Here is a 111,911-nt window from a genome sequence, read left to right on the forward strand (position 1 = left end):
ACCACGTACCGAGAGTGACCACGATGACGCTTCAAGAGTATTTCGCACCGCAGCCGACACCCGCATCGGACCTTCCGGACCCCATGCCGCTGCTGCGAAGTCTCACTCAGGGGGTGCTCGAGGTCTTCGCCGGCGTGCGGGAGATCGATCAGCTCGCTCGCTGGTTCAGCGAAGAGGCGTTCCGCAGACTCGGTGCAAGAGCCAATCTGTCGGCACGCGCCCGCAGCGCGCGCGGGACGGCGCCGGCGAGACCTGTGTTCGAGGTCCTGTCGATCCATGAGGCGACGCCCGCCGACGGCATCGTCGAGGCGGTCGTCGTCGTGGCGGGCCCCGGCCGCACCAGGGCCGTGGCGATCCGGTTGGAAGGGCTGGATCACCGCTGGCGGGCCACATCGTTCGCCGTGCTCTGATCGCCGTGCCCGCTGACTAGTCTTGAAGTGTGTCAACCCTCAGTGATCTCGTCCATGCCCAGGGCTGCCTGAACGACGAAGACGTCGAATGGCTCCACCGTCTCGCGGGGGACGGACAGCTGCTCGCGGATCTCGCCTCCGCCGATATCGTCATCTGGGTCGCGACCGACGATGGCTCCTTCATCGCCGTCGCGCACACGCGCCCGAGCGGCGCCGCGACGCTGTTCTATCGCGACATTGTGGGGGAGCGGGTGCGACCGCAGTGGCGCACGCAGGTGCAGGGCGCCTTCGAATCCGGCGAGATCGTCGACTCGTCGTCGCCGGACTGGTTCGAGGAGACGCCCACCCGTGTGCGCGCGGTGCCGATCGTGCGTGCGCGGAGAAACGACGGTCAGAAGCCGCCGGTGATCGGCGTCGTCACCCGGCACACGAATCTCGGCGAGGTACGTACGCCCTCGCGCCAGCAGATCACGTTCGACGAGTGCGCGAACGACCTGTTCCGTATGATCTCCTCAGGCGAGTTCCCCGACCTCGCCGCACCGACGTCTCCGCGCCGCGGTGCGCCCCGTGCCTCCGACGGGCTCATCCGGATCGACGTCGACGGGATCAGCACATTCGCCAGCCCCAACGCGCTCTCGGCGTTCAACCGGATGGGCTTCGATGACGAGCTGGAGGGGGAGTCGCTCGCCGAGGTGACCACGCGCATCCTGCCCACCACTCGCCAGGTCGACGAGTCGCTGCCGGTCGTGGTCACGGGGCGCGCGCCGTGGCGCACCGACATCGAGGCGCGCGGTGTCACCGTGTCGCTGCGCGCGATTCCGCTCAAGGATCACGGCACGCGCATCGGCGCGATCATCCTGTGTCGCGACGTCAGTGAGCTGCGCCACCAGGAGCAGGAGCTCATCACCAAGGACGCGACGATCCGTGAGATCCACCACCGGGTGAAGAACAATCTGCAGACCGTCGCTTCTCTGCTGCGCATTCAGGCTCGGCGCACGCACTCCGATGAAGCGCGGGATGCCCTGACCCAGGCCATGCGCCGGGTCGACGCCATCGCCGTGGTGCACGACACGCTCGCACAGGGGCTCACGCAGAAGGTCGACTTCGACGAGGTCTTCCACCGGGTGCTCAAGCTCGTCGCCGAGGTCGCTGCCGCCCCCAACACCAGGGCGCGCACGCAGTCGACCGGGCATTTCGGCGTGCTGCCCAGCGAGTACGCGACGCCGCTCGCGCTGGCACTCACCGAGGTCGTCACCAACGCCGTCGAGCACGGCCTCGCCGGCAAGGAGGGCACGGTGACGATCGATGCCGCGCGCACGGACGACAAGCTGCACGTGTCGGTGCGCGACACCGGGCACGGTCTGCCGGAGGGGCGCGTGGGTCAGGGGCTCGGCACGCAGATCATTCGCACGCTGATCCAGGGCGAGCTGGGTGGCAGCATCGAGTGGCGCGGAGGTGAGGGCGAGGGCACCGAAGTGTCCATCGACATCCCGCTCCGATGGCTCAACCGGTGATGATGAGTCGGGTCGGGCCTCGTCTGCGAAGCGGACCTGACGCGATTCGACTCATGGTTGAGCGAGACCCGCGTAGCGGGCCGGGCCGAAACCGACCGAGCCGGGAAACCGAGATCAGGAGGCGCGGCGGGCGCGCGCGGCGCGGCGCTTGAGAGCGCGGCGCTCGTCTTCGGAGAGACCGCCCCAGACGCCGGAGTCCTGGCTGGTCTCCAGGGCGTACTGCAGGCAGATCTCGGTCACCGTGCAGGTGGCGCAGACAGACTTCGCCTTCTCGATCTGGTCGACGGCGGGTCCGGTGTTCCCGACGGGGAAGAACAGCTCGGGGTCGACAGTCAGGCAGGCAGCTTTGTCGCGCCAATCCATGGGGGCTCCTCGGTGTGGATGATCGGTGAGCGTTCGCGATGCGAAGGCTCCATTTCGAGCGGCGATAACGGGTACGACGCTCATCAGTAGTGCGAGCGGATGCTCGCCCCACGCCGCTGTGGGAGCACATGACTGTTAACATTGTGTTACAGCTCGGGCGCGAAATCAAGGATTTTGTGCCTACAGATCTGATTCCTCAGGAGGCAGCGTGTCGGATAGCAGTGTGCGTTCACCGGTTCTCGCCACAGCGGCGGCCGTAGTGCTCGCGATCGAGGGCGCAGCGCTGACGATCTTCGCCGTCATCGAGCTGTTCGGGCTGGGAGCGGGGGAGGCGGTCGTGCTGCCGACGGCCGTCGCGCTGATCGTCCTGACCCTCATCGGAGCCGTCGCGCTGTTCGCCTTCGCCTTCGGAACACGCCGAGGACGCACCTGGGCGCGCTCGGGGGCCGTCGTTCTGCAGGTGCTCGCGATCGCGCTCGCGCTGGCATCCTTCAGCGTCCAGCCGGTGCCGTGGATCTTCATCCTCGGGGTCGGGCTGCCCGGCCTCGTCGGGTTCGTGCTGCTGATCGCGGCTTCGCGTCGCGAAGGCAGGGCCGAGACTGCGCCCGAGGTCGAAGCCGAGAGCTGATCAGGCGTCGATGCCGAGCGTCTTGCGCAGCCGTGCGACGTGCCCGGTGGCCTTCACGTTGTACTGCGCCAGCGTGATCACTCCCTGCTCGTCGAGGACGAATGTGGAGCGGATCACACCCTCGACCACCTTGCCGTAGTTCATCTTCTCGCCCCACACGCCGTAGGCGCTGTGCACGGCGTGATCGGGATCGCTGAGCAGGGTGAAGGTGAGGCCGTCGCGGTCGCGGAACTCCGCGAGCTTCGCCGGTTCATCTCGCGAGACGCCGACGACGCGGTAGCCCGCGCCCTGAAGCGACGCGATGCTGTCGCGGAAGTCGCATGCCTGGGTGGTGCATCCCGGCGTCATCGCCGCGGGGTAGAAGTACAGAATCGTCTTCTGTCCACGCAGCTCGGCCAGCGCGACCTGCGTGCCGTCCTGGTCGAGCAGCGAGAAATCGGGGGCAGGGGTACCGGGTTCCAGTCGCAGGTTCGTCACCCCACCAGCCTACTTGTCGCTACCTGTCGGCGGAGCTCTGCTTGTCGGCGAAGGTCTGCAGCAGACGCTGCAGCGAATCCAGACGCGCGAGTTCAGCGGCATTGAGGTCACCGGCCTGCGCGGCCTCGATCAGCGCGCAGTCCGGCGCGTCCGCCAGATGCGTGCAGCCGCGGGGACAGGTCTCTGCGATCTCGGCGAGCTCGGTGAAGGCGGCGAGGATGTTCGCGGGGTCGACGTGGCCGAGACCGAACGATCGCACCCCTGGGGTGTCGATGACCCAGCCGGTGCCGTCCGCGTTCTCGTAGCGGAGCGAGACGGTCGAGGAGGAGGTGTGGCGACCGCGCCCCGTCACCTGGTTCACATGCCCGGTCGCTCGTTCTGCCGAGGGGACCAGCGCGTTCACCAGGGTCGATTTGCCGACGCCGGAGTGCCCCACGAACACGGTCGAGTGCCCGACGAGCGCCTCGCCGATGTCGTCGGTGGGCATCTCCCCTTGCGCGCTCGTGAACACCCGCAGGTCGAGCCCTTCGAAGTGCGCCAGAAACGACGCAGGGTCGGCGAGGTCGGTCTTGGTCACGACGAGAAGGGGGCGGATGCCGGCATCCAGAGCCGCCACGAGGTAGCGGTCGACGAGCCGAGGACGCGGCTCCGGATCGGCGGCCGCGACGACGACGAGCATCTGATCCGCATTCGCGACGATCACGCGCTCGACCTGGTCGGTGTCATCGGCGCTGCGACGCAGCAACGAGGTGCGCGGGGCGGTGCCGACGATCCTGGCGAGGGTGCCCTCAGCGCCCGAGGTGTCGCCGACCACCCTGGCCTGGTCGCCGGTGACGATTGGCGTGCGGCGCAGCTCGCGCGCACGCGTGGTGGTGATGATCCGCTCGTCGTCCGCATCCTCGTCCAGCATGACGCTGTAGCGGCCGCGGTCGACCCCGAGCACCCTGCCGACCTCGGCGTCCTCGTGCGCAGGGCGCCGCTTGGTGCGCGGCCGGTTCGCCTTCGGGTTGGGTCGGGTCCGGATGCTGCTCTCGTCGAACTCCTCGAACTCGTCGTCGAGGTCATCATCCGGGTCGAGCCAGCTCACGCGCCGGTGCCTCCCACCGCTGCGCCGTCCACCATGCGCTCCCACAGCCGGGCGAACTCGGGGAGGGTCTTGGCGGTCGTGCCGATATCGTCGATCACGACGCCGGGCACCCGCAGCCCGATCAGCGCGCCGGTTGTCGCGATCCGGTGGTCGTGGTGCGCAGCCCAAGCCCCGCCGTGCAGCGGGCGGGGGATCACGCGCAGCCCGTCGGACAGTTCCTCGACCTCTCCGCCGAGTGCGGTGAGGTTGCCGATCAGCGCGGCGATACGGTCGGTCTCGTGCATGCGGATGTGCCCGATGCCGCGGATCGTCGTCGGGGCGTCGGCAAAGGCCGCCAGCCCCACGATCGTCGGGGAGAGCTCGCTCGCGGCGGACAGATCCAGTTCGAGGCCGCGGATGCCGTCGCCGGCGCGCACGGTCATCGTGCCGCTGTGCCGTCCGACGTGCGCGCCCATCGCCTGGAGGATGTCGGGCAGCAGCGCACCCGGCTGCGTGGAGTGCAGCGGCCAGCCCGTGATCGAGACCTCGCCGCCGGTGATCATCGCCGCGGCCAGGAACGGCGCTGCGTTGGACAGATCGGGTTCGATGGCGATCTCCTTGGCGCGCGGGACGCCGCCTTCGACCAGCCACTCGCCGGTCGCCGGTCGCTCGATGCGGATGCCGCGACGGCTCAGCGACTCGATGGTCATGTCGATGTGCGGCAGGCTCGGCAGGTGATCGCCGGTGTGCACGAGGTGCAGGCCGACGTCGAAACGGGGAGCGGCGAGCAGGAGACCCGAGACGAACTGGCTGGACGCCGAGGCGTCGATCTCGATGCGTCCGCCGCGGATGCGCCCGTGGCCGCGGATCGTGAACGGCAGCGACCAGGTGCCCTCGTCGTCGATGTCGACGCCGAGATCGCGCAGCGCGGTGATCATGGCGCCCATCGGACGGTGCAGCGCACTTTCGTGAGCGGTCATGTGCACGTCGTGTGCCGCGAGCCCGGCCAGCGGTGCGATGAACCGCATCACGGTACCCGCCTGGCCGCAGTCGATCGTGGTGTCGCCGCGCAGCGGCGCGGGTGTCACGACGAGGTCGGGACCGAACTCGCCGTCGCCGTCGGACTCGTCGATCCCGATGCCGAGCGCGCGGAGGGCCTCGATCATGCGGCGGGAGTCATCCGAGTGCAGCGGAGCGATCAGGCGGCCAGGGCCGTCGGCGATCGCAGCGATCATCAGCTCGCGGTTGGTGAGTGACTTCGAGCCCGGAATGGTCAGCGTCGAGTGCACAGCGCCGGCGGCTGCGGGCGCTGTGTAGGCGCCCGTGGCAGGAGAAGGGGAATACGTCGTGTCGCTCATCGGTTCCAACCTTAGTGAATGGCCCCGAGAACGCTGAGGGAGGAGAGGCGATGATCGCGACGCTGGAACGTCGGCTGGAAGACGTCGTCGGCCTAGACTGGCCGATGATGGATGACACGACACCTGCAGACGCCACAGGCGCCGCTCAGCGCGAGTTCGAGGAACAGGCGATCCCCTTCATGGATCAGCTGTACGCCGCGGCGATGCGCATGACGCGCAATCCCGCCGACGCATCCGATCTCGTGCAGGAGACGTTCGTCAAGGCGTTCGCGTCCTGGTCGTCCTTCACGCAGGGCACGAACCTCAAGGCGTGGCTGTACCGCATCCTGACCAACACGTACATCAACATCTACCGCAAGAAGCAGCGAGAGCCCTTTCAGGGCACGATCGACGAGCTCGAGGACTGGCAGATGGGCGGTGCGGAGTCGACCACGGCCACGCACGGCCGCTCGGCCGAAGCCGAGGCGATCGACCGGATGCCGGCATCCGTCGTCAAGGACGCTCTGCAGCAGGTCCCGGAGGACTTCCGGCTCGCTGTCTACCTGGCGGACGTCGAGGGCTTCGCCTATCAGGAGATCGCCGACATCATGAAGACCCCCATCGGCACCGTGATGAGCCGTCTGCACCGTGGCAGACGGATGCTGCGGGAGCTGCTGGCAGATTATGCCGCGGAGCGGGGAATCACCGCGGCCACCACGAGGAGCACGAAATGACCGATTGCGGCTGCGACAAAGCCCGTCAGGATCTGGAGGAGTACCTCCGCAACGAGGTGTGCAAGACCGAGCACGCGCAGATCCGTGAGCACATCGAGAATTGCCCGTCCTGCCAGGGTGAGGCGCTCGTCGCCAGCACCCTGACCGAGGTCGTGGCGCGCGCGTGCAAGGAGACGGCTCCCGAGGAGCTGCGCGACCAGGTGCTCGCCAAGCTCCGGGCCGCCCAGGTCGCAGCGCACTGACCGGCGTCCGCGCACTCCCATAGGCTGGGAGGATGACCGACGCACGCCGGACCCCCGTCGACCCCGCATCCGCCCAGCGACTGGCAGGCCAGGAGCTGACCTACCGGCTCATCGACACCGGATCGGATGCCGACACCGAGGCGTTCCTCCGCGCCGACGCACGCGGCTTCCTCGGCGAGGAGCCGGCCGCCGACGTCATCGCGGCCGATCGCGCGGGCATCGTCGAGCGGCGCAACGTCGGGGTGTTCGAGACCGAGGCGCCCGTCGGCGCCTGGCCTGTAGCGACGGTGAACTCCTGGATCGCCCCGCTGACCGTGCCCGGCGGCGAGGTCGACATGTGGGCGATCAGCTCCGTGACCGTGTCCGGTACGCACCGCAGGCGCGGGATCGCGCGTGCCCTGCTCGAAGGCGAACTGCGGGCCGCGGCATCCGCCGGTGTTCCCGTCGCGGGGCTCACGGTGTCGGAGGCCACGATCTACGGGCGCTACGGCTTCGCCTCCGCCGTGCCCGTCGCGAAGATGACCGTCGACACCCGGCGCGCAGGGTGGGCGGCGCTCGCGCCCGCCGGCCGCGTCGAGTACATCGAGAAGGACGCGCTGAAGTCCACGCTCGCCGCAGTGCATGACGTCGAGCGCACGCAGCGCGCAGGACAGATCGCCGGGTGGGACCTGCGCTGGGGCCGCATGGCCGCCACAGCTCCCGGGAACACCTCCGCAGCGAAGGTGCGCGGCGTGCGCTATCTCGACGAGCACGGGAACGTGCGCGGCGTCATGGTGTACACGCTGACCGACATCCCCGGCGCGTTCCGATCGGAGATGGCGATCTCGCTGCTGTCGACGGTGACAGCCGATGCACTGACGGCCCTGTGGGGGTTCGCACTGCAGCACGATCTCGTCGACAGGGTGACCGCAGACCTGTGTCCCATCGACGACCCGCTGCCGTGGCTGGTCGCGGATCGCCGCGGGGTCGAGGTCATGGTGCACGACCACGGCTGGCTGCGCGTCCTCGACATCCAGGCCGCGCTGTCGGCGCGCACCTACCGCGCACCTCTGGACATCGTTCTGCGCGTGGACGACGCGCTGGGATTCACCGAAGGCTCTTGGCGCCTGACGATCGCGGACGGTTCGGCCTCGGTCACGCCGGCGGAATCGGGGGCGGCAGACGTCGTTCTCGACATCGGCGCGCTCTCCGCCATCTACGTCGGCGGCGTCAGTGCCGTCCAGCTGCGCGCCGCAGGGCGTCTGGATGCCACGGCAGAGATCGCGGCATCCATCGACGACGCGTTCCGGGCCGCGCAGGCGCCCGTCCTCGGCATCTGGTACTGAGCGCTACCAGACAGCGAAGGACGAGCGCCCGGGCGATCAGCCCAGAGTGAGTGCGCGCCGCAGCAGTTCGGCCTGCTCGACGGCGTGAACCTTTGACGAGCCGGTTGCCGGCGACGCGGACGCCGTACGTGCGACGACTCGGAAACCGCGGTCGCGGACCTTGGCGAACTCGAGGGCGAGGAACGGCCACGCGCCCTGATTCTCGGGCTCGTCCTGCACCCACACCAGTTCGGCGTTCGGGTACGCGTCCGTGATCTTCTTCAGCGCATCCATGGGCGTCGGGTAGAGCTGCTCGAGACGTACGAGGGCGATCTCCGGGTTCGGGTTCTTCTCGAGCTCGCTGCGCAGATCCCAGTGGACCTTGCCGGAGTGCACGAGGACGCGCTTGACGGCATCCCCGGTCAGCTCGCGGTCATCGTCCAGCACCGGCTCGAACCGGCCCTGGGTGAAGTCCTCGACCTTGCTGGTCGCACCGCGCAGACGCAGCATCGCCTTCGGGGTGAACACGATGAGCGGCTTGCGAGGACGCGCGTACGCCTGACGGCGCAGCAGGTGGAAGTGCGATGCCGGGGTCGAGGGTCGCGCGACGATCATGTTCTCCTGCGCGCACAGCTGCAGGAAGCGCTCGATGCGGGCGGACGAGTGGTCGGGTCCCTGGCCCTCGTAGCCGTGGGGGAGCAGCAGGGTGACGCCGGACTGCTGGCCCCACTTCTGCTCTGCGGAGGAGATGTACTCGTCGATCACGGCCTGGGCGGTGTTGGCGAAGTCGCCGAACTGCGCCTCCCACAGCACGAGGGCCTCGGGGGCCTCGACCGAATAGCCGTACTCGTAGCCCATCGCGGCATACTCGCTCAGCAGCGAGTCGTAGATGAAGAAGCGGCCCTGGTTGTCGGACAGGTTCGACAGCGGCAGCCATTCCTGGCCGTTGGCGCGGTCGTGCAGCACGGCGTGACGCTGCACGAACGTGCCTCGCCTGGAATCCTGACCGGCCAGACGCACGGACGTGCCCTCGACGAGCAGCGAACCGAAGGCGAGCAGCTCGCCGAAGCCCCAGTCGATGTTGCCCGAGCGGGTCATCTCGACGCGCTTGTCCAGCAGCTGCTGGATCTTCGGGTGCACGGAGAAGCCCTCCGGCTTGTTCGCGAACGCCTCGCCGATGAGCGTGACGACCTCGGACGAGACGCCTGTGACATCCGGTTCTCCCACAGTCTCGTCCACGGGAGGCAGCTCCGGCGCGATCGGCGTGGCGCCGGTCTCGGCCGCATGCGTCTCGGCGAAGGCGATCTCGAGACGGTTCTGGAAATCCTCCTTCGCCTGGTCGTATTCCTCTTCGGTGATGTCGCCGCGGCCGACGAGAGCCTCGGTGTAGAGCTTGCGGACCGAGCGCTTCGCCTGGATGAGGTCGGTCATCAGCGGCTGTGTCATCGACGGGTCGTCGCCCTCGTTGTGGCCGCGGCGCCGGTAGCAGACCAGGTCGATCACGACGTCGCGGTGGAAGCGCTCGCGGTACTCGAAGGCGAGCTGCGCGACGTGGATGACGGACTCGGGGTCGTCGCCGTTCACATGGAAGATCGGCGCCTGGATCGTTTTGGCGACGTCGGTCGCGTACACGGAGGTGCGGGCATCCGTCGGTGTGGTGGTGAAGCCGACCTGGTTGTTGACGACGACGTGGATGGTGCCGCCGGTGCGGTAGCCCCGCAGTTGGGACATCTGCATGGTCTCGACGACCACGCCCTGGCCGGCGAAGGCCGCGTCACCGTGCACGAGGACCGGCAGCCACGAGAACGTGCCGATGGGCATGCGGTCCTGCTTGGCGCGGACGATACCCTCCAGGACGCCGTCGACCGTCTCGAGGTGCGACGGGTTCGCGGCGAGGTACACGGGCAGCTCGGACTTGTCGTCAGCGACGAAGGTGCCTGCGGTGCCGAGGTGGTACTTCACATCCCCGGAGCCGCGCTGGTTGCCGGGCATCTGCGTACCCTCGAACTCGCGGAACACCTGTCCGTAGGTCTTGCCGGCGATGTTGGTGAGGACGTTGAGGCGGCCGCGGTGGGCCATGCCGATCGCGGCGCCGTCCAGGCCCGCGGTCGCGGCGCCCTGGAGGATCTCGTCGAGCAGCGGGATCAGCGACTCGCCGCCCTCGAGGGAGAAGCGCTTCTGGCCGACGAACTTCGTCTGCAGGAAGGTCTCGAACGCCTCGGCCTCGTTGAGCTTGCGGAGCACCCGGAGCTGCTCGTCGTGCCCAGGCTTCTGGTACTTGACCTCGACCTTCTCCTGGAACCACCGGCGCTGCTCCGGATCCTGGATGTGCATGTACTCGATGCCGAGGGTCCGGCAGTACGAGTCGCGCAGCACGCCGAGGATATCGCGCAGCTTCATGACGCGCTTGCCGCCGAAGCCGCCGGTGACGAACTCGCGGTCCAGATCCCAGAAGGTCAGGCCGTGGCTCTCGATCTCGAGGTCGGGGTGCGAGCGCTGCACGTACTCGAGCGGATCGATGTCGGCCATCAGGTGGCCTCGGACGCGGTAGGAGTTGATGAGCTCCTGCACGCGCGACTGCTTGTCCACGCGCTCGGCGAGGTCGACCGCGATGTCGGCGTTCCAGCGGATCGGCGCGTAGGGGATGCGCAGGGCTGCGAAGATCTCGTCGTAAAAGTCGCGCTGGCCGATCAGCAGTTCGTGGGCCTTCTTGAGGAACTCGCCCGAGCCGGCACCCTGGATGACACGGTGGTCGTAGGTGCTGGTGAGAGTGATGGTCTTGCCGATGCCGAGCTCGGCGAGCGTCTTGGGGCTCGCGCCCTGGAACTCGGCGGGGTACTCGAGGGCCCCGGCGCCGATGATGCAGCCCTGGCCCTTCATCAGGCGTGGCACCGAGTGCACGGTGCCGATGCCGCCGGGGTTCGTGAGCGACACGGTGGTGCCGGCGAAGTCGGCCGCAGTGAGCTTGTTCGCACGGGCGCGGCTGACGAGGTCCTCGTACGCGGCGAGGTACTCGGTGAACGTCAGCGTGTCGGCGTGCTTGATGCTCGGGACCATGAGGGCGCGGGTGCCGTCGGGCTTGGGCAGGTCGATCGCGATACCGAGGTTGACGTGGGCCGGAGCGACGACAGAGGGCTTGCCGTCGATCTCGGCGTAGAAGACGTTCTGGCTCGGGAACTCCTTGAGCGTCTGGATCAGCGCCCAGCCGATGAGGTGCGTGAAGCTGACCTTGCCGCCGCGCGAGCGAGCCATGTGGTTGTTGATGACGATGCGGTTGTCGATCAGCAGCTTCGCCGGGATGGTGCGGACGCTCGTCGCGGTCGGGACCGTGAGCGACTGGTCCATGTTCGCCGCGAGGGTCTTGGTCATGCCGCGCAGCGTCGTGACCTTGTCCTCGTCGGCCGCGGTCTCCTCGGCGGGCTTCGCCTTGGGTGCGGGCTTGGGCGCCTGGGCGGGTATCGGAGCCTGCTTGGCGGGCTTGGCCGTGGTCTTCGCCACCGGCTGAGAGCCGATCACCGGGATGGGCGCAGTGACAGGATGCTGGTCATTCACAGCGCTCGCCGCGGGGGAGGCGTTCGCTGTGGGTGCGGCATCCGGCGTGTAGTTCTCGAGGATCGGCCACCACTCCTTGTCGACGGAGTTGCGATCGGCCTTGAACTGTTCGTACAGTTCGTCTACGAGCCAGGAATTGGCTCCGAAATCCCCGTCGTCCGAACCCCCGACGCCGGCTACCTGGTTGGCCACGCGTTATCGCCCTCTTTCATCGCTGAAGATCGTTCGCGCGCGAGTTCGGGAGGCCCCCGGGTTCGCGCATCCTGCGTTCTAGCCTAACGTGTTCACGCATCGTGGAAGGTGACGTGACGCGCCCGAAGCGCAGTGCGAAAAGATACCGTGGAACCATGAAGTTCGTCAGCGAGCAGCCTGCCGTAGATCTCACGTACTCCGACGTGTTCCTGGTGCCCAGACGATCGGCCATCACGAGCCGCCTCGAGGTCGATCTCGCCCCGCAGGACGGGACGCCCGCGACGATCCCGCTGGTCGCCTCGAACATGAACTCGGTGACCGGCCCGCGGCTCGCAGCGGTTCTCGCGCGGCGCGGCGGTCTCGGCATCCTCCCGCAGGACATGCCGCTGCAGGACCTGGATGCCGCGATCCGCGATGTGAAGGCGCAGCCGGTGGCGTGGGACACGCCGCTCGTGCTCTCCCCGGCGGCGACGGTCGAGGACGCACTGCGGCTGCTGCCGCCGATGAACGGTCACGGCATCGTCGTGGCGGAGGCGTCCGGCGGGGTCGAGGCGTCCGCCGTGCACGGCGTGCTTCCTGCCACGCGACTCGCGACGGCGCTTCCCGACGCGCGACTGGGCGACCTCGTCCACGCCGGGAGCCCCGCGCTGGAGGCGGAGGACGCCGTCGACGCCCGTGCGGCCTTCGACGTGATCACCGAGACAGGAGCCGAGATCGTCACGGTCGTCGATCGCGGGCACCTGGTCGGGACGCTCAGTGCACGCAGCGCCCTGCGCTCCACCCTCTACGTGCCGGCCCTCGACCCGCACGGAAGGCTCGCCGTCGGCGCTGCCATCGGCATCAACGGCGACGTCGCCGCCAAGGCCAGGGCACTCGCAGGCGCAGGCGTCGACGTCCTCGTCATCGACACCGCGCACGGACACCAGGAGGGGATGCTGCGCGCCCTCGCCACGGTGTCGGCGCTGAACCTCGGCATCCCGCTCGTGGCGGGCAACATCGTCACCGCCGACGGCGTCGACGACCTGGTGGACGCCGGTGCGACGATCCTCAAGGTCGGCGTGGGCCCCGGTGCGATGTGCACCACGCGAATGATGACGGCTGTCGGGCGGCCGCAGTTCTCGGCCGTGCTGGAGACCGCGGAAGCCGCGCGCGCGGCAGGCGCCCATGTGTGGGCCGACGGCGGAGTGCGGTACCCGCGCGACGTCGCCCTCGCGCTCGCGGCGGGTGCGGCATCCGTCATGATCGGCTCCTGGTTCGCCGGCACGATCGAGGCGCCGGGGCAGCTGCAGAGGGATGCCGAAGGGCGCATCTTCAAGGAATCCTGGGGAATGGCTTCGACCAAGGCCGTGCAAGCCAGGTTCGGGCGTCTCGATGCATACGACCGGGCGCGCAAGGAGCTGTTCGCCGAGGGGATCTCCTCATCGAAGATCTATCTCGACCCGCTGCGGCCCGGTGTCGAGGATCTGCTCGACATGATCACCTCCGGCGTGCGCTCGTCGTTCACCTACGCCGGTGCGGCATCCGTGCCGGAGTTCCACGAGCGGGCCCTCGTCGGCCGGCAGTCCGCCGCCGGCTACGAAGAGGGCAAGGCCCTCCCCGTCAGCTGGTAGCCCAGAACTCACAGCGAAAACAGCAGAGTGCGGGCCGCGATTCTGTAGAATCGATCCACTATGGACGACCCTCCCAGTTGTAGTACCTCGCCCCACTGCCCGCGCTGCCACTCCGAGGAGGGGAGCGTCTGATGGACTACGTCATGTTGGGCGTGGGGCTCCTGCTCACGGTGGGAACGGGCCTGTTCGTCGCGAGCGAGTTCGCGCTCGTCAATCTTGACCGCGCTGAACTCGAAGCGCGACAGGCACGCGGCGAATCGCGGCTGTCGCTGACGATCAGTGCCCTGAAGCACACCTCCACCCATCTGTCGTCCGCGCAGCTCGGCATCACGCTGACCACGCTGCTGACCGGTTACACCATGGAGCCCGCCCTCTCGAACCTGCTGAGTCCTGTGCTCACCGGGTGGGGGATATCCGAGACCGCGGTCGGGCCGATCGCGACCGTCGTGGCGATGGTGGTCGCGACGGTGCTCTCCATGATCCTCGGCGAGCTCGTGCCGAAGAACTTCGCCCTGGCGCTCCCGCGCCATACTGCCAAGCTCGTCATCCCGTTCCAGATCGCGTTCACCACGGTGTTCAAGCCCGCGATCCTGCTCCTCAACGGCAGCGCGAACGGCATTCTCCGCTCCGTCGGGATCGAGCCCAAGGAGGAGCTCTCCGGGGCGCGCACGGCCGAGGAGCTCTCCTCCCTCGTCCGCCGGTCCGCGAGCGCCGGCGTGCTCGAGGCCGACACGGCGTCACTCCTCGATCGCACCCTGACCTTCGCCAGGCTCTCCGCAGACGACGTGATGACGCCGCGTCCGAGCATGCACGCGATCGCGGCGGGCGACTCCGCCGAGGACGTCATCCAGCTCGCCCGCCGCACCGGGCACAGCCGGTTCCCCGTCTACGACGACGACCTCGATGACATCACCGGCGTCGTCCATCTCAAGGCCGCCGTTTCCGTTCCCCGCGAGCGACGCGGCGAGGTGCCCGTCGGTGCGCTGTCGACCGAACCGCTGCGCGTTCCGGAGACCCTGCACCTCGATGTGCTGATCTCCGAGCTGCGCGCCAAGGGCTACCAGCTCGCGGTCGTCGTCGACGAATACGGCGGCACCGCCGGCATCGTCACTCTGGAAGATCTCGTGGAGGAGATCGTCGGCGAGGTGTCCGATGAGCACGACCGCAGCCGCGCGGGCGTCGTCCGAGGCCGCGACTCGATCACCTTCCCGGGCGAGCTGCGCCCTGACGAGCTGCGCAGCCGCACCGGGGTCCACGTGCCAGAAGGAGATGTGTACGACACCGTGGGCGGCTACATCATGAGCGTGCTCGAGCGCGTGCCAGCGACGGGCGACGAGGTCGCCCTCGACTCGGGCGTACTGCAGGTCGTCCGCATGGACGGCCGCCGCGTCGACCGCATCCGCTACACGCCGGAGCCGGTCGATGTCGCGAACGAGGAGGTGACCCGATGAGCGACTGGATGGGAATCGTCTGGCTCGTGATCCTGCTCGTCGCGAACGCCTTCTTCGTCGGTGCCGAGTTCGCCGTGATCTCGGCCCGCCGTTCACAGATCGAGCCGAGGGCGGAACAGGGCTCCCGGGCGGCGAAGACCGCCCTGTTCGCGATGGAGCACGCGACGCTCATGCTCGCGACCTCGCAGCTCGGCATCACGATCTGCTCGCTGCTGATCCTGAACGTGTCCGAGCCCGCGATCCACCACCTCCTCGGCATCCCGATGCACGCACTCGGGTGGGCCGAACCCGTCGTCGACGTCACCGGGTTCGTCATCGCGCTCGTCCTGGTCTCGTACCTGCACGTCGTTTTCGGCGAGATGGTGCCGAAGAACCTCGCGTTCTCGGTGCCGGACCGGGCGGTGCTGATCCTTGCGCCGCCACTGGTGTGGGTCTCGAAGGTGTTCCACCCGGTGATCTGGGTTCTCAACGCTGCGGCCAACGGCGTGCTGCGCCTGTTCCGCGTCGAGCCGAAGAACGAGGCGGCATCCACCTTCACGATCGACGAGGTGGCGACGATCGTCAACCAGTCTCGTCGCGAAGGCGTGCTGACGGACACGTCGGGCGCCGTCGCCAAGGCCGTCGAGTTCACCGACAAGAAGGCGCGGGACGTCGCCGTGTCACTGGGCGATCTCGTCACCCTGCCGCAGACGACCACTCCGGACGACATCGAACGTGCGGTGGCCCGCTACGGATTCTCCCGCTACGTGATCGTGGACGACGAGAGCACCCCGCTGGGCTACGTGCACCTGAAGGACATCCTCAGAGCGTCGGAAGGGGAGGACGCCGCCTCGAAGACGGTTGCGCCGATCCCGCCCAAGCGCATTCACCACATGGTGCCGGTGCAGGAGGACACCGACCTCGAGGACGCGCTCGCGCTCATGCGGCGCGCCGGTCGCCACCTGGCGAAGGTGCGCAACGCGCAGGGGGAGACCACCGCCGTGCTGTTCCTCGAGGACATCCTCGAAGAACTCGTCGGCGAGGTTCAGGATGCCACCAGAAGGGTGCACGGCCGGTAGACGGCGGCCGCCGCGGGATCAGCGCCAGCGTGCGCGCAGGTACTGCGGCGGCCAGTTCGTCTCTGCGCCGAGTTCGTGTGCGGCGCGCAGCCCGAAGTGCGGGTCGCGCAGCCACTCCCGTCCGGCGAAGATCGCGTCCGCCGCGCCTTCGGTGAGCACCTGCTCGGCCTGTTCGGCGGCGGTGATGAGTCCGACCGCGCTGACGGGCACCCGGCCGGTCTTCCGCACGGTCGCGGCCAGCGGCACCTGATAACCCGGGTGCACGTCGATCCGCTGGTGCGCCACCAGGCCGCCGCTGGAGACGTCGATCAGGTCGGCGCCGTGCGTGATGGCCCACTCCGAGACCTGCGCGGCTTCGGAAGCGGCGAATCCGCCGTCGGCGTGGTCGGTTGCGGAGATGCGGACGAACACGGGCACTCCGGCTCCTGCGACGGCGCGCACCTCGTCGATCACGCGCAGCAGCAGGCGGGCGCGGTTCGCAAGCGATCCGCCGTACTCGTCAGTCCGCTGATTCGACAGCGGCGAGAGGAACTGATGCAGCAGGTACCCGTGAGCGCCGTGCAGCTCGAGCACGTCGAACCCGGCATCCACCGCTCGCCGTGCCGCGGCGGCGAAGCCGTCCACGACGCGCTCGATGCCGGCGGCATCCACGGCTGCGGGCTCGGCGAAGCCCTCGAAGGCGATCGCCGAAGGCGCGACCGTCTGCCATCCGCCGTCCGCCTCGGGAACCGAGCCGCGCTCATCGGCCCACGGCCACCAGGTCGAGGCCTTGCGTCCGGCGTGGGCGAGCTGGATGCCGGCGAGCGCGCCGCGGTGGTGGATGGCCTGCACGATCGGCGCCCAGGCGTCGCGCTGCTCGTCGTTCCAGATGCCGGTGTCCCGTGGGGAGATGCGTCCCTCGGGCACGACGCTGGTCGCTTCGGCCACGATGAGGCCCGCCCCGCCCGATGCGAATTGGGTCAGATGCGCGTGGTGCCATTCCTGCACGAAGCCGTCCACGGCGCTGTACATGCACATCGGCGAGACCCACAGGCGGTTCGGGAAGGTGACGGAGCGGATGCTGAGCGGGGAGAAGAGAAGACTCACCCTTCGACCGTAGTGCCGCCGTCGGCCGGTCGGCGCGCTAGCGTTGACTCATGGTCGACGTCCGCGAATGGTCCCGTGCGGACACCGTGCCGCTGCTGCGCGTGCCGACGGCGTCCGACGACAAGTACTCGCGCGGCGTGGTCGCCATCCGCACCGGATCGGATGCGTATCCCGGAGCCGCCGTGCTCGGCGTCGAGGCGGCGTGGCGCACCGGCGCGGGATTCGTCCGGTACGTCGGCGGGGGCAGAGCAGCGGATGCCGTGATCGCCCGCCGCCCGGAGACGGTCGCCGCACCCGACATCGGGCGCACGCGTGTCGGGGCCTGGGTGATCGGATCCGGAACGGACTCCGCGCACCGCGCCTGGGACGAGGAGCGAGCGCTGCATGAGGTCCTTACCGGCGGCACACCCGTCGTCGTCGACGCCGGCGCGCTCGATCTGGCACCTCGCGCCGCCGCGCCGCTGGTGGTCACGCCCCATGCCGGCGAGTTCGCGCGGCTGCGCGAGAGGATGAGCCTGTCGCCCGAGGGCGGCGGAGACCGCGCCGCGGATGCCGCCGAAGTCGCCGCAGCGCTCGCCGCGGTCGTCCTCCTCAAGGGGGCGCCGACGATCATCGCCGCTCCCGACGGCTCTGTCCGGAGCGTCACAGGGGCGCCGTCGTGGCTGGCCACGGCGGGAACCGGCGACGTGCTCGCCGGGATGCTGGGCGCGCTGATCGCATCGAATCCGGAATCGTCCCTCGCGGATGTCGCCGCATCCGCCGCCTGGCTCCACGGCCATGCCGCCGCGATGGCCTCCGGCGTGCAAGATGGCGCTCCGGGGCATCCGATCGTCGCCCTCGATCTCGCTCGTGCGATCCCGGCCGCGATCGAGGACCTGCTGTCGTGAAGCTCCGCGTCGCCGGCCTGTGGGCCGCCTTCCTCGCCGCGCACGTGCTCGTCGCCTGGCTCGGCTGGGTGTACCCGACCCAGCCCATGGGCGACGTCGTACTGGTCTATCAGCCGTGGTCCGCCTCGGCGCTCAGCGGCGGAGCGATCGTCGGCATCACCGAGTCGTGGGTGTACCCGCAGCCCGCGCTGCTCCCCATGCTCCTCACGCAGCTGCTCGCCTGGCCCCTGAACGGCCTGGTCGGCACGACGGGCGCGTATCTGATCGGCTGGGCCGTGCTGGTCACGGCGCTGGATGCCGCAGGCCTCGGCGTGCTCGTCGGTCGCACCGGCACCGCCGCACGGCGTTCTGCCGGCTGGTTCTGGACCGCGGCGATGCTGCTGTTCGGACCGATCGCGATGTATCGCATCGACGCGGTGACCGTGCCGCTGGCCGTGATCGGCGGATGCTGGCTCGTCAGACGCCCCGCCGTCGCCGCAGCGGTGCTCACCTTCGCCGCGTGGGTGAAGATCTGGCCGGGCGCGCTCATCGTCGCGGCCGTGGCCGCTGCGCGCACGCGGATGCGGATTCTGCTCGCATTCCTCGCGACGAGCGCCCTGATCGTCGTCCTGCTGTTCCTGCTCGGCGCGGACCGCCACCTGTTCGGCTTCATCTTCGAGCAGACCGGGCGCGGGCTGCAGATCGAAGCGGTCGCCGCGACGCCGTTCATGTGGATGGCGGCGGCGGGCGCGGCATCCATCGACTACAGCTTCGAGATCCTCACCTTCCAGATCGGCGCCCCCGGAGTCGACGTGCTCTCGATGCTGCTGACCCCGCTCATGGCCGGCGCCGCGATCGGCGTGCTGATCCTCGGCGCGGTGAAAGCGTCGCGCGGCGCATCCTTCCCGCGGCTGTTCCCACCGCTCGCGCTGACGCTGGTCACCGTGCTCATCGTGACGAACAAGGTCGGCTCGCCGCAGTTCCAGACCTGGCTGATCGCGCCGGTGATCCTGTGGATCATCTTCGACCGCACCCGCGCCGGGATTCCCGCGGCCCTCGTGCTCGTGCTCGCCGGTCTCACCTGCCTCGTCTATCCGCTGACCTATGACGGGCTGCTGCGCGCTGAACCCGTGCCGATCCTGCTGCTGACCGCGCGCAACGCGCTCGTGATCGTACTGCTCGTCGTCGCCGTGCGCGCGCTCGTTCGCGTACCCATCAAGAGAAACTGAGGAACACCATGCTCATCGCCTTCTCCGTCGCACCGTCGGGTACCGGAAACACCGACGGCTCCGTGCACGACGCCGTCGCCGCCGCCGTCAAGGTGGTCCGTGAATGCGGGCTGCCGCACCGAACGACCAGCATGTTCACCGAGATCGAGGGCCCCGACTGGGACACCGTGATGGATGTGGTCAAGCGCGCCACCGAGGCCGTCATGCCGTTCGGCTCCCGGGTGTCGCTCGTGCTCAAGGCCGACATCCGCCCCGGCTACGCGGGTGAGCTCGACGCCAAGATCGACCGCCTCGAGGCGGCGATCGGGGATGCCGAAGCGCAGTAGCATGGTCGGGTGAACCACTCCTCGACCAGGTCGAGGGGTGCGGCGATGATGGCGCTCCTCTCTCTCGCCATCGGCTCCTTCGGCATCGGCATGACCGAGTTCGTCATCATGGGCCTCCTGCCCGACATCGCGCGCGACCTGCGTCCCGACCTCTGGGCCGCCTCGCCCGAGGATGCGATCGGCCAGACCGGCATCCTCGTCTCGCTATACGCGCTCGGCGTCGTGATCGGCGCTCCGACGATCGCGGGCCTGGTCGCACGATTCCCTCGGCACCGGGTCATGATTGCCCTGGCGATCGCGCTCACCGTCTTCAACGCGCTGACTGTGATCCTGCCGACCTTCGAGCTCGTCGGCGCGTCACGCCTGCTGGCGGGGCTGCCGCACGGAGCATACTTCGGCATCGGCGCGCTGGTCGCTGCCGACGTGCTCGGCCCCGGTAAGCGCGCCCAGGGCGTCGCGTTCATCCTCACCGGACTCACGATCGCCAACGTCGTCGGTGTACCGCTGGGCACTTTCCTCGGGCAGCAGTGGGGCTGGCGCACTGCCTTCCTGGTCGTCACGATCGTCTTCGCCGCCGCGACCGTGTGCATCGCCGCTTTCGTGCCGAAGCATCCCGGCGAACCGGGTCGCACGCTGCGGTCCGAACTCGGCGTGTTCCGAGTCGGACAGGTCTGGCTCACGCTCGGGGTCGGAGCGATCGGCTTCGGCGGGTTCTTCGCCGTCTACAGTTACGTCGCTCCTCTCGTCACCGATGTCGCCGGCTCGCCGGCGTGGGCGGTGCCGATCGTGCTGGTCATCGTCGGTCTCGGGATGACGGTCGGCAATCTGCTCGGCGGCTACATGGCCGATCGCGACCTGCGCCGGACGCTGCTGGTGGGCATGAGCGGGCTGGCCGTGGTTCTCGCGCTGCTGGCGCTGCTGTCGTCGCAGGTCATCCTCCTGGCCGTGCTCGCCTTCGGCGTCGGGCTGGTGTCGTCGGTGCTGAGCCCGGCGATCCAGACGCGGCTGATGGACGTTGCGGGCGACAACCAGTCCATCGCCGCCGCGATGAACCACTCGGCGCTGAACATCGGCAACAGCCTGGGCGCCTTCCTCGGCGGGGTGGTGATCTCGCTCGGCTGGGGCTTCACGGCGCCGGCGTGGGTGGGAGCGGCGCTCGCGCTGGTCGGACTCGGGATCACCGTGATCGCGTACCGCGCCGAGCCGGTGGCCGTCGCCGCCTGAACCATCCGTCCGGTCGACGGGCGAATAGGGTGAGGGCATGGATGCGACGATGCTCGTGGGCGGAACGGCCGTGCTGGTGCGCGAGGGCGACGACGGCCTGGAGACGCTGCTGATCCGCCGCCCCGACCGCGGGTCGTTCGCCAGTGCATGGGTGTTCCCCGGCGGTGTCGTCGAAGACGTGGATGTCGTTCCGGGCGAGAGCGAGGAGCACGTCGCCGCTCGTGCCGCCGCCCGCGAGTGCGCGGAGGAGGTGGGACTGCGACCGGAGGGCCTGCACGTGCTGTCGTGCTGGGTCCCGCCCGCAGAGGCGCCCAAGCGGGTGCGGACGTGGTTCTACCTGGCTGGTGCGCACAGAGACGTGCTGCGACTCGCGCCCGATGAGGTTCTCGATGCCCAGTGGCTCACGCCGGCCGAGGCGCTCCGCCGCCATGCCGCTGGCGAAGCGATCCTGTTCCCGCCGACCTGGGTCACGCTGGATTGGCTCGAAGGCAGGACGACGATCGACGAGGCGCTGGCTGCGGCATCCGTCCTCGAACTGTACGAGACGCATCTCATCGGCGGCGGCGTGTTCGTGTGGGGCGGCGATGCGGAGCATCCCAAGGGAGGCGGCGGTCGTCACCGCATCGACACCTCGGTGCTGCCCTGGCAGTACGCGCGCGACTGAGCCGCGTGGATCGGGTGATCAGGCGTCGAGCAGGCGGCGCAGGTGCGTGCCCACGGCATTCGTCTCGATGAGGAAGCCGTCGTGCCCGAAATCGCTGGTGAGCACGACCGCCTGATCACCGTCGATCGTGTTCGGGATGCTGCGCGCGATGCGATGCTGCCCATCGATCGGGAACAGCCGGTCGGTGTCGATGCCGAGCACGAGCGTCGTGGCCGTGACGGACTGCAGCGCCGTCTCGACGCCGCCGCGGTCGCGGCCCACATCGTGAGAGTTCATGGCCTCGACGAGCGTGAGATAGCTGTTCGCGTCGAAGCGGCGGGTGAACTTGTTGCCGTGGAAGTCGAGGTACGACTCGACCGCGAAGCGTCCGCCGCGGCCGAGAGGGGAGACCTCGGACTGCCAGGAGCGCTGGAAGCGCTGGTTCAGCTCGATCGGGCTGCGGTAGTTCAGCAGCGCCATGCGGCGGGCGAGGGCGAGGCCGCGGTGCGGGCCCTCGCCGACGCTCTGGTCGTAGTACTCGCCGCCTTGGAAGCGCGGGTCGATGCGGATCGCCTCCAACTGCACCGAGTTGAGCGCGATCTGGTCGGCGGTGTTCACCGGGGGAGAGGACAGCACGGCGAGGCGCTCGACGCGCTCGGGGTGGGTGACGGCCCACTCCAGTGCGTGCATCCCGCCCATCGATCCGCCGACGACGCCCGCCCAGCGCTCGATGCCGAGCGCGTCGGCAAGACGCACCTGCGAGGCCACCTGGTCGCGCACGGTCAGATACGGGAAGCGCGACGCCCACTCGTAGCCGTCCGGGGCGATGCTCGCGGGGCCGGTCGAGCCCTGGCATCCGCCGAGCATGTTCGGCGCGATGACGAACCAGCGGTCGGTGTCGAGCGGGGCGCCTGGTCCGACGATGTCCTCCCACCAGCCGGCCGTCGGGTGACCTGGGCCGGCGTCGCCGCGCAGGTGGCTGTCTCCGGTGAGCGCGTGCAGCACGAGGATCGCGTTGTCGCGGGCGGCGTTGAGCTCGCCCCACGACTCGTAGGCGATGCGGATGCTGGGCAGCTCCTGTCCGCTCTCGGTGCGGAAGGCGCCGAACGAGGCGAACTCCCGGGCGCCGGCGGGGTCGCCGTCACGCCACGCCCCGGTGACGGGAGGACGGGCGCGGAGCAGACGAGCATCGGCCTCGGTCACGCGCGCCGATGGCACGGTGTCCTCCGAGGTGCTCTGCCAGTCCATGCCTCCATTCTCGCCTGCCCGCAGCGCCGGGCGCCCAACGTTACGTGGCGGCTTGCTCACTGCTCCACAGGCTCGTCGTTCCGGTTCCTCCCGCTCCGCACACCGTTGAGAGGAGGAAATTGCCGGTTCCCAGTGCGCTTGGCCGACAACTTCCTCCTTTGATCGGCGCAGTAGGCGGCATCCGCGAGTCGTCGTCCACAGGTGCCGAGCCGCGCCCACTCTCCACGGATCGTGCGGTGGTGGGAATCGCGCCACGGGTGACCACGCGAACATGGGCGGATGAGACGTCGAGCACCCCTTGCTCGCCACCTGGGCGAGCGGTTCACCACTGCCGCGGCAGCAGCTGCGGGAGTAGGCCGTTCCCGGCGCGATGCACCCGATCTCGATCGTCCGTACTACGGTGTTCGGGCGAGGGAGGCACCGGTGGAGTTCCGTGACTTCGTCGACTGCTATCGAGCCCGTCTGAAGCCAGGCCAGCGATACGGCGGGCGCACCGCGATGCGGTTGTGGGGGTTGCCGCATCCGGAGAGATGGACGTCAACGGAACCGCTCGAGATCATGGTGCCGGCGGACGCGGCGCCGGTGCGCACCGCAGGGGTGAAGGCGCGACGACTCGCGGCTGAACGGGCGGAGACGCGGATCCTCACGGGTGTGCCTGTCGTCGACCCGGTCGCGGCTCTGTTCGGCTGTGCGACCGAACTGACCGTGGACCAGGCGGTGATCGTCATCGACGCGCTGATCAGCACGGCTTCCAACTACCCCGACCTCGGCCCCGGGCGGCCGATGAGCAACCTGCCGGAGGTGGAGGACAGGCTGCGTAGCTGGGGCAGGTTCCCCGGCTGCGCCACGATCCGCGCCGCCCTGCTACAGGCTCGAGAACGCGTGGAGTCGCCGAAGGAGACCGAGACCAGACTGCTGATCCTCGCATCGGGTTTGCCTGAGCCGGTGGTGCAGTTCGACGTTCGAGACGGTGGACGCTTCATCGCCCGAGTCGATCTGGCATATCCGCATCTGCGGATCGCGATCGAATACGAGGGCGACGGACACCGCGTCGACAAGGAGCAGTGGCGCACGGACATCCGGCGTCAGCGTGATCTCGAGGATCGGGGCTGGATCGTGATCCGACTGACCGAGGGGGACCTTGCCGACGGCGGCCTCGCGTTCCTGACCCGCGTCCGTCGGGTGATCGCGCTCCGCTCACAGTGACGAAAGGAGGAAGTTGCCGCCTCTCGAACGAGATGACCGGCAACTTCCTCCTCTGGTGAAGCTCGAGGCGAGCGCGTCAGGCGCGAGCGGCCTCCGACACGCGGCGTGCGGCGGCGAGTGCCTGCTCGAGGTCGGCCTTGAGGTCGTCGATGTTCTCCAGGCCCACCGACAGACGCACGAGTCCGGGCGTGACACCCGAGGTGAGCTGCTGCTCGGGCGTGAGCTGCGAGTGCGTCGTCGATGCCGGGTGGATGACCAGCGAGCGCACGTCGCCGATGTTGGCGAGGTGGCTGAACAGCGACAGGCTGTTGACGAACTCGCGGCCGGCCTCCACGCCGCCCTTCAGCTCGAATGACAGCACCGCGCCGACCCCCTTGGGAGCGTACTCGTTGGCCTTGGCGTACCACGGCGATGAGGGGAGCCCTGAGTAGTTCACGGAGGCGACGTCGGAGTGGTTCTCGAGCCACTCGGCGATCTCCTGCGCGTTCTGCACGTGGCGCTCGATGCGCAGCGAGAGCGTCTCGATGCCCTGGATCAGGTTCCATGCGCTCTGCGGGGCGATGGCCGAGCCGAGGTCGCGCAGCAGCTGCACGCGCGCCTTGATGATGTAGGCGAGCGCATCGCCGACCGCGGTGGTGTACACCGCACCGTGGTACGACGGGTCGGGCTCTGTGAGCTCGGGGAACTTGGCCGCGTGCTCCGACCACGCGAACGTGCCCCCGTCGACGATCGCGCCGCCGATGGTGGTGCCGTGGCCGCCGAGGAACTTCGTGACCGAGTGCACGACGATGTCGGCACCGTGCTCGAACGGGCGGATCAGGTACGGGGTCGCGATCGTGTTGTCGACGATCAGCGGGATGCCGCTGTCATGCGCGACGTCGGCGATGCCGCGGATGTCGAGCACGTTGATCTTCGGGTTGCCGATGGTCTCGGCGAAGAACAGCTTCGTGTTCGGGCGGATCGCGGCGCGCCACTCCTCGATGTCGTCCTGGTTCTCGACGAAGGTGACCTCGACGCCGAGCTTGGCGAGCGTGTACTTGAACAGGTTGTACGTGCCGCCGTAGATCGAGCTGGAGGAGACGAAGTGGTCGCCGGCCTGCGCGATGTTCAGCACGGCGAACGTCGACGCGGCCTGGCCGCTGGAGAGCACCAGGGCACCGGTGCCGCCTTCGAGTGCCGCGAGACGCTGCTCGAGCACGTCCTGGGTCGGGTTCTGGATGCGGGTGTAGATGTTGCCGAACTCAGCGAGGGCGAACAGGTTCGCGGCGTGATCCGCGTTGTCGAACACGTACGAGGTGGTCTGGTAGATCGGCGTGGCGCGGGCCTTGGTCACCGGGTCGGGAGCAGCACCGGAATGGATCTGCTTGGTCTCGAAACGCCAGGTCTCGGGTGCGGACATGTGTGCCTCCTCGGCTGGGTTGAGATGATCCGGCGGATGCCATTGCAGCGAGCGTACGGAATCCCGCGCGTGTCAACAAAGCGCGGGAAATGTTACGTAACAACGGCAAGTGCCGCGATCACGCGGAAAAGTCGTACGGTGGAGGCATGGTGACACGGCGTGCAGTGGTGACTGGGGCGAGTTCGGGTATCGGCGAGGCGACGGTGCGCGATCTGCGTGCTCGCGGATGGGACGTCGTCGGCATCGCCAGACGCGCAGACCGCCTCCAGGCGCTCGCCGATGAGACCGGAGCATCGGCGATCGCCTGCGATCTCACCGACCAGGATGCCGTCGCCGCGCTGCTCGCCGAGATCGACGCCGCCGGCCCCGTGCACGCGCTGGTGCAGGTCGCCGGAGGCGCCCGCGGCACCGACCGCGTCGAGGACGGCTCCACCTCGGACTGGCAGTGGATGTTCGATGTGAACGTGCTGGCGACGCAGCGACTCGTCGCCGGCGTCCTGCCGTTGCTGCGGCGTGCCGCGGCAGGAGGAGGCCACGGCGACCTCGTCTTCGTCACGTCGACGGCCGCGCAGACCGCGTATGCGGGCGGTGGCGGGTACAACGCCGCCAAGGCCGCCGAGTCGATGCTCGTGAAGGCCCTCCGCCAGGAGCTGAACGGCGAGCCGATCCGCGTCGTCGAGATCGCACCCGGACTGGTCCACACCGAGGAGTTCACCCTGAATCGGCTCGGCGGCGACCAGGTCGCGGCGGACGCCGTCTACGCGGGCGTCGAGGCGCCGCTGACCGCGCACGACGTCGCGGATGTCATCGGCTACGCGCTGGGTGCCCCTGGCCACGTGAACCTCGACCTCATCACGATGCGCCCCGTCGCGCAGTCCGCCCAGCACATGCTGGCGCGCGGCCCGCTGCGCGTCCGGCCGGAGCACGAGGACTGAGACGCGTGCCGGGTCGGTCACTGGCACAGCTGGCGGACGAGGGGCTGCTGGATCCCGGCTGGGCTGCGGCACTCGCGCCCGTGGCGGACGTCATCAGCGGCATCGGCGATCGGCTGCGCGGAGAGCAGGCGCACGGTGCCGGATACCTTCCGGACGGCGCGCATGTCCTGCGTGCCTTCCAGCGCCCGCTCGCCGATGTGCGGGTCCTGATCACCGGCCAGGACCCGTATCCGACGCCGGGGCACCCGATCGGCCTGTCGTTCGCCGTCGAGCGCCACGTGCGTCCACTGCCGCGGAGCCTCAACAACATCTATGCCGAGCTGCAGAGCGATCTCGGCATCCCGCCCGCCTCGCACGGCGACCTGACGGCGTGGAGCGATCAGGGCGTGCTGCTGCTGAACCGGGTGCTCACGGTCAGGCCGGGCGCCCCCGGATCGCACCGCGGCTGGGGCTGGGAGCAGGTCTCAGAACTCGCCATCCGCACGCTCGTCGCCCGCGACCAGCCGCTCGTCGCGATCCTGTGGGGGAGGGACGCCGCGAACCTCCAGCCGCTCCTCGGTGAAACCCCCGTGATCACTTCCGCCCACCCGTCACCGCTGTCGGCCAGGCGGGGGTTCTTCGGCTCCCGGCCGTTCTCCCGAGCCAACGCGCTGCTCGAGGAGCAGGGTGCGCCGCCGGTGGATTGGCGCGTGGGCGGCGAACTATAGGCTGAGCGCATGCAGTTCGAGCCCGGCGACCAGCGTCGACGGCTGCCGCGCCACCTGCGCGCCCCTGAGCCTGCCCCCGACGAGTTCTCATTCACGATCCGCCCTGCGCGCCCCGGCGATCTCCCCGATGTCCGGGGCATCTACAACCACTACGTGGAGAACTCCGTCGTCACCTTCGACGAGAAGCCGTCCACGCACCGCTACTGGCGCGAGAAGTTCGCGATGCTGGCGAAGCTGAAGCTGCCGTTCCTCGTCGCGGTGACTCCCACCGGCCAGGTGATCGGGTACGCCCTCGTGCAGCCGTGGGCGAGCAAGTCCGCGTACCGCTACACGGTCGAGAACTCGATCTATCTCGGCCCTGGCGCCGGTGGCAAGGGGCTGGGCACGGCACTCCTCGTGGCGCTGATCGAGACGTGCGAGCAGATCGGCCTGCGCGAGATCGTCGCCGTGATCAGCGACAGCGGCGCAGAAGCGTCGATCCGCCTGCACGAGCGGCACGGTTTCGTCGAGGTGGGGCGGATGGGCCGGGTCGGATTCAAGTTCGGCCGGTCGCTCGGCACGGTCTACCTGCAGCGTTCGCTCAAGCCGAAGCCGCGTCGCCGCCGGGGATGACGGGTATCGCGGCGAGCAGCCGCCTGGTGTAATCCTGCTGCGGGTGCAGCAGCACATCGGCGGTGGCGCCGCGCTCGACGATCGTGCCGTCCTTCATGACCGCGACCGTGTCGCACAGGTTCTGCACCACGCCGATGTCGTGCGAGACCAGGATCAGCGTGAGGTCCTCGGTCTCGAGCAGGCTCCGCAGGACATCGAGGATTTGCGCGCGCACGGTGACGTCGAGCGCCGAGAGAGGCTCGTCGCCGACGAGGATGCGCGGGCGGTGCACGATCGCCCGTGCGATCGCGACCCGCTGACGCTGTCCGCCCGAGAACTCGTGCGGGTACCGCTCGGCCATCGCCGGATCCAGCCCGACCTGAGTGAGCACCTCCCGTACGCGAGCCCGCCGGTCGCCCTCGATACCGAGGGCCCACAACGGCTCGGCGATGATCTGCCCGGCGCTCATCCGCGGATCCAGCGATGCGTACGGGTCCTGGAAGACGAGTCCGGTCGCACGGCGGAGCCAGTGCAGCGAGCGAGCGGATGCCGCGGCATCCACGCGCCTTCCGTCGATGTCGACGGTGCCGGCGGTCGGTCGATCCAAGCCCAGCAGGAGCCTGACGAGTGTGGACTTACCCGACCCGGACTCGCCGATGATGCCGATCGACTCGCCTGACTCGATGCGGAGATCGGTCGGATGCAGCGCGGTCTGCGTGCGGGCGCGGTCGAACATCGTGCGCCGTGGCACCGGGAACTCGCGGCTCAGTCCGCGGACCTCGATGAGGCTCATGCGCCGCCGCCCTCCGGTCGCCACAGGGTCGCGGTGGCATCGCGCAACAATCCCTGGGTGACGGGGGATTCCGGGGCGGACAGGAGCGTAGGCACCGGCGCGGCCTCCACGACCCTGCCGTTCTCGAGGACCACCCCGTGCGTGGCGACCTGCGAGAGCACGGCGAGGTCGTGCGTGATGAACATCAGCGACATACCGTTCTCGGAGACCAGGGACAGCAGCAGCCGGAGGATCTCGGCCTGGATGGTGACGTCGAGTGCCGTCGTCGGCTCGTCCGCGATCAGCAGCCGCGGGCGGCAGGCCAGCGCCATCGCGATCGCGACCCGCTGCCGCTGACCGCCCGAGAGCTGATGCGGGTACTTGTCGACGATCGTCTCGGGATCGGGCAGGTGCACGCGTGCGGCCTCCTCGATCGCGCGGGCCCGCGCTTCGCGCTTGCTCACCCCGGTGTGGATGCGCACGGACTCCGCGATCTGCCGTCCGACCGTGCGGATCGGGTTGAGCGCGGTGCGCGGCTCCTGGAACACGATGCCGATGTCGTCGCCGCGGAAGCGGGCGAGCTCCCTGTCCGGCATCCCGATCAGCTCGGTGCCGTCCCAGCGGATGCTGCCGCGCGCCTGCGCGCCGTCGGGGAGCAGGCCGAGCGCGGCGAGGGCCGTGATCGACTTACCGGACCCGGATTCGCCGATCAGACCGAGCCGTCCGCCGTCGGGAATCTCGAAGGAGATCCCGTCCACGACGCGGCGACCGTCGATCTCGACGACGAGGTCCTCGACGGAAAGACTCATGCGACCACCGCCGGCGTGTGGGTTTCGGCCGAACGGTGCTGCAGCGTCGGGTCGGTGGCCTCGCGCAGCGCGTCGCCGAGCAGATTGAGCGCGAGCACCGTGATCGTGATTGCAAGGCCCGGCCAGATGACCGACAGCGGGTGGATGCTGATGTACCGCTGCAGGTCGGACAGCAGGATGCCCCAGGACGGCTCCGTGACGGAGGCGCCGAAGCCCAGATACGACAGGCCCGCCTCGGCGAGAACCGCGACGGCCATCGACCAGGACAACTGAACGATGAACACCGGGGCGACGTTCGGCAGCAGATGGCGCAGCAGATTCTGCGATGCGGTGAGACCGGAAGCGCGCCCGGCGAGCACGAAATCGCTCTGCTGCACGCGGCGGAGCTCGGGGCGGGTGACGCGGGCGATGTTCACGCCGAAGCCGATGCCGACCGCCCAGATCACGACCCACAGCGACCCGCCCCACACCGAGGAGATCATCATCGCGATGATGAGCACGGGGAACGCGATCAGGATGTCGACGAGCACCGCGACCGTCTCGCGCATCCAGCGGAAGGTCAGCGCGCCGAGCGCGGCCAGCGCGATGCCCACGATCGTGGCCACGATGCCGGCGCCGATGCTCACGAAAGCAGTCGTGCGGGTGCCCGCCATGATGAGGCTGAGGATGTCGCGGCCGGTGCCGTCCGTGCCGAGCAGATGCGGCCACCCGGGCGGGGCCCAGCGACCTCGCACGTCGGCTTCGCGCGGATCGAACGGCGTCCAGAACTGGGCTACGACCGCGACGACGGCGATCACCGCGACTGCGATGAGACCGAAGCGTCCTGTCGCGCTGCTCCAGAGGCGACGCAGCCAGCGGGGCATCATGCCTCCCTCTGCCGTGGATCGACGAAGTGATGGATGAGGTCGACGATGAAGCCGATGACGAGCACGAGCCCGGTGAGGACGAGCAGCTCGCTCTGCACTTTCACGAGATCGCGGGTCCCGACGTCGGCCACCAGCATCCGTCCGATGCCGGGGAGGGTGAACAGCTGCTCGATGATCACAGCGCCCACCACGATGCCGGCGACCTGGAGGCCCAGCACGGTGACGATCGACAGGCCGACAGCGGGGATGCCGTGCTGGATGAGCGCGTGGTTGCGGGTGAGGCCTTTCGCGGCGGCGGTGCGGACGAAGTCCTGTCCTCGCGCCTGCAGCGTCGCGCTGCGGACGAAGCGCAGCAGCATGGCGCCCTCGACGATCCCGATCGTCAGCGCCGGCAGCAGCAGCGCGCGGAACGCCTGCCACGGCTGTTCCCAGCCGCCACGCGGGAAACCCTGGGCGGGCAGCCAGCCCAGCCACACGGCGAACACGACGATGAGCATCATTCCGGCCCAGATGACCGGCACTGCCGCGAGGGCCTGTGCCGCCACACTGAACGCCGTGCCCCCGGGGCGGCCCCGCAGGATGGCGGAGAGGATGCCGAAGGGCACCGCGATGAGCAGGGCTATGACGAGCGACATGATGCCGAGCGGCACCGTGACCTGCGCCTTCTCAGCGAGCTCGCTGCCGACCGATGCCCCGCTGAGCTGGGAGGTGCCGAGGTCGCCGGTGAGCACCCCGCCGATCCACTCGCCGTACTGCACAGGCAACGGACGGTTCAGACCGAGGGACTCGCGCAGCGCCTCGACGGTGGCGGGTGACGCCTGAGTACCGGCGATCAGCTGGGCGACGTCACCGGGGAAGACGCGGAGGGTGAGGAAGATGAGCACGCTCGACACGAGGAGCCCTGCGATCAGCAGGACCCCTCGTGTGAGCGTGTAGCGGACCACCCGGTGTCACTCAGCGGCGACCGTGACGCCCGCGAGGTTGATGCGCGAGTTGATCGAATCCTGCGGGAAGCCCGAGACGATCGGACGAACCGCCGTGATGGTCTCGCCGGTGTACAGCCAGTCCGCGGCATGGTCCTCGGAGACCAGGCGTGCGGCCTCCGCGAGGAGCTCGGCCGAGGCATCAGGGTCGATCTCGGCGAGCGCCTCGGTGTACAGGCTCTGCACCTCGGGGTTGTCGTAGCCGAAGTAATACTCGGGGTTGGCGAAGTTGCCGAAGTCGCGCGGTTCGACGTGAAGCACGTAGCTGAGCTCGTAGTCCTTGTTCGTGTACACGTCCTCGAGCCAGGTCGGGAACTCCACCGACTCGACCGCGAGGGTGACGCCGATGTTCGAGAAGTCGGACACCAGCACCTGGGGCACAGTGGTGCCGTAGAACGACGGGATGGTGAGGGTCAGCTCCAGGTCCTCCTGGCCGGCCTCGGCGAGCAGTTCCTTGGCGCGCTCCGGGTCGTACGGCGCGACATCGGCGAGGTCCTCATAGCCGGGGTCGAGCTCGGGGATCGGGCCGTACAGCGGCTCGCCCGCTCCGACGGCCTCGATGAGGGCCTCGTGGTCGATGCCGAGACGAAGGGCCTCGCGCACCCGCACGTCGTCCAGCGGAGCCTTGGCGTTGTTGAACGCGAGCGTGGCCTTGTCTGTGGTGCGTCCCTCGGTCAGGATGAACTCACCGGAATCCTCCAGCTGCGGGGTGAGGTTCGGATCGACGGCGGTGAGCACGTCCAGGCTCCCGTCGACGGCGGCGTTCACGCCGGCGGTGAAGTCGGGAATGTATTCGAAGACGACCTCGGCGACGCCGGCAGGCTCGCCCCAGTACTCGGCGTAGCGGTCGAAGCTGATCGTGCTGCCCTTGCTCCAGTTCTGCAGCGTGAACGGGCCGGTGCCGTTCTCGGCGCTCTGCAGATCGGTGTCGTCCTCACTCTTGAAGACGAGGCCGGCGGGCCCGGTGAGGGAGAACAGGAAGTTCTGGTTCGGCTCGGTGAGCGTGATGACGACCGTGCTGTCGTCCGGCGCCTTGACAGATGCGACGTCGGCGAACTCTGCGAAGCCCTGCAGAGTGTCGTCGGTGCGGACCGCTTCGTAGGAGGACACCACATCGGCGGATGTCAGGGCGGTGCCGTCGTGGAAGGTGACGCCCTCGTTGAGGGTGAACGTGTAGGTGAGGCCGTCCTCGGACACCTCGTAGTCGGAGGCGAGCCGCGGCTCGATCTCATTCTCCTGCGTTCGCGTCACGAGCCCCTCGTAGATGTTGTCGACGAGGATCTGCTCGAGCGCGGCCCCGCTCGTGTGCCGGATGTCGAGGTTGGTCGGCTCGAGGACGAGCCCGACGGTGAGTGTGGCGTCCGGGTCGGGTTCGCCGCCCGAGGACTGCACCGGCTCGGGGGACGAGCTCGTGCAGGCGCTCAGGACGACGGCGGTCGCAGCGAGCGCGGATATGACGGCGAGGCGTCTGGTTCGTCGGAACATGTGGTTGCTGGATCCTCTCGGGGCGGCGGATGCTGTGTGCCGGTCGGGTAGAGCCTGGAAGTGGGAGTGCGAAGAGAACTGAACGACGGAATGCGGCGTCACATTCCTCAGCCGACGGCGTCGGCAGCTGCGCGGATGAGTTCCGCGAGCTCGGCGGGAGCGGTCTCCTGGACATTGTGGGTGGCGTCGATCACGACGACGCGGGTCGCGGGCACGCGGCGCTTCAGCTCTTCGGCATCCGCTTCGCTGACGAAGCCGCGCGTTGCCCGCACCAGTGTGAGCGGAGCGGAGACACCGGTGAGATCCGCCCAGCCTGCTCCGGACTCCGGCGCGGGTGCCGCGAGCGCCTTGGCCGCGAGGTGGGCGAAGTGGTGCTTCCACTCCACTCGACCGTCCGGACGCACTCGCGTGTTGAGGAACACGCCGCGCTCGGTCTCGGGCCTCGTGCCGCCGAACCCCAGCGCCATCGCCCGCTCGACGAGCTCGTCCCTGGTCGCGAAGTCCGAGGGGCCCTCGTAGAACGCGCGCAGCGCCGAGGGGCCGCCGGTGGTGTCGATGCCCGGCGTGATGTCGACGACGATCAGCTCGCGGACGAGTTCCGGACGGGTGGATGCCACGGCCGCTGCCGTGAGCCCGCCGAGCGACTGGCCGACCAGGATCTGAGGCTGCGACGTCCAGGCGTCGAGCGCGAGGGCGACGTCCGGGGCGAGCGTGTGAGCCGAATAGTCGGCGTCGCCCCGCCAGCTGGAGTCGCCGTGACCGGCGAGGTCGATCACGAGGACCGGCTGCTGCAGCAGGATGACCGTGTTGTCCCAGGTGTGCGCATTGAGGCCTGCACCGTGCAGCAGCGTGATCGCGGGGTCACCCTCTCCGTAGCGGAGCGCACTCAACTCTCGTCCGTCGGGAAGAGTGAGGGAGAGACGCTCTGCGGAGGGGATCGGCAGGCTGAGCGTCTGCGCCTGGCTCGGGAGGTAGCTGAACTCGCTTGTCTCGGTCGTCACGCCCATATTCTGCTCCGAACGGCATCACCGCGCGAAACTCGAGAGCAATGTGACCAGCGATGTTACGTGACCGATTGGCATAACAGTCATTGAAGGCGAAAGCATCTGGGCATTCTGGTTTCGCTTCGCCCCGGGCATGCTCACAGCAGACGTTGTTACTGTCGTGCTCCATGCGGCAGTCGATTCTCTCCCCGCACTTCCGTCCGGGCAAGCAGCTCGCGTTGAGCTGGAGTATTCCCGACTCATTCGGCGGGATGACGGGCGCGCTCATGCATCGCTCGCGGGCCTTCGTCCGTCTGGCCCGTCGCCCCGTCGACGTGCTCACTCTCGACGATCGGCTGGATTATCCGGAGCTCGAGCGGCGCCTCCGCGCGAGCGGGGAGATCATCGACGGCATCCGGATCATCAACATCTGGGAGTGGCTGCGCGAGCATGATGTCGCGCCGGGCAGCGAAGCGCCCGCGCACGGTCACGCCCCGATCGTCCCTGCCGTGGACGTCCAGGATCACCAGCGCGATGCCGTCGTCCTCCGCAGGGAGCAGAGGGGTGATGGCGACGGCCGCGTTCTCGCCGTGGACCGGTTCCGTCCCGACGGCAGCCTGCTGGTGACCGATCGGCGCGACCCCGCGACGCGCGAGCGCAGCGTCGTTCTCTACGACAGGGCAGGGGCTCCGGTGCGCAGCTGGGGCAGCATCTGGGGTGTCTACCGGTACTGGCTCGATGAGGTGATCGGCGGGGAGGAGAGCTTCCTCATCGTCGACTCGAAGACCGCCGCGCGCTTCGCTCGCACCTACCGACGGCGCAACGTCGTGACGATGCATCTGCTGCACGGATCGCACCGCACCGCGGACGGAACCGCGCTCAGCTCATCGCGACGGAGCGTGCTCGAGAATCTGGGCGACTTCGACTCGGTGGTCGTGCTCACCGAGAGTCAGCGCGACGATCTCGAGCGGGATCTCGGGCCTCAGGCGCATCTCGCCGTCATCCCCAACGGCTTCAACAGGGTGATCGGCGAAGGCGGCCCGATCGGCGACCGCGTCCGCGGCAGCGGCCTCATGCTCGCGTCACTGATCGTGCGTAAGCGGGTTTCCCACGCCGTGAAGGCGGTGGCCAGGGCCTCCGCGTCCGTGGACGCGACGCTGGACGTCTTCGGAGAGGGGGAGCGTCGTCCGCTGCTGGAGAAGACGATCCGGTCTCTGGGCGCGGGGGAGCGCGTGCGGTTGCGCGGCCATGACCCCGCAGCGCGATCCGCGTTCGCGACGGCGGACTTCATGCTGCTCACATCGAAGGCCGAGGGTCTGCCACTCGCTCTCGTTGAGGCGATGGCCGCGGGCTGCATCCCCATCGCGTACGACATCCCCTACGGTCCGTCCGACGTGATCGTGGACGGCAGGAACGGTTTCCTCGTGACTGCCGGCGATGTGGATGCCCTGGCTGAGCGGATCATCGAGCTGCAGCGCATGTCGGATGCTGAGGTCGCCGCCATGCGGCGCCGTGCGCAGGCGACGGCATCCCGTTTCGGCGACGAGGTGGTGACCCGTGCCTGGGCGCGCGAGATGGAGAACGCCTTCGAGCGGAAGCACGCAGGCCCCACTGAGGGCTCCTTCGTCGGGCGGTCGCGCCGGGCCGCGGGCAGAGTGAAACGCCGCATCACGCGTCTGAGCGGCGGATACGACCGTTCGGGCGCGTGAGCGGCAGTCGCTCGGATGCCACGGTGCCGACGTACCGCGCCAGACGATGTGCGGGTGCCTCGAGGAATCGGTGGAACGCGGCGGCGAGGAGGAGGCTGGCGGGTATGCCGACCACTGCCACCATTGCCCATCGATCGCTGCCCCAGAGGTAGGCGAGGGTTCCCAGCAGGGGGACGTGCACCAGATAGAGGCTGTACGAGGTGCGCCCGAGCCACTGCGAGACGCGCCCTTCCAGCAGGTGGCGCAGTCGCGGCCAGCCCATGGCGGCGACGATGACGAGGACGGCGCCCACGCCGGCCAGTCCCCACATCGTGCGGCCGAGCACGGTTCCAGGGGCGGCGACGGGGCGTGCGAGCCAGCTGGCGATCAGCAAGGCGAGGGCCAGGGCCGTCAGGCACGGCCAGAACGCACGGCGCCGGGGGCGCTGCACCCAGGCGAGCAGGTCGTCGAGGCGGACCGCCATCAGAGTGCCGAGCATGAAGACGGGCAGATATACCAGCGCCTCAACATCGACGATGCGGCCGACGACGGTCAGCGCGCATGCCACGGCGGCGGCGATCATCGCATGGCGGCGCAGCAGCAGCGCCAGTCCCACGAACACCGGCAGCGCGAGCGAGAAGATGAGCTCCCACCGCAGCGACCAGAGCACATTGTTGATGTCGTAGCTCTTCGTGAGCAGCAGCGCCTCGTCGAAGAACGTGCCCCACGTCACTCTCGTCGCCTGGGTGTTCTGCATCCACGAGTCCTCGGGCATCGTCGCCGCGTCTCGGGGCAGGAGCGCGATCAGGGCCGTTGCGAGCACCACCGAACCCCACACGGGCAGGTAGAGCCGCAGCACGCGGGTGGGGTAGTAGCGAGTCCAGGAGAATCCGTCGCGGAGCACCGGCAGCGCGACGACGAATCCGGAGAGGACGAAGAAGACGAGTACCGCCTCGGTGCCGGCGAACGCGAGCTTGCTGGGACTCTGCGTGAGCCAGGCGGCGAGAGTGCCGTCCAGGTGCGGCATCGCGATGAGACTGCAGTGGTACGTCACGACGACGAGCGCCGCCCATCCGCGGATCCCGTCCAGACTCGATATGCGCTGAGAGCTCGCCATCGGCACCCACGCTAGCCGTAGGGTCTGAGCCTAAGCTGGGGACATGAGCGAGATGCGAGTGCACCTGTCGAAGACCGAGCCCGGCGCCTACAAGGCGCTGGACGAGTTCTCCCGCACGGTGGGCGAGATCTGCCGCGCGAACGGCATCGACGATCGGCTCAAGGAGATCGTGATGATCCACTGCTCGCAGCTGAACGGATGCGCCTACTGCACCCGCGTGCACCTCGACCGCGCGGTGAAGGCCGGGCTGGACGCAGACACGCTCACCCAGATACCCGTCTGGCGGGAGAGCGGGGTCTTCTCGGAGCGCGAGCGCGCAGCCCTCGAATTGGCAGAGGCCTTCACCTTCATCCACGACGGTGGCATCTCCGACGAGGTGTACAACCGCGTCGGCAGCGTGTTCACCGAGAAGGAGTACGCGGCGCTCAGCTGGGCATGCGTGTCGATCAACGCGTTCAACCGCGTAGTCGTCGCCGGCCGCTACCCCGTCCCTCTCCGCGGCGAGAAGGCGACGGCGTGACGGTTCTCGAGATCGACGGCGTCTTCAACGCGCGTGATGTGGGCGGGATACCCGCTGCGCGGGGACGCATCCGAGACGGGGTGCTGCTGCGCTCCGGGAGTCTCGTCGCGGCGACCGCCGCAGGGGTCGCGGAGATCGAGCGTCGCGTCGGGCACATCATCGACCTTCGCGACGGGCAGGAGATCGCCGAGGCTCCGTCCGCGGTGACGTCGGTGACGACGACGAGTCTTCCGCTCTTCCTCGGCTCGGTGGCGTCGTTCTTCGACGAGGACATGAGCCTTGAGGATATGTACCGTCACCTGCTCGACGAGAGCGGGCAGCGGCTCGCGGATGCCGTTCGCGTGATCGCTCGTGAGGACCGCACCCTCGTGCACTGCACGGTCGGCAAGGACCGCACCGGCGTCACAGTCGCCCTCGCCCTGTCCGCGGTCGAGGCGGACAGGGATGCCGTGGTGGCCGACTACGCTCTGACGGAGTCGCTGCTGCCGCAGGAGCGCAACCGCAGGATCATCGCGTTCCTGCGCGCGCAGCATCCGCACGCCGAGAACGCCGTCGCGCTCGCCACGCTCTCACCAACGAGGGTCATGCAGAGTCTGCTCGAAGAGGTCGACGGACGCTGGGGCTCTGCCGCCGACTACCTGGTTGCGCACGGATTGACCGACGATGACCTGCAGGCGCTCCGGTCGACGCTCATCGCACGCTGACACCCGAGTACCGAGCGAGCAAGGTAAGGCAACCCTTCATCGGTGCTACGATGGATGCATCATGACCATCTCCACCGACATCCGCAGCGGCAGGGCCCAGCGTCGGGCCGCGCGCCTGCGTTCGCATCACCTGGTGACGGCGGACGAGAACTCACTGCTGGAGCTCGAGACCTTCCTGGCCACGCTCCCGCTGTGCGCATCGGGCCGTGTCTTCATCGAGGTTCCCGATGCGAGCGACATCGGAATGATCGAGGCGCCCGCACGCATGACCGTGACGTGGCTCGCCCGCTCGGCGCGCTCCGGTGCACCGGGCAGCGGCCGGTCCTGCAAGCCAGGGACGGCGCTGGCCCGTGCGACGTGCGCCTGGGCCGATGAGATGCTCTGCGACAGCGAGCTGCCGACACACGTCACCCTGCTGGGCGGCTATCTCGGCACCGCCGACATCGTCGAGCACCTGACCGGCGCACTCGACGTGCCGGCATCCACGATCAGCGCGCCGGAGCGTTTCGGTCTGCTGCCGGCGCAGAGCTGACGCTCCGCCGCACGTAGTTCCCGTCCTCGAGCCCCGCTTCGATCTCGAACCTGTTCCGCAGCGGATCGCGACCCGCCCACAGGTACAGCACCGGCATCAGGAACCCATAGCGCAGCCACTGCGCCTTGTGAACTGACTCGTGCCGCAGCACCGCCTCACTCGGCGCAGCCTTGCCGGTCAGGTAGCATCCGCCGACGCAGACGCCGCCGCGGTTGAACGTCCACTTCGGCATGCCGCGGAAGATCCACAGGCCGTGCCGGCGCTCGACCGGGCCGGTGCTCCACAGCGAGCCCCAGACCCAGCCCACCGCCGTGCCCCATGCGTAGCCGACACGGCTGATCGGGGAGCGGAGCAGGAATGAGGGGATGCGCCGATCGAGACGGCGACCGCGCGCGAGGGCCGCCTCGGCCGCCTGTCGCCAGTCTGTTGCGGCGCGAGATCGCTTCGTCATGCGACTGCGCCCACGAGCCGGAGGATCGCCCCGAGATCCTCCACGGCGTCCAGCGGCGTGCGGGGAGCGAAACCGGAGATCGTCGCGCCGGCGAGGGGCACACGCGCGCGCAGTGCGCGGATCGCTGCGGCCAGCGCCGCAGCGGACGCCCCGAACGGTGCGGCCGTGGAGACGCCTGCTATCTCGGACGGATCGAGCACGTCGACGTCGATGTGCACCCACGCGCGAGCGGCCCCCGACGCGATCACGGCGTCGGCCAGAGCCTCGGCGTCGTCGAGGTCCGTCACGGAGAGCTGAGTGAGGCGACCCACCGGTTCCTGCTCGGCATCGTCGAGCACACGGGCGCCCACGACGATCACGCGCTCCGAGGGAAGTCCGGGGGAGAGCGCCAGTTGCGGCTCGCCCTCACCGAGGACGGCACGCAGCGCCATTCCGGAGAACGCGCCGGAGGGCGAGGTCTGGTCGGTGTGCAGATCGGCGTGCGCGTCGCACCAGACCACTGCGAGATCGTCGCGGTCGATGGTGTCGAGAGCGGCGACGGTCACGCTGCAGTCGCCCCCGATGATGACGGTGTCGGGCGTCATCGCCTCGGCGATCATCGCGCGGGAGCGCAGCAGCGAACTCAGTCGGTGCACGCCGGTGCCGAGGGACTCGCCGGCCTCCAGCGGGATGTCGAGCACCGTGGTGGCCTTGCGAGGGAGGTCGCCGGCGATCGCAGAGGCGCCGTCGACGAGGAGCATCGCGCGTGTGGAGGGTGAGCCCTGCCACTGGGGAACGACCAGGAATCGGGCCATCAGGGTTCACCCTCCATCAGCGCGGGAGTCTCAGGACTCGATCTGCGACTGCGACTGCGAAGAGCCGCCCGCTTTCAGCTCGGCGAGCCGGGCCTCGACCTCGGTCAGCTCGCCGAGGTCGTCGAGGCTCTCGAACTGGGCGTCCAGGCTGGAAGCCGCGAGCTCCACCTTGCCCTGAGCGAGTGCCTCCTGGCGGCGGACTTTGTCCTCGAAGCGGCCGAGCTCGCTGGTCGGATCGAGCACGTTGATCGACGAGACGGCATCCTGCACCTTGGTCTGGGCCTCGGCGACCTTGGCGCGGGCGAGCAGCTCGCTGCGCTTGGCCTTGAGTTCGCCGAGCTTCTCTTTCATGCCGTTCAAACCGCTCTTGAGCTTGTCCACGACCTCGGTCTGTGCGGCGATGGTCGGCTCAGCGGCCTTCGCCTCGCGCTCCTCGCTGATCTGACGCTGCAGGGCGATCTTGGCGAGGTTGTCGAACTTGTCCGCGTCCGCGGCGCTGCCGGCCGAGCGCAGTTCGTCGGCCTTGCGACTGGCGGCGAGAGCCTTGTTGCCCCAGTCCTTCGAGGCCTGGATGTCCTCTTCGTGGTCGCGCTCGAGCAGCCGCAGGTTGCCGATGGTCTCGGCGATGGCGGCTTCGGCGTCGGCGACGTTGTTGGTGTAGTCGCGGACGAGCTGGTCGATCATCTTCTGCGGGTCTTCGGCCTGGTCGATGAGGGAGTTGATGTTCGCCTTCACCAGCGTCGAGATGCGGCTGAAGATGGACTGCTTGGCCATGGTGTTTCCTTTCGATTGGAACGGAGTGTTTCGAGATCGTGAGAACGATGAGCGGACTAGAACCGGCCCCCTCTGGACCGGCCGCCTCCGCGTGAGCTGCTGCGGGAACCACCGCCGAAGCTCGAGGGTCTGCTGGTGCGGCTGCTCCCGCTCGAGCGCCAGCCGCCGCCGGAGCTCCAGCCGCCGCCGCCACCGCCGCCGCCCCCGCTGCTGAACAGTCCGCCCAGGATGCCACCGAGGATGGCTCCGCCCAGATCGCTGCCGCGGCCTCCGCCGCCGGACCAGCCACCGCCCGACCAGCCGCCGGCGTTGAACGTGTCGACCTCGCTGCGCGCGTATGAGAGCGCCTCGGAGGCGAGGGTGTAGGCACGAGTCGCCCGCTCGGTGGCGAGTACCGGATCCGATGCCTGCGCGGCGACGGCCTCGGAATAGGCGGAGTTCGCCTCTGCGAGCCGCGTGCGCGCGGTGGCGCCCACCGCTCCGCGGCGAGTTGTGATGAAATCACCGGCCGTGGTGATCTGCGCCTGCGCCTGGGTGAGCCGCTGCTCCAGCATCCGCCGCGCGCGCTGGTCCTGCTCTGATGCCTGTCGGACCCGGCCGAGCGCTGCGTCGATCTCTGCGTTGGCCGAAGTGAGGTCGTCGAGCACCTGCTGCGGGTTCCGCGCAGCGGACCGGAGTGCGGTCTGCGCGGCGTCGATCTTGGACCTGGTTCTCGCCACGATCGGGGCCAGTTGCCCCTGCGCGTCGGCGAGCGCCCCGGCGGCCGCGACATCGGCTTCCAGGTCGGTGATCATCGACTGCGCCTCGCCCTCGACGGCGACGAGGTTCGTGCCCAGGGTGGTGACGGCATCCACGAGGTTCTCGCTCTGCTCGACGGCCTCTTCCGCTGTGCGGATGGAGAACGCGGCCTCGCCGTTGCGGCCGGCCGCGATGGAGGCTGCGGCCTCGGCGATCTCCGTGTCGGCGAGAGAGAGGCGCTGCTGCGCCTGGGCGGGGTTGTCCGCGACCGGTGCGAGCGTCGCCTGGGCGTACGTCTGCTCCAGCGTCGCGAGAGCGGGGGCTGCGGTGGCGGCCGTCTGCTCGGCCGTCGCGCGCCGCGCCTTGATGCGCTCAAGAGCCTGCGGCGCCTCGGCTTCGAGCTTGCGCAGCTCTTCGAAGGCCTCGATGTTGTCGTTGAGCAGGTCGTCGGCCTCGTCGCACAACTGGATGATGCGGATATGCCACGCGCGTCGCTGCTGTGCGGAGTCGGGAATCTCGTCGTCGATCTGCTGCTTCACGGCGAACGCCTCGGCAACCTTCCCCTTCGCCGCCTCGACGACGTCCGCGAACGCCGCGGTCGAATCGTCGCCGTACTGCGCCACAGCGAAACCGAGTTCCTGCCGGCTGGACGTGATCGCGTCGTCCGCCTGCACGAGGGCGCTGCCGGCCTGCTTCTCCAGGTCTTCGTCGCTGATGGCGGCGAACGGATCCTCCGGGTCGGGGATCGCCGACGGCGATGACTGCTGCTTCTTCTTGCGGGAGCGCACGATCAGCACGATGACGAGGATCGCGGCAGCGACGATGACGAGGGCGAGGATCAGCCAGATGAAGCCGGCGCCATCGGAGGCGGACTGCCCGGGGAAGGCGCCGGCCGCGGCGAAGACCGCCCCGCTCCAGTCGCTCGCCCGCAGCTCGTCTTCCATCGCCTGCACGATGCGATCGATCTCGGCATCGTCAAGCGGTCCGTTCGCGTCTGCGGAGACCGCGTACTGACCGGCGTCCACAGCGACGGCGACGAGGTACTGGTCGGCGCCGAGTCCGTTCTCCACCGCGGTCCGGTCCGTCCACTCGACGCTGTCGGAAGGATCTGTGAACTCGTCGACGAACACGACGTAGAGGTCCCCGCCGTCCGCTTGCGCCAACTGGGAGAGTCTCGCATTCGCGGCCTCGATCTCGCCCGAAGACAGCACTCCCGCGTCGTCGGTGACGAATCCCGAATCGAGCGTCACCGGCGGTGTGGCGACGGCGCCGGAGACGGCCGCAGCCGACACGAACATCGCCGCGATCAACCCCAGCATGATCGTCAACCGAGTTCGCATTGCACTCCCTCCGCGGGATCGTTGGCCCTGGCGCTCCGAGTCTATTCACTGGCGGTGACAGACGATAGCGACTCTAGGGAAACAGTCTGTGTCGCCACCGAGAAGGGCAAGGCGACGCATACCCTTGGAGGCATGGACGACATGTACGGGTCCGACGTGCTCGCGAAGGGGTGGCGCGACCGCGGCGCCAAGAAGGTTCTCGACGTGCCCGCCGAGCGCGATCTCGTCGTCGAGGTCGCCGGAGACGGTTACTGCGGAGCGGTCACCCGGGTGTACGGCGGAAACGTTGAACTCGAGGACCGCGTCGGCCGCAGACGCGTCTTTCCGCTCGGCGGCGGATTCCTGATCGATGGCGAACCCGTGCGGCTGACCGCGCCGGCCCCGGCGAAGCAGGCCGTCCGCCGCACGGCATCCGGATCCTTCGCCGTCGCCGACCAGCGGGCGCGCATCGCGCTGCCCAGCCGCATCCTCGTCGAGGGCAAGCACGATGCAGAACTCGTGGAGAAGGTCTGGGGTGCCGACCTGCGGGTCGAAGGCGTCGTCGTCGAGTTCCTGCAGGGCGTCGATCTGCTCGAGGAGCTGCTCGCGGCGGAGCCGCCGAGCGCGAAGCGGCGCTACGGAGTGCTCGTCGACCACCTCGTACCCGGATCGAAGGAGACCCGCATCGCCGAGGCGATCATGCGAGGCCCGCACGGCCGGCATCTGAAGATCGTCGGCCACCCGTTCGTCGATGTGTGGCAGTGCGTCAAGCCGCAGACGCTCGGCATCCGGCAGTGGCCGGAGATCCCCCGCGGCACGGACTGGAAGACCGGCATCTGCAAGGCCTTCGGCTGGCCGTACGAGTCGCAGGGCGACACCGGGCGCGCGTGGCAGTTCATCCTCAGCAAGGTCACCACCTACCGCGACCTCGAGCCCGCGCTGCTCGGCCGGGTCGAGGAGCTCATCGACTTCGTGACCGACCCTTCGACAGGCTCAGGGGCCGGCCACTGATGGCCGCCGGATACTCTTGAGGTATGCCTGAACCGCACACCTTCCGCGATGAACCGGTCTCCTTCGTACGCCGGAGCGGACGGATGTCGGACGCTCAGGAGCGTGCTTTCGCCGATCTGGCTCCGCATTTCCTGCTCGACGTGCCGCGCGACGTCGCGTGGACGAGCGTGCACCCCGAGGCGCGCATGCATCCCGCCGCCGAGTACGGCCGTGAGGCGCCGCTGATCGTCGAGATCGGCTCCGGTCAGGGGCACGCCATCGTGTCGGCGGCATCCTCTCGCCCTGACGACGACTTCCTCGCCGTCGAGGTGTTCCGGGCTGGGCTCGCTCGCACCATGCTCGACGCAGACAAGGCCGGCGTCCGCAATCTGCGTCTGGTGGAGGCGAACGCACCGGAGGTCCTGTCGACGTACCTTCCCGAGGGGGCGGCGACCGAGGTCTGGATCTTCTTCTCCGACCCGTGGCACAAGAAGCGGCACACGAAACGGCGCCTCATCCGGCCGGGATTCGGAGCCGCGGCCGCGCGCGCCCTCGCCGACGGCGGGCTGCTGCGCCTGGCCACGGACTGGGAGGACTACGCGCTGCAGATGCGGGAGGTCCTCGACGCCGAGGACGAGTTCCAGCGCGCCTTCGAGGGGGAGTGGGCTGAGAGATTCGAAGGTCGCGTGATGACCGCGTTCGAGCGCAAGGGCATCGCCAAGGGCCGCGAGATCCGCGATCTGGTGTACCGGCGGAAGCCTCGGGCGTGACAGCCGGCGCAGTCCGCTGGGCGCCGGGTCTCGCGCCTGCGCTGCTGGTCTGCCTCGCCGCTCCCGCGTTCTTCGTCGCCGAGTGGACGTTGCTCGGCTGGGTGCTCCTCGCGGCCGGCGTCGCGGTCGCCTGGCTGATCGAGTCGCGGCAGCCGGCGAATCGGCTCGCGGTCCGCTCCGGCGCCCGCCTGGAGACAGCCCGGGACGTCACGGCATCCACTCCTTCGCTCACCCGCGATCTCTCGCTCATCGCGATCGGGATGCTGATCGTCAGCGTGATCCCGCTGGCCGCTGAGCTCGACAACCTGGCGATGCTGCGGTTCACGCTCGCGCTCGGCGGTGCCGTCGTCGTGCCGTACCTGATCTCGCGGTTCGTCTACCGCGACCGGGCGATCGGCTTCCCGTGGCGCACGCACAGGCGTTGGGGACGGTTGCAATGGACCTGGCTGATCGCCGTGCTGGTGCTCGGCTGGCTGATCCTGCCGTTCTACTTCATCACCAGCGGCGTCTACCAGAACTGGCCGGTCGTCGATTCTCCCGAGCTGATCGCGCGCCTGTTCGTCGGTGTCGGCGCCGTCGGCATCTGGGACGAGTTGTTCTTCATCTGCACGGTGTTCGCGCTGCTGCGGCGGCACTTCCCTGACGCGCTAGCGAACGTGCTGCAGGCGATCGTGTTCGTGTCGTTCCTGTGGGAGCTCGGGTACCGCGAGTGGGGGCCGGTGCTGACGATCCCGTTCGCGTTGCTGCAGGGGTACATCTTCCTGCGCACCCACTCGCTCGCCTACGTCGTGACCGTGCACCTGCTGTTCGACGCCGTCGTGTTCGCCGTGCTCGTGCACGCGCACAATCCGGGGCTGCTGCCGATCTTCCTCGTGTGACGCGCCGACTCTGGTGGAGAATCTAGGAATGCTGATCCTCGGTCTCGTCCTCGCCGCCGCCGCTGCGGCGTTCCACGTGTTCATCTTCGCGCTCGAGTCGCTGCGGTGGACCGAGCCCGAGACGCGGAGGATCTTCGGCGTCGCCAGCGAGGCGGATGCCGAGACGACGAAGCCGCTGGCGTTCAACCAGGGGTTCTACAACCTGTTCCTCGCGCTTGCGACACTGCTCGGCATCGTCCTGTGGATCTCGGGGCTGGCGACCGTCGGACTGACGCTCGTGTTCGCCGGCACGGGGATGATGCTCGCGGCCGCACTGGTGCTGCTGCTGTCGAACCCGAAGATGGCGAAGTCCGCGGCCATGCAGGGCGGATTGCCGCTCCTGGCGATCGCGATCACGGCCGTCGCCGTCGGGATCAGCTGATTGGTTCGACCGGCTGCCGCAGGAGCGTGCGGCGCTTGGCGGGGTCACCCGTGCGCGGATCGCTGAAGTAGATCTCGTGGTGCGTGCCCGACATGCGCATGCCGTGCTCCGGGATGAACTCGTCATGCATCCGTGCGAGCACCGGCGCCTCATCGTCGTACGTGCCGACGTGCAGCGTCTGCGCGCACAGACCCTCGTGAAGCGTCTCGAGGCGCACCTCATCCACCCGTGCTGACGGATTCTTCGCGGAGGTCTTGGCGACGGCATCCGCGAACATCGCCTCATCGATCCAGTCGGGCTGCATGATCATCAGCGTCCAGTGCCACCGCGACTTGTCGCGCGACGTGGTGAACGAGGCGTGGTCTTCGGCCCACCAGAGCCCTTCGAGGGGCATGACGACGTAGTCGCGCCCGAGGCCCTTGCTGGCGAACTTGAGCGTGTAGGCGAGCGGATAGAGCGCCTCGACGGCGGAGGCGAACTCGGGGGAGTCGTTCGGGTCGCCGTGGCCGTCGATCATGAGATAGCCGAGCGCGGGCACCTCGACGAGAGCGAACCGGCCCTTGCGAGCGCGGTACGCGTCGAGCGTCTTCTTGAAATCGACCTTCGTCATGCCAGCACCTCGCGGAACAGCGCCATCACCTGCGGCCCCATCTCCGCCTGGGTCATCACGAGGCGGAACGACCCGTCCGGGTCGACGGACACATCCGTGCCGAGGCCACCCGACCAGCCGTAGCGCCCGGTGTGCGGGCCGGATGTCTCGACCGCGACGCCGTAGCCCCAGCCCATGCCGTCCCAGAACCCGGGGAAGAAGCTGTCATCGGTCTTCGCCGATGCGGGCACCTGGTCACTGCGCAGCTGTTCGAGCAGGGCGCGATCGAGGATGACCCGGTCGTCGTGTCGTCCGTCCGCCCCCAGCATGCGCGCGAAAGTCGCGTAGTCCGACGCCGTCGAGACGAGCTCGGCATGACTGAGGTCGAACGGGGCGGGTGCGACGTAGAAGCCCGCAGCCGCCGGCTCGATCTGCACCAGCCCCCGCGTCTGGTGGTGCCGGTAGGCGGCGGGAAGGCGGTGCGCTTCGTCCTGCGGGACGGTGTAGCCGGTGTCGAGCATGCCGAGCGGTTCGAACAGATCGGCGCGCAGGTGGTCGCCCAGCGGCATCCCCACGATGCGGGAGAGCAGGATGCCGAGGATGCCGAACGAGTGGTGGTAGCGCCAGCCGGTGCCCGGCTGGAAGGCGAGGGGGAGGCGTGCGAGGGCGTCCAGCCACTCCTGCGCGCCCAGCTCCACCGGTTCCTGTCCGGCTTCGGTGCGATTCTCGATCATCGCCTGCTTCAGAGGGCTCTCGGATGTCATCATGCCGTAGCCCGACTGGTTGGTGAGGAGGTCGCGCACCGTGATCGCCCGGTGGGCGGGCTCGGTGTCCGTCAGCGGAGAGTCGGGAGTGCGCAGGACTTCGCGATCGGCCAGCTCGGGGAGCCAGCGATCCACCGGATCGTCCAGCGCGATGCGTCCGTCATGGACGAGACGCAGGGTGGCGACCGCGAGCACGGGCTTCGTCATCGACTGGATGCGGAAGATCGCGTCGTTGGATACGTCGCCTGCGCTGGTGTACGCGAGCGGCTCGCCGGGTCTGCCGCAGGCGACGAGGATGCCGGGCGCCGTGCCCTGTGCGACGTGGTGTTCCAGGATCTCCGGGAGGGCGCGGACCATGCCTCGAGTAAAGCGCCGATCCTCCGTGGAGTAAACCTCCGGTCCGTCAGGCGTGCTGTGCGCGCTCGGAGATGTACGAACGGAGCTGCTGCTCGTCGTCGGGCATGTCCGTCACGCGCTGAGGCGCCGCCAGCAGGGCGCGCGTGTCGTCGTCCGGCTGCACGGTCGCTCCGAGCGCCTCGGAGATCAGGTCGGCGAACTTCTGCGGCTTCGCGGTCTCGAGCACGAGCATCGGGATGCCGGTCTCGAGGTGGTCGCGCGCGACCTTGGCGCCGTCGGCGGTGTGCGGGTCGATCGTGACGCCGGTCCTGTTGCGGAAGTCGCGGATCGTGGCGAGCCGGTCGTCGTGCGTGCTGGTGCCGCTGACAAGTCCGAACTCGGGGAGGAACCGGTCGAGCTCGGCGGACAGGTCGATCTCGTCGCGCTCCTCGAGCTCGTGCCACGCAGCGGCGGTGCGCTCGGGGTCGCGGCCGAGCAGATCGAACACGAACCGCTCGAGGTTCGAGGCTCGCGAGACGTCCATCGACGGGCTCGAGGTGGCGAGGGTGTTCGCAGAGCTGCGCGGCCGGTAGTGGCCGGTGCGGAAGAACTCGTCGAGCACGTTGTTCTCGTTCGTGGCGAGGACGAGCTTGCGGATCGGGATGCCCATGCTGCGGGCGTAGTGCCCGGAGAGGATGTTGCCGAAATTGCCAGACGGCACGGCGAACGAGACCTCGGACGCTGCGCGCTCGGCTTCGGCGACGTCATCCGTCGTGCGCAGCCACGCCCACACGTAGTAGACGATCTGCGCCGAGATGCGACCGAAGTTGATGGAGTTCACGGCGCCCAGGCTGTGGGCACGCTTGAACTCCAGGTCGGTGTTCAGCCGCTTGACGAGGTTCTGGCAGTCGTCGAAGACGCCCTCGACGGCGATGTTGTGCACGTTCTCGTCCTGCAGCGAGTACATCTGCGCGCGCTGGAACGCGCTCATGCGCCCCTGAGGGGAGAGCATGAACACCGAAACGCGGTCGAGGCCGCGCAGCGCGTGCTCGGCGGCGGAGCCGGTGTCGCCCGAGGTCGCGCCGAGGACGTTGAGGACGCGGTCGCTCTTCTCCAGCACGTACTCCAGCGCCTCGCCGAGGAACTGCATCGCCATGTCCTTGAAGGCGAGCGTCGGTCCCTCCGACAGGCCCACGAGAGTCATGCCATCGCCGAGGTCGCTCAGCGGCACGACCTCCTCCGCCGCGAACTTGCCGTCTCCGTAGGCGCGAGCGGTCAGCTGGGCGAGGTCGCCGCGCGGGATGTCCGTGGCGAACAGGCCGATGACCTCGGTGGCGAGCTCGGGGTAGGTCAGCGGACGCAGGCGCTCGAGGTCTTCGGAGCTCAGGCGAGGAAGTGCCTCAGGAACGGCGAGGCCGCCATTGGGGGCGAGCCCTTCCAGGAGGACATCGCTGAACTGCCCGAGTGTGCCGCCGCGTGTGGAGATGTACTGCAAGTCTCGAACCTCGTTCGTGCTGGAGATGGATGCCGGGAACCTCCGTTCCATCGTAGGGCGTGGGGCGAACGTGGTTACGACGGCAGCGAAGCGGCCGTCACGGCGTGGGAGTCCCGCCGTTGGCGTTGAGCGTCTCGCCGTTCACGTAGCTCGACTCGCCGGAAGCGAGGAACACGAAGGCCGGCGCCATCTCCGTCGGCTGCCCGGCTCTGCCCAGCGGCGTGCTCTGCCCGAACTCCGGCAGCTTCTCCTTGGGCTGACCGTCCGACACCTGCAGCACAGTCCACACCGGACCGGGTGCCACTGCGTTGACGCGGATGCCGCGCTCAGCCACCTGCTGCGCGAGTCCCTTGGTGAAGTTGTTGATGGCGGCCTTCGTCGCGGCGTAGTCGAGCAGATTGGGCGAAGGCTCGTAGGCCTGGATGGACGTCGTGTTCACGATCGTCGAACCGGGGCCCATGTGCTTGAGGGCGGCCCGGGAGAGCGTGTACATGGACTTGATGTTGATCTGGAAGGTCTCGTCGACCTGCTCGTCGGTCAGCTCTTCGAGCGATTCGCTGACGACCTGCTTGCCGGCGTTGTTGACCAGTATGTCGAGTCCGCCGAGCTTCTCGGCGGCGGCATCCACGAGGCCGGCGCGGTATTCGCGATCCATCAGGTCTCCGGGCAGCGCCACCGCGGTGCGGCCCGCCTGCTCGATGGCGTCGACGACGCGTCTGGCATCGTCCTCCTCGGCCGGCAGGTAGGCGATGGCGACATCCGCACCTTCCCTGGCGAAGGCGATGGCGACGGCCGCGCCGATGCCGGAGTCTCCTCCTGTGACCAGAGCCCTGCGACCCTGAAGCCGGTCTCGTCCCACGTAGGACTCCAAGCCGATGTCCGGCGTCGGTTCCGTCTCGACGTCCAGGCCCGGCTCCGGCTGATCCTGCTTCGGCGGTGAGACCTTCGGGTGGCGGGTGGTGGGGTCGTCGTCGGCGAGCTGTCCTTCGCCGTGGGGCGCGGTTGCGTCAGTCATGAGAAACCTCCTGTCGTTACCGACCAGGTTCCTTCATGAGCTCGTGATGTCAGAGGGGGTTGGGCGAAGCGGACCGTCTGGGGTATACGCGGTCATCGAACTCGGAGTTTCTGCGTGGCGCGACGGAATGATCGTCCATGCCATACGAACTGAGTGTTGTGCCCCCGACAGGAGTCGAACCTGCGACCTACGGTACCGGAAACCGGCGCTCTATCCACTGAGCTACGGAGGCGTACCGAACGACGATATCACTGCTCGGGCGTGCTCTCCGCACCACCGGCCTCGGTGACCGGAGCCGCTTCGATATCGGCGAGCGCTGCCGCGACCTTCTCGGCGAGATAACGATGGCCGTCGGTCGACGGATGCTTGTTTCCGAGGTCCACGTCGATGACGTCGAGGTAGTTCTGCTCCGTGATCCACTGATCGTGAACGGGGGAGATGTACCACCAGCCGCGAGCGCCCGCGAGGGCGGCGAGATCATCGTCGATCCGCGCGGTTCCCGCACCGACGGGAAGCTCGTGCGGGGCAGGGCCCAGCACGACGATCGCGGCCTCCGGATACTTCGTCGACAGAGCGTCCCAGGCATCCGTCACCGCCTCGCGATAACCCTCGGCACCCTGCTCCCGATCGTTGATCGATCCCTGGACGATCACGAGATCCGGAGCGACCGCCGGATCGAGCGCGGCGATGCGCTCGCCGAATACCGGACCGTCGAGGCCGGGCCTGAGATATCCGCTTCCGCGCACACCGTCGACGATCGTCTCGCCGTCCAGCAGCTCCGCCAGGACGTACGCGTAACCGAGCGTCGGCTCGCTCGCAGCGGACCCGTACGTCCACGAGTCTCCGAAGACGAGCACACGTGGATGCTCGGGCAGAACGAGCGGCGTCGGTGCAACCATGACGACCTCGTCGGAGGCGAGGATCGGAGCATCCATCGCGGCCGGCACCCACGGCCGCCACACCCCGAGAACCACGCCGGAAACAGCCATCGCGAGCACGATGCTCAGCGCAGTCACGCGGCCACGTCGCCGCATCCTCCCCGATCCCATGGGATGAGGGTAAGCGATCGTTCGTGCAACACCAACTCAGAGCGGAAAACACCCATCCGCCGCGCCGTAGACTTGACGGGCTATGAACCCCGACACCCTCGCCGAAGCCCTCCTCGCCGTCATCACGCCGATCGCGGCGTCCTTGCGACCCGGCGAGACTCTCGACATCGTCGCCGCGGACATCCCGCTGGAGCGCCCGCGCAACCGCGACCACGGCGACTGGGCATCCAACCTGGCGATGCGGCTCGCGAAGAAGCTCGGAACGAACCCCCGCGAGCTCGCGCAGCAGATCGCCGAGGAGATCGCGAAGGTCGACGGCGTCTCCAGCGCCGAGGTGGCCGGCCCGGGTTTCATCAACATCCGCCTGGATGCCGCAGCCGCCGGCGTCCTCGCCAAGACGATCATCGAAGCCGGCGACGCCTTCGGCCACAACGACTCGCAGCAGGGCGTCAGCGTGAACGTGGAGTTCGTCTCGGCGAACCCCACGGGTCCGCTGCACATCGGGCACACCCGCTGGGCGGCGCTCGGCGACTCGATCGTCCGCCTGCTCCTCGCGAGCGGCGCGAACGCCGTGCGCGAGTACTACATCAATGATGCCGGCGCGCAGATGCAGCGATTCGCGGCATCCGTCCTCGCTGCTGCGAAGGGGCGGCCGACTCCGGAGGGCGGATACCCGGGGGAGTACATCACGACCATCGCCGGTCGCGTTCTCGAGGCTCGCCCCGACCTGCTCGACCTTCCGGAAGCCGAGCAGCTCCAGGTCGCCGAGGATCTCGCCTACGCGTACCAGCTCGACGAGATCAAGAGCTCACTCGAGCAGTTCAATGTGCCTTTCGACGTCTGGTTCTCGGAGCGCACCCTGCATGCGAAGGACGAGAACGGCTCCAGTCTCATCGATCGTGCCGTCGACCGGCTGCGCGAGCAGGGACACGTCTTCGACCTCGACGGCGCCGTGTGGGTACGCACCACCGATTTCGGCGATGACAAAGACCGCGTCATCCGTCGCTCCAACGGCGAGTACACCTACTTCGCTGCAGACGCCGCGTACTACCTGGACAAGGGCGACCGCGGATTCGAGAACAAGATCTACCTGCTGGGCGCCGATCATCACGGCTACGTGCACCGTCTGAAGGCGGTCGCGGGAGCCGCGGGTGAGGATCCCGACAAGAACATCGAGGTGCTCATCGGACAGCTCGTCTCGATTCGCGGCGCGCGACTCAGCAAGCGCGCCGGCAACATCATCGAGATGGACGACCTGCGCGAGTGGATCGGCACCGACGCCCTGCGTTACGCACTCGAGCGCTCGCCGGCGGATTCGCCGCTGGACCTCGACCCCGAGCTGCTGCAGAAGCGCACCAACGACAACCCGGTGTTCTACGTGCAGTACGCACATGCGCGCACGCACAACGCCAGCCGCAATGCCGCCGACTCGGGTGTCGAGCGCAGCGAGTTCGCACCGGAGACCCTGTCGCATGAGACCGAGTCGGCGCTGCTCGGCGCGCTCCAGGAGTTCCCGCGCATCGTCGCCTTCGCGGCCGAGATGCGCGAGCCGCACCGCGTCGCCCGCTACCTCGAGGAGCTCGCAGGGCTCTACCACCGCTGGTACGACAACTGCCGGATCGCTCCGCTGGGAGATGCCCCGATCGAGAGCGTGCACCGCACCCGCCTGTGGCTGAACGACGCCACCGGTCAGGTGCTGCGCAACGGCCTCGATCTGCTCGGCGTCTCCGCGCCGGAGCGGATGTAGCACTCCGCACGGAGGAACCATGAGCAATGAGCACCCCACGCTGCCGTACCCGGAGCCGTCGTCGGAGCATCCGACGCTCGTGATCCCGGGCGACGGCGAGCAGTCGCCGAAGACGCGGCGCGCTCGCTGGCCGTGGGTGCTCCTCATCGTGGTGCTGGTCCTCGCCGCCCTGGTCGTCGCCGCGGAGCTCGTCGCGCGAGCCGTCCTTCCCGGTGTCGTCCGCGGCATCGTCATCGAGCAGCTGGAACTGCCGCAGGATCAGCAGCTCGAAGTGGATGCCGCCGGCATCCTGCTGCCGCAGCTGATCGGCGGCCGTCTCGACGAGCTGCACCTGTCGACGGACTCCGTCACGTTCGGCGGCGTCACGGGGGCAGCGGACGTCACGGCGACCGGAATCCCGCTGCGTGGAGGAGCTCTCGATGACGCCCACGGCACTGTGCGCATCGACCAGGATCAGTTCACCTCGCTCATCGCGGCATCCGACCTCCCGATCGACGAGATCACTTTCGCGGAGCCGGACGTCACAGCATCGGGCAGCTTCGAGGTGTTCGGAATGCCGATCCCCGTCGCGCTGACCGTGACGCCGGGTGCGGATGCCGGTGAGGTGCTCCTCACGCCCGTGAAGCTCGAGGTCGCCGGGCTCAGCCTGAACGCCGCGGAGATCGCGGAGCGCTTCGGCGGGGCCGCCGCTCAGATCACCGAGCCCCAGCGCATCTGCATCGCCGATCAGCTTCCGGCCGGGCTCACGGTGACCGGACTGCAGATCGACGGTTCAGAGGCGGTCATCGACGTCGACGTCGACGGCGGGATCGCTACCGACGAGACTCTGCAGCAGAACGGCACCTGCGACTAGCTGCCCTTGCGCTCGGCTTCTTCTGCTTCCTCGGCCTTCCGCAACGCCCGCGTCTCGACCATCACGTCGTGCCGGGCCCGTTGCACCCGACGCTGCGCGAACGTGCGGGCGCCGCGTGCGAGGACGCGGTCCTGTTCCTCCTCAGTGCCAGTGACGATGTAGGCGCACGCGATGAGGATCACCTGAGAGCTGAGATTGAGCCAGATCAGCAGGGCGAGCAGTGAGGCGAACGACGCCAGCAGCGGATTCGAGGTCGCCCCGCCGACGAAGAGGCTGGACAGCTCCTGCAGCACGAGAAGCCCGGCTCCGCCGAGCAATGCGCCCGGCCACACCGAACGAGCGGAGGCGGGCTGACCGGACAGCAGCCGGTAGACGCCGAAGATCAGGAGGGTGTCCAGCGCGAAGACGACGATCAGCGATATGCCCCGCAGTCCCCATTCCGCCGCCGCTGCATCTGCGGGCAGGCCGAAGAGGCCTGCCGCCCAGCCGATGCCGATGCGCGCGACGAACGTGACTCCGGCAGCAGCGATGAACGCCGCGGCGATGCCGACCGCGAGTGCGATGTTGCGCAGGATCACCCAGAGCCAGAACAGGTCGTCCAGCACGGCTCCTGCGATGCTGCGCACCGCGGTGCGCAGCGACCCGACAGCTCCCAGCGCCGCGCCGATGAGTGCGACGAGCGAGATGATCCCGGTGATGGACAGCCCGATCGGCGCCTCGATCTGAGTGGGATCCTTGACGACGCCGTCTTCGCCCACCAGGCCGGGCACCGCTTCGTCGATGGCGTCGAGGATGGCCCTGAACACGTCCGGATTGCCGGCGAGCCAGATCGCCGCGAGCGAGAAGCCCAGCAGCAGACCGGCGAAGATGCTGAACAGCGCGCGATAGGTGACGCTGTCGGCCAGCATCGGGCCGTGTCGTTCGGAGTACAGCAGATAGGCGCGGACGGGCTTGCGGGCAAGAGCCCAGGCGATCACCTTCTTGACCAGCCCTGCGATGCCTCCCGCTTTCTTCGGGTGCTCGTCAGGTCTGCTGCTCTCGCTGGTCTTGCTGTCCATGGCATCACCGTAATGAATCGTGATCTGTCTGCGGGAGGGGCTTGCGTGATGCAGGGGGAGCCTGGCAGGTGCCATAGAATCGGGGCAACCTCGCGCGGCCCGTCTTCGCCTGAGGTTTCCCCCTCCGACGATTGGTGCTGTGTGCTTTCCCCTGCAGACTCGCTCGCCCCGGACTGGCTCGTCGTGCCCGACGACGCGAACGCCCTCGCGGACGGCGTGTGGCCGGCGTCCGCGGCGCGCGACGACCAGGGAGCGCTCACGCTCGGCGGGATGCCGGTGGCGCAGATCGTGCGCGCACACGGCACACCAGTGCTCGTGCTCGACGAGGACGCGGTGCGCGGCCGTGCCCGCGCCTTCCACGACGCGTTCACCGACGCCACCGCCGGGCACGGCGGCACGGCTCGTGTGTACTACGCCGGAAAGGCGTTCCTGTCCACGGCGGTCGCTTGCTGGGTCACCGAAGAGGGCTTGAACGTCGACGTCTGCACGCGCGGTGAGCTCGAGGTCGCGCTCGCCGCCGGCGTAGACCCCGCACGCATCGGCTTCCACGGCAACAACAAGCTTCCCGGCGAGATCGAGCGCGCAGTGTCCGTGGGGGTCGGCACGATCATCGTCGACAGCGCGATCGAGATCGAGCGCGTCGCCGATACCGCCGAGCGGCTCGGCACCGTGCAGCGGGTGCTCGTGCGCGTCAACAGCGGCGTGCACGCCGAGACGCATGACTTCCTCGCCACGGCGCACGAGGATCAGAAGTTCGGCATGCCGTTCGCGGATGCCGAGACCGCCGTCGCCCGCATCCGCGAACTGCCGGGCCTCGAGTTCGTGGGTGTGCACTGCCACATCGGCTCGCAGATCTTCGGCGTCGCCGGGTTCAGGGAGTCGGCCACCCGGGTGCTGGAGCTGCACGAGAAGCTGCGCGCAGGCGGCGAGGTTCCAATGCTCAACCTGGGCGGAGGATTCGGGATCGCCTACACGAGCGTCGACGACCCGACGCCCATCGAGCAGCTCGCCTCCGAGATCGTCGATGTCGTCGCCGCTAGGTGCGCGGAGCGCGGCATCCCGTTGCCGATCCTGGCCTTCGAACCGGGGCGTGCGATCGTCGGCACCGCCGGCGTCACCCTCTACGAAATCGGCACGACCAAGCCCGTGCGCCTGGGCTCCGGCGCGGAGCGGTTGTATGTCAGCGTCGACGGCGGCATGAGCGACAACGCCCGGCCCGCCCTGTACGGCGCGCAGTTCTCGGCGCGCATCGCCTCGCGAATCAGCACGGCAGAGCCCGCGCTTGCCCGTGTCGTCGGACGGCACTGCGAATCCGGTGACATCGTCGTCGACCACGAGTACCTCCCGGCCGACGTCGCCCCCGGCGATCTGCTCGCCGTTCCCGCCACCGGTGCGTACTGCGCGTCGCTTGCGAGCAACTACAACCACGTCCCCCGTCCCGCGGTCGTCGCAGTCTCCGGTGGCACCTCGCGCGTGATCGTTCGCGGCGAGACCATCGACGACCTGCTGGCACGGGATGCCGGGTTCACCCAGAACGAAGGAGCACGATGACCCAGCCCCGATCGAGCGATCAGTACCGACGACTGCGGGTGGCGCTTCTCGGCGCCGGCGCCGTGGGCTCGCAGGTCGCCGACCTGCTTCTCCGCCACGGCGACGAGCTGGCCGACCGCGCCGGCGCATCACTGGAACTCGCCGGAATCGCCGTTCGCGATGTGGATGCCAAGCGCGACGTGGAGCTTCCCAGGGAGCTGTTCACCACGGACGCCGAGAGCCTCATCGTCGGCAGCGACATCGTCATCGAGCTCATGGGCGGCATCGAGCCGGCGAAGAGCAACCTGCTGCTCGCGCTGAACTCCGGCGCCGATGTCGTTACAGCCAACAAGGCGCTGCTCGCGACACACGGCACCGAACTCTTCGAGGCTGCTGATCAGGTCGGAGCCTCGGTGTACTACGAGGCGGCGGCCGCCGGCGCGATCCCGATCATCCGTCCGCTGCGCGACTCGCTCGCCGGCGACCGCGTCGTGCGCATCATGGGAATCGTCAACGGCACGACGAACTACATCCTCGACCGCATGGACACCGAGGGAGCCGACTTCGCCGAGGTACTCGCCGACGCTCAGCGGCTGGGCTACGCGGAGGCCGATCCCACCGCGGACGTCGAGGGGTTCGACGCGGCGCAGAAGGCGGCGATCCTGGCATCCCTCGCGTTCCACACCGCGGTGCCGCTCGACGCGGTGCACCGCGAGGGCATCACCTCGATCACCCCGTCGATGATCGAGGAGGCGCGCGCCGCCGGCTTCGTCATCAAACTGCTCGCGGTGTGCGAGCGCATCACGGTCGACGGCTCCGAGTCGATCTCGGTGCGGGTCTACCCGGCGCTCGTCTCGCGTACGCACCCGCTCGCCTCGGTGCACGGCGCGAACAACGCCGTGTTCGTCGAGGCCGAGGCCGCCGGGTCGCTGATGTTCTACGGTGCGGGCGCCGGTGGCGTCCAGACCGCTTCCGCCGTGCTCGGTGACGTGGTCTCCGCCGCGCGCCGCCACATCGCCGGCGGCGTGGGAGTGGGGGAGTCCACGCGGGCGAACCTGCCCACCGTACCGATCGGGCACGTGATCACCCGCTATCAGATCACTCTCGAGGTGGACGACCAGCCCGGCGTCCTCGCAACCGTCGCCGGCATCCTCTCCGAAGGCGGCGTCTCGGTCGCGACGGTCGTGCAGACGGTCGAGAGCGAGGACGGTGCTACGGCTCGGCTCATCATCGGCACGCATCGTGCGGCCGAGCAGGCGCTGAGCGACACCGTCGAGGCGCTCGCCGCGAGCGATGTCGTGGAGCGGGTCGTCTCCGTGCTGCGCGTGGAAGGCGAGTGATGGAAGGGCGCACCGTCCTGGTGCAGGTGCCGGCCACGAGCGCGAATCTCGGGCCCGGCTTCGACACCCTCGGGCTCGCGCTCAGCGTCTACGACGAGCTGACGGTCACAGCGCTGGACGACGACCGCCTCGAGATCGAGGTCACCGGCTCGGGAGCCTCGGAGATCGCCCGCGACGAGTCGAACCTCGTTGTACGATCCATCGACCACGTGTACAAGGACGCCGGTCGGGAGATGCCGGGGCTGCGGATCATCGCCCGCAACGGCGTGCCGCACGGCCGCGGGCTCGGCTCGTCCGGCGCCGCCGTCACCGCCGGCGTGCTGGCAGCGAAGGGCCTGCTCGCCGGCGACGTCGAATTCTCCGACACTGATCTGCTGCGTCTGGCGACCGAGCTGGAGGGCCACCCCGACAACGTCGCGCCCGCGCTGTTCGGCGGTCTCACCATCGCCTGGACCGGAGAGAACGGCCCGCAGCACAAGAAGCTGCTCGTGCATCGGGGCGTGGCACCGCTGGTGCTGGTGCCGGAGCGGACCATGTCGACGACACTCGCGCGGTCGCTGCAGCCGCCGCACGTCTCGCGCGAGGACGCCGTGTTCAACGTCTCGCGCTCGGCGCTGCTGATCGCGGCGCTCACGCAGAGCCCCGAGCTGCTCCTGGACGCCACGGCGGATCGCCTCCACCAGGACTACCGCGCCGAGGCCATGCCGGAGACCCACACGCTCGTTCAGGCGCTGCGCGCTGCCGGTTTCGCCGCGGTCGTCTCCGGAGCGGGGCCGAGCGTGCTCGTCCTCGCGGACGGCCCCGGCGCGCGTCAGGGTGCCGTAGAGCTCGCCGAATCCGTGACCGACACCCCGTGGGAAGGCCTCATGCTGGCCGTCGATGTGCGTGGTGGTACAATAAGGGAACGAGCGGAGGGCTCCACGTAGTTTCGTGAATCTGGCCCCCATCGCAATTCTGCGAGATCCGCACGCAACCCCCAGAACTGATTTCCAGGTTCTGGCTGGCGGGCGCAAAGCGTCTGTCCGTGCGATCGCGCGCAGCACCCGTTGTGCGCGAGACACGCTCATTTCCCACGACATATAAGGGAGTACTCGTGGAGAATTTCTCCGAGACCCAGAACGACCAGGCGGCACCCGTCGCCGAGGCGCCCGCTGCCGAAGCCGCAGCGGCCGAGACGACCGCACCGCGCAAGCGCGCACCGCGCAGGGCGAGCACGGCCACCGCCGCTGCCAAGGCCGAGCAGGCGCAGGCCGCTGAGGCGTCTCCTGACGCCGTGGCGGCTGGCGATGCACCGGCCGCCGACGCGGCTCCCGCAGAGGCGGCCGCGCCGAAGGCGAAGGCTCCGCGCCGCAGCCGTGCCAAGAAGGCGGACGCCGAGGCTGCTCCGACCGAGACGGACACCACGGCAGCAGCATCCGATACGGCGGCATCCGACACGGCGGACGCACCTGCAGAGGCAGCGCCCAAGACGACCGGCCGAGGCCGCCGTCCCAAGAAGGCCGACCAGGCCCCGGCCGATGAGAAGCCCGCCGAAGCATCCGCAGACGAGAAGCCCGCGGCCGACGCCTCGGCCGATGCCGACGCGAAGCGCACGCAGAAGCCCGAGAAGGCCAAGGGCGACAAGGGCGCGCAGTCCGAGAAGGCCGAGCAGCCGCAGACCGAGTCCGACGGCGACGCGGGCGACGGTGAAGAGGGCTCCGGCCGCAGCCGCAGCCGTAACCGCAGCCGTAACCGCGGTCGCGGCCAGAACGGCTCGCAGAACGGCCAGGACACGCAGCAGAGCACCGTCTCGGACGACGACGGCAATGGGCGCGGCCGCCAGCGCAACAAGCGCCGCAGCGGCACAGGTGCAGCAGACGAGTTCGAGACCGAGATCGGCGAGGACGACGTCCTCATCCCGATCGCCGGCATCCTCGACGTGCTCGACAACTACGCGTTCGTGCGGACCACCGGCTACCTCGCCGGCGCCAGCGACGTGTACGTTTCGCTCGGCCAGGTGAAGAAGTACAACCTGCGCAAGGGCGACGCGATCGTCGGCGCCATCAAGCAGCCCCGTGAGGGCGAGCAGCAGGGACGCCAGAAGTACAACGCACTGGTCAAGGTCGACTCGATCAACGGCCTGTCCGTCGACGACGCCGCCACCCGCGTCGAGTTCGGCAAGCTGACGCCGCTGTACCCGCAGGAGCGTCTGCGCCTGGAGACCGCGCCTGAGAAGCTCACGCAGCGCATCATCGATCTGGTCGCCCCGATCGGCAAGGGTCAGCGCGGCCTCATCGTCGCGCCTCCCAAGGCCGGCAAGACCATCGTGCTGCAGCAGATCGCGAACGCGATCGCGCAGAACAACCCCGAGGTCCACCTCATGGTCGTGCTCGTCGACGAGCGCCCCGAAGAGGTCACCGACATGGAGCGCACTGTCAAGGGCGAGGTCATCGCCTCGACGTTCGATCGCCCGGCCGAGGACCACACCACGGTCGCCGAGCTCGCCATCGAGCGCGCCAAGCGCCTGGTGGAGCTCGGCCGCGACGTCGTCGTGCTGCTCGACTCGATCACCCGTCTCGGACGCGCCTACAACATCGCCACGCCCACCTCGGGCCGCGTGCTCACCGGTGGCGTCGATGCTGCGGCTCTCTACCCGCCGAAGCGCTTCTTCGGTGCCGCGCGCAACATCGAGAACGGCGGATCGCTCACGATCCTCGCCACCGCTCTCGTCGAGACCGGCTCCAAGATGGACGAGGTCATCTTCGAGGAGTTCAAGGGCACCGGCAACAGCGAGCTGCGCCTTTCGCGTTCGCTCGCCGATAAGCGCATCTTCCCCGCCGTCGACGTCAACGCGTCGTCCACGCGCCGCGAGGAGATGCTGCTGTCGCAGGACGAGGTCAAGATCACCTGGAAGCTGCGCCGCGCCCTCGCCGGCCTCGACACCCAGCAGGCCCTGGAGGTCGTGCTCGGGAAGCTCAAGGAGACGCAGTCGAACGTCGAGTTCCTCGTGCAGATGCAGAAGTCGATGCCCGCTCCCGCGGCCGGTGGCTCCAGCCACAGCCACGAGAACAGCATCCGCTGATCTGACCGGAGCAGACGCGTGTTCGAGTCCGTCAAGGCACTCATCGACGAACACCGCCGGGTGCAGGAGGAGCTCTCCGACCCGGCGGTGCACGCCGACGCCGCCCGCGCGAAGCGCGTCAATCGCCGCTACGCCGAGCTGAGTCGGATCGTCGCCGCGCATGACGCGTGGATCGCGGCATCCGACGATCTCGACGCGGCTCGCGAGCTCGCGAAGGATGACACCGCGTTCGCCGAGGAGATCCCCGCGCTCGAGGAGAACGTGGCGCAGACTCAGGAGCGGCTGCGGCGACTCCTGATCCCGCGCGACCCCGACGATGCCCGGGACGTGATCCTCGAGATCAAGGGCGGCGAGGGCGGCGCCGAGAGCGCGCTGTTCGCCGCGGATCTACTGCGGATGTACATGCAGTACGCCGCGCACAAGGGCTGGAAGACTGAGCTGCTGGAGCGCAACGAGTCCGATCTCGGCGGCTACAAGGATGTTCAGATCGCGATCAAGGGCTCCTCGTCGGACCCGGCGCAGGGTGTCTGGGCGCACTTGAAGTACGAGGGCGGGGTGCACCGCGTGCAGCGCGTGCCCGCAACCGAGTCGCAGGGTCGGATCCACACCTCGACCACGGGCGTGCTGGTGTTCCCCGAGGTCGACGAGCCCGAAGAGGTCGCGATCAGCCAGAACGACCTCAAGATCGACGTGTACCGCTCTTCCGGACCGGGCGGTCAGTCCGTGAACACCACCGACTCGGCAGTGCGCATCACCCACCTTCCGACCGGCATCGTCGTCTCGATGCAGAATGAGAAGTCGCAGCTGCAGAACCGTGAGGCGGCCATGCGGGTGCTGCGGGCGAGGATCCTCGCCAAGCAGCAGGAGGAGCTCGACGCTGCAGCATCCGACGCACGGAAATCACAGATCCGCGGCATGGACCGCTCAGAGCGCATCCGCACTTACAACTTCCCGGAGAACCGCATCGCGGATCACCGGACCGGGTACAAGGCGTACAACCTCGACCAGGTGATGGACGGCGCTCTGGATCCTCTGATCGAATCGGCGATCCTCGCCGATGAGGAAGCGCGCCTGGCCGCTGTCGGGCAGGATTCCTGACGCACTATGCTCAGGGCGTGATCACGTTCCTGTTCCGCACCGTCATGTACCTCGCCTCCGCGGGGCTCGGTCTCATCGTGGCCGACCTGGCCCTCGAGGGGTTCCGAATCCAGTGGAACCAGTGGTGGGGATTCGTGATCTGCATCGTGATCTTCGCGATCCTGCAGAGCGTGCTGAGTCCGTGGATCGCCAAGCTCGCCGACCGCTACGCACCGGTGCTGCTGGGCGGCATCGGGATCTTCTCCACGCTGATCGCGCTGATAGTCGTCGTGCTGCTCCCGATCGGGGGTCTGCGCATCACAGATGCCGCCGGCTGGATCCTGGGCTCCGTAATCGTCTGGCTCATCACGGCGCTCGGCTCGGTGCTGCTGCCGCTGATCTTCCTCAAGCGCGAGGCGAAAGAGAGGCGCGGGCGGTGACGGCTCAGATCGAGTAGTCCGACGCGAGACGGAGGTCGCTGAAGTCGTCGTGGCCGCGCCGCTTGCGTGCGCGCGCCGGCACGCCGGTGAGGATGCTGTCCTCCGGCGCATCCTTCGTGACGACGGCGTTCGCGCCCACCACGGTGTTGCGACCGACCGTGATGGGGCCGAGGATCTTCGCGCCGGCGCCGACGACGACGCCGTTCGCGAGAGTGGGATGCCGCTTCCCGGTGTCGTCGCGGGTGCGTCCGCCGAGCGTGACCCCGTGGTAAAGCATGACGTCATCGCCGACCTCGGCGGTCTCGCCGATCACGACGCCGGAGCCGTGGTCGATGAAGAATCGTCGGCCGATCTTCGCCCCTGGGTGGATCTCGATGCCGGTCACCGCCCGCGCGATCTGTGAGTTCGCCCGCGCGAGGAAGCGCAGCCCGCGGCGCCACAGGGCGTGCGAGGCACGGTGCGCCCAGATCGCGTGCAGGCCTGGGTAGAGCAACGCGACCTCGAGCCCGGTGCGCGCGGCGGGATCGCGCAGGCGCGCGGCGGCGATGTCCTCGCGCATTCGCGAGATCGGTCTCATCTGCGGGTTCAGCTCTCGCGCAGATCCTCGAACAGAGCCGTGGAGATGTAGCGCTCACCGGTGTCAGGCATCACGACGACGATGGTCTTCCCGTCGTTCTCGGGACGCGCGGCGACCTGCAGTGCGGCCGAAAGGGCCGCTCCCGAGGACATGCCGACCAGCAGGCCTTCCGAGCTCGCGAGCTCGCGGGCGAGGCGCAGTGACTCGGCGAACTCGACGGCGATGACCTCGTCGAGCACGTCGCGGTCGAGCACGTCGGGGACGAAATTCGGCCCGATGCCCTGGATCTTGTGTGGCCCGGGGTGCCCCTCCGAGAGTACGGGGGAGTCCTTCGGCTCGACGGCGATCACCTGCACGTCGGGCTTCGCCGCCTTCAGTGCCTGGCCGGTGCCGGTGACGGTTCCGCCGGTGCCTACGCCGGCGACGAAGATGTCGACGTCGCCGTCGGTGTCGCGCAGGATCTCCTGCGCTGTGGTCTCACGGTGGATCTGCGGGTTGGCGGCGTTCTCGAACTGCTTGATCCAGACGGCGCCGGGCGTCTCGGCGACGATCTTCTTGGTCTCCTCGATCGCGCCGCTCATGCCCTTGGTCGGGTCGGTGAGGACGATCTCCGCGCCGAACGCCTTCAGTAGCACCCGACGCTCCTTCGACATCGAGGCGGGCATCGTGAGGATGACCTTGTAGCCGCGCGCAGCGCCCACCATCGCCAGGGCGATTCCGGTGTTGCCGCTGGTGGACTCGACGATCGTGCCGCCCGGCTTGAGCTCACCGGATGCCTCGGCGGCGTTGATCATCGCGATGCCGATGCGGTCCTTCACGCTGGATGCCGGGTTGTAGTACTCGAGTTTCGCGAGAACGGTGGCCCCGACACCCTCGGTGACGCGGTTGAGGCGAACCAGCGGCGTGTTGCCGAAGGCGGTCGTGATGTCGTTGTGGATGCCGGACATAGCTGGCCTTTCGCTCGCGGAACGGTGCCTTCACAGCCTATCGAGCGGATGCGGGACAGGGGCCAATGTGACAGGAGGCGCTCGGCGACGACGTACGCTGAGGGGATGCCGGAAACGACCCTCGCCGCAGCCGTCCGCGCCGCAGCCGAGCGTCTCGTTGCCGCCGGGGTCCCGGATCCGCTTGTGGACGCCGAGCTGCTCGCAGGGCACGTGCGCGGGTTGCGACGGGGCGAGGTGCAGGCCGCGCTCATCCGCGGGGATCGCCTCACCGACGAGGATGCCGCAGCGCTGGATGCGCTCGTCGCGCGCCGTGCCGCTCGTGAGCCGCTGCAGCACCTCACGGGGCTGGCGCCCTTCCGGCACCTGGAGCTCGCGGTCGGCCCCGGCGTATTCGTTCCGCGACCGGAGACCGAGACGGTCGCGCAGTTCGCGATCGACGCGCTGCTCGCGGATGCCGACCCCGCGCCGATCGGAGTCGATCTGTGCACGGGCAGCGGTGCCATCGCGCTCGCGATGGCGACCGAGGTGCCGCACGCGCGCGTCTTCGCGGTCGAGCTCTCGCCCGATGCGCACGCCTGGGCGGTGCGCAACACCGCGGATGCGGCCAACGTGACGCTCGTGCTGGGAGACCTGGCCGACACGCTCGGCGAGCTCGACGGCACCGCTGCTGTGGTGATCTCGAACCCCCCGTATGTTCCGGACGCGGCTATCCCGAGGGATCCGGAGGTGCGCCTGCACGACCCGTCGATGGCGCTGTACGGCGGGCCGGACGGGCTCGATGTGGTCCGGGTGCTCAGCGAGAGGGCGATGCGGCTGCTGCGGCCGGGCGGACTCCTCGTCATCGAGCACGGCGAACTGCAAGGAGAGCAGATCCGCGCCCTGCTCGCCGACGACGGCTGGCGCGCTCCGACGACGCAGCGGGATCTCACGCAGCGCGACAGAGCGACGACGGCGCTCAGACCCTGAGGCCTCGGGCGACGGCAGCTCACGTTCGACGGAGACTGTGCACGTAGACTGTCAAGGTCATGTCCTCACTCTTCGACTGCCGCGACGAGGCTCAGCTGCTCGCCGGAATGCGCCACGCGCGTCAGGCGATCGCACGCGGCGAACTCATCGTCATGCCCACCGACACCGTGTACGGCGTCGCCGCCGACGCGTTCACCCCGTCGGCGGTGCAGCGCCTGCTCGACGCGAAGGGCCGCGGCCGTGACCAGCCGCCGCCGGTCCTGGTCGCAGGGCAGTCTGCCCTGGCAGCGCTCGTCGAGGAGATCCCCGAGCCCGTGCAGCGCTTGGTCGACGAGTTCTGGCCAGGCGGGCTGACGATCGTCCTTCCCGCGCAGCCCTCGCTCTCCTGGGATCTCGGAGACACGCTCGGCACCGTCGCCGTGCGAATGCCGGATCAGCGCGTCGCGCTGGAGCTCCTCGAGGAGACCGGGCCGCTGGCGGTGTCCAGCGCCAACCTCACCGGCAGGAACGCGGCGACGTCCGCTCAGGAGGCACAGGGGATGCTGGGGGACAGCGTCGCCGTGTACCTGGACGGCGGACCGAGTGAGACCGGGATCGCCTCCACGATCATCGACGCGACTTCCCTGGTGCGCCGTGGCGCCGAGGACGCGGCGGAGCCGCGTGTGCGCATCCTTCGCGAGGGTGCCGTCACGCGGCGCCGGCTGGAGAGCATCCTCGGAGAGCTCCTCGAGCCGCAGGAGTTGCCGGAGGGCACAGCGGACGGTACGGCGTGAAGCAGTACCTCTTCACGATCATCCTCACGGCGACCATCACGGGCGTCTGTTCGTGGGCGGTCTGGCAGCTCAGCCTGCGCTTCAAGCTCTATCCCGGCATCCGGGAACGCGACGTGCATACGACCCCGACCCCGCGCCTCGGGGGAGTGGCGATGTTCCTCGGCATCGCGGCCGCGATCGGCGTCTCGGCGGCGAACCCGTTCTTCAGCATCATGTGGGTGCCGCCCCAGACGATGTGGGCGGTGCTCGGAGCCGCGTTCCTGATCGCCGTGATCGGCGTCATGGACGACCTGTGGGATCTGGACTGGTTCATCAAACTGGGCGTGCAGTTCCTCGCGGCCGGCATAATCACGGTGGTCGGCGGTCTGCAGATCCTGTCGCTGCCGCTCGGCGACATGGTCATCGTCTCCAGCTGGGTCAGCATCGCCGTCACGATGTTCGCGATCGTCGTGGTCATGAACGCCGTCAACTTCATCGACGGGCTCGACGGACTGGTCGCGGGCGTGTGCCTCATCGCGAACGGCGTATTCTTCGCCTACTCCTACATCCTCACACGCGACACCGGTGCGAGCAGCTACTTCAACCTGGCATCCTTCCTGGCCGCCGTCGCGATCGGCGCGTGCGCGGGCTTCCTGCCTCTGAACTGGAGCCCGGCGAAGCTGTTCATGGGCGACTCGGGCGCACTGGTGATGGGGCTGCTGATGGCGACCTCAGCGATCTCCCTCACAGGGCAGATGTCGTCGGCCGCGATGGATTCCGAGGAGTTCGGGCGCTCCCAGCTTCTGGGTGCGTTCATCCCGATCCTGCTCCCGATCGTCGTCGTGATGCTGCCCCTGCTGGACTTCGGGCTCGCCGTTTTCCGCCGCATGCGCGCGGGGCGTTCCCCGTTCGCCCCGGACCGGAAGCACCTGCATCACCGCATGCTCGACCTCGGGCACCGCGACCGCGACGCCGTGCTCATCTTCTATGCCTGGACCGCGGTCATCTCGCTCGCGGTCCTGCTGATGTACGTCGGTTCGCGAGAGGACTGGGTGGGGCAGTACCTGCCGGGCGTCGCCTTCGGCATCGTCGGCGTCGCCGCCTGCCTGATCGTCACGCTGCTGCCCACCCGTCGTGCGCCGCGTGCACCCGCAGACCACCCAGCTCCCCACGAGCCCACCGAGCCCGCCCCATCCCTGGAGACCCGATGAGCGATACACCCGAAAAGCCCGCCGCTCCCGCGATCAACCCGGTGCTGCGCACCGTCCTCCTCTGGACGGGCATCGCCGCCGTCGCGCTCATCGTGCTCGGGGGAGGGATCGGCTACCTGGTGGCCGGCACGGACGGCCTGTGGAGCGGACTGGCGGGCGTAGGCCTCGCCGTGATCTTCCTCGCTCTCACCCCCATCAGCGTGCTGATCGCCAACCGCTGGTACGGCAGGGAGATGTTCGCGACGGTGTTCTTCGGGATCGTGATGGGCGGCTGGCTGCTCAAGCTCGTCATCTTCATCACCGCGATCGTCATCCTGCGCGGACAGAGCTGGGTCGTACCGGAAGTGATCTTCCTCTCCCTCGTCGCCGGCATCGTGGTGAGCCTGATCATCGACGCCGTCGCCTTCAGCCGCCTCCGCGTTCCGCACGTCTCCGACGTCGCTCTGCCGACGAGGAACCCCGAGGAGCACGAGGATTCGTGACCCTGAAAAAATCTTGATAGTCTGAATCCGGATTCGCTGGACGGGCGCTTGCGTCGTGCGAGAAGCTCAGATCCGCTCGAATCCCTCACCCAATCTTCGCGTCGATCCTGATCGATGCCCAGAAGCTGGAGCAACGTTGACTCACGCCGCGAGCCTCCTCGTCCGATTCGCAACGGATGAATTCCACCCACCGTCGATCGCGGAATTCTTCCCGGAGATCCTCTTCTCGATCGGCCCGCTCTCGGTTCACCGCATCCACCTGGTGCAGTTCCTCGCCACGATCGTCGTCGTCCTCGTCCTCTGGCTCGGCACCCGCAAGCTGAAGCTGATCCCCGGCCGCGGCCAGGGCATCATCGAGATGCTGTTCAGCATCGTTCGGGTGAACGTCGCGCACGACATGATGGGCAAGAAGGACGGCGACCGCTTCCTTCCCCTGCTGACCACGATCTTCTTCATGGTGCTGTTCTTCAACATCACGGGTGTCATCCCGTTGCTGAACATCGCAGGAACCAGCATCATCGCCGTGCCGTTGATGCTCGCCGTGATCTCGTACGTCACCTTCATCTACGCCGGCCTGCGGAAGAGCCCCTGGGGCTTCATCCGCAACTCGCTCTTCCCGCCCGGAGTTCCGCCGGCCCTGTACATCATCGTGGCGCCGCTCGAGTTCATCTCGACCTTCATCGTCCGGCCGGTCACGCTCACGCTGCGACTGCTGATGAACATGATGGTCGGTCACCTCATGCTGGTGCTGTTCTTCGCGGCGACCCAGTTCTTCATCTTCTCGATGGGCGGATTCTGGACGGTGCTGGGTGCAGGTACCCTCGCGTTCGGCTTCGCCTTCACCGCCTTCGAGATCCTGGTGGCCTTCCTCCAGGCGTACGTCTTCACCATCCTCACCGCGGTCTACATCCAGCTCGCAGTCGCGGACGAACACTAATCACAGCTAGCGGGGCGCTCCGGCTCCCCAACAATGAAAGGAAGATCCAGTGGATCCCATCTCTGTTCTCGCCCAGATCAACGTCGACATCACCGGCTCGATCGCCAACGTCGGCTACGGCCTCGCGGCCATCGGCCCGGCCATCGGTGTGGGTATCGTCGTCGGCAAGACGATCGAGGGCATCGCTCGCCAGCCTGAGCTGTCCGGCAAGCTCCAGGGCACCATGTGGATCGGTATCGCCTTTACCGAGGCCCTCGCGTTCGTCGGTATCGGCGTGGCGTTCCTCTTCGGCTACTGATCCGTCCCACCACACGTAAGGAGACAGGATGCTGAACGCTCTTGTCACGCTCGCAGCCGAGGAGGCGGAGCACAACCCGCTTCTGCCGGCGATGTACGACATCGTCTGGTCAGCGGTCTGCTTCGTCATCATCCTGCTCGTGGCGTGGAAGGTCGCGCTCCCGAACGTGGCGAAGATGCTCGACGAGCGGTCCGCCGCCATCGAGGGCAACATCGCCAAGGCCGACGAGGCGCAGAAGCAGGCGGAGGCGGCTCTCGAGGAGTACACCCGTCAGCTCGCCGAGGCGCGCACCGAGGCCGGTGAGATCCGCGAAGCCGCCCGTGAGGACGGCAAGAAGATCATCGCCGAGGCGAAGGAGACCGCGACCGCCGAGGCCGCACGCGTCACCACTGCAGCGCAGACCCAGATCGAGGCAGAGCGTCAGTCGGCGCTCGTCACCCTCCGTTCCGAGGTCGGGACGCTCGCGATCGACCTCGCCGGTGGCGTGGTCGGCGAGACGCTGTCGGATGATGCGCGTGCCACCGCAGTCGTGGATCGCTTCCTCGCAGACCTCGAGGCCTCAGAGAAGGCGGCCAAGTAATGGGCAGCGCGACCACTCAGGCACTCGCGGCTTCGACGGCGGCCCTCGCGCAGGCGAAGGACGTCACCCTCGACACGGCCGGTGAGCTGTTCACCGTGGCGCGTCTGGTGGGCGAATCCGGGCAGCTGAGCGGCGCGCTTGCCGATCCGGCCGCCCCGGAGGATCTGCGGGAGAAGCTCGTCGCGTCGGTGTTCGCCGGCACTTCGAGCGCGACTCGTCAGGTCGTCTCGGTTGCCGTGGGGCAGCGCTGGTCGGATGCCGAAGGCCTTGTCGGCGGTATCGAAGAGCTGGCCATCCGCGCCACGGCGATCGCTGAGCCTCGGGCGGACATCGAGGGGGAGCTGTTCTCTTTCCTCCGCATCATCGCAGCCAACGCGGAACTCGAGCTCGCGCTCGGCGGACGACTGGGCGACGACGACGCGAAGGGCGCTCTCGTCGAGAAGCTCCTCGGCGGCAAGGCCAGTGCCGCGACCATCCTCATCGTCTCGTCGCTGGTGCGTCAGCCCCGTGGGCGCCGCGTGCGTCAGCTGCTGAACCGGGCGATGAAGATCGTCTCGGCGCAGGGCGGCCGCATCGTCGCCACGGTGCACACGGCATCCCCGCTGTCGGCTGCTCAGCGCACCCGGCTCGGCGACGCACTGGCCGGGCGCTACGACGGTCAGGTCTCGATCAATGAAGTGATCGACCCCACGGTTGTGGGCGGACTGCGTGTGCAGGTCGCCGACGACGTCATCGACGGCAGCATCTCCGCGCGGCTCGCCGAACTTCGACAGAAGCTCGCGGGCTAATACGACTTCGCGCGGGAAACCGCGCACCCAGATACAAAGGGAAGACAATGGCAGAACTTTCGATCAGCCCCGACGTCATCCGCGACGCGCTGAAGGACTTCGCCGCTGCGTACGAGCCCACCGGCGCGGCAGCGACCGAGGTCGGCACCGTCATGGACGCTGCGGACGGCATCGCCCACATCGAGGGCCTGCCCGGCGTCATGGCGAACGAGCTCCTCACGTTCGCCAACGGCACGCAGGGCCTCGCACTGAACCTCGACGAGCATGAGATCGGCACGGTCGTCCTCGGCGACTTCGCCGGGATCGAGGCCGGTCAGGAAGTCCGCCGCACGGGTGAGGTCCTCTCGGTCGCCGTCGGCGACGGCTACCTCGGCCGCGTCGTCGACCCGCTCGGCAACCCGATCGACGGTCTCGGCGAGATCGCCACCGAGGGCCGCCGCGAGCTCGAGTTGCAGGCGCCCGGTGTCATGCAGCGCAAGAGCGTGCACGAGCCGATGCAGACCGGCATCAAGGCGATCGACGCCATGATCCCCGTCGGCCGCGGTCAGCGTCAGCTGATCATCGGCGACCGCCAGACCGGCAAGACGGCCATCGCGATCGACACGATCATCAACCAGAAGGCGAACTGGGAGTCGGGTGACGTCGACAAGCAGGTCCGCTGCATCTACGTCGCCATCGGCCAGAAGGGCTCGACGATCGCCTCCGTCAAGGGTGCGCTCGAGGACGCCGGTGCGATGGAGTACACGACCATCGTCGCGGCACCCGCCTCGGACCCCGCCGGCTTCAAGTACATCGCTCCCTACACGGGTTCGGCGATCGGCCAGCACTGGATGTACAGCGGCAAGCACGTCCTGATCATCTTCGACGACCTGTCAAAGCAGGCCGAGGCCTACCGCGCAGTGTCCCTTCTTCTCCGTCGCCCGCCGGGGCGCGAGGCGTACCCCGGTGACGTCTTCTACCTGCACTCCCGTCTGCTGGAGCGCTGCGCGAAGCTGTCGGACGAGCTCGGCGCCGGTTCCATGACGGGTCTTCCCATCATCGAGACCAAGGCCAATGACGTCTCGGCCTACATCCCGACCAACGTGATCTCGATCACGGACGGCCAGATCTTCCTGCAGTCCGACCTCTTCAACGCAAACCAGCGTCCCGCGGTCGACGTGGGTATCTCGGTGTCGCGAGTCGGTGGTGATGCGCAGGTCAAGAGCATCAAGAAGGTCTCCGGAACCTTGAAGCTCGAGCTGGCGCAGTATCGCTCGCTCGAGGCCTTCGCGATGTTCGCGAGCGACCTCGACGCGGCATCGCGTCGTCAGCTCGACCGCGGTGCGCGTCTGACCGAGCTGCTCAAGCAGCCGCAGTACTCGCCCTATCCGGTCGAGGACCAGGTCGTCTCGATCTGGGCCGGCACCAACGGCAAACTCGACACCATCGCGGTCGAGGACGTGCTGCGGTTCGAGCGCGAGCTGCTCGACCACCTGCGTCGCAACACCAAGGTGCTCGACACCCTGCGTGAGACGAACGTGCTCGGTGACGACACCGTGGCTGAGCTCGAGAAGCAGGTCGACGCCTTCGTCCTCGAGTTCCAGGGCGGCAAGGGCCAGTCCATCGGCGCTGTCGGCAGCGAGGAGCACGCCGCACAGGACGTGGACGACGTCAACCAGGAGAAGATCGTCAAGGGTCGTCGCGCGTAATCGCGTGAGGTACTGAAAATGGGCGCACAACTCAGGGTCTACAAGCAGAAGATCTCCTCTGCTCAGACGACCAAGAAGATCACGAAGGCGATGGAGCTCATCGCGGCTTCGCGCATTCAGAAGGCGATGGCGCGCGTTCGCGCGTCGTCGCCCTTCGCGCGGGCTGTGACGCAGGCCGTCTCCGCCGTCGCGACGTACTCCAACGTCGATCACCCGCTCACCCGCGAGCCCGAGACGATCCGCCGGTCCGCCGTCGTCATCTTCTCGTCGGACCGCGGCCTGGCAGGAGCCTTCAACTCGCAGATCCTTCGCGAGGCGATGGAGCTCGGCGAGCTGATCCGCTCTCAGGGCAGCGAGCCGGTGTACTACCTGGTGGGTCGCAAGGCTGTCGGATACTTCCAGTTCCGCGGCATCAAGGCTGCCGCTGAGTGGACGGGCGACACCGACACCCCGCACTTCAAGACCGCGGAAGAGATCTCGGCCACGCTGCTCGAGGCGTTCAACCGTGGTGGCGAGGATGGCGGCGTGGACGAACTCCACCTCGTCTACAACCGGTTCGTCAGCATGATGACGCAGTCGCCCGAGACCGTACGCCTGCTTCCGCTCGAGATCGTGGAGAACGAGGCATCCCCTGAACCGGCTGGGGCGGTCTACCCGCTCTACGAGTTCGAACCGGATGCCGAGACCGTGCTCGATGCGATCCTGCCGGTGTACATCCAGAGCCGGGTCTTCAACGCCCTGCTGCAGTCGTCGGCCGCCAAGCAGGCCGCGACGCAGAAGGCGATGAAGTCCGCAAGCGACAACGCCGACAAGCTCATCACCGACTACACCCGCCTGCGCAACAATGCGCGTCAAGCGGAGATCACGCAGCAGATCGCTGAGATCGTCGGCGGCGCCGACGCCCTCTCGTCGAGCAAATAGACCATCAAGAAAGAGACGAAGATATGACCCCCACCGCCACAGCTGAGGCTGGGACCGCGGTCGTCGGGCGCGTCGCACGCGTCACGGGCCCGGTCGTCGACATCGAGTTCCCGCACGACTCGATCCCGGACATCTACAACGCACTGAAGACCACCATCGTGATCGGAGAGGAGTCGACCGAGATCACCCTCGAGGTCGCGCAGCACCTCGGTGACGACCTCGTTCGCGCGATCTCCCTCAAGCCCACGGACGGCATGGTCCGCGGCCAGGAGGTGCGCGACACCGGCGAGGCCATCTCGGTTCCGGTCGGCGACGTCACCAAGGGCAAGGTCTTCAACGTCATCGGCGAGGTGCTCAACGCCGAGCCCGGTGAGCAGATCGAGATCACCGAGCGCTGGCCGATCCACCGCAAGGCTCCGAGCTTCGACCAGCTCGAGTCGAAGACGACGATGTTCGAGACCGGCATCAAGTCGATCGACCTCCTCACGCCGTATGTGCTGGGTGGGAAGATCGGCCTGTTCGGCGGTGCCGGCGTCGGCAAGACCGTCCTCATCCAGGAGATGATCCAGCGCGTCGCACAGGACCACGGTGGTGTGTCCGTGTTCGCCGGTGTCGGTGAGCGCACCCGTGAGGGCAACGACCTGATCGCCGAGATGGAAGAGGCGGGTGTCTTCGACAAGACCGCCCTCGTCTTCGGGCAGATGGACGAGCCGCCGGGGACGCGTCTTCGTGTCGCGCTGTCGGCTCTGACGATGGCGGAGTACTTCCGCGACGTGCAGAAGCAGGACGTGCTGCTGTTCATCGACAACATCTTCCGCTTCACACAGGCCGGTTCCGAGGTTTCCACGCTGCTGGGCCGCATGCCCTCCGCCGTGGGCTACCAGCCGAACCTCGCGGATGAGATGGGTGTGCTGCAGGAGCGCATCACGTCGACCCGCGGCCACTCGATCACCTCGCTGCAGGCGATCTACGTCCCCGCCGACGACTACACCGACCCGGCTCCGGCCACGACGTTCGCGCACCTCGACGCGACGACCGAACTCAGCCGTGAGATCGCGTCGAAGGGTCTGTACCCCGCCATCGACCCGCTGACCTCGACGTCGCGCATCATGGACCCCCGCTACCTGGGCGAGGACCACTACCGCGTCGCCACGACGGTCAAGCAGATCCTCCAGAAGAACAAGGAACTGCAGGAGATCATCGCGATCCTCGGTGTGGACGAGCTCTCCGAAGAGGACAAGATCGTCGTGTCCCGTGCACGCCGCATTCAGCAGTTCCTCTCGCAGAACACCTACATGGCGAAGAAGTTCACCGGTGTCGAGGGCTCGACGGTTCCGCTCAAGGAGACCATCGAGTCGTTCGACGCCATCGCCAAGGGCGAGTTCGACCACGTCGCCGAGCAGGCCTTCTTCAACGTCGGCGGCATCTCCGACGTGGAAGAGAAGTGGGCTCAGATCCAGAAGGAGAACGGCTGATCATGGCACTGCAGGTCAGCCTCGTCTCCGCGGACGCGGAGGTCTGGACGGGAGAGGCGTCGCTCGTCGTCGCCAAGACCGTCGAAGGCGAGATCGGCATCATGACCGGCCACGAGCCGATCCTCGCGATCCTCGCCGAGGGCGAGGTCCGCATCACGCAGTTGGACGGCACCAAGGTGCTGGCCAACGCGCAGGACGGCTTCCTCTCGATGGAGGGCAGCCAGCTGACGATCGTCGCGGGCAACGCGGCGCTCATCGCCTGACACATCTCACCGCTAACGCGCCCGTCGGCCGCCGGCCCGGTGGCAGACGGGCGCGTTCGCGCCTGTACGGGTACTCATGAAGATCCTCCTTCCTCCCTCCGAGACCAAGCGACCCGGCGGCTCCGGTGCGCCACTGGACCTCGATGCTCTGGCCCTGCCTGTGCTCGGGTCTCGGCGTGCGGCGGTCGTCGACGCGCTCGTGTCGCTCGCGGACGATCCCGCCGAGTCGCAGCGTGTGCTCAAGCTCAGCGATCGTCAGCTCGACGAGATCGCGCACAACCGGGTGCTGCGCAGTGCGCCTACGATGCCCGCCGTCGACCGTTACACGGGTGTGCTCTACGACGCGCTGGATGCGGCCTCCCTGACGACGCCGGCGCGCAGATGGCTGGGAGCGCACGTCTGGGTGCACGCGGCGCCGTTCGGGCCGATCGGCGCCCTCGACGGCATCCCGTCGTACCGCCTGGCGGCGGGGACCTCCCTGCCGGGCATCGCGCCGCTGCGCAGGCACTGGGCGGATGCCGTGGGCTCCGCGATCGCGCAGGAGGAGCCGACGTTCGTCCTGGATCTCCGCAGCGAGGCGTATGTGGTGCTCGGCCCTGTCCCGGCTTCGGTCCCGTCGGTGTACGTCCGCGTCGTGACAGAGCAGGGCAGAGCCCTCAACCACTTCAACAAGAAGGCCAAGGGCGAGCTCGTCAGGACGCTGGCCGAGGACCGGCCCCGAGTGCGCGGTCTGCGCGGCCTGGAGACCTGGGCGACGTCTCGGGGCATCCTGGTCCGCCGTGCGGAAGAGCGCGGCGTGATCGAGCTCATCGTCGCGTCCTGACACCCGCCGCGTGTGGCTGTTGCGCTGGTTCGCAGTCACGCTAGTGTGTTTCACGCGATGCGGAATGCGTCGCTGACTCCACGGAGGGGCTAATGAGTTCTTACTACTACGACACTGGTGCGGCGGCCTTCCTCGGCATCGTCATCCTCTTCAGCTTCATCCTGGCGATCGCGGCCTACGTGCTGACGTCGCTGTTCCTGATGAAGATCTTCGAGAAGGCCGGCGTGCAGGGCAAGTGGCGCGCGTGGGTCCCGGTGTACAACAGCATGATCTTCATGAAGCTGGGCGATCTGAGTCCCTGGCTGATCCTGTACGCGATCGGCGCGACGATCCTGCTCAGCTGGGTCCCGGTGATCGGACAGATCGTGGGCATCGCCGCTTTCGTCCTGATGGTGCTCGCCGCGTATCGCGTCGGGCAGAAGCTGCAGAAGGAGGGCGCCTGGGTCGTCCTCTACATCTTCCTGTCGATCGTCTGGCTCGGCATCATGGCCTTCGACAAGTCGCGCTGGAATGCGCACATCCCGGCGGCGCCGTGGGGCGGAAACGCCTTCTTCGGCGACCGCACCGTCTGGGACGGCGTCCCGGTGCAGCCTTCCGCCGCCCCGGCAGCCGGCTCCGCGCCCGGCTACGGCGCACCGCAGGGCTACATGCCGCCGCAGGGTTACCCGCAGCCCGGTCACCAGCAGCCCGGTTACCAGCCGCCGGCACCCGGTGGTCCGGCCACTCCGCCGGCAGCCCCGTCCGCGCCGGTGACTCCGCCGCCGGCGCCGAGCACCCCGCCGGCAGCGCCGAACACGCCGCCGACGACACCGCCTCCAGCCGCACCGCCGGCGCCGCCCGCACCGCCGGCGGGTCCCAACCAGCCGCCGGCGAATCCCAACCAACCGCCTGCGTAACGTCGAATCGGCGCGGGGCTCTCGATCTGATCGAGGCCCCGCGCCGTTTTCGCGCCATGCTCCGATAACGTAGGTGTATGGCCCGACACGCCGCTTCCCGCACGGAGGCCCCATTTGTCTGAGACGACCACGCATTCCCATCGCGTCGCCGTCACCGATTGTGACGAGATCACGCTGACCTGGGCGGGCGTCACCGACACCGGCCTGCGCCGTGACAACAACCAGGACGCATTCCTCGCCGAGTATCCGCTGTTCGTCGTCGCTGACGGCATGGGCGGTCATGCCGGTGGCGAGATCGCCAGCCAGAGCACCGTGGCGCGGCTGAAGTCGGTCGTTGAATCCGGTGAGGTGACGACCGGTGCGATCGAGGACGCGCTGGTTCACGCGGTGGAAGACATCGCATCGCACCCCGACACGACGGACGAGGGGACCGGCACCACGCTGACGGGCGTCTTCTTCGACATCGTCGATGATGAGCCGCGCTGGGTGTCGCTGAACATCGGCGATTCCCGGGTCTACCTGCTGCGCGAGCAGCGCCTGGTGCAGGTGACCACCGATCATTCCGTCGTCCAGGAGCTGATCAGCTCGGGTCGCCTCAGCCCTGAAGAGGCGGAGGGGCACCCGTACAGCAACGTCATCACGCGTGCGGTCGGTGCCAGCGAGCTCACCCCGCCCGACTACCTCGGCATCGAGGTGCTGGACGGCGACCGATTCGTGATCTGCTCGGACGGGCTGACGAAGGAGCTCACCGACTACGGTATCCAGCACTTCCTGCGCGAGCATGAGGATCCTGCCGATGCGGTCGACGCGATGCTCGCCGCGGCCCTGGAGAACGGCGGCAGAGACAACGTGACGCTGATCGTGGTGCAGGTGGAGCGCACAGGCGACACCGACGACGAAGCGGATGCCGACACCGCGAGGATCGCGACCGTCGAGAAGTCGCCCTCCACATCCGACGAGGACGACCGATAGCGCGCAGAGCTGTGGACAACGGCATCCGCTGATCCGCGATCCCCTGGAATGGGGGAATGGATCTCGAACCCCTGACGCTCCCCGTCGCCGCTGCGGAGCCGGCACGCCAGTCTGTTCCCGTCCTCGCCGCCGTCGTACCGATCGCCGGCGGCGTCGTGCTGTGGCTCATCACCGGCTCGGTGTTCGCGCTGTGCTTCGCCGCCCTGGGGCCGCTCATGATCGGCGCCTCGCTGATCGACGGAGTGCGCACCCGTCGACGCACGAGGCGCAGGGCGACGCAGGAAGAGGCCGCGGACTGGCGTCGCGCCGAGCAGGATCTGCGGAGCCGTCACCGGCGCGAACGCAGCGAGCTGCGGCGCGTGCACCCGGATGCCGCGGCGAACCTTCAGGAGCCGCCGCTGCGTGACCTGCAGCCGGTCGACGAGAAGACGCCGATCGTCATCGGCTCCGGATCCCGGCGCAGTGCACTGCGTGTGACGGGGGAGGAGAACGAGCGGACGCGGGCGTTCCGGGAGCGGGCAGCTCGCCTGGAGGATGCTCCGCTCGTGGTGCCGATGGGGCGGGGTGCGTGCCTACGTGGACCTGAGCCCGTCGTCGCGGCCGCGGCACGCGCGCTGATCGTGCAGCTGTGCCTGCGTCATTCGCCGTCACAGCTCGCGCTCAGCGGAGACGGCATGGAGGCGCTGGGCCTGAGCGGGCTTCCCCATGCCAGGCGCGCTCACCGCGGCGCGTGGCGGCTGGCCGTGACTTTCGGCGAGGGCGATGCGTCCGATGCGTCCGCTCAGCTGAGACTGTGTGCGGACGACGGCGAGGTTCCGGAGGGCGTCACCACAGTCGTCGACATCGTCGATCCCTCACGCGCCCGTCTGCGGACGACCTCGGGCGCCGAGGACATCGCCGTCGAATGCCTCTCTCGCCCGCAAGCGGTCGCGATCGCCGAGATGAGCGTGGCGCGAGAGGGCGAGTCTGTCCGGCTGCCGGATGCCGTCGCGCTCGTCGATCTCGATGCCGCGCCGAGCCCGAACGGCGCCGGTCTCGCGGCGGCGATCGGCCGCACGGAGCGCGGTGATCTGGTGCTGGATCTCGTCGAGGACGGGCCGCATGCGATCGTCACCGGAATGACGGGCTCGGGCAAGAGCGAGCTCCTCGTCACCTGGATCGCGTCGATCGCGCGCTCCCACAGCCCCGAGACCGTGGCGTTCGTGCTCGCCGATTTCAAGGGCGGGACGGCATTCGACCCGCTCCGCGACCTGCCGCACGTGGCCGCTGTCGTGACCGATCTCGACGACGAAGGAGCGCGGCGAGGCGTGGAGAGCCTGACCGCGGAGCTTCGTCGGCGAGAAGCAGTGCTTGCTGACCTCGGGGCGCGCAACATCGCCGAGACGGACGGCCGGCTCGGCCGGCTCGTGATCGTCGTGGACGAGTTCGCGGCGCTGCTGCAGGAGCATCCGGATCTCGCTGTCGTGTTCACCGACATCGCCGCGCGCGGGCGCGCATTGGGCATGCACCTGATCCTCGGCACGCAGCGGGCGGCAGGGGTCATCCGCGACGCACTGGCGACGAACTGCCCGTTGCGCGTGAGCCTGCGCGTTACGGATGCGGCCGACAGCAGGCTCGTCATCGGTTCGGATGATGCCGCGGGCCTCCCCGGCGGTGCAGGATCACGTGGCCTGGCGTTCGTCCGCAGACCGCAGGACTCCGAGGCCGCGGCCACGCGGATCGCGCTCACGGGCGCCAGCGATCTGCGCGTGGCGGGAACCCGGTGGCCGGACGCCGCGGCCCCTCCCAGCCCGTGGCTCCCTCCGTTGCCGAGCCGGCTCCTGTTGGAAGACCTCTCGCGCGGGCACGGCGATGAGCGCACACTGCTCCTCGGGCTCTGCGATGAGCCCGAGCGGCAACGGCAGACGCCGCTCACGCTGCGGGCGGGCGTCGACAGGGGCATCGCGGTCGTCGGCGGCGGCGGGTCGGGTCGCTCGGCGGTACTCCGGCTCCTCGCCGCGCAGTGCGACGACGCGGTGCTGATCCCGGCCGAGCCGGAGTCCGCCTGGGATGTGATCGCCGATCTCGCCGAGGGGCTGGATGCGGCACCGCGCCTGGTGCTGTGCGACGACATCGATCGGCTCGTGTCGGAGCTGCCCGCCGAGCACGGTGTGCTCGTTCTGGAGCGGCTGGAGAAGCTGATCCGCTCTGCCACCGCGCAGGGGTGCACAGTGGTCGTCACGACGGCACGCGTGACGGGGCAGCTCGCCCGTGTCATCGATTCGCTGCCGGTGCGGATGCTGCTGAGGACGAGCACGAAGCTGGAGCACCTCGCCGCGGGAGGAGACAGCGACGGTTATCTCCGCGATCGGCCTCCCGGGCGCGCGCGGGTCGGCGACCGCGAGGTCCAGATCGCCTGGACCGATCATGCACTCGAGACCGCCGCCACGGCGCCGGCAGTGTGGAGGCCCGCAGCAGATGTCGTCGGCGTCGTCGCGACGGGAGTCCGGCGCGTCGTCGAGGCGTTGCGCACCGCGTACCCCGACCGGGAGGTGATTCCGGTCGGCGATCAGTCCGCGTCGATCGAGACGCCGCGGCGGATCATCGTCGGCGACGCCGAGGGCTGGCAGCGGCAGTGGGCGCTGTGGCAGCGGATCCGCGTCGACGGTGAGATGCTCGTGCTCGCCGAATGCCCGACCGAACTGCGCACCCTCGCCGCGTGCCGTGAGCTCCCTCCGTATGCCGAGACGCACAGAGGACGCGCGTGGAGCATCGTGGACGGTCGTGCGCCACGTCGCCTGATCGTGCCGCAGCTCGATCCCGCCACGAGGCGCGTCACGCCCGAGCAGTGAGCGTCAGAGCACCGAGTCCAATGGCTCGGCGTCCAGACCGTGCGCGAGCGCGACCCCTTCGTTGATCACGGCGCCCGCGGCGACGTTCAGGCCGGCGCCGAAGGCGGCATCGGCGCCCAGCGCGCTGCGCCAGCCGTGCGCGGCGATCTTGCGCACGTACGGCAGCGTGGCGTTCGTCAACGCAGACGTCGAGGTGTTGGGCACCGCTCCGGGCATGTTCGCGACGCAGTAGAAGACCGTGTCGTGCACTGCGAACGTCGGATCGGCGTGCGTGGTCGGCCTGGTGTCCTCGAAGCATCCGCCCTGGTCGACGGCGATGTCCACCAACACGCTCCCCGGCCGCATCTGCGCGACCATCTCGTTCGTGACGAGCTTCGGTGCGCGCGCACCGGGGATCAGCACGGAGCCGATCACGAGGTCGGAGTCCAGCACCGCCCTGCGCAGGTCCAGCGGGTTGGATGCCGCAGTCTTCACCCGCCCCGCGAAGTGATCGTCGAGCATCCTGAGCCGCGGGATGTTCGTGTCGAACACGGTGACATCCGCTCCCATGCCGCTGGCGATAACGGCTCCGTTCGCACCGGCGACGCCGCCTCCGATCACGGTCACTCTCGCCGGTCGCGTGCCCGGCACGCCGGACATCAGCAGTCCGAGACCGCCGTTCGAGCGCATGAGCGTGTTCGCGCCGACCAGGGGCGCGAGCCGGCCGGCGACCTCGCTCATGGGGGCGAGCAGCGGAAGGCTGCCGTTCGGGAGCTGCACGGTCTCGTATGCGATCGCCGTGATGCCGTCCGCGATCAGCCGATCGGTGAGCGGTCGGTCCGCGGCCAGGTGGAGGTAGGTGAACAGCGTCAGATCGTCGCGGAAGTGGCCGTACTCGCTCGCGATCGGCTCCTTGACCTTGAGGAGCAGCTCGGCGCGCGCCCAGACCTCCGCCGCGTCATCCAGCAGCGTGGCGCCCGCGTCGGCGTACTCGGCATCCGGCATCGAAGACCCGACGCCGGCGCCGGACTGCACGAAGACCTCGTGACCTGCGGCGACGAGGTCGTGCACTCCCGACGGCGTCAGGGCCACGCGGTACTCGTTGTTCTTGATCTCGGTGGGGACGCTGATCCTCATCGTGATTCCTCTCCGCCCTCTTCATCGAGGGACTGTGCGGCCCCGGGTCAGGGCATCATATGCCGGCGCCGGGACGGATCATCCCGACGTCGCTCCCACCGCCGAGGACGGCGAGGGGAAGTTCTTCGGCCAGCGACGCCACATCCGTGTCGCTGAGAGCTCCGGCGCGCGCCAGGAGCGTCGCCGCGACGATCGTCGCGGCGCGTCCGGCGCCGTCGAGCATCTTCACGGCGACGGTCGCGCCGTTCGGGGCAACCATGACCATGACGCCCTCCGCGCCGCCCTTGGCGAACACCCCGAGCCGCTCGATCGCGATGGTGTCCGGCCGACCGGGACCGTCGATGGTCCAGGGGTTCTCCTTCACGGCGCGCACGAGCGTGCCGGCGACGCGGTGCAGGGCGAAGGGGGAGCGCTCCGAGGCCGTCCCGATGCGGTGCATGCCACGTGCCAGGCCGGTGAGGGTGATCGCGTGCACCGGGGCGCCGCAGCCGTCGACCGAGGTGTGCGCGATCCGCTCGCCGGTCAGTCTCTCGATCACTTCGCGGATGTGCAGCTGCAGCGGATGCGCCGTGTCGAGGTAGCCCTCGGTCGGCCAGCCCGTCGCGACACAGGCACGCAGCATCGCGGCGTGCTTGCCGGAGCAGTTCATGCGGATGCGGGTCGGCCGGCCGTGCTCGCGGACGAGCTCGTCACGCGTGGCGGTGTCGCCCGGCCACGCGGGCGGGCAGGCGAGCGCGTCTTCGGTCAGGCCTCCGCCGGCGAGGACGTCGCGCACGACGTCGGCGTGCCGATCCGTGCCGGCGTGGCTCGCCGACGCGAGTGCGAGCTGCGAGCCTTCGAGGTCGGCACCGGCGGTGATGCACGCGACGGCCTGGAGGGGCTTCAGGCTGGAACGGGGGAGGAACAGGGCGTCGGGATCGCCGAGCCTGCGCACGACCTCGCCGTCCGGGGAGAGCACGATCGCGGCGCCGGCGTGGCGGGATTCGACGAACCCGCTCCGTTCGACGACGGCGAGTTCAACGGCATCCGCGACGGTGAGAGTCTCCAGCACCGCTCCAGCCTATCCGGGGATGCGGCGCGCGGCCGTCTGCGGCATGCGAGACTTCAGCCATGGCTCTCGGAGAACACCACTACGCGCTGACCGCGACCTGGACCGGCGATCTCGGCACGGGGACGAGCGGATACCGCGAGTACGCCAGGGACGTCACGCTGTCGGTCGACGGCAAGCCGGATGTCCTGGCATCCGCAGACAAGCCGTTTCGCGGGGATGCCACGCGCTGGAACCCGGAGGACCTGCTGCTGGCCGCGCTCTCCGAATGCCACCTGCTCTCGTACCTGCACGCCTGCGTCACCGCGGGCGTCGTGGTGGTGTCGTATCGCGATCGCGCCATCGGCGTGATGACGGAGGACGGGCGGAGTGGGGGCGCCTTCACGGACGTGCTGCTGCGCCCTGAGGTCGTCGTCGCCGAGCCGGCGATGATCGAGCGCGCCGAGCAGGCGCACGCGGAGGCGCACCGGATGTGCTTCATCGCGAACTCCGTGAACTTCCCCGTTCGCCACGAGGCCGTGGTGACGACCCGCTGACCCTGGCTTCCTGCTGAGCGCAGTTCAGGCCAGCCGGTCCCTGAGCCTGTGGAAGGGTCAGCGCCGCTCGTGGGGGAGCGCCTGCTTGATCTTCTCGATCGGGCTCTGCGCGGGCGGCTCGTTGTAGACGCCGGCGAGCTCCTGGCCGCTGAGGGCGTGGATGCCGGCCATGATCTCGTCGGTCGCGAGGCGACGCGCCTTGCCGCTGGTCGCGGGGCCGTGCACGGAGACGTCGATCGGCGCACCGAACCGGACCGTAATGCGCTCTTTGGTCGAGGGGAGCTTCGCACCCTTGGGCATCACCTTGTCGGTGCCGATCAGGCCCACCGGAACCACCGGCGCGCCGGTCTGCAGCGCGAGGAACGCGACTCCGGTGCGGCCCTTGTACAGCCGGCCGTCGGTCGAACGGGTGCCCTCGGGGTAGAGCGCGACGGCGAGACCCTCCTCGAGCAGCTGGCGCTGCTGGTCCAGCGCATCGAGCGCCGCCTGGCCGGCACCGCGCCGCACCGGGATCGCGCCGATCGCCTCGAAGAACGACCGCTTGGCGGCGCCGGCGACACCGTGGCCCTCGAAGTACGAGGACTTGGCCAGGAAGTGCACAGGGCGGGGCGCGGCGACGGGGATGGCGATCGAATCGATGAACGACAGGTGGTTGCTGGCGAAGATGACGGGTCCGTGTGCGGGAACCAGGTCGCGGCCCTCGACGTGCGGACGGTAGATGAGACGTGCCAGCGGTCCGATGATGGCGCGCCCCAGCGCATAGGTGAAGCCCGCGCGGCGCGGCGTCGCGCCTTCGTCCGAGGTCTCTACGTCGGGGGTCTCAGAGGTGCCGGACTGCGCAGAGGTCATCGGATCAGGGTACTCCCGGATCCATTCCGTCCGCGGAATGAGCGTCGTTCAGCGGGAGCAAAGGCGAGTGCGACAATATGTACTGGTCCCCGCTCAAGATCCGAGGTTTCACTGTGCGCACACGCTCGCTCATCGCCCTGTCCACTCTCACTGCCGCCACGCTGCTGCTGGCCGGGTGCACGGGGACCGATGGCACGACAGGCGATGACGCTGACGGCGCCCCGACGGATCTGTGCTCCGCTGCGGTCGACTCCGGCACGGCGTCGGACGAGGTCGAGATCGAGGGCGACTTCGGTGCGGCTTCCACCGCCACTTTCGAACTCGGCCAGCAGGTCGACGAAGCGCAGCGCACCGTCCTGAGCGAGGGTGATGGCGACGCGATCGCGGATGGCGACTACGTCAGCTACGCGCTCAGCGCGTTCGACGGCGATTCGGGCGAGCGCCTCGGAGACGCCGGCTACGCCGAGGGCGAGCTTCTTCCCGCTCAGCTGACAGCGGATGCACCGCTCGGCCAGCTCATCGGCTGCGCGACCGTCGGTTCGCGCCTGTCGATCGTGTTCCCGACGACCGAGGACGCGGCGGCCCAGTTCTACATCCTCGATGTGCTCGACGTCGTCCCGACCGCGGCGTGGGGCGAAGAGCAGGCTCCCGCTGACGGCGCGCCGGCCGTCACTCTCGACGACGAGGGCGCCCCCACTGTCGAGATCCCCGAGGGCGATGCGCCGACCGAGATCCAGATCTCGGTGCTCAAGGAGGGTGACGGCATCGCCGTCGAGGACGGCGACACCACGCTGCTCCAGTACCACGGCGTGGGCTGGGAGTCCGGTGAGGTCTTCGACTCGTCGTGGGCCAACGGCGCACCGATCTCGAGCGAGGGCAACGGCTACGTGCCGGGCTTCGTGCAGGCGCTCGCCGGTCAGAAGGTCGGCTCCCAGGTGCTGGTCGTGATCCCTCCGGCTCTCGGATACGGCGAAGGCGAGATCAACGACGAGGACCTCACGGGTCAGACTCTCGTCTTCGTGATCGACATCCTCGCCACGATGCACCCGGCCGCCGCATAGCGCCTCTCGCCGGGGCTTAGGCTGGCGGCATGCGTCGCATCATCGTCCTCGGTTCCACAGGCTCCATCGGCACCCAGGCGGTGGAGGTGATCCGCGCCAACCCCCGCAGGTTCGAGCTCGTCGGCCTCGCGGCCGGCAGCAACGCCGAGCTCATGGCCCAGCAGGCGGAGAAGTTTCAGGTGGAGCACACGGCGCTGGGCGCCGACGAAGCCGAGCAGCTTGTCCGTGACGTCGAGGCGGATGTGGTGCTCAACGCCATCACCGGCTCCATCGGGCTCGGATCGACGCTTGCGGCGCTCAAGGCGGGCCGCACGCTGGCGCTGGCGAACAAGGAGTCGCTGATCGTCGGCGGTCAGCTGGTGAAGTCGGCGGCCGCAGAAGGTCAGATCGTGCCGGTCGACTCGGAGCACTCCGCACTTGCGCAGGCGCTGCGGTCGGGAACGCACGATGAGATCCGGCGCCTGGTGGTGACGGCATCCGGCGGACCGTTCCGCGGACGCGCGCGCGCCCAGATGACCGATGTCACCCCGGCCGAGGCGCTCGCGCACCCGACGTGGGACATGGGACGCGTCGTCACGACGAACTCGGCGACGCTCGTGAACAAGGGGCTCGAGGTCATCGAAGCCCATCTGCTCTTCGACGTGGACTACGACGACATCCAGGTCGTCGTGCACCCGCAGTCGATCGTGCACTCGATGGTCGAGTTCATCGATGGTTCGACCATCGCTCAGGCCTCGCCGCCGGACATGAAGCTGCCGATCTCGCTCGCGCTCGACTGGCCGCATCGCATCGGCGGCGTCGGGCGCCCGCTGGACTGGACGCAGGCGACCAGCTGGGAGTTCGAACCGCTCGACGACGAGGCGTTCCCCTCGGTCGCGCTTGCCAAGAGCGTCGGACGGGCCGGCCGAACGTTCCCCGCCGTCTTCAATGCCGCGAACGAGCAGGCCGTCGACGCCTTCCACGAGGGAAGGCTGCCGTTCCTCGGCATCGTCGATACGATCGCACGCGTCGTGGATGCGCACGAGGCGCCGGACGCGCTGACGGTCGAGTCACTGGCGGACGCCGAGACGTGGGCTCGCGAGACCGCCGACCGGGTCATCGCGTCCAGCTGAACTCGTTTCGACTCGCTGGCGTTCGCTCAACGCGTTTCGTATGCGGATCCTTCGGCTCCTCCGCTCAACGACCCGCGATCTGCGCTCCTCGCTCAACGATCCGTATCGGTGCTTTCTGCGGAGCCTTCGGCTCCTCCGCTCAACGACCCGCGATCTGCCCTCCTCGCTCAACGATCCGTATCGGTGACTTCTGCGGGTCGTTGAGCGAAGGCGCGGAGCGCCGGAGACGAAACGGGCTGAGCGAGCGGAGCGAGTCGAAGCCTCTCCCGCTGCGGCAACCGCTCAGTCGGCGTACGGAACAGGCCAGTGCGGCTCCGGCACCGGCCACCCGGCATCCCGGAGAGCGCGCCGCGCAAGCTCGCGCGCCGAGTACGGCGTGCGGACCCCGCGGATGTCGCGGTAGTCCTGGTGGCCGGGCCCTGCCCACAGGATCGCGTCGCCCTCGTCGACCATTCCGACGGCGGCCACGATCGCCTTCTCCGGCGGCGAGAACTCGTGGATCTCAGCATCCGGTTGCGCGTCGCGCGCGCCGGCGATCAGCGTCGCGCGGATCGACGTCGGATCCTCGAACCGCGGGTGGTGATCGGTGATGACGAGGATGTCGCTGCCCTCCACGGCGGTGCGGCCCATGTCGCGGCGCTTGGTGGCATCGCGGTCGCCGTCGGCGCCGAACAGCATCACCGTGCGTCCGGGTGTGACACGGCGGACGGCGGCGAGGGTCTTCACGAAGGCGTCGGGCGTGTGCCCGAAGTCGACATAGACGGCCGGGCCCCGCTCGCCGGAGACGAGTTCCGTGCGCCCCGGCAGGTACGCGTCGATGCGCCCGTCGCGTGCGAGCGCTCCGGTGATGCGCTCCCACGCGTAGCCGCCCTCGAGCAGCATGACGATCGCCAGAGCGGCGTTCGCCGCCATGTGCGGGCCGATCACGGGGACGACGGTCGTCAGCGTGCGGTCCTGGGGCCCCGTCATCGTGAACCGGGTGCCGCGCTGGCGCTCCTCGTCGATGGTGACGACCCAGTCGGCGCGGGATGCCTCGTCCGCGTCGGCGGCGATCGCCGGGGTCCCCACGGTCACCACGGGCACCTCGGATGCCTCCACGACGTCGGCGCCGAAGGCTGAGTCGAGTGAGATCACCGCGCGGCGGGAGCGGTCGGGGCGGAACAGCGGCAGCTTCGCCTCGAAGTACTCCGTCATGTCGGCGTAGTCGTCGAGGTGGTCGTGCGAGAGGTTGGTGAATCCGGCGACGTCGAAGACGATGCCGTCGACGCGGCGGCGGGAGAGCGCCTGCGCGCTTACCTCGACGGCCACAGCCTCGACGCGGCGTTCGCGCATCAAGGCCAGCAGCGCGTGCGTCTCGTAGGCCTCCGGTGTTGTGAGCCGCGAGATGATGACGTCACCCGCGATGTGCCTCTCGGCGGTGGACGACAGGCCCGTCACGACGCCGAGCTGGCGGAGGATGCCCTCCAGCAGATGCGTGACGCTGGTCTTGCCGTTCGTCCCGGTGGTTCCGAACAGCAGCGGGAGGTCGTCATCCGCTCCGGTGCCGTAGACCCAGGCGCTGAGCGCACCGAGCACGCCGCGCGGGTCGTCCACGATCACGATCGGCAGTCCGGAGTCGGCGGCGATGTCAGCGCCATCCTGATCGGTCACGACCGCGACCGCACCCTTTTCGGCCGCTGTCGCGGTGAAGACCGCACCATGCTGATTGACCCCGCGGATCGCGACGAACACGTCGCCGGGGCGGAGGTCGGCAGTGGCGAGGGTGATTCCGGTCAGGATGACGCCATCGAGCTCACCGCGGGTGGCGGTGCCGAATCGGGTGGCGAGGTCCGTCAGGGCCCGCTGTGGCGGAGCGTCCGGACGGAGCACAGGAGGGAGGCTGGGCTGAGTCGACATAGCCCGTCAATGATCTCACGCGCGATCCCCGGGGCGCGTCGAGCAGGTGCCCGGCGCGCCCCGAGGACCGGCGGAGCAGGCGATCAGCGCGTGGAGCGGCGAGAGCCCCTAATCGTGATCACGAGTGCGACGATGCCGGCGAGCAGTCCCGCCGAGCCGAGTGCGATGCCGACGGCGGGCGCGGGATCCGCTGAGCTCTCGGCCGCGGCATCCGGGTGCTCGCCATGACCGGCGTCCGCCCCTGCATCCGCCGTGTCGCTCACGCTGACAACGGGCGCGGGGGAGTCGAGGTCGTGCGGATCCTCGCCGTCCTCGGCGATCTCGACCCACTCGTTCGCTCCGGTCTCGCACTGCTGCTCGACCGGGAACGCGAGGGTCTCAGGGGCGTCCTCGCCGAGCCGCACGGCCATCGTCACCTCGCCGCGCAGATCATGAGGGATCGGCGTGGTGGCGGTGTAGGTGACCGCCGACACGAGGCCGTTGTCTGCGCGCTCCACGGCGACATCCCAGGTCGCATCGACCGTCGGTGCGACAGAGGTGAGGCCATCGGGCATCGTGATGCGCAGCGCCGTGGTGGGGGAGTTCTCGCAGCCGTGCGTGAACGAGAAGGCGAGCACGGCCGACCCCTCAGGGGTGACGGTGTCGGGGCTGACGCCGACGTGCGCCTGGGCTGCGGCGGGAGCCGCGAGCACGAGGCCCGCGGCGAGGGCGGCGACGAGCGCGCCGCGACGGGTTTTCGACATGGTTTCTCCTGTACGTGTGCAGAGTCGTCTCTGCGTGCGGGCGCGTCTGTGGCGCGCGGAATCCGCGGTGGATGTAGGGGTGACACGTGTGCGGCTGATCAGCCGCGGGAGAGATCCGGTGGGCCTCGAAGGGTGACGTCGCCGACGATGATCGTGGAGACGAAGACGCGCGCGGTCCGCGCGATGGATGCCGGCACCGGCCAGCCCGGGAACGGCTGCGGCACGTGCCGGCGCAGCACCGCGCGCGCCCACCGGGCGATCGCGCGGAGCGTGCTCTCGCCACGCCACAGCAGGGCGACGGTCAGCATGCCCGCGAGGAGGTGAGCGGCGAGCATCCCCGCATCCGGCGCGACGCTCTCGCCGAGCGGGCTGAGGACGAGGGTGTGCTGGTGCCCGGTGCTCGCGACGCTCGACGCGACGGTGGCGTTCAGCGCGACGAAGAGCACGTGGAAGACGCTCTGCGACAGCAGGACCGTCGCTGTCAGTCTCGGCAGGCTGAGGCGCCTGCCGACGAGCAGAGCGGCGATCGGCGTGAGGAAGACGCTGAGAGCCGCGATGAGCAGCGGATGCGGTGCGGCACCGCCGCCGATGGTGTGCGAGACCGCGGCGATGATGGTCGCGACCGACGATGCGGCGGACCCACGCAGGAGTCGCAGCTGCCGGGAGGTCACCGCACCAGCCTATGCGGCGGATTCCTAGTTCGCGCGCAGTAGCGTTGGCTCGTGGAAATCCTGCTCTATGCCGTCGGCATCGTGTTCATGCTGATCGGCCTCGGCCTGTCGATCGGGCTGCACGAGATCGGGCATCTCGTCCCGGCGAAGCTGTTCGGCGTGAGAGTGGGACAGTACATGATCGGCTTCGGTCCGCGGATCTGGTCGAAGCGCATCGGCGAGACCGAATACGGCATCAAGGCGCTGCCGGTCGGCGGATTCATCTCCATGTCGGGGATGTATCCGGCATCCGACGGCAAGCCCGTGCGTGGTCTGTTCGGATCCCTCGTGCAGGACGCCCGGTCGGCGAACGACGAGACGATCGCCGAGGGTTCCGAGGAGCGCGTGTTCTACCGGCTGCCGGTCTGGAAGCGGATCATCGTCATGCTCGGCGGCCCCGTGATGAACCTCATCCTCGCAGTCGTGATCTTCACGGTGCTGGCATCCGGGATCGGACTTCAGCAGGGGACGACGACCATCGCGAGCGTCAACGAGTGCGTGGTCCCGGCCGGCACGACGCAGACCGAGTGCGAGCCGGGTGATCCGGCCTCGCCGGCTGCTGAGGCCGGTGTGCTCCCCGGTGACGTGCTCGTCTCGATCGACGGGACGCCGCTGGACGACTTCGCGGAAGCGACGGCGATCGTGCAGGCGTCTCCAGGGCAGACTCTTGAACTGGTGGTCGCCCGCGACGGCGAGGACGTGCGTCTGTCGATCACGCCGATCGCCGCGGAGCGCGCGTTGACGGATGCCGGCGGCCAGCCGCGGCTGGATGCCGACGGCGAGCAGGTCGTCGCAGAGGTCGGCTACGTCGGCATGGGCGCACAGATGGGGTTCATGCCGCAGCCGATCGGCACCGGGGCAGTCATGGCGGGGGACAACGTGGCACGCGTGGCGGAGCTGATCGTGCAGCTGCCCGTGAAGCTCTGGGACGTCGGTTCGTCGCTGGTGACCGGCGCCGACCGCGACCCGGACGGGCCGCTCAGCGTCGTCGGCGTCGGACGTCTGGCAGGCGAAGTCGCCTCGACGGATGCTCCGATCATGAATCGGTTCGTCGTGCTGCTGAGCCTCCTGGGCTCCCTGAACATCGCCCTGTTCGTGTTCAATCTGATTCCGCTGCTGCCGCTGGACGGCGGTCACGTCGTGGTGGCGCTGTGGGACGGCATCCGACGTGCGTGGGCGAAATTGTTCCGCCGCCCGCCGCCCGCACCCGTGGATGCGACCAGGCTCGTGCCGCTGACGGTCGTCGTCGCCGTGCTGCTGATCGCCATGGGAGCGCTGCTGATGATCGCCGACGTCGTGAACCCGGTGAACCTGTTCCAATGACATCGCGCTTCTCCTAGACTGGCGCGATGCTGATCGTCGGATCGATCGTCTTCCGCGTGCGGGACATGGCCGCACAGACCGACTTCTGGACGCGCGCACTCGACTACGAAGTGCGTGAGCCGGTGAAGACGGACTTCGTCGTCTTGCGTGCGCGCGACGGACGAGGGCCCGAAGTTTCGCTCGACGCTCATCACTCCGAACGCGTGCTCCCACCTCGCATGCATCTCGACCTGTACGCCGATGATCAGAGCGCCGAGGTCGACCGGCTCCGGGGGCTCGGCGCACGAGTGATCGAATGGGATGGCCGGCCCGCCGACGCCGACTACATCATCATGGAGGATCCGGAGGGCAATCGCTTCTGCGTCATCGATGCATCCGGCATGGTCGATTGGAACGAGCGTCGAACCGGCTGACCTCAGCGCAGCGCGTGTGTCACCAGACGCTCGAGGGTGCGGATGCCGTCACGCGACAGGATCGACTCGAGATGCCCCTGCACGCTGGCGAAGCCGTCGCCGCGCAGGGCGTAGACGTCTCCGGTACTCGGGTCGGCGGACACGCCGTGCGTCTCCGAGCCGGGGGAGACCCGTGCCGTGAACGTGTTGTAGAACCCGATCGACGCGTCCTCGCCGAACACCGGCACTGTCTTCTGCAGCCCCTGGTGCGGGGCGGCGAGCGGGGCGAGGTTCAGACCGAGCCGGTCCGCCAGGATCTGGTGACTCAAGCACACGGCGAGCAGGGGAGCGCCCTGGTCGAGGCGGCGGCCGACGAGCTCCCGCATGCGGGAGATGCGCTCCGAGGTCGCGTCGCGCGGGTCGCCAGGGCCGGGGCCGGCGACGACCAGTTCGGCCGCGTCGATCTCGGCATCCTGAACCTCGTGCCACGGCACGATTCTCGCGTCGAGGCCGAGGTGGCGCAGTTGGTGCGCCAGCATCGTCGTGAAGCGGTCCTCCGCGTCGACGACCAGCGCCGTGTGACCGGCGAACGGGCCCGTTGATCCATCCTCCTGGGGGTTCAGCCAGAACTCGGCCAGGCGGGAGTTGCGCGAGGCGAGGAGGGCTGAGACCTCGGGATCGTCGGCCAGGGGCGTCTCCGTCGCAGGCTCGTCGGGGTCCGCCTTGATCGCGGCGGTGGTGTCGCGCGGGATCGCTCCGATCGCGCCGAGAACGCCGGCGGCCTTGCCGTGCGTCTCGCTGACCTCGCCGTAAGGGTCGGAGTGGCGCACGAGTGTCGCGCCCACCGGCACGCGAAGCCGGCCGTCCTCGAGATAGACGGTGCGGATGAGGATCGGCGCGTCGACGTCATGTCCGCCCTCGCCGTTCGGGGTGAACAGGGCGGCGACGCCGGAGTAGTATCCGCGCGGCGTCGTCTCGTGCCGGCGGATCACGGCGCAGGCGTTCTGCATCGGAGAGCCTGTGACGGTCGGCGCGAACATCGTCTCGCGGAGGATGTCGCGGGGGTCCAGGCGGCTGCGGCCGCGCAGCATGTACTCGGTGTGGGTGAGGCGCGACATCTGCTTGAGGTGCGGACCGGTGATGCGGCCGCCGTCGGAGCAGACGGCGCTCATCATCTTCAGCTCCTCGTCGACGACCATGAAGAGCTCCTCGGTCTCCTTGGTGGAGGAGAGGAAGTGGATCAGGGTCTCCTTCGTGGCGCCGCCGGCAGGGTGGCGGAAGGTGCCGGAGATCGGATTCATGGTGACGATGCCGTCGCGTGCGACCACGTGGGCTTCGGGGCTGGCGCCGACCGCGATGTGGCCGGGAGTGATGACGGCGAACGTCCAGTAGGCGCCGCGTTCGTGCGTGAGCAGGGCGCGGAACCAGGCGAGCGCGGTGCTGCGCTCCTCGGCATCGACGGTGGCGGTGTAGTCGCGACGGATCACGAAGTTCGCGCCCTCGCCGCGGCCGATCTCGTCGGCGATGACACGGCTGACTACCTCGGCATAGTCCTCATCGCTGATGTCGAAACCGGCATCCGTGAGCGGCACGGTGTGGTCGGGAAGTGCGGCGAGCATCTCCTCGAGCGGGAGATCACGGTGCTGGTCGACGATCAGGCAGCGCAGCGGGGTGCCGTCGTCGGTCGCCTCGAACCCGCGTTCGCGCACCTGGCGGTACGGGACCATGGCGAACACCTCGCGCGGTGTTCCGTCGACTGTGAGCGGGATGTCGGCGAGCAGGTCGACGTCGCGGGTGGCCCCGGTGAGCAGTTCGACGCTCTGTGCGCCGTCGCGTGCGATGAGCACGAAGGATGCGTCGGCATCGTCCACCAGATCGGCGAGCAGGGCTGCGGTATCGGTCATCGATGTCTCCTGTGCAGTGCTCCGGCTCGGGCAAACGAAAAGACCGCCCCGGAGGCGGTCTGGATTCGTGAAATGCGAACGCACCGCCTAGAAGACGGGCCACCAGGTGGTTGTGCGCATGCGCTGAAACTATCACAGTGCGGCATGCCGCGATTGCGCTTCCAGCCCCTGTCGATCTGGGCCGCGTAACCTTGAGATCGTGCCTGCAGTCAATCTTGGGATGCCGAGCGTCCCCGAAGTCCTGAGCCCTCGTCGCAAGTCCCGTCAGATCAGCGTCGGCAAGGTGCTGGTGGGTGGCGACGCGCCCGTCAGCGTGCAGTCGATGACGACCACGAAGACGACCGACATAAACGGGACTCTCCAGCAGATCGCCGAGCTGACGGCTTCCGGCTGCGAGATCGTGCGCGTCGCCGTGCCGCATCAGGACGATGCGGATGCGCTGAAGATCATCGCGATGAAGAGTCAGATCCCGGTGATCGCCGACATCCACTTCCAGCCCCGCTACATCTACACGGCGATCGACGCCGGCTGCGGTGCCGTCCGCGTGAACCCCGGGAACATCCGTGAGTTCGATGGCAACGTCGGCAAGATCGCCGAGGCGGCGAAGGCTGCCGGTGTCTCGCTCCGCATCGGCGTGAACGCAGGTTCGCTCGATAAGCGGATCCTCGCCAAGTACGGGAAGGCCACCGCGGAGGCGCTCGTGGAGAGCGCCGTGTGGGAGGCGTCGCTCTTCGAGGAACATGACTTCCACGACTTCAAGATCTCGGTCAAGCACAACGACCCGATCGTGATGGTCAAGGCGTACCGTCAGCTCGCCGAGCGGGGGGACTGGCCACTGCACCTCGGTGTCACTGAGGCGGGCCCCGCATTCCAGGGCACGATCAAGTCGGCGACGGCTTTCGGCATCCTGCTGTCGGAGGGCATCGGCGACACGATCCGCGTCTCGCTGTCGGCGCCGCCCGCCGAGGAGGTCAAGGTCGGCCACCAGATCCTGCAGTCGCTGAACCTGCGCGAGCGCAAGCTCGAGATCGTTTCGTGCCCGTCGTGCGGTCGTGCGCAGGTGGACGTGTATACGCTCGCGGACAGCGTGACCGAGGGCCTGAAGGACATGACCGTCCCGCTGCGCGTGGCCGTGATGGGCTGCGTCGTCAACGGGCCGGGTGAGGCGCGGGATGCCGACCTCGGTGTGGCATCGGGGAACGGCAAGGGTCAGATCTTCGTCAAGGGCGAGGTCATCAAGACCGTGCCGGAGGCCGACATCGTCCAGACGCTGATCGAGGAGGCGAACCGCATCGCCGACGAGATGGGTCCGGATGCCGCGACCGGCACTGCGCAGGTCATCACCGCGTGATGTCGGCGACACTGGTCACTTTTCCGGACGGCGAGCTGCGCGCAGAGGGCATCGTCTCCGCAGTGCACTCTCATCCCGACGGCGCGGTGTTCGTCGTCGGTCAGACCCCGTTCCACCCGGTCGATCACACCTGGCCGGATCAGCCTGGTGATGCCGGGACGCTCAGCCGTGGTGAGGACTCTGCCACCGTTGTGGAGGCGGTAATGGCCGCCGTCAGCGACGATGACTCGTTCGCCGTCGGCGCGGACATCCCGGTCAAGCGCGGCGCTGAGGGCTGGACCTGGCTGGTCGGGCATCGGCTCGATGCCGCAGAGCCGCCGGCGTGGCTGACACCCGGAGCGGCCGTCACGCTTCACGTCGATGAGTCGCGTCGCGACGGTCTCAGCCGCGGTCACACGGCATGTCACCTCGCTTCGCTGGCGCTCGATCTCGCCGTCGCCGACCTGTGGCGCAAGGATCCCGGCGTCGACGCTCTTGGGAACCCGGACTTCGAGGGGCGGGCGAACCAGACCAGTCGCATCCACGTGGACGGCAGCGTCGACGAGTATCGACTCGGGAAGAGCCTGCGCAAGGCCGGATTCGACACGGAGACGTTCGCATCGACGCTCCCGGAACTCGAGCGGCGCGTCAACGCGCAGCTGGCGACGTGGGTGGCCTCGGGCGCTGCGAGCGGCATCGAGACCGATGGTCCGACGATCATCGACCGGCGGCGCTGGCGCTGCGAGCTGCCCGAGGGGAATGCCGTGATCCCGTGCGGCGGTACGCACGTGAGCTCCTTGAGCGCGTTCGCCTCTATCTCGGTCGCGCTGGAGATGAGTGATCCGCAGACGCTGGTGATGACGACCACGGCGGTGCCGGCAGACTGAGCTGGGAGTCGGGTGCCACAGCCGTTCAGGCAGCTGTTCGGAAACGCTTCGGCGGAGGATCGATTGCAGCCCACGCGTGCTCCAGAGCGAGGCGCGGTTTCAGCGCGGGTCGCGACAGCGCGTCAGAAAGAACCCCAGCCAAGAGCCCGCAACACCTCGCGCGCGGACTCGTCCTCGTTCTGATCGTGCGTCGACACGAAGATGTCGCGGATCTCTTCTAGGTCAGTGCGGCCGGCGTGGTGGTCGACCCAGGAGCGCAGCGATTCCCTCCACTCGTCGGTTGGTTCGCGCTCAGTGACCCTTGCTTTGAGTACGTCGACTGGAGCCGTCAGTTCACAGACGACGAACGACGCCGCGGGGACCGCGGCGCGGAGTTGATCGAGACGTTCGGCGTCCGCAACGACGGTGGGGATGATCACGTGAATGTCGGGCACTTGCGCGTAGTTGGGCCAGATCGCTGCAAGGTTGGCGAGCCAGAAGTCGCGACGGGGAGATGGAAAGACGAGGTTCAATTCATCGACATCGATGACGCCATGAGCCACGCCGCCGGCTCTGAGCAGTTCAGAGATAGTCCGAGCCAGCGTGCTCTTGCCCGACCCGGGGGAGCCGTGCAGGATGAGGACGCTCGCGGAGTTCACCCGACGACGCTACCAAGCGCCGGATCGGAACGCTGCTGCTGAGGGGCCTCGGAAGCAACCCACGGATATCGTCGGTCGAGTGAAGATGCATGCCGACCAGATAGACGTCGACGAGCGCACCGCACGTCGGCTCATCGTCGAGCAGTTCCCGCAGTGGCGGGCAGAGCCTCTGCGCTGGGTCGGCGATCACGGAACCGTGAACGCGATCTTCCGGATCGGTGAGCATCACGCCGCGCGGTTCCCGCTGAATCCGGCAGCCCCGGCAGAAGTCGGGGACATGCTCGTCCGTGAAGCGGCGGCGATGAGCGAACTCGCCGCTGTGTCTCCCGTTCCCACGCCGGTTCCGTTCGCGATCGGCGCTCCGGGCCCCGGATATCCCCTGCCATGGTCGATCCAGACCTGGATCCCGGGCGAGGAGGCGACCCCGGACGCAGCCTCGCACTCACCGGTATTCGCCCGCGACCTCGCACAGCTCGTGCTGTCCCTACGCCGGGCGGACACCGGCGGCAGACCGTTCAGCGGCCGCGGACGCGGAGGTGATCTCCGGGACTCCGACGAGTGGATGGCGACCTGCTTCGAGAAGAGCGAGGGGATGCTGCCGGTGCCAGAACTGCGCGATATGTGGGCCCGCATGCGGGAGCTTCCCGACGCGAGCGGTCTCGCCATGACACATGGCGACCTGATTCCAGGAAACCTCGTGCTCGACGGCGACCGGCTCGCGGGGGTCCTCGACGGCGGCGGCTTCGGCCCGGCCGACCCATCGCTCGACCTCGTGGCGGCGTGGCATCTGCTGGATGCCGACGCGCGCACCGTGTTCCGCGAAGAGCTGGACGCCGACGACCTGGAATGGAACCGAGGTGCCGCATGGGCTCTCCAGCAGGCGATGGGCCTCGTCTGGTACTACGTCGAGTCCAACCCTCCGATGAGCGCGCTCGGACGCAACACCCTGCGCAGGCTTCTCGTCGCCGACGATCTCAGGGAGCGATGAAGCGGATGCTGGAAATGCAGACGCTCACGGAGTCCGACTGGCGCGCGTGGCGCAGCCTGCGCCTGCGTGCGCTGCAGGACGCGCCGTTCGCGTTCGGCTCGCGTTATGAGGATTGGAAGAATGCTCCGGAAGAGCGGTGGCGTCAGCGATTGCGGAATTCCGGGATGCTGAACGTCATCGCTCTCCGGGACGGCATCCCCGCCGGCATGGTGGGCGGGATGCAGGGGGAGCGGATCGAGCTGATCTCGATGTGGGTCGCGCCGGAGGCACGCGGTCACGGTGTCGGAGACGCGCTCATCTCGGCTGTCGAAGCATGGGCTATTCCACAGGCGACAGAGTTGTGGCTCGCCGTCGTGCCGACCAACAGCGCAGCTGTCACGGCGTACGTCCGCAACGGCTTCGAGCACGTCGACGAGCCCGGCGATCCACTTCCGGAGGACAGAGGCCGCGAACTGCTCATGCGCAAGCGCCTCGGCTGACCGGACACCCCCCGCTCAACGCGGGATCACTGACGCCCGTCCTCAGAACGCAGCAAGTGCCTCGGCCAGCATCCGATGCCCTTGCGCCTCGAACTCCTCGTCACCGACCTGGAAGGCCCAGCACGCCGTGCCGACAGCTTCCTGCAGGCGCGCGAATCGCCAGTGGTCCGCGTCCCGGGGATCCTCGCCATAACCGTTGAAGAACGCCGTCTCCAGCTCCGGCTGTCCGCGCCACTGCTGGGCTGCGAGGCGAGTCAGATCCGTTGCGGCGGGACGGAATCCGAATCGGCCGAAGTCGATCACGCGCACGACGTCGCCGTCGGTCAGCCAGTTGCGGGGCTGCCAGTCGCCGTGAGCGGGTACGACCGCGGCCGGCGTGGTCGGCGATGAATGCAAGATGTGCCGAGTCTCGGACGCGGTATCCGCATCCACGCGATTCGGCTGGTCGAGCCAGGACAATGCCCGATCCCTCGTGCGTGTCCAGTAACCCGCATCCTCCCGCGTCTCCTGGCGATGCAACTCGCGCAGCAGCGCACCGGCGCGGTTGTATGTGTCGGACTGCTGTTCCGCATCCGTACCCTCTACCAATCGGCCCGGCAGGTGATCGAGGATCATCACCCTCAGTGACGCATCGCCATCTCGCAGTCGCGCGGCGTGTCCGGTGTCGACGAGCGCGCGAGTGTACTTCGGGTGCGCCGAGAGCTCGCGTTCGATGTGATGGTTGCTGGCACCGCCGGCCTTCACCACGGCATCGCCCGCGGTGGAACGCACGTGCAGCACGATCGATTCGACCACGTTCCAAGACATGTCGCGCACCGAATCCGGTTCACCCAATCGCGCATGAACCCAGTTCTGTTGCTCAGGCGAGAGGCGGTCCAATGCGCTCACAGCGCGAACTCCACTTCGCCCTTCGCGATGTCGACCCGCACGACCTTCAGCAGGACGGCTTCGCCCGGCTGCGTGCCCGCGGGTACGGGCGAGGACGCCGTCACCGCCGGATCGGCGAGCTGAACGTTCGCGCGCTCGCCGCCGTTTCGAACCTCGATCACCGTCGCCTCGATGACCGTGCCGACAAGCGGCCGCATCAGCGCCGCCTCCACCCGGTTGACCGTGTCGGCGTTCAGCCGCGATGCCCGCTGACTCGACGCCTGCATGAGCTCGGGCAACTCATCGAGGGAATCGCGAGCCCACGCGGGGACGCCCGAGCCGTCGGAGATCCCGAGGCAGATCGCCAGTACCCACCGGTCGACGAGCCGCCGCAGAGGAGCGGTCGCGTGCGCGTACGGTGCGGCGATCGCCGCCTGCTCGATCTCCGCAGGCACGACTCCGTGGAACGTCACGTACCCCGCCCCGCGAAACAGCGATGCGGCGGCCTCCAGTACGGGCAGCGCAAGCGGATCCGCGCGATCGAGGCTCCGCAGATACTCCCCGTACTCGCCGGTGGTCCACGGCCGACCGAGCGCCTCGGTCTGATGCCGGAAGGCCTCGAACGCCGCGGCATCCGGCTCGGGCATCGTCCGCAGCACGCCCACCTTCGCCTCCAGCATCAGCGACGCCGCCGCCATGCCCGTCATCAGGGAGAGCTGCGCGTTCCAGTCCTCGATCGGCAGGGGAGTGCGCCGTACGAGACCGTACGTCCCGTCCTCGCGCTGCACGACCTCCTCGTCGGGCATGTTCAGGCTCGCACCTCCGCGCTCCCGCTCCTTCTTCAGTCGCAGCGCGCCGATCACCGGCAGCAGCGATGCCGGCGACTCCTCACCGGCATCCAGCGCGCGCTGTGCGCTCTCGTAGTCGAGCTGCGCGCGCGAGCGGATCAGCGCCCGTTCGAGACGGAAGCCCTCCACGTCACCCGATGCGGACAGCGCGAAGGTCCACACCAGCGCCGGACGATCCTCGCCGGGCAGCAGCGACGCGCGCCCCTCGCTCAGCTCCCGCGGATGCAGCGGGATCGATCCGTCCGCCGCATACAGCGTCTGCCCGCGCGCTCGTGCCGCGGCATCCAGCGCTCCGCCCGGAGCCACGAACGCCGGGACGTCTGCGATCGCGTACCGCACCTCGAAGCCGTCACCGTTGCGGGCGAGGTGGAAAGCCTGATCGAGATCCCTCGACCCCAGCGGATCCAGCGTCGCGAACGGGACATCGCGCAGATCGAGACCGGGCAGGGGCGGCGTGACGTCGGATGCCTCGGCGATCGCCTCCGGCGGGAACCCGACCGGCGCGTCCAGCGAAACCCGAAGCGCGGCAAGCGCCTCGGCGAGCCCGCTCTGCGCGGCGGACGGGGCGACATGTGATCGACGCTGAGGCATGCCACCACCCTAATTCCGGCCCCTGACCGCCATGAAGGGATTAGCGTGAAGCCATGACCGCTGCAGAGAAGGCACAGAAGCTCCGTTCGCTCTACGACGCCCCGGAGATCCTCCGCGTCGTCAACATCTGGGACGTCGTCTCGGCCAAGGCCGTCGCCGACCTCCCCGAGACCACCGCGCTCGCAACTGCTGGCCACTCCATCGCCGCCACCTTCGGCTACGCCGACGGCGAGATCCCTCGCGAGCTCATGATCGACATGGTCGGGCGGATCGCGGCATCCACCGAGCTGCCCGTGAGCGCCGACCTCGATGACGGATACGGCGATGCGGGGGAGACCACCCGCCTCGCGATCGGCGCGGGCATCGTCGGCGCCAACGTCGAGGATCGCCTGAAGCCGCTCGCCGAATCCGTCGCGGTCATGGAGGCGATCGTCAAGGCCGGCGAAGCAGAGGGCGTGCCGTTCGCCCTCAACGCCCGCACCGACGCATTCGTCCGCGCGGGCGACCGCCCGATCGAGGAGAGCGTCAAGGATGCCATCGAACGAGGCCGTGCGTTCCTGGATGCCGGCGCGACCTGCGTGTTCGTGCCCGGCATCCTGAACGCCGACGTCACCGCGCAGCTCGTGGAGGGCATCGGCCGGGGAAGGATCAGCGTGATCGGCCTGCCCGGGGCGCTCGCGGCCGCAGAGTACGAAGCGCTCGGCGTCGCCCGCATCTCCTACGGTCCGATGATCCAGCGCGTCGCTCTCACTGCCCTGCAGGATGTCGCGACGAGCCTGTACGCCGACGGCGTCATCCCCGAGGGGACACGCGCGCTGAACTGACCGCGGAGGCGTCACTAGACTTGACGCGTGGTCACACGTCTCTCGAAGTTCTTCCTCCGCACGCTCCGCGAAGACCCGGCAGGTGCCGAGGTCAAAAGCCACCGGCTGCTCATCCGCGCCGGGTACATCCGGCCGCAGGCGGCCGGCATCTTCGCATGGTTGCCGCTGGGACTGAAGGTCAAGGGGAAGATCGAGACGGTCATCCGCGAGGAGATGGCCGCGGCCGGCGCGCAGGAGGTGCACTTCCCGGCGCTCATGCCCCGTGAGGCCTACCAGGCGACCGGTCGCTGGGACGAGTACGGGGACCTGCTGTTCCGCCTGCAGGACCGCAAGGGCGGCGACTACCTGCTCGCCCCGACACACGAGGAGGCGTTCACGCTGCTCGTCAAAGACCTCTACTCGTCGTACAAGGACCTGCCGCTGACGATCTTCCAGATTCAGGACAAGTACCGCGACGAGGCGCGCCCGCGCGCCGGCCTCCTCCGCGGCCGCGAGTTCACGATGAAGGACGCGTACTCGTTCGACGCATCCGACGCAGGTCTCGATGTCAGCTACATGGCCCAGCGCGACGCATACGAACGCATCTTCCAGCGCCTGGGCCTCGAGTACGCGATCGTACAGGCGGATGCCGGCGCGATGGGCGGGTCGCGCTCGGAGGAGTTCCTGCACCCGACCCCCGTCGGCGAGGACACCTTCGTGCGCAGCGAGGGCGGCTACGCCGCCAACGTCGAGGCCTTCACGACCGCGGTTCCGGATGCCGTTCCCTTCGACGACGCGCCTTCGGCTGTCGTCTTCGACTCTCCGGACACCCCGACCATCGAGACGCTCGTCGCGCACTCGAACTCGGTGCTCGACCGTGAGGTCACCGCGGCCGACACGCTGAAGAACGTCGTGCTGGCGCTCACGCACCTGGACGGCACCCGCGAGCTCGTCGTCGTCGGCATCCCCGGCGACCGCGAGGTCGACGACAAGCGTGCCGAGGTCGCCTTCGCGCCCGCCGAGGTGTCCACCGCGACGCCGGAGGACTTCGAAGCCAACCCGCTGCTGGTCAAGGGCTACATCGGCCCGTGGTCGCCCACCGGCGCCGTCCTCGGCGAGGAATCCGCCACCGGTATCCGCTACCTGGTCGATCCCCGCGTCTCCGAGGGCACCAGCTGGATCACCGGCGCCAACCTCGATCAGAAGCACGCGCACTCGGTGGTGGCGGGTCGCGACTTCGTTGCCGACGGCATCATCGAGATCGCGAACGTCCGCGACGGCGATCCCGCCCCGGACGGCTCCGGCCCCGTCTCGCTCGCACGCGGCATGGAGATCGGTCACGTCTTCCAGCTCGGCCGCAAGTACGCCGAGGCGCTCGGACTCAAGGTCCTCGACGAGAACGGCAAGCTCGTCACGGTGACCATGGGCTCGTACGGCATCGGCGTCACCCGCATCCTCGCGATCATCGCCGAGCTCAACAACGACGAGAAGGGCCTCATCTGGCCGGCATCCGTCTCGCCCTTCGACGTGCACGTCGTCGCAGCAGGACGCGACCAGGTCGCCTTCGACGTCGCGGAGCAGGCATCGGCCGACCTCGAGGCCGCCGGACTCGACGTGCTCTACGACGACCGCCCGAAGGTGTCGCCCGGCGTGAAGTTCGGCGACGCCGAGCTCGTCGGCGTCCCCCGGGTGCTCGTCGTCGGGCGGGGAGCCGCCGAAGGCCAGGTCGAGCTCTGGGACCGCCGCACGGGGGAGCGCGACAGCATGTCGCTGGTCGAGGCGATCGAACGACTGACGCGCTGATCATGACCGACGCGCAGCGCGACGAGCAGACAGCCGCGATCGAGCGGATCGTCGCCGAGTCCGGAATCGTTGCGAACCGCTCGCTGATCCGGCGGATCCTGCGCACGGGCATCCATCTCGGCGAAGACGGCACGGACCGGTTGAACCTGAAGATCGCCTCCGCCGCGCTTGCCGAGATGCGCGATGCGTTCCGCCTGTTCCAGCCCTACGCGGACGTCCCCAAGGTCACGGTCTTCGGTTCGGCGCGCACCAGGCAGGACGACCCGCTCTACGACCAGGCGCGATCCGTCGCAGAGGTGCTCGCCGAACGCGGGTGGATGGTCGTCACCGGCGCCGGTCCTGGAATCATGCAGGCCGCCGCAGAAGGGGCGGGAGAGAAGATGGCGCTCGGCGTGTCGATCCGCCTGCCCTTCGAGGAGAAGCCCAGCGCGGTCGTCGCGGATGAGACGCACTCCGTGGAGATGAAGTACTTCTTCACGCGCAAGCTCATGCTCGTGAAGGAATCGACCGGCTTCATCTGCCTGCCCGGCGGCTTCGGCACGCTCGACGAGATGTTCGAGCTGCTCACGCTGCAGCAGACCGGCAAGGCGGAGCCGATGCCGGTCGTCCTGCTCGACGAGCCGGGCGGCACGTTCTGGCGCGGGCTGGAGCGCTTCGTCGTCGACACGCTGATCCCTGCCGGAGTCATCTCGCCGGATGACTTCGACCGCGTGCTCGTGACGGATTCCGCCGAGGAGGCGGTCGCCGAGATCACCGGGTTCTGGATCAACTACGACTCGCTGCGCTGGGTCGATGACGTCCTCATCCTGCGCCTGAAGCACCGGCCGACCGAGGTGGAGGTCGAGCACCTCAACGAGGAGTTCGCCTCGATCATCGCCGAAGGCCGCATCGAGCTCGTGGCCGCGCAGCCCGTCGAGCTCGCCGACAACGACCGCGTCGACCTGCCGCGGCTCGGGCTCCGACTCGGCCAGCGCGAGGTCGGCGGACTCTACCGCCTCATCGACGCGATCAACGCACTCGACTCCGCGCGCTGACAGCCGTCCCGCGGAGCGGGTATCGTTGTACGGATGCCGCGCGTGCAGGATGCCGCGGCGAAGAGCTGAATACGGAGACCGTCATGGACATTGAACTCGGGCTGCTGCGCGGAATCGAGAAGGAGAAGGCGATCCCCTTCGACGAACTCGTCGCAATCATCGAGCAGGCCATCCTGACCGCCTACGGCAAGCACGTCTCCGCGGATGGTGCGGTGCCCCAGGGAGTGCGCGTCGAACTCGACCGCAAGACGGGGCACGTCGCCGTCCTCCAGCCCGTCACGGATGACGAGGGCGCCGTGATCGGCGAAGAGGATGCCACCCCTGACGACTTCGGCCGCATCGCGGCGTTCGCCGCCAAGCAGGTCATCAGCCAGCGTCTTCGCGACATCGCCGACGATGCGGTGCTCGGCGAGTTCCGCGGTAAAGAGGGCGACATCGTCGCCGGCGTCATCCAGCAGGGGCCCAACCCGCGGATGATCCACGTCGACCTCGGCAGCGTCGAGGCGATCCTGCCGCCGGAGGAGCAGGTCCCCGGCGAGGAATACACCCACGGCTCGCGTCTGCGCGTATATGTCACCAGCGTCGCGAAGGGCCTCAAAGGGCCGCAGATCACCGTCTCGCGCACCCATCCTGGACTCGTGCGCAAGCTGTTCGCGCTCGAGGTCCCCGAGATCGCCGCGGGTCTGGTCGAGATCGTGTCGCTGGCCCGTGAGGCCGGACACCGCACGAAGATCGCGGTGAAGGCGAACGACCCGTCGATCAACGCCAAGGGCGCCTGCATCGGGGAACTCGGACGCCGTGTGCGCGCAGTGACCGAGGAGCTCGCCGGCGAGAAGATCGACATCGTCGACCACGACGCCGACCTCGCGACCTTCGTCGCGCACGCGCTCTCGCCCGCCAAGGTCACCAGCGCATTCGTGCTGGATGCCGGCACCAAAGCCGTCCGCGCCCTCGTGCCGGACTACCAGCTGTCGCTCGCGATCGGCAAGGAGGGCCAGAACGCCCGTCTCGCCGCGAAGCTCACAGGGGCGAAGATCGACATCCAGCCCGACAGCATTCTTGACGAGTAGCGGATCAATGCGGCAGGGCCGCGTTGATGCGCTACTGATCAAGATTGAGCGAGACGGCGCGGCCGTCGAGTCGAAATCTCCCACTCCGCGGAGGTGTAGGATGGATCCAGTACGAACATGCGTCGGCTGTCGCATGCGTGCTTCCCGATCCGCTCTTCTCAGAGTGGTGGCTGACCACGACGTCCTCGTCTTCGATGAGCGCGCCGTGATGCCGGGGAGGGGCGCGTGGGTGCATCCGACACGGGAGTGCCTGGAATACGCCATCCGGCGGCGGGCCTTCGCACGAGCACTACGTGTGTCGCAGTCCATCGGGTTTCCCGAGGAGGAAGACATGCAGACCATCGAACAGCATTTTCCGAAGAACAAAGGCTGAACGGCTATGGAAACAAAGTGAACGGCTCGAAATGAGACCCGTCCGCGACTAGTGGTCTGCCCTGTCTGGGCAGACCGACCCAGACAGGAGAATTGTGGCTGCCAAACCACGTGTACACGAGATCGCCGCTGAACTCGGCGTCGACAGCAAGATCGCACTTGCGAAGCTGAAGGAACTCGGGGAGTTCGTCAAGAGCCCCTCTTCGACGATCGAGCCGCCCGTGGCTCGCAAACTCCGTGCCGCCATCGAGGCGGACGGTGCGATCAAGCCCAAGACCGAGGACAAGCCTGCCGCCGCGAAGTCGGCCGCAGCAAAGCCCGGCCCCAAGGCGCCGACACCCGGCCCGAAGCCCGGCCCGAAGCCTGCCCCGGAGGAGAAGCCGGCCGCCGAAGCGCCCGCAGCGCCTGAGGCACCCTCCGCCCCCAGCACCCCTGCGCCGAGCGCAGCTGCCCCGTCGGCGGACGGTGGAGCACCGAAGCCCGGCGCACCGCGTCCGGGCAACAACCCGTTCTCGTCCGCGCAAGGCATGGGCCAGCGTCCCGCGGGCCCCCGCCCCGGCAACAACCCCTTCGCGTCCGCGCAGGGCATGGGCCAGCGTCCGACGCCGGGCAACATTCCGCGCCCGCAGGCGCCCCGTCCCGGCGCACCACGTCCGGGTGCACCTCGTCCCGGCTCGCCCCGTCCCGGCGCCCCGCGTGGCGGTCAGGGTGGTCGTCCCGGCGCACCGTTCCAGCAGCGCTCCGGTGGTCCCGGTCGTCCCGGTGGCGGTCCCGGTGCCGGTGGACCCGGAGCCCGTCCCGGTGGCGGCTTCGCGGGTCGTCCCGGTGGCGGCGGTGGCCGTGGCCGTGGACCCGGCGGTGGTACGGCCGGTGCCTTCGGAAAGGGAGGCGGCAAGTCCAAGCAGCGCAAGTCGCGTAGGGCGAAGCGGCAGGAATTCGAGATGCGGGATGCCCCGGTCGTCGGTGGCGTCAACGTCACCCGCGGCAACGGGGAGACCATCCGCATGCGTCGCGGCGCGTCGATCGCTGACTTCGCGGACAAGATCGAGACGCTGACCGGCTACACGGTTCAGCCCGGAACCCTCGTCACGATCCTCTTCAACCTCGGCGAGATGGCCACGGCCACCGAGTCGCTGGACGAGGCGACCTTCGAGGTGCTCGGTGAAGAGCTCGGCTACAAGATCCAGATGGTCTCGCCAGAAGACGAGGACAAGGAGCTCCTCGAGGGCTTCGGTCTCGACCTCGAGAAGGAGCTGGAGGCGGAGAGCGAGGACGACCTCGAGATCCGTCCTCCCGTCGTCACCGTCATGGGTCACGTCGACCACGGTAAAACCCGTCTTCTCGACGCGATCCGTCAGACCAACGTCATCGAGGGTGAGGCCGGAGGCATCACCCAGCACATCGGCGCCTATCAGGTCTGGACAGAGCACGAAGAGATCGAACGCGCCATCACCTTCATCGACACCCCTGGTCACGAGGCGTTCACCGCCATGCGTGCCCGTGGTGCGCAGGTCACCGACCTCGCGATCCTCGTGGTCGCAGCCGATGACGGCATCATGCCGCAGACGGTCGAGGCGCTGAACCACGCCCAGGCGGCGAACGTGCCGATCGTGGTCGCGGTAAACAAGGTCGACAAGCCCGAGGCCAACCCGGCGAAGGTGCGTCAGCAGCTCACCGAGTACGGTCTGGTCGCCGAGGAGTACGGCGGGGACGTCATGTTCGTCGACGTCTCGGCCCGCCAGGGCACCGGAATCCAGGAGCTTCTGGACGCCGTGCTGCTCGTGGCCGATGCAGGTCTTGACCTGACCGCGAACCCGAACAAGTCCGCTCGCGGTGTCGCCATCGAGGCGAAGCTCGACAAGGGTCGCGGTTCGGTCGCCACGGTGCTCATCCAGTCCGGAACCCTGCGCGTCGGTGACTCGATCGTGGCAGGCACCGCCTTCGGCCGTGTTCGCGCCATGCTCGATGAGAACGGCGACGCTGTCGAAGAGGCGGCTCCGTCCCGTCCGGTGCAGGTGCAGGGTCTGAACTCGGTGCCGCGTGCCGGCGACGTCTTCATCGTCACCGAGGAAGACCGCATGGCGCGTCAGATCGCTGAGAAGCGTGAAGCCGTCCAGCGCAACGCACTGCTGGCCAAGGCCCGCAAGCGCATCTCGCTCGAGGACTTCACCCGCGCTCTCGAAGAGGGCAAGGTCGAGACGCTCAACCTCATCATCAAGGGCGACGTGTCCGGTGCCGTCGAGGCGCTGGAGGAGTCGCTCCTCAAGATCGAGGTCGACGATTCCGTGCAGCTGCGCATCATCCACCGCGGGGTCGGCGCGATCACCGAGTCGGATGTGAACCTGGCGACGATCGACAACGCGATCATCGTGGGCTTCAACGTCCGCCCCGACACCAAGGCCCGCGAGGCTGCGGCACGCGAGGGCGTGGATGTCCGGTTCTACTCGGTCATCTATGCCGCGATCGACGAGATCGAGAACTCGCTCAAGGGCATGCTCAAGCCGGAGTTCGAAGAGGTCCAGTCGGGTGTCGCCGAGATCCGCGAGGTGTTCCGCTCCTCGAAGTTCGGCAACATCGCCGGTGTCATCGTTCGCTCGGGCACGATCACCCGAAACGCCAAGGCTCGCGTCATCCGCGACGGTGTCGTCCTGGCCGATGGCCTCGCCATCGAGTCGCTGCGTCGCTTCAAGGATGACGTCACCGAGGTCCGTACGGACTTCGAGGCCGGTATCGGCCTCGGCAAGTACAACGACATCCAGGTCGGCGACGAGATCGAGACCACCGAGATGGTGGAGAAGCCTCGCGGCTGATCCGATCGATCGTGAGGGGCGCCTGCGGGCGCCCCTCATTCGTCACAGAGGAGAAGGAAATGGCTGGAGAACGACAGGCACGTCTGGCGGATCGCATCCGCGTCATCCTGGCCGAGCGCCTGGAGAAGGGACTGCGCGATCCGCGTCTCGGATTCGTCACCATCACCGACGTCCGGGTCTCGGGCGACCTGCAGCACGCCTCCGCCTTCTACACCGTGCTGGGCACGGAGGAGGAGCGCGTCGCCAGTGGTGCAGCCCTCGCCTCCGCGACCGGCATGCTGCGAAGTGAGGTGGGACGCCAGCTCAGCACCCGCCTCGTGCCGACCCTGGAGTTCATCCCCGATGCGCTCCCCGAGAATGCCGACAACATCAGCGCCCTGCTGCGTCAGGCGCAGGAGCGCGACGCCGAGGTGGCGAAGCTCGCATCGTCCGCGAAGCACGCAGGCGACGCCGACCCGTACCGCGCTGAGCTTTCAGAGGACGAGGAGCACTAGACGCTGGCGTCTAGCGGCGGCGCGCCCGCCTTGATAACGTGAGCGGCACTGCTGGCGCGCCGGCGGTCGACGATCGCGGTATTCGGGGGGATACGGGCTTGTGACGAGCGCTTGGCGGCAGGATCCGCACATCTGGTTGCTTCCTGCGCTGGAATGCGAACCCGTCACCGAGATCGCCGCAGACCTGCTCGCGAGCCGCCTGACCACCGCACCGCAGGTGATCGGCACGCTGCTGCGCCGGCTGGACGGCGATCCGGCCACCGTGCGCGAGACCTGCGTGGCACTGAGTCCCGCGCAGCGCACCGGCCAGCGCATGCTGCCACGGTTGCTGCCGCTCGTGCCGTCGATCTCAGCGCGGTTCGATGGCCTCGTGCTCGATCCGGACGACAGACTCACGCTTCTCATGGTGGGACTGAGCGTCGACGACAGTGCCGAGGTGCTGATGCGCGCGACCGGTCTGGCACCCGAAGAGCTTCTGGCCGGCCGGCTGAGCGCACTCCTCGCTGCATCGCACGGCCGCTTCACTCTCGGCGACCGGAGAGCGGCGATCTGGGTGCAGCACACCGCGACCGCCCTCGAGATCGCGTACGCGCACGGACTGCTCGAGCGGGCTCATCGAGATAGGGGCGACGACGATGCGGCCGATTGGCATCGAGCCTGCGGAGCACTGCAGCGCATCCCTGACATCGCTGCGCCGCTGATCGACATGGTCGGTGCGCTGTCCGAGGCCGGTGACGCGCATCGAGCCTTCGCTGTCGCCTCGGAGGCCGCCGCTCACGCCGAGGGCGCGCAGCTCGGCAGGGCGCGAGCGGCCGCGGGAGCCGCAGCGATGAGCGCCGGGTGCTTCGAAGACGCCGCCGAATGGCTCGGTGCTCTGCTCCCGAACACCGACGAGGCCGTCCGCGCGAAGGCCCTCGGCTCCGCGGTCGTCGCCGAGACGAACATGCACGGGATGATCGCGATGATCGACCCCGCCGAGCACCGCCCGCGGGCTGCGGATCCCGACCGGTGGCGCGCCTGGGCACGCACCGCGGGCGTCGCGGCCGTCACGTGCGCGGAACGAGGCGCTTCGCCGGAGATGCGCGCATGGCTGACCGAGCTCCGCGAGGCGGACGCGCGCGCAGAAGCGGACGGCGCCGTGCGCGATGCGGCCGTGGCGCTGTGCTGGATGCTGACCGGCGAGGCCGATGCGGTCGAACCCTGCTCGTGCGGGCCGTTCTCCGGCGCAATGGTCGGGGCACTGCACGCGGCGGTGGGCGGCGACATCGACGACGGACTCGGCATCCTCGCCCGCGCGCAGGCGAGGACCACCGACGAGGACGATCCGCTGGTCGCCGACCTCGAGCGCAGTCCGCTGGTCGACGCCTATCTGGTCGTCACTGAGGCGCTCCTGCGATTCTGGCGCGGCGACGTCGACACGGCGCGGGAACTGCTGACTGCGGCATCCATCGACCTCCCGGTCGGCGTGCCGTTCGCCGGTCTCGGGGCTGTCCTCGCTCAGCGCCTGGACATCGCCGTGCGTGGCGCGCCGGGTGCACTGGCACGATCGCTCGCAGCGACGCTCCCCGGGGGCATCCGGATCGATCGGCTCGTGGACAGCGGGCTGAGCGCCTATCTCGGCGGCGCACCGGAGCAGGCAGCGATCGACGTGACGCTATGGCACGATCGTGGCGCACCGGAACCGGCACTGGGCGTGCCGGGACTGGAGGAAGTCGGGCCGGTCGTCCAGCGGCCGCGCGTCGAACCGCCCGAGACGCGCGAGGCAAGGCGGCTCCTGCATCGCATCCGCACGCTCCCCGAATCATCGTGGCGGCGCGAGCATGATGAGATCGCGGAGGCCGGTCGCCGCCTGAGCTCACCGTTCGATCGCGCACGCGTGGAGGCGCTGCTGGGTTCGACGTGCATCGCGCGGGGCGATGCGTCGGCGGGGCGCCGTCATCTGCGCGCGGCGAGCCGGCTGTTCGAGGACGCCGGAGCGCTCGCCTGGAAGGACGCCGCCGAGGCAAGGCTCTCGAGGCTGATGGTCGCGCTGTCCGCGCACAGCGACCCGGTGACCGAGCCGATCGCGGTCATCCGCGACACCGATCCGCTCGCGGCCAGTCGTGTCGCCTGGGAGACGCTTCTCACGGAACGCGAGATCGAGGTGGCGATGCGGGTGGCATCCGGCGGCGAGAATCGCGAGATCGCGATCGACCTCGACGTCTCGGTGCGCACCGTCGAGGTTCATGTCGGCCGCCTCTTCGACAAGCTCGGCGTCCGCAATCGCGTCGAGCTGGCGGTGCTGGCGCACCGGACCGGCCGGGCCTTCTGACGCTCCTGGGTCACCGGGGGAGGCGGAGGAGCCCGTCGACGGATTCGACGAGACCGTCGACGATCAGCGAGTCGATCGCACGGTCGCGCTGCCCGGCATCCGCCCAGTCGGGGATCACCGCATCTGCAGGCACCTCGCTGCCGGCGGCATCCCGCAGCACCTTGAGCACGGCGCCGCGCGCTTGACGATCCGAGCCCTCGTAGCGGGCCTGCCGCCGGCGGTCATCGCCCGTGTCGGGGCGTCCGGCGGCGACCCAGGCGCAGACATCCACGATCGGGCAGCGTTCGCAGCGCGGCGCGCGTGACGTGCACACCACGGCGCCGAGCTCCATCGCGGCGGCGTTGAACACGGCCGAGTCGGCATCCGCCTCGGGGAGCAGGGCCTCCATGACCGCCAGGTCGCGTCGGGCCGCCGGGCCCGGCTGCGACCTGCCCTCCAGCGCGCGAGCGAGCACACGACGCGTGTTGGTGTCGACCACGGGATGCCGGTCCTCGAATGCGAACGTCGCGACAGCGCGAGCGGTGTAGTCGCCGATTCCGGACAGCGCCAGCAACGCGTCGATGTCGCGCGGCACCGCACCATCGTGACGTTCGGTGATCTCGATCGCCGCCCGATGCAGCCAGAGCGCACGTCGCGGGTAACCGAGATTCGCCCACTGCTGCACAACGTCCGCGGGCGTCGCGCGCGACATCGACGACGGCGTCGGCCAGCGCTCCAGCCACGCCTCGAGGTGCGGGATGACGCGCGTCACCGGTGTCTGCTGGAGCATGAACTCGCTCACCAGTGTGCCCCAGGCGCCGTACCGATCGTGGAATTCCGGCCGCCGCCACGGCAGGTCCCGAGCGTTCGCGCGGTACCAGTCCGACAGCTCCGCGGTCAGGCGCAAGGGGGGTGTCGATCGGACGGGCATCTCGTTAGCCTATGCGGAGCGTCCGGCCCCGGGCGCACGGGAGAGCAGAGGAGTCCGACATGTCTCGCAGACGAACCGGTCCGATCGTGGTCGCCGCTCTCGGAGCGCTGATGCTCGCCGGCTGTGCGACTGCGAGCCCCGCCCCTGAGGCGTCGACACCGGCGCCCGAACCCTCCGCCACGTCCGCCGATCCGGATCCTTCGCCCACCTCGGAGCCTCCCGTCGATCTCGAGGATCCGTCGACCTGGGTCGTCACGGAGACGGGTATCGGCCCGATCGAGACCGGAGGGGACTTCGCCGCGACGCTCGCGGAGCTCCCGGACACGTGGATGAACGACGAGAACTGCTCGTGGGCCGCTTGGTGGAACGCCGAGGACGAGAGCTACAACATGAACTTCGTGCGCGGCACGGAATCCGAGGAAGAGCCGATCGTGCTGGCATCCGCGTCCGCCGCCGACCCCGTCACGCCGGGCGTCGGCCCGCGGACCGAGGAGGGCCTCGGCATCGGATCCACGAAGGACGAGGTGCGGGCCCAGTACCCGGATGCCGCGGAGGGCGAGGCGCCGATCGGCGAAGGCACCTGGCTGAGCGTTCCCGGCGACGGCACGATGATCTTCTTCGAGTACTACACCGGCGATCAGGCGAACGCCGTCACCGTGACGACCCTCGAGGAGCCGCCCTACGAGGTGTGCGGCTGACGCAGCGGCGGCCTGCGCGTCGGTAGGCTGGAGGAATGGTCGCACCCGGCATCCTCCTCGTCGACAAGCCCGGTGGGCTGACCAGTCACGACGTCGTCGCCCGCACGCGTCGCGCGTTCGGGACCCGCAAGGTCGGGCACGCCGGAACGCTCGATCCGATGGCCACCGGACTGCTGGTGATCGGCGTCGAGGGCGCCACGCGCCTGCTCACCTACATCGTCGGCGCCGACAAGACTTACCTCGCCACGATCCGCCTCGGCCGGACGACTTCGACCGACGATGCCGAGGGTGAGACGACCGACCGCACTGCTGCCGACCTCGTGGATGCAGTCACCTCGGCGCGGATCGCGGAGGGTGTGGCCGCGCTCACCGGCGACATCTCGCAGGTGCCGAGCTCGGTCTCGGCGATCAAGGTCGACGGCCGTCGCGCCTATGACAGGGTGCGGGCCGGCGAGGAGGTCGAGCTGAAGGCCAGAGCCGTCACGGTGTCCCGCTTCGACGTCCTCGCCGAGCGGCGCGAGGACGGCTCGATCGACCTCGACGTGGTGGTCGACTGCTCGTCCGGCACCTACATTCGCGCGCTCGCCCGCGACCTGGGAGAGCGCCTCGGTGTCGGGGGACACCTGACGGCACTGCGCCGCACCATGGTCGGTCCGTTCGATGTGGCGGATGCCGTCGGCATCGACGCCCTCGAGGGTGCGCCGACGCTCACCCCCGGCGATGCCGCATCGAAGGTGCTGCAGCGGCTCGACGTCTCCGCGGACGATGCGCGCGACCTGCGCCATGGCAAGCGACTCATCGGCCAGGGCGGGCTGTTGGACGCCGACATCGCAGCGGCGATCGACCAGGACGGCATCCTGGTGGGGATCGTCGAGAAGCGCGGGCGCGATCTGAAGAGCGCCATGAACATGCCCCAGGAGTCCCGATGATCCTGTGGTTCACGAGCATCCAGATCGTCGCGGCGGTGGCCGCCGGCCTGTTCTGCGTCATCGCGGGGCTGATGGGGCGACGCCCGAGCGACTATACGGTCGGTGCCCTCGCCATCATCGAGCTGCTGCTCATCGTGCAGGTGGTCATCGCGATCATCGCGCCGTTCGCCGGCAACCCGCCCACCGGCGACCTGCTCGAGTTCTGGGTGTACCTGGTCTCGGCCGTTCTGCTGCCGATCGGCGGCGTCACCTGGGCTCTCCTGGAGCGCAGCCGGTGGAGCACCGTCATCCTCGGCCTTCTCGCGTTCGCCGTCGCCATCATGCTGTGGCGCATGGAAGTCATCTGGACCGTCCAGGTCGCGTAGCGCGCGGCATCCGGCGGCATCCGGCGGCATCCGGCGGCATCCTGCGCGCTTAGGATGGAAGGCGCTATGACCACCACCGAAACCCGCTCTCGGATGACCGGCATCGGCCGCGTTCTCGTCATCGTCTACGCGGTCATGGCCCTCGCCGCCACCGGACGCAGCTTCGTGCAGATCGTCCGCCGATTCGACGAGGCGCCGCTTGCCTATACGCTCTCTGCCGTCGCCGCCGTCGTCTACATCG

Annotated in this window: 109 protein-coding genes and 1 tRNA gene (1 of these 110 cut by a window edge); 71 read left to right on the forward strand and 39 right to left on the reverse strand. The window is 68.7% G+C overall.

Annotated features, from left to right (window positions below):
- Positions 1-23: 23 nt before the first annotated feature.
- Positions 24-410, forward strand: coding sequence for an Rv3235 family protein (locus IM776_RS06260; RefSeq protein ID WP_194422132.1), 387 nt, complete (start codon positions 24-26; stop codon positions 408-410).
- Between the two features lie 29 nt (positions 411-439).
- Positions 440-1,924 (forward strand): sensor histidine kinase, encoded by a 1,485-nt coding sequence (locus IM776_RS06265; protein WP_194422133.1) that lies wholly within the window; start codon positions 440-442, stop codon positions 1,922-1,924.
- Between the two features lie 114 nt (positions 1,925-2,038).
- Here the strand turns inward: IM776_RS06265 and IM776_RS06270 are convergent, their stop codons facing one another.
- Positions 2,039-2,287 carry a WhiB family transcriptional regulator gene (locus tag IM776_RS06270; protein WP_067198513.1) on the reverse strand — a complete coding sequence of 83 codons (249 nt, stop codon included), beginning with the start codon at positions 2,285-2,287 and terminating at the stop codon, positions 2,039-2,041.
- A gap of 208 nt (positions 2,288-2,495) precedes the next feature.
- Between IM776_RS06270 and IM776_RS06275 the strand changes: the two genes are divergently transcribed.
- Entirely contained in the window at positions 2,496-2,915 is a 420-nt protein-coding gene (locus IM776_RS06275) for a hypothetical protein (RefSeq protein ID WP_228479949.1), read from the forward strand.
- Here the strand turns inward: IM776_RS06275 and bcp are convergent, their stop codons facing one another.
- The 3 genes from bcp to aroA are packed head-to-tail and all read right to left on the reverse strand — an operon-like array spanning position 2,916 to position 5,816.
- A complete protein-coding gene (bcp, locus tag IM776_RS06280) occupies positions 2,916-3,392 on the reverse strand; it encodes a thioredoxin-dependent thiol peroxidase (protein WP_194422134.1) in 477 nt (158 codons plus the stop codon).
- A 19-nt stretch (positions 3,393-3,411) separates the two neighbouring features.
- Positions 3,412-4,479, reverse strand: coding sequence for a ribosome small subunit-dependent GTPase A (gene rsgA, locus IM776_RS06285; protein ID WP_194422135.1), 1,068 nt, complete (start codon positions 4,477-4,479; stop codon positions 3,412-3,414).
- Complete coding sequence (gene aroA, locus IM776_RS06290; RefSeq protein ID WP_194422136.1) at positions 4,476-5,816, reverse strand: 3-phosphoshikimate 1-carboxyvinyltransferase; 1,341 nt, start codon at positions 5,814-5,816, stop codon at positions 4,476-4,478. Before aroA ends, rsgA begins: the two co-directional genes overlap by 4 nt.
- Before the next feature lie 50 nt (positions 5,817-5,866).
- Between aroA and IM776_RS06295 the strand changes: the two genes are divergently transcribed.
- The 3 genes from IM776_RS06295 to IM776_RS06305 are packed head-to-tail and all read left to right on the forward strand — an operon-like array spanning position 5,867 to position 8,096.
- On the forward strand, positions 5,867-6,529 hold the full coding sequence (locus tag IM776_RS06295) for a sigma-70 family RNA polymerase sigma factor (protein WP_194422137.1): 663 nt from the start codon (positions 5,867-5,869) through the stop codon (positions 6,527-6,529).
- Entirely contained in the window at positions 6,526-6,771 is a 246-nt protein-coding gene (locus IM776_RS06300) for a zf-HC2 domain-containing protein (protein WP_147037672.1), read from the forward strand. Before IM776_RS06295 ends, IM776_RS06300 begins: the two co-directional genes overlap by 4 nt.
- A gap of 32 nt (positions 6,772-6,803) precedes the next feature.
- Positions 6,804-8,096 (forward strand): GNAT family N-acetyltransferase, encoded by a 1,293-nt coding sequence (locus IM776_RS06305; RefSeq protein WP_194422138.1) that lies wholly within the window; start codon positions 6,804-6,806, stop codon positions 8,094-8,096.
- 36 nt (positions 8,097-8,132) lie between these two features.
- On the opposite strand, the gene IM776_RS06310 is transcribed toward IM776_RS06305, so the two are convergent.
- Positions 8,133-11,819, reverse strand: a complete 3,687-nt coding sequence (locus IM776_RS06310) for a multifunctional oxoglutarate decarboxylase/oxoglutarate dehydrogenase thiamine pyrophosphate-binding subunit/dihydrolipoyllysine-residue succinyltransferase subunit (protein WP_194422139.1) — start codon at positions 11,817-11,819, stop codon at positions 8,133-8,135.
- Between the two features lie 155 nt (positions 11,820-11,974).
- Here IM776_RS06310 and guaB1 point away from each other — a divergent pair, with 155 nt between their 5' ends.
- The 3 genes from guaB1 (at position 11,975) to IM776_RS06325 (ending at position 15,938) form a co-directional block, all read left to right on the forward strand.
- On the forward strand, positions 11,975-13,429 hold the full coding sequence (gene guaB1, locus IM776_RS06315) for a GMP reductase (RefSeq protein ID WP_194422140.1): 1,455 nt from the start codon (positions 11,975-11,977) through the stop codon (positions 13,427-13,429).
- 131 nt (positions 13,430-13,560) lie between these two features.
- Entirely contained in the window at positions 13,561-14,880 is a 1,320-nt protein-coding gene (locus IM776_RS06320; protein ID WP_194422141.1) for a hemolysin family protein, read from the forward strand.
- Positions 14,877-15,938: a hemolysin family protein gene (locus IM776_RS06325; RefSeq protein ID WP_194422142.1), complete on the forward strand. Its 1,062-nt coding sequence runs from the start codon at positions 14,877-14,879 to the stop codon at positions 15,936-15,938. Before IM776_RS06320 ends, IM776_RS06325 begins: the two co-directional genes overlap by 4 nt.
- Positions 15,939-15,956: 18 nt before the next feature.
- On the opposite strand, the gene IM776_RS06330 is transcribed toward IM776_RS06325, so the two are convergent.
- Positions 15,957-17,024, reverse strand: coding sequence for an NADH:flavin oxidoreductase/NADH oxidase (locus IM776_RS06330; RefSeq protein WP_194422143.1), 1,068 nt, complete (start codon positions 17,022-17,024; stop codon positions 15,957-15,959).
- Between the two features lie 50 nt (positions 17,025-17,074).
- Between IM776_RS06330 and IM776_RS06335 the strand changes: the two genes are divergently transcribed.
- Genes IM776_RS06335 through IM776_RS06355 form a run of 5 tightly spaced genes read left to right on the forward strand, consistent with a single transcriptional unit; the run spans position 17,075 to position 21,333 of the window.
- Entirely contained in the window at positions 17,075-17,911 is an 837-nt protein-coding gene (locus tag IM776_RS06335; protein ID WP_194422144.1) for an NAD(P)H-hydrate dehydratase, read from the forward strand.
- The gene (locus IM776_RS06340; RefSeq protein ID WP_194422145.1) at positions 17,908-19,119 is read left to right on the forward strand and encodes a hypothetical protein; all 1,212 of its coding nucleotides are present in this window, start codon (positions 17,908-17,910) and stop codon (positions 19,117-19,119) included. Before IM776_RS06335 ends, IM776_RS06340 begins: the two co-directional genes overlap by 4 nt.
- 8 nt (positions 19,120-19,127) lie before the next feature.
- A complete protein-coding gene (locus IM776_RS06345) occupies positions 19,128-19,445 on the forward strand; it encodes a thiamine-binding protein (RefSeq protein ID WP_194422146.1) in 318 nt (105 codons plus the stop codon).
- 45 nt (positions 19,446-19,490) lie between these two features.
- On the forward strand, positions 19,491-20,669 hold the full coding sequence (locus tag IM776_RS06350) for an MFS transporter (protein WP_194422535.1): 1,179 nt from the start codon (positions 19,491-19,493) through the stop codon (positions 20,667-20,669).
- Between the two features lie 37 nt (positions 20,670-20,706).
- Positions 20,707-21,333 (forward strand): NUDIX domain-containing protein, encoded by a 627-nt coding sequence (locus IM776_RS06355; protein WP_194422147.1) that lies wholly within the window; start codon positions 20,707-20,709, stop codon positions 21,331-21,333.
- Between the two features lie 18 nt (positions 21,334-21,351).
- On the opposite strand, the gene metX is transcribed toward IM776_RS06355, so the two are convergent.
- On the reverse strand, positions 21,352-22,560 hold the full coding sequence (gene metX, locus IM776_RS06360; RefSeq protein ID WP_194422148.1) for a homoserine O-acetyltransferase MetX: 1,209 nt from the start codon (positions 22,558-22,560) through the stop codon (positions 21,352-21,354).
- 423 nt (positions 22,561-22,983) lie between these two features.
- Between metX and IM776_RS06365 the strand changes: the two genes are divergently transcribed.
- Positions 22,984-23,766: a hypothetical protein gene (locus IM776_RS06365; protein WP_194422149.1), complete on the forward strand. Its 783-nt coding sequence runs from the start codon at positions 22,984-22,986 to the stop codon at positions 23,764-23,766.
- Positions 23,767-23,842: 76 nt separating this feature from the next.
- Here the strand turns inward: IM776_RS06365 and IM776_RS06370 are convergent, their stop codons facing one another.
- Positions 23,843-25,165, reverse strand: coding sequence for a bifunctional o-acetylhomoserine/o-acetylserine sulfhydrylase (locus IM776_RS06370; protein ID WP_194422150.1), 1,323 nt, complete (start codon positions 25,163-25,165; stop codon positions 23,843-23,845).
- Positions 25,166-25,311: 146 nt separating this feature from the next.
- Here IM776_RS06370 and IM776_RS06375 point away from each other — a divergent pair, with 146 nt between their 5' ends.
- Genes IM776_RS06375 through IM776_RS06385 form a run of 3 tightly spaced genes read left to right on the forward strand, consistent with a single transcriptional unit; the run spans position 25,312 to position 27,419 of the window.
- A complete protein-coding gene (locus IM776_RS06375; RefSeq protein ID WP_194422151.1) occupies positions 25,312-26,100 on the forward strand; it encodes an SDR family oxidoreductase in 789 nt (262 codons plus the stop codon).
- Positions 26,101-26,105: 5 nt separating this feature from the next.
- The gene (locus IM776_RS06380) at positions 26,106-26,807 is read left to right on the forward strand and encodes a uracil-DNA glycosylase (RefSeq protein WP_194422152.1); all 702 of its coding nucleotides are present in this window, start codon (positions 26,106-26,108) and stop codon (positions 26,805-26,807) included.
- Between the two features lie 9 nt (positions 26,808-26,816).
- A complete protein-coding gene (locus IM776_RS06385; RefSeq protein ID WP_194422153.1) occupies positions 26,817-27,419 on the forward strand; it encodes a GNAT family N-acetyltransferase in 603 nt (200 codons plus the stop codon).
- Here IM776_RS06385 and IM776_RS06390 read toward each other — a convergent pair.
- From IM776_RS06390 to IM776_RS06415, 6 genes are all read right to left on the reverse strand, one after another.
- Positions 27,388-28,191 (reverse strand): ABC transporter ATP-binding protein, encoded by an 804-nt coding sequence (locus tag IM776_RS06390; protein WP_194422154.1) that lies wholly within the window; start codon positions 28,189-28,191, stop codon positions 27,388-27,390. The genes IM776_RS06385 and IM776_RS06390 overlap by 32 nt on opposite strands.
- Positions 28,188-28,979: an ATP-binding cassette domain-containing protein gene (locus IM776_RS06395; RefSeq protein ID WP_194422155.1), complete on the reverse strand. Its 792-nt coding sequence runs from the start codon at positions 28,977-28,979 to the stop codon at positions 28,188-28,190. Before IM776_RS06395 ends, IM776_RS06390 begins: the two co-directional genes overlap by 4 nt.
- Positions 28,976-29,845: an ABC transporter permease gene (locus tag IM776_RS06400; RefSeq protein ID WP_422730940.1), complete on the reverse strand. Its 870-nt coding sequence runs from the start codon at positions 29,843-29,845 to the stop codon at positions 28,976-28,978. Before IM776_RS06400 ends, IM776_RS06395 begins: the two co-directional genes overlap by 4 nt.
- Positions 29,842-30,789, reverse strand: a complete 948-nt coding sequence (locus IM776_RS06405; protein ID WP_194422157.1) for an ABC transporter permease — start codon at positions 30,787-30,789, stop codon at positions 29,842-29,844. The genes IM776_RS06400 and IM776_RS06405 overlap by 4 nt, the downstream gene beginning before the upstream one ends.
- Before the next feature lie 6 nt (positions 30,790-30,795).
- A complete protein-coding gene (locus IM776_RS06410) occupies positions 30,796-32,313 on the reverse strand; it encodes an ABC transporter substrate-binding protein (protein WP_194422158.1) in 1,518 nt (505 codons plus the stop codon).
- Positions 32,314-32,420: 107 nt separating this feature from the next.
- Positions 32,421-33,320, reverse strand: coding sequence for an alpha/beta fold hydrolase (locus IM776_RS06415; protein WP_194422159.1), 900 nt, complete (start codon positions 33,318-33,320; stop codon positions 32,421-32,423).
- 164 nt (positions 33,321-33,484) lie between these two features.
- Here IM776_RS06415 and IM776_RS06420 point away from each other — a divergent pair, with 164 nt between their 5' ends.
- Positions 33,485-35,005, forward strand: a complete 1,521-nt coding sequence (locus tag IM776_RS06420) for a glycosyltransferase (protein WP_194422160.1) — start codon at positions 33,485-33,487, stop codon at positions 35,003-35,005.
- Here the strand turns inward: IM776_RS06420 and IM776_RS06425 are convergent.
- Positions 34,965-36,101 carry an acyltransferase family protein gene (locus IM776_RS06425; RefSeq protein ID WP_194422161.1) on the reverse strand — a complete coding sequence of 379 codons (1,137 nt, stop codon included), beginning with the start codon at positions 36,099-36,101 and terminating at the stop codon, positions 34,965-34,967. The two genes, IM776_RS06420 and IM776_RS06425, sit on opposite strands and share 41 nt — an antisense overlap.
- Positions 36,102-36,144: 43 nt before the next feature.
- Here IM776_RS06425 and IM776_RS06430 point away from each other — a divergent pair, with 43 nt between their 5' ends.
- The 3 genes from IM776_RS06430 to IM776_RS06440 all read left to right on the forward strand — a co-directional run bounded on the left by IM776_RS06430 (position 36,145) and on the right by IM776_RS06440 (position 37,857).
- Positions 36,145-36,621, forward strand: coding sequence for a carboxymuconolactone decarboxylase family protein (locus tag IM776_RS06430; protein ID WP_194422162.1), 477 nt, complete (start codon positions 36,145-36,147; stop codon positions 36,619-36,621).
- Complete coding sequence (locus tag IM776_RS06435; protein WP_194422163.1) at positions 36,618-37,325, forward strand: tyrosine-protein phosphatase; 708 nt, start codon at positions 36,618-36,620, stop codon at positions 37,323-37,325. Before IM776_RS06430 ends, IM776_RS06435 begins: the two co-directional genes overlap by 4 nt.
- Before the next feature lie 61 nt (positions 37,326-37,386).
- Positions 37,387-37,857 carry an SIP domain-containing protein gene (locus IM776_RS06440; RefSeq protein ID WP_194422164.1) on the forward strand — a complete coding sequence of 157 codons (471 nt, stop codon included), beginning with the start codon at positions 37,387-37,389 and terminating at the stop codon, positions 37,855-37,857.
- Here the strand turns inward: IM776_RS06440 and IM776_RS06445 are convergent.
- From IM776_RS06445 to IM776_RS06460, 4 genes are read right to left on the reverse strand one after another with little or no spacing between them, the layout of a single operon-like run.
- The gene (locus IM776_RS06445) at positions 37,814-38,308 is read right to left on the reverse strand and encodes a Fe-S oxidoreductase (RefSeq protein WP_194422165.1); all 495 of its coding nucleotides are present in this window, start codon (positions 38,306-38,308) and stop codon (positions 37,814-37,816) included. The two genes, IM776_RS06440 and IM776_RS06445, sit on opposite strands and share 44 nt — an antisense overlap.
- Entirely contained in the window at positions 38,305-39,102 is a 798-nt protein-coding gene (locus IM776_RS06450) for an arginase family protein (protein ID WP_194422166.1), read from the reverse strand. The genes IM776_RS06445 and IM776_RS06450 overlap by 4 nt, the downstream gene beginning before the upstream one ends.
- Before the next feature lie 30 nt (positions 39,103-39,132).
- Complete coding sequence (locus tag IM776_RS06455) at positions 39,133-39,876, reverse strand: PspA/IM30 family protein (RefSeq protein ID WP_194422167.1); 744 nt, start codon at positions 39,874-39,876, stop codon at positions 39,133-39,135.
- Between the two features lie 56 nt (positions 39,877-39,932).
- The gene (locus IM776_RS06460) at positions 39,933-41,954 is read right to left on the reverse strand and encodes a TPM domain-containing protein (RefSeq protein ID WP_194422168.1); all 2,022 of its coding nucleotides are present in this window, start codon (positions 41,952-41,954) and stop codon (positions 39,933-39,935) included.
- 132 nt (positions 41,955-42,086) lie between these two features.
- Between IM776_RS06460 and IM776_RS06465 the strand changes: the two genes are divergently transcribed.
- The 4 genes from IM776_RS06465 to IM776_RS06480 are packed head-to-tail and all read left to right on the forward strand — an operon-like array spanning position 42,087 to position 44,992.
- Positions 42,087-42,944 carry a DUF3097 domain-containing protein gene (locus tag IM776_RS06465; RefSeq protein ID WP_194422169.1) on the forward strand — a complete coding sequence of 286 codons (858 nt, stop codon included), beginning with the start codon at positions 42,087-42,089 and terminating at the stop codon, positions 42,942-42,944.
- A gap of 23 nt (positions 42,945-42,967) precedes the next feature.
- Positions 42,968-43,693 carry a tRNA (guanosine(46)-N7)-methyltransferase TrmB gene (gene trmB, locus IM776_RS06470; RefSeq protein WP_194422170.1) on the forward strand — a complete coding sequence of 242 codons (726 nt, stop codon included), beginning with the start codon at positions 42,968-42,970 and terminating at the stop codon, positions 43,691-43,693.
- Positions 43,690-44,571: a CPBP family intramembrane glutamic endopeptidase gene (locus IM776_RS06475; RefSeq protein WP_194422171.1), complete on the forward strand. Its 882-nt coding sequence runs from the start codon at positions 43,690-43,692 to the stop codon at positions 44,569-44,571. The genes trmB and IM776_RS06475 overlap by 4 nt, the downstream gene beginning before the upstream one ends.
- Before the next feature lie 28 nt (positions 44,572-44,599).
- A complete protein-coding gene (locus tag IM776_RS06480) occupies positions 44,600-44,992 on the forward strand; it encodes a DUF1304 domain-containing protein (protein ID WP_194422172.1) in 393 nt (130 codons plus the stop codon).
- On the opposite strand, the gene IM776_RS06485 is transcribed toward IM776_RS06480, so the two are convergent.
- The 6 genes from IM776_RS06485 to IM776_RS06510 form a co-directional block, all read right to left on the reverse strand.
- Positions 44,985-45,602: a GyrI-like domain-containing protein gene (locus tag IM776_RS06485; protein ID WP_194422173.1), complete on the reverse strand. Its 618-nt coding sequence runs from the start codon at positions 45,600-45,602 to the stop codon at positions 44,985-44,987. The two genes, IM776_RS06480 and IM776_RS06485, sit on opposite strands and share 8 nt — an antisense overlap.
- Positions 45,599-46,702 (reverse strand): serine hydrolase domain-containing protein, encoded by a 1,104-nt coding sequence (locus IM776_RS06490; protein WP_194422174.1) that lies wholly within the window; start codon positions 46,700-46,702, stop codon positions 45,599-45,601. Before IM776_RS06490 ends, IM776_RS06485 begins: the two co-directional genes overlap by 4 nt.
- Before the next feature lie 46 nt (positions 46,703-46,748).
- Positions 46,749-48,176 (reverse strand): threonine synthase, encoded by a 1,428-nt coding sequence (gene thrC, locus IM776_RS06495; RefSeq protein WP_194422175.1) that lies wholly within the window; start codon positions 48,174-48,176, stop codon positions 46,749-46,751.
- Positions 48,177-48,273: 97 nt separating this feature from the next.
- A complete protein-coding gene (locus IM776_RS06500) occupies positions 48,274-49,191 on the reverse strand; it encodes a glucose 1-dehydrogenase (protein WP_194422176.1) in 918 nt (305 codons plus the stop codon).
- A gap of 159 nt (positions 49,192-49,350) precedes the next feature.
- Positions 49,351-49,423, reverse strand: a tRNA-Arg gene (locus IM776_RS06505).
- A 16-nt stretch (positions 49,424-49,439) separates the two neighbouring features.
- Complete coding sequence (locus IM776_RS06510; protein WP_228479951.1) at positions 49,440-50,240, reverse strand: SGNH/GDSL hydrolase family protein; 801 nt, start codon at positions 50,238-50,240, stop codon at positions 49,440-49,442.
- An 82-nt stretch (positions 50,241-50,322) separates the two neighbouring features.
- Between IM776_RS06510 and argS the strand changes: the two genes are divergently transcribed.
- Positions 50,323-51,987 (forward strand): arginine--tRNA ligase, encoded by a 1,665-nt coding sequence (argS, locus tag IM776_RS06515; protein WP_194422177.1) that lies wholly within the window; start codon positions 50,323-50,325, stop codon positions 51,985-51,987.
- Positions 51,988-52,006: 19 nt separating this feature from the next.
- On the forward strand, positions 52,007-52,840 hold the full coding sequence (locus IM776_RS06520) for an LmeA family phospholipid-binding protein (RefSeq protein ID WP_194422178.1): 834 nt from the start codon (positions 52,007-52,009) through the stop codon (positions 52,838-52,840).
- Here the strand turns inward: IM776_RS06520 and IM776_RS06525 are convergent.
- Positions 52,837-53,898, reverse strand: a complete 1,062-nt coding sequence (locus tag IM776_RS06525; RefSeq protein ID WP_194422179.1) for a YhjD/YihY/BrkB family envelope integrity protein — start codon at positions 53,896-53,898, stop codon at positions 52,837-52,839. The two genes, IM776_RS06520 and IM776_RS06525, sit on opposite strands and share 4 nt — an antisense overlap.
- A gap of 141 nt (positions 53,899-54,039) precedes the next feature.
- Here IM776_RS06525 and lysA point away from each other — a divergent pair, with 141 nt between their 5' ends.
- The 6 genes from lysA (at position 54,040) to IM776_RS06555 (ending at position 61,346) form a co-directional block, all read left to right on the forward strand.
- On the forward strand, positions 54,040-55,449 hold the full coding sequence (gene lysA / locus IM776_RS06530; protein ID WP_228479952.1) for a diaminopimelate decarboxylase: 1,410 nt from the start codon (positions 54,040-54,042) through the stop codon (positions 55,447-55,449).
- A complete protein-coding gene (locus tag IM776_RS06535) occupies positions 55,446-56,768 on the forward strand; it encodes a homoserine dehydrogenase (protein WP_194422180.1) in 1,323 nt (440 codons plus the stop codon). Before lysA ends, IM776_RS06535 begins: the two co-directional genes overlap by 4 nt.
- Positions 56,768-57,694 carry a homoserine kinase gene (thrB, locus tag IM776_RS06540; protein ID WP_194422181.1) on the forward strand — a complete coding sequence of 309 codons (927 nt, stop codon included), beginning with the start codon at positions 56,768-56,770 and terminating at the stop codon, positions 57,692-57,694. Before IM776_RS06535 ends, thrB begins: the two co-directional genes overlap by 1 nt.
- A 167-nt stretch (positions 57,695-57,861) precedes the next feature.
- Positions 57,862-59,829 (forward strand): transcription termination factor Rho, encoded by a 1,968-nt coding sequence (gene rho / locus IM776_RS06545; protein ID WP_194422182.1) that lies wholly within the window; start codon positions 57,862-57,864, stop codon positions 59,827-59,829.
- 18 nt (positions 59,830-59,847) lie between these two features.
- On the forward strand, positions 59,848-60,927 hold the full coding sequence (gene prfA, locus IM776_RS06550) for a peptide chain release factor 1 (protein WP_194422183.1): 1,080 nt from the start codon (positions 59,848-59,850) through the stop codon (positions 60,925-60,927).
- A gap of 17 nt (positions 60,928-60,944) precedes the next feature.
- Positions 60,945-61,346: a phage holin family protein gene (locus tag IM776_RS06555; protein WP_194422184.1), complete on the forward strand. Its 402-nt coding sequence runs from the start codon at positions 60,945-60,947 to the stop codon at positions 61,344-61,346.
- 4 nt (positions 61,347-61,350) lie between these two features.
- Here the strand turns inward: IM776_RS06555 and epsC are convergent, their stop codons facing one another.
- On the reverse strand, positions 61,351-61,923 hold the full coding sequence (gene epsC / locus IM776_RS06560) for a serine O-acetyltransferase EpsC (protein WP_194422185.1): 573 nt from the start codon (positions 61,921-61,923) through the stop codon (positions 61,351-61,353).
- 8 nt (positions 61,924-61,931) lie between these two features.
- Complete coding sequence (gene cysK, locus IM776_RS06565) at positions 61,932-62,870, reverse strand: cysteine synthase A (protein ID WP_194422186.1); 939 nt, start codon at positions 62,868-62,870, stop codon at positions 61,932-61,934.
- Positions 62,871-62,975: 105 nt separating this feature from the next.
- On the opposite strand from cysK, the gene prmC reads away from it, so the two are divergent.
- The 16 genes from prmC to IM776_RS06645 all read left to right on the forward strand — a co-directional run bounded on the left by prmC (position 62,976) and on the right by IM776_RS06645 (position 78,753).
- Positions 62,976-63,836: a peptide chain release factor N(5)-glutamine methyltransferase gene (gene prmC, locus IM776_RS06570; protein WP_194422187.1), complete on the forward strand. Its 861-nt coding sequence runs from the start codon at positions 62,976-62,978 to the stop codon at positions 63,834-63,836.
- 59 nt (positions 63,837-63,895) lie between these two features.
- Positions 63,896-64,609 carry an L-threonylcarbamoyladenylate synthase gene (locus IM776_RS06575; protein ID WP_194422188.1) on the forward strand — a complete coding sequence of 238 codons (714 nt, stop codon included), beginning with the start codon at positions 63,896-63,898 and terminating at the stop codon, positions 64,607-64,609.
- Entirely contained in the window at positions 64,606-65,799 is a 1,194-nt protein-coding gene (locus IM776_RS06580) for an MraY family glycosyltransferase (RefSeq protein WP_194422189.1), read from the forward strand. The genes IM776_RS06575 and IM776_RS06580 overlap by 4 nt, the downstream gene beginning before the upstream one ends.
- Positions 65,796-66,281, forward strand: coding sequence for a Cg1360 family ATP-synthase-associated protein (locus IM776_RS06585; RefSeq protein WP_194422190.1), 486 nt, complete (start codon positions 65,796-65,798; stop codon positions 66,279-66,281). The genes IM776_RS06580 and IM776_RS06585 overlap by 4 nt, the downstream gene beginning before the upstream one ends.
- A 136-nt stretch (positions 66,282-66,417) precedes the next feature.
- The gene (gene atpB, locus IM776_RS06590) at positions 66,418-67,218 is read left to right on the forward strand and encodes a F0F1 ATP synthase subunit A (protein WP_194422191.1); all 801 of its coding nucleotides are present in this window, start codon (positions 66,418-66,420) and stop codon (positions 67,216-67,218) included.
- 49 nt (positions 67,219-67,267) lie between these two features.
- Positions 67,268-67,516, forward strand: a complete 249-nt coding sequence (atpE, locus tag IM776_RS06595) for a F0F1 ATP synthase subunit C (protein ID WP_147037730.1) — start codon at positions 67,268-67,270, stop codon at positions 67,514-67,516.
- 28 nt (positions 67,517-67,544) lie between these two features.
- Positions 67,545-68,096 (forward strand): F0F1 ATP synthase subunit B, encoded by a 552-nt coding sequence (locus tag IM776_RS06600; RefSeq protein WP_194422192.1) that lies wholly within the window; start codon positions 67,545-67,547, stop codon positions 68,094-68,096.
- On the forward strand, positions 68,096-68,884 hold the full coding sequence (locus IM776_RS06605; protein WP_194422193.1) for a F0F1 ATP synthase subunit delta: 789 nt from the start codon (positions 68,096-68,098) through the stop codon (positions 68,882-68,884). Before IM776_RS06600 ends, IM776_RS06605 begins: the two co-directional genes overlap by 1 nt.
- 47 nt (positions 68,885-68,931) lie before the next feature.
- On the forward strand, positions 68,932-70,572 hold the full coding sequence (gene atpA / locus IM776_RS06610; protein ID WP_194422194.1) for a F0F1 ATP synthase subunit alpha: 1,641 nt from the start codon (positions 68,932-68,934) through the stop codon (positions 70,570-70,572).
- Positions 70,573-70,590: 18 nt separating this feature from the next.
- Entirely contained in the window at positions 70,591-71,493 is a 903-nt protein-coding gene (locus IM776_RS06615) for a F0F1 ATP synthase subunit gamma (RefSeq protein WP_194422195.1), read from the forward strand.
- A 23-nt stretch (positions 71,494-71,516) separates the two neighbouring features.
- Positions 71,517-72,968 carry a F0F1 ATP synthase subunit beta gene (gene atpD / locus IM776_RS06620; RefSeq protein WP_194422196.1) on the forward strand — a complete coding sequence of 484 codons (1,452 nt, stop codon included), beginning with the start codon at positions 71,517-71,519 and terminating at the stop codon, positions 72,966-72,968.
- Positions 72,969-72,970: 2 nt separating this feature from the next.
- Positions 72,971-73,231 carry a F0F1 ATP synthase subunit epsilon gene (locus tag IM776_RS06625; protein WP_194422197.1) on the forward strand — a complete coding sequence of 87 codons (261 nt, stop codon included), beginning with the start codon at positions 72,971-72,973 and terminating at the stop codon, positions 73,229-73,231.
- A gap of 76 nt (positions 73,232-73,307) precedes the next feature.
- Complete coding sequence (locus IM776_RS06630; protein WP_194422198.1) at positions 73,308-74,054, forward strand: YaaA family protein; 747 nt, start codon at positions 73,308-73,310, stop codon at positions 74,052-74,054.
- A gap of 92 nt (positions 74,055-74,146) precedes the next feature.
- Entirely contained in the window at positions 74,147-74,950 is an 804-nt protein-coding gene (locus IM776_RS06635; RefSeq protein ID WP_194422199.1) for a DUF5684 domain-containing protein, read from the forward strand.
- 114 nt (positions 74,951-75,064) lie between these two features.
- Complete coding sequence (locus tag IM776_RS06640) at positions 75,065-75,922, forward strand: PP2C family protein-serine/threonine phosphatase (RefSeq protein ID WP_194422200.1); 858 nt, start codon at positions 75,065-75,067, stop codon at positions 75,920-75,922.
- Positions 75,923-75,978: 56 nt separating this feature from the next.
- On the forward strand, positions 75,979-78,753 hold the full coding sequence (locus IM776_RS06645; RefSeq protein WP_194422201.1) for an FtsK/SpoIIIE domain-containing protein: 2,775 nt from the start codon (positions 75,979-75,981) through the stop codon (positions 78,751-78,753).
- Positions 78,754-78,756: 3 nt separating this feature from the next.
- On the opposite strand, the gene ald is transcribed toward IM776_RS06645, so the two are convergent.
- Together ald and IM776_RS06655 are read right to left on the reverse strand one after the other, a co-directional pair.
- Positions 78,757-79,869, reverse strand: a complete 1,113-nt coding sequence (gene ald, locus IM776_RS06650; RefSeq protein WP_194422202.1) for an alanine dehydrogenase — start codon at positions 79,867-79,869, stop codon at positions 78,757-78,759.
- Between the two features lie 55 nt (positions 79,870-79,924).
- On the reverse strand, positions 79,925-80,920 hold the full coding sequence (locus tag IM776_RS06655; protein ID WP_194422203.1) for an asparaginase: 996 nt from the start codon (positions 80,918-80,920) through the stop codon (positions 79,925-79,927).
- Positions 80,921-80,979: 59 nt separating this feature from the next.
- Between IM776_RS06655 and IM776_RS06660 the strand changes: the two genes are divergently transcribed.
- The gene (locus IM776_RS06660; protein ID WP_194422204.1) at positions 80,980-81,453 is read left to right on the forward strand and encodes an OsmC family protein; all 474 of its coding nucleotides are present in this window, start codon (positions 80,980-80,982) and stop codon (positions 81,451-81,453) included.
- A gap of 57 nt (positions 81,454-81,510) precedes the next feature.
- Here IM776_RS06660 and IM776_RS06665 read toward each other — a convergent pair whose 3' ends face one another.
- Positions 81,511-82,302 (reverse strand): lysophospholipid acyltransferase family protein, encoded by a 792-nt coding sequence (locus IM776_RS06665; protein ID WP_194422205.1) that lies wholly within the window; start codon positions 82,300-82,302, stop codon positions 81,511-81,513.
- A gap of 113 nt (positions 82,303-82,415) precedes the next feature.
- Here IM776_RS06665 and IM776_RS06670 point away from each other — a divergent pair, with 113 nt between their 5' ends.
- Positions 82,416-83,363 (forward strand): FKBP-type peptidyl-prolyl cis-trans isomerase, encoded by a 948-nt coding sequence (locus tag IM776_RS06670; RefSeq protein ID WP_194422206.1) that lies wholly within the window; start codon positions 82,416-82,418, stop codon positions 83,361-83,363.
- Positions 83,364-83,392: 29 nt separating this feature from the next.
- Positions 83,393-84,475 carry a 1-deoxy-D-xylulose-5-phosphate reductoisomerase gene (gene dxr, locus IM776_RS06675; RefSeq protein WP_194422207.1) on the forward strand — a complete coding sequence of 361 codons (1,083 nt, stop codon included), beginning with the start codon at positions 83,393-83,395 and terminating at the stop codon, positions 84,473-84,475.
- A 282-nt stretch (positions 84,476-84,757) separates the two neighbouring features.
- Here the strand turns inward: dxr and IM776_RS06680 are convergent, their stop codons facing one another.
- The 3 genes from IM776_RS06680 to IM776_RS06690 all read right to left on the reverse strand — a co-directional run bounded on the left by IM776_RS06680 (position 84,758) and on the right by IM776_RS06690 (position 87,785).
- The gene (locus IM776_RS06680) at positions 84,758-86,371 is read right to left on the reverse strand and encodes a Mur ligase family protein (protein ID WP_194422208.1); all 1,614 of its coding nucleotides are present in this window, start codon (positions 86,369-86,371) and stop codon (positions 84,758-84,760) included.
- 83 nt (positions 86,372-86,454) lie between these two features.
- The gene (locus IM776_RS06685; protein ID WP_194422209.1) at positions 86,455-87,114 is read right to left on the reverse strand and encodes a YcnI family protein; all 660 of its coding nucleotides are present in this window, start codon (positions 87,112-87,114) and stop codon (positions 86,455-86,457) included.
- 98 nt (positions 87,115-87,212) lie between these two features.
- A complete protein-coding gene (locus tag IM776_RS06690; RefSeq protein WP_194422210.1) occupies positions 87,213-87,785 on the reverse strand; it encodes a hypothetical protein in 573 nt (190 codons plus the stop codon).
- Positions 87,786-87,836: 51 nt separating this feature from the next.
- Between IM776_RS06690 and IM776_RS06695 the strand changes: the two genes are divergently transcribed.
- Together IM776_RS06695 and IM776_RS06700 are read left to right on the forward strand one after the other, a co-directional pair.
- Positions 87,837-89,147: a M50 family metallopeptidase gene (locus IM776_RS06695; protein ID WP_194422211.1), complete on the forward strand. Its 1,311-nt coding sequence runs from the start codon at positions 87,837-87,839 to the stop codon at positions 89,145-89,147.
- 26 nt (positions 89,148-89,173) lie between these two features.
- Positions 89,174-89,560 (forward strand): VOC family protein, encoded by a 387-nt coding sequence (locus tag IM776_RS06700; protein ID WP_194422212.1) that lies wholly within the window; start codon positions 89,174-89,176, stop codon positions 89,558-89,560.
- A 2-nt stretch (positions 89,561-89,562) separates the two neighbouring features.
- On the opposite strand, the gene IM776_RS06705 is transcribed toward IM776_RS06700, so the two are convergent.
- On the reverse strand, positions 89,563-91,443 hold the full coding sequence (locus IM776_RS06705; RefSeq protein WP_194422213.1) for an anthranilate synthase family protein: 1,881 nt from the start codon (positions 91,441-91,443) through the stop codon (positions 89,563-89,565).
- A 220-nt stretch (positions 91,444-91,663) separates the two neighbouring features.
- Here IM776_RS06705 and ispG point away from each other — a divergent pair, with 220 nt between their 5' ends.
- Complete coding sequence (ispG, locus tag IM776_RS06710; RefSeq protein WP_194422538.1) at positions 91,664-92,794, forward strand: flavodoxin-dependent (E)-4-hydroxy-3-methylbut-2-enyl-diphosphate synthase; 1,131 nt, start codon at positions 91,664-91,666, stop codon at positions 92,792-92,794.
- The gene (locus tag IM776_RS06715) at positions 92,794-93,660 is read left to right on the forward strand and encodes an alanyl-tRNA editing protein (protein WP_228479953.1); all 867 of its coding nucleotides are present in this window, start codon (positions 92,794-92,796) and stop codon (positions 93,658-93,660) included. The genes ispG and IM776_RS06715 overlap by 1 nt, the downstream gene beginning before the upstream one ends.
- Positions 93,661-93,782: 122 nt before the next feature.
- Here IM776_RS06715 and IM776_RS06720 read toward each other — a convergent pair whose 3' ends face one another.
- Positions 93,783-94,298, reverse strand: coding sequence for an ATP-binding protein (locus IM776_RS06720; protein WP_194422215.1), 516 nt, complete (start codon positions 94,296-94,298; stop codon positions 93,783-93,785).
- An 85-nt stretch (positions 94,299-94,383) separates the two neighbouring features.
- Between IM776_RS06720 and IM776_RS06725 the strand changes: the two genes are divergently transcribed.
- Both IM776_RS06725 and IM776_RS06730 read left to right on the forward strand, forming a co-directional pair.
- Positions 94,384-95,286, forward strand: a complete 903-nt coding sequence (locus IM776_RS06725; RefSeq protein ID WP_194422539.1) for an aminoglycoside phosphotransferase family protein — start codon at positions 94,384-94,386, stop codon at positions 95,284-95,286.
- A 14-nt stretch (positions 95,287-95,300) separates the two neighbouring features.
- Entirely contained in the window at positions 95,301-95,765 is a 465-nt protein-coding gene (locus IM776_RS06730; protein WP_228479954.1) for a GNAT family N-acetyltransferase, read from the forward strand.
- Positions 95,766-95,807: 42 nt separating this feature from the next.
- Here IM776_RS06730 and IM776_RS06735 read toward each other — a convergent pair whose 3' ends face one another.
- Together IM776_RS06735 and IM776_RS06740 are read right to left on the reverse strand one after the other, a co-directional pair.
- Positions 95,808-96,572 carry a phosphotransferase family protein gene (locus IM776_RS06735; protein WP_228479955.1) on the reverse strand — a complete coding sequence of 255 codons (765 nt, stop codon included), beginning with the start codon at positions 96,570-96,572 and terminating at the stop codon, positions 95,808-95,810.
- Between the two features lie 77 nt (positions 96,573-96,649).
- On the reverse strand, positions 96,650-98,071 hold the full coding sequence (locus IM776_RS06740; RefSeq protein WP_194422218.1) for an RNB domain-containing ribonuclease: 1,422 nt from the start codon (positions 98,069-98,071) through the stop codon (positions 96,650-96,652).
- A gap of 53 nt (positions 98,072-98,124) precedes the next feature.
- On the opposite strand from IM776_RS06740, the gene IM776_RS06745 reads away from it, so the two are divergent.
- From IM776_RS06745 to IM776_RS06780, 8 genes are all read left to right on the forward strand, one after another.
- Positions 98,125-98,895: an isocitrate lyase/PEP mutase family protein gene (locus IM776_RS06745; RefSeq protein ID WP_194422219.1), complete on the forward strand. Its 771-nt coding sequence runs from the start codon at positions 98,125-98,127 to the stop codon at positions 98,893-98,895.
- A 27-nt stretch (positions 98,896-98,922) separates the two neighbouring features.
- On the forward strand, positions 98,923-100,677 hold the full coding sequence (locus IM776_RS06750) for a proline--tRNA ligase (protein ID WP_194422220.1): 1,755 nt from the start codon (positions 98,923-98,925) through the stop codon (positions 100,675-100,677).
- A gap of 2 nt (positions 100,678-100,679) precedes the next feature.
- The gene (locus IM776_RS06755; RefSeq protein WP_194422221.1) at positions 100,680-101,711 is read left to right on the forward strand and encodes an LOG family protein; all 1,032 of its coding nucleotides are present in this window, start codon (positions 100,680-100,682) and stop codon (positions 101,709-101,711) included.
- An 83-nt stretch (positions 101,712-101,794) separates the two neighbouring features.
- On the forward strand, positions 101,795-102,781 hold the full coding sequence (gene nusA, locus IM776_RS06760) for a transcription termination factor NusA (protein WP_194422222.1): 987 nt from the start codon (positions 101,795-101,797) through the stop codon (positions 102,779-102,781).
- A gap of 100 nt (positions 102,782-102,881) precedes the next feature.
- Positions 102,882-103,154: a YlxR family protein gene (locus IM776_RS06765; RefSeq protein WP_194422223.1), complete on the forward strand. Its 273-nt coding sequence runs from the start codon at positions 102,882-102,884 to the stop codon at positions 103,152-103,154.
- Positions 103,155-103,248: 94 nt separating this feature from the next.
- Positions 103,249-105,963: a translation initiation factor IF-2 gene (gene infB, locus IM776_RS06770; protein WP_194422224.1), complete on the forward strand. Its 2,715-nt coding sequence runs from the start codon at positions 103,249-103,251 to the stop codon at positions 105,961-105,963.
- 59 nt (positions 105,964-106,022) lie between these two features.
- Positions 106,023-106,457, forward strand: coding sequence for a 30S ribosome-binding factor RbfA (gene rbfA, locus IM776_RS06775; protein ID WP_194422225.1), 435 nt, complete (start codon positions 106,023-106,025; stop codon positions 106,455-106,457).
- Between the two features lie 100 nt (positions 106,458-106,557).
- Entirely contained in the window at positions 106,558-108,768 is a 2,211-nt protein-coding gene (locus IM776_RS06780; RefSeq protein WP_194422226.1) for a LuxR C-terminal-related transcriptional regulator, read from the forward strand.
- A 10-nt stretch (positions 108,769-108,778) separates the two neighbouring features.
- On the opposite strand, the gene IM776_RS06785 is transcribed toward IM776_RS06780, so the two are convergent.
- Positions 108,779-109,678, reverse strand: coding sequence for an A/G-specific adenine glycosylase (locus tag IM776_RS06785; protein ID WP_194422227.1), 900 nt, complete (start codon positions 109,676-109,678; stop codon positions 108,779-108,781).
- A gap of 59 nt (positions 109,679-109,737) precedes the next feature.
- On the opposite strand from IM776_RS06785, the gene IM776_RS06790 reads away from it, so the two are divergent.
- From IM776_RS06790 to IM776_RS06805, 4 genes are all read left to right on the forward strand, one after another.
- A complete protein-coding gene (locus IM776_RS06790) occupies positions 109,738-110,376 on the forward strand; it encodes a hypothetical protein (RefSeq protein ID WP_194422228.1) in 639 nt (212 codons plus the stop codon).
- A 35-nt stretch (positions 110,377-110,411) separates the two neighbouring features.
- Entirely contained in the window at positions 110,412-111,305 is an 894-nt protein-coding gene (gene truB / locus IM776_RS06795; RefSeq protein WP_194422229.1) for a tRNA pseudouridine(55) synthase TruB, read from the forward strand.
- On the forward strand, positions 111,302-111,670 hold the full coding sequence (locus tag IM776_RS06800; RefSeq protein ID WP_194422230.1) for a hypothetical protein: 369 nt from the start codon (positions 111,302-111,304) through the stop codon (positions 111,668-111,670). The genes truB and IM776_RS06800 overlap by 4 nt, the downstream gene beginning before the upstream one ends.
- Before the next feature lie 66 nt (positions 111,671-111,736).
- A protein-coding gene (locus IM776_RS06805; RefSeq protein ID WP_228479956.1) for a hypothetical protein crosses the window boundary here: on the forward strand, positions 111,737-111,911 show its 5' portion. Its footprint extends 269 nt past the window's final position; 175 of the gene's 444 nt are visible here — the first part of the coding sequence; it begins with the start codon at positions 111,737-111,739; its stop codon lies off the right edge, out of view.

Origin of the sequence: Microbacterium abyssi, assembly GCF_015277895.1 — a bacterium.
GTDB classification, from domain to species: Bacteria; Actinomycetota; Actinomycetes; order Actinomycetales; family Microbacteriaceae; genus Microbacterium; species Microbacterium abyssi.

What these genes read in the sequence shown, in the direction of transcription:
- IM776_RS06295 (WP_194422137.1), top strand. Translation starts at nt 5,867, where the DNA reads ATGATCGCGACGCTGGAACGTCGGCTGGAAGACGTCGTCGGCCTAGAC.
- IM776_RS06645 (WP_194422201.1), top strand. Translation starts at nt 75,979, where the DNA reads ATGGATCTCGAACCCCTGACGCTCCCCGTCGCCGCTGCGGAGCCGGCA.
- IM776_RS06375 (WP_194422151.1), top strand. Translation starts at nt 25,312, where the DNA reads ATGGTGACACGGCGTGCAGTGGTGACTGGGGCGAGTTCGGGTATCGGC.
- IM776_RS06460 (WP_194422168.1), bottom strand. Translation starts at nt 41,954, where the DNA reads ATGCGAACTCGGTTGACGATCATGCTGGGGTTGATCGCGGCGATGTTC.
- IM776_RS06600 (WP_194422192.1), top strand. Translation starts at nt 67,545, where the DNA reads ATGCTGAACGCTCTTGTCACGCTCGCAGCCGAGGAGGCGGAGCACAAC.
- nusA (WP_194422222.1), top strand. Translation starts at nt 101,795, where the DNA reads ATGGACATTGAACTCGGGCTGCTGCGCGGAATCGAGAAGGAGAAGGCG.
- IM776_RS06415 (WP_194422159.1), bottom strand. Translation starts at nt 33,320, where the DNA reads ATGGGCGTGACGACCGAGACAAGCGAGTTCAGCTACCTCCCGAGCCAG.
- IM776_RS06385 (WP_194422153.1), top strand. Translation starts at nt 26,817, where the DNA reads ATGCAGTTCGAGCCCGGCGACCAGCGTCGACGGCTGCCGCGCCACCTG.
- IM776_RS06350 (WP_194422535.1), top strand. Translation starts at nt 19,491, where the DNA reads ATGATGGCGCTCCTCTCTCTCGCCATCGGCTCCTTCGGCATCGGCATG.
- metX (WP_194422148.1), bottom strand. Translation starts at nt 22,560, where the DNA reads ATGGACTGGCAGAGCACCTCGGAGGACACCGTGCCATCGGCGCGCGTG.
- IM776_RS06575 (WP_194422188.1), top strand. Translation starts at nt 63,896, where the DNA reads ATGTCCTCACTCTTCGACTGCCGCGACGAGGCTCAGCTGCTCGCCGGA.
- IM776_RS06755 (WP_194422221.1), top strand. Translation starts at nt 100,680, where the DNA reads ATGACCGACGCGCAGCGCGACGAGCAGACAGCCGCGATCGAGCGGATC.
- IM776_RS06605 (WP_194422193.1), top strand. Translation starts at nt 68,096, where the DNA reads ATGGGCAGCGCGACCACTCAGGCACTCGCGGCTTCGACGGCGGCCCTC.
- argS (WP_194422177.1), top strand. Translation starts at nt 50,323, where the DNA reads ATGAACCCCGACACCCTCGCCGAAGCCCTCCTCGCCGTCATCACGCCG.
- IM776_RS06705 (WP_194422213.1), bottom strand. Translation starts at nt 91,443, where the DNA reads ATGACCGATACCGCAGCCCTGCTCGCCGATCTGGTGGACGATGCCGAC.
- truB (WP_194422229.1), top strand. Translation starts at nt 110,412, where the DNA reads ATGGTCGCACCCGGCATCCTCCTCGTCGACAAGCCCGGTGGGCTGACC.
- IM776_RS06455 (WP_194422167.1), bottom strand. Translation starts at nt 39,876, where the DNA reads ATGGCCAAGCAGTCCATCTTCAGCCGCATCTCGACGCTGGTGAAGGCG.
- IM776_RS06420 (WP_194422160.1), top strand. Translation starts at nt 33,485, where the DNA reads ATGCGGCAGTCGATTCTCTCCCCGCACTTCCGTCCGGGCAAGCAGCTC.
- IM776_RS06525 (WP_194422179.1), bottom strand. Translation starts at nt 53,898, where the DNA reads ATGGACAGCAAGACCAGCGAGAGCAGCAGACCTGACGAGCACCCGAAG.
- IM776_RS06445 (WP_194422165.1), bottom strand. Translation starts at nt 38,308, where the DNA reads ATGACGAAGCGATCTCGCGCCGCAACAGACTGGCGACAGGCGGCCGAG.
- IM776_RS06520 (WP_194422178.1), top strand. Translation starts at nt 52,007, where the DNA reads ATGAGCAATGAGCACCCCACGCTGCCGTACCCGGAGCCGTCGTCGGAG.
- IM776_RS06440 (WP_194422164.1), top strand. Translation starts at nt 37,387, where the DNA reads ATGACCATCTCCACCGACATCCGCAGCGGCAGGGCCCAGCGTCGGGCC.
- IM776_RS06630 (WP_194422198.1), top strand. Translation starts at nt 73,308, where the DNA reads ATGAAGATCCTCCTTCCTCCCTCCGAGACCAAGCGACCCGGCGGCTCC.
- guaB1 (WP_194422140.1), top strand. Translation starts at nt 11,975, where the DNA reads ATGAAGTTCGTCAGCGAGCAGCCTGCCGTAGATCTCACGTACTCCGAC.
- IM776_RS06735 (WP_228479955.1), bottom strand. Translation starts at nt 96,572, where the DNA reads ATGTCTTGGAACGTGGTCGAATCGATCGTGCTGCACGTGCGTTCCACC.
- IM776_RS06400 (WP_422730940.1), bottom strand. Translation starts at nt 29,845, where the DNA reads ATGATGCCCCGCTGGCTGCGTCGCCTCTGGAGCAGCGCGACAGGACGC.
- IM776_RS06785 (WP_194422227.1), bottom strand. Translation starts at nt 109,678, where the DNA reads ATGCCCGTCCGATCGACACCCCCCTTGCGCCTGACCGCGGAGCTGTCG.
- IM776_RS06450 (WP_194422166.1), bottom strand. Translation starts at nt 39,102, where the DNA reads ATGGCCCGATTCCTGGTCGTTCCCCAGTGGCAGGGCTCACCCTCCACA.
- IM776_RS06500 (WP_194422176.1), bottom strand. Translation starts at nt 49,191, where the DNA reads ATGACTGACGCAACCGCGCCCCACGGCGAAGGACAGCTCGCCGACGAC.
- IM776_RS06510 (WP_228479951.1), bottom strand. Translation starts at nt 50,240, where the DNA reads ATGGGATCGGGGAGGATGCGGCGACGTGGCCGCGTGACTGCGCTGAGC.
- IM776_RS06480 (WP_194422172.1), top strand. Translation starts at nt 44,600, where the DNA reads ATGCTGATCCTCGGTCTCGTCCTCGCCGCCGCCGCTGCGGCGTTCCAC.
- IM776_RS06305 (WP_194422138.1), top strand. Translation starts at nt 6,804, where the DNA reads ATGACCGACGCACGCCGGACCCCCGTCGACCCCGCATCCGCCCAGCGA.
- IM776_RS06430 (WP_194422162.1), top strand. Translation starts at nt 36,145, where the DNA reads ATGAGCGAGATGCGAGTGCACCTGTCGAAGACCGAGCCCGGCGCCTAC.
- IM776_RS06790 (WP_194422228.1), top strand. Translation starts at nt 109,738, where the DNA reads ATGTCTCGCAGACGAACCGGTCCGATCGTGGTCGCCGCTCTCGGAGCG.
- IM776_RS06725 (WP_194422539.1), top strand. Translation starts at nt 94,384, where the DNA reads ATGCATGCCGACCAGATAGACGTCGACGAGCGCACCGCACGTCGGCTC.
- IM776_RS06390 (WP_194422154.1), bottom strand. Translation starts at nt 28,191, where the DNA reads ATGAGCCTCATCGAGGTCCGCGGACTGAGCCGCGAGTTCCCGGTGCCA.
- trmB (WP_194422170.1), top strand. Translation starts at nt 42,968, where the DNA reads ATGCCTGAACCGCACACCTTCCGCGATGAACCGGTCTCCTTCGTACGC.
- IM776_RS06680 (WP_194422208.1), bottom strand. Translation starts at nt 86,371, where the DNA reads ATGTCGACTCAGCCCAGCCTCCCTCCTGTGCTCCGTCCGGACGCTCCG.
- IM776_RS06270 (WP_067198513.1), bottom strand. Translation starts at nt 2,287, where the DNA reads ATGGATTGGCGCGACAAAGCTGCCTGCCTGACTGTCGACCCCGAGCTG.
- IM776_RS06485 (WP_194422173.1), bottom strand. Translation starts at nt 45,602, where the DNA reads ATGACGAAGGTCGATTTCAAGAAGACGCTCGACGCGTACCGCGCTCGC.
- IM776_RS06535 (WP_194422180.1), top strand. Translation starts at nt 55,446, where the DNA reads ATGACCCAGCCCCGATCGAGCGATCAGTACCGACGACTGCGGGTGGCG.
- IM776_RS06800 (WP_194422230.1), top strand. Translation starts at nt 111,302, where the DNA reads ATGATCCTGTGGTTCACGAGCATCCAGATCGTCGCGGCGGTGGCCGCC.
- IM776_RS06765 (WP_194422223.1), top strand. Translation starts at nt 102,882, where the DNA reads ATGGATCCAGTACGAACATGCGTCGGCTGTCGCATGCGTGCTTCCCGA.
- IM776_RS06585 (WP_194422190.1), top strand. Translation starts at nt 65,796, where the DNA reads ATGAGCGATACACCCGAAAAGCCCGCCGCTCCCGCGATCAACCCGGTG.
- IM776_RS06465 (WP_194422169.1), top strand. Translation starts at nt 42,087, where the DNA reads ATGGACGACATGTACGGGTCCGACGTGCTCGCGAAGGGGTGGCGCGAC.
- IM776_RS06260 (WP_194422132.1), top strand. Translation starts at nt 24, where the DNA reads ATGACGCTTCAAGAGTATTTCGCACCGCAGCCGACACCCGCATCGGAC.
- IM776_RS06410 (WP_194422158.1), bottom strand. Translation starts at nt 32,313, where the DNA reads ATGTTCCGACGAACCAGACGCCTCGCCGTCATATCCGCGCTCGCTGCG.
- IM776_RS06665 (WP_194422205.1), bottom strand. Translation starts at nt 82,302, where the DNA reads ATGACCTCTGCGCAGTCCGGCACCTCTGAGACCCCCGACGTAGAGACC.
- IM776_RS06370 (WP_194422150.1), bottom strand. Translation starts at nt 25,165, where the DNA reads ATGTCCGCACCCGAGACCTGGCGTTTCGAGACCAAGCAGATCCATTCC.
- aroA (WP_194422136.1), bottom strand. Translation starts at nt 5,816, where the DNA reads ATGAGCGACACGACGTATTCCCCTTCTCCTGCCACGGGCGCCTACACA.
- IM776_RS06395 (WP_194422155.1), bottom strand. Translation starts at nt 28,979, where the DNA reads ATGAGTCTTTCCGTCGAGGACCTCGTCGTCGAGATCGACGGTCGCCGC.
- IM776_RS06300 (WP_147037672.1), top strand. Translation starts at nt 6,526, where the DNA reads ATGACCGATTGCGGCTGCGACAAAGCCCGTCAGGATCTGGAGGAGTAC.
- IM776_RS06715 (WP_228479953.1), top strand. Translation starts at nt 92,794, where the DNA reads ATGTCGGCGACACTGGTCACTTTTCCGGACGGCGAGCTGCGCGCAGAG.
- thrB (WP_194422181.1), top strand. Translation starts at nt 56,768, where the DNA reads ATGGAAGGGCGCACCGTCCTGGTGCAGGTGCCGGCCACGAGCGCGAAT.
- IM776_RS06490 (WP_194422174.1), bottom strand. Translation starts at nt 46,702, where the DNA reads ATGGTCCGCGCCCTCCCGGAGATCCTGGAACACCACGTCGCACAGGGC.
- atpA (WP_194422194.1), top strand. Translation starts at nt 68,932, where the DNA reads ATGGCAGAACTTTCGATCAGCCCCGACGTCATCCGCGACGCGCTGAAG.
- ald (WP_194422202.1), bottom strand. Translation starts at nt 79,869, where the DNA reads ATGAGGATCAGCGTCCCCACCGAGATCAAGAACAACGAGTACCGCGTG.
- IM776_RS06320 (WP_194422141.1), top strand. Translation starts at nt 13,561, where the DNA reads ATGGACTACGTCATGTTGGGCGTGGGGCTCCTGCTCACGGTGGGAACG.
- epsC (WP_194422185.1), bottom strand. Translation starts at nt 61,923, where the DNA reads ATGAGACCGATCTCGCGAATGCGCGAGGACATCGCCGCCGCGCGCCTG.
- IM776_RS06635 (WP_194422199.1), top strand. Translation starts at nt 74,147, where the DNA reads ATGAGTTCTTACTACTACGACACTGGTGCGGCGGCCTTCCTCGGCATC.
- IM776_RS06625 (WP_194422197.1), top strand. Translation starts at nt 72,971, where the DNA reads ATGGCACTGCAGGTCAGCCTCGTCTCCGCGGACGCGGAGGTCTGGACG.
- IM776_RS06730 (WP_228479954.1), top strand. Translation starts at nt 95,301, where the DNA reads ATGCAGACGCTCACGGAGTCCGACTGGCGCGCGTGGCGCAGCCTGCGC.
- IM776_RS06685 (WP_194422209.1), bottom strand. Translation starts at nt 87,114, where the DNA reads ATGTCGAAAACCCGTCGCGGCGCGCTCGTCGCCGCCCTCGCCGCGGGC.
- IM776_RS06425 (WP_194422161.1), bottom strand. Translation starts at nt 36,101, where the DNA reads ATGGCGAGCTCTCAGCGCATATCGAGTCTGGACGGGATCCGCGGATGG.
- IM776_RS06745 (WP_194422219.1), top strand. Translation starts at nt 98,125, where the DNA reads ATGACCGCTGCAGAGAAGGCACAGAAGCTCCGTTCGCTCTACGACGCC.
- ispG (WP_194422538.1), top strand. Translation starts at nt 91,664, where the DNA reads ATGCCGAGCGTCCCCGAAGTCCTGAGCCCTCGTCGCAAGTCCCGTCAG.
- cysK (WP_194422186.1), bottom strand. Translation starts at nt 62,870, where the DNA reads ATGTCCGGCATCCACAACGACATCACGACCGCCTTCGGCAACACGCCG.
- rbfA (WP_194422225.1), top strand. Translation starts at nt 106,023, where the DNA reads ATGGCTGGAGAACGACAGGCACGTCTGGCGGATCGCATCCGCGTCATC.
- IM776_RS06325 (WP_194422142.1), top strand. Translation starts at nt 14,877, where the DNA reads ATGAGCGACTGGATGGGAATCGTCTGGCTCGTGATCCTGCTCGTCGCG.
- IM776_RS06700 (WP_194422212.1), top strand. Translation starts at nt 89,174, where the DNA reads ATGCTGATCGTCGGATCGATCGTCTTCCGCGTGCGGGACATGGCCGCA.
- IM776_RS06660 (WP_194422204.1), top strand. Translation starts at nt 80,980, where the DNA reads ATGGCTCTCGGAGAACACCACTACGCGCTGACCGCGACCTGGACCGGC.
- atpD (WP_194422196.1), top strand. Translation starts at nt 71,517, where the DNA reads ATGACCCCCACCGCCACAGCTGAGGCTGGGACCGCGGTCGTCGGGCGC.
- IM776_RS06345 (WP_194422146.1), top strand. Translation starts at nt 19,128, where the DNA reads ATGCTCATCGCCTTCTCCGTCGCACCGTCGGGTACCGGAAACACCGAC.
- prmC (WP_194422187.1), top strand. Translation starts at nt 62,976, where the DNA reads ATGCCGGAAACGACCCTCGCCGCAGCCGTCCGCGCCGCAGCCGAGCGT.
- IM776_RS06335 (WP_194422144.1), top strand. Translation starts at nt 17,075, where the DNA reads ATGGTCGACGTCCGCGAATGGTCCCGTGCGGACACCGTGCCGCTGCTG.
- IM776_RS06740 (WP_194422218.1), bottom strand. Translation starts at nt 98,071, where the DNA reads ATGCCTCAGCGTCGATCACATGTCGCCCCGTCCGCCGCGCAGAGCGGG.
- dxr (WP_194422207.1), top strand. Translation starts at nt 83,393, where the DNA reads ATGCGTCGCATCATCGTCCTCGGTTCCACAGGCTCCATCGGCACCCAG.
- IM776_RS06355 (WP_194422147.1), top strand. Translation starts at nt 20,707, where the DNA reads ATGGATGCGACGATGCTCGTGGGCGGAACGGCCGTGCTGGTGCGCGAG.
- IM776_RS06615 (WP_194422195.1), top strand. Translation starts at nt 70,591, where the DNA reads ATGGGCGCACAACTCAGGGTCTACAAGCAGAAGATCTCCTCTGCTCAG.